Here is a 115343-nt window from a genome sequence, read left to right on the forward strand (position 1 = left end):
AAACTTCCGGGTTGACAATATAATCTGGTTTTTCTCCACGTAACACGCGAACAACGGCTTCTGCAGCACCTGTCGCCATTCTATAGATGGCTTCATACGTTAGAGCTGCGCTGTGAGGTGTCATAAGAACATGAGGAGCTGTGAGGATGGGGGAATCGGGACGAGGTGGTTCCTCTGGAAAAACGTCTACTGCTAATCCCCCAAGATGTCCATCACGAAGAGATTGAGCTACAGCGTCTACATTAATGACAGGGCCACGGGCTGCGTTGATGAGGATAGCGCCTTTTTTCATAAGAGAGAGCTCTTTTGTGTCGATCATGCAATGTGTTTCTTCTGTGAGAGGGGTATGAATTGTTACGAAATCAGAACTCTTCAGAAGCTCTTCGAGTTTTTCAACGCTATGAACATCCTTGGGCACCTCTATGTATGGATCATAGACGATGACATTCATTGCAAAGCCATCATGGGCGATACGATACACGGCCTTGCCGACCTTTCCAAAACCAATAATGCCAAGGGTTTTCCCATTTAGCTCTGAGAGCCCTATATGGTCTCTTTCTCTAAATTTCCCCTCTCTGATAAGGGAGTCGCTCAGAGTATATTTTTTAATGAAATAAAGCATCATACCAAGAACATGTTCTGCTACAGAGACAGCATTGGCATAAGGGGTGTTTCCCACAATAATGCCTGCTTTTGTAGCGTAGTCGAGATCGATGTTATCAACTCCTACACCATGACGACCAATAACTTTAAGATGTGGAAGTTGAGAAAGGAAGTCTCCTTTCAAAGGGGATGTTCGGATAACAAGCCCTTCAATAGAGTCTTTATTCTTTTCGTTGAGTTCTTGCCGTGTAATAAGGGTGTGACCAGCTTTTCGAAGAATGTTGAGTCCATCTTCAGATATAGGGTCATATATTAATACAGTGCTCATAATAGGCTTCCTTTCTGCTAAAAAATCTAATCGATGGTTCGTCCGCCATCAATGAGGATAAGTTGGCCTGTAATATAGCTTGAACAGTCGGAGGCGAGGAAAAGAACAGGGCCAACAATATCTTCCGTTTTCCCAAGACGTTTCATGGGAATTTTTGAAGTCATTTCTTCTCGAACGCCAGGTCCATTGATCAGTTTCGATGTGAGCGGAGTTTCAACAAAACCAGGTCCAATAGCGTTGACATTTACGTTATATTGCCCCCACTCATGGGCGAGCACTTTGGTCATTTGATACACTCCGCCTTTGGCGCTGGCGTAAGGTGCTCGTTTCAGGTGTCCTCTTACAGCAGAAACAGAAGCGGTATTAATGATTTTCCCTGATTTTTGCTGAACCATAACCCGGCCTACAGCTTGTGCGCAATAAAACATCCCGGAAAGGTTTACATTAATGACTTTTTGCCACTCTTCAGGAGATATGTCGAGAGCAAACTTCCTAACGTTAATACCGGCATTGTTGCAGAGGACATCTATTTTCCCATATTTTTTGAACACGGAATCGATAGCAGTATTTACCTGCTCTGCATCGCTGACGTCGAGAAAAAGGAAATCTGCCTGTTTCCCTTGAGATGAGAGATCGCTGGCAAACTGAAGGCCATCTGCTTTGTTTACATCTGCAATAACTACAGTGGCTCCTTCTTCTGCAAAGGCCTCTACCATGGCCTTGCCTAAGCCGCTGGCACCTCCTGTGACGATGACAACTTTCGATTCAAGTCCCAGGTCCATAATAAAACCACTCCTTCGTAAATCTAACTTTTTATGCAGCAGTCAAGTTTTTCTTGCTCTGCTTATGATTCCTGATAATTGGAATGGCTATCAACAACAGACTCAGGACGAGTAAAAGAAGGGTTACAGGGCGGGTTACAAAAACACCCAGATCTCCTCTGTACATAAAAAATGCTCGTCTAAAGTGAGTTTCTGCCATACCACCAAGAATGAAACCAAGTACCACAGGGGCCACACCATAATGCAATTTATTAAAGATATATCCAATTACACCAAAGACCATCATGACAAATACATCGAATAAACTTCCGCCAACACCGTACGCACCTATAGTGCACATTACAAGGATAAAGGGTGTCAACATGTATCTGGGTATTTTGAGCATTTTTACGAAGAGCCTGATCCCGAAATATTGGAAGGCAAACATGAATACGTTGGCCAATAGCAACATAGCAAAAATGCCATAAATAATTTCAGGGGTATCTTTAAAAAGCAAAGGGCCAGGGCGAAGTCCGTGAATAAGAAGGCCTCCAAGCATAACAGCAGTAGTAGAGTCTCCGGGAATGCCGAGAGTGAGCATGGGCACAAGGGCTCCCCCTGTTACCGCATTGTTGCTTGTTTCTGAAGCAATAACACCATCTATACAGCCCTTCCCAAATTCCTCTGGAGTCTTAGAGAGCCGCTTGGCCTGATCATAAGATACAAAGGAAGCAATGCTACAACCAGCGCCGGGCAAAATTCCTACAATTGTCCCAATAACAGCAGAAGAGAGAATAATCCATTTCCTTTCCAGAAGGGTAATAAAAGAGGGGAACTCTCCTTTGAGTCCCTTATTGCTCGTTAGTTTAACAGAACTTCCAATGGTTTCAGCATCTTCCAGCGCTTTTGACACGGCGAAAAGTCCAATAAGAACCGGCAAAAGATTGAGGCCGCTGAGAAGATTAGGAATTCCGAAACTATAACGTACCATTCCTGTAACAGGATCTGTCCCAATAAATGAGATAAAAACGCCAATAAACCCGGCGATAACTCCTTTGAGAAGAGATTGGGAGGAAACACTGGCAATAACGGTAAGACCAAGTACTGCAAGAGAAAAGTACTCTGTTGGTCCGAATCCGAGAGCAAAACGGGCTAGTTTAGGAGCAATAAACATGAGGATTCCCGCGCTGAAAAGACCTCCGATAAGAGAGACGAGGATGGATGTTCCCAATGCGAGCCCTGCTTGTCCTTTTTGAGCCATAGGGTATGCGTCGAATGTTGTGCAAATGGAAGCCGGCGTCCCGGGAATGCGGAGCAGAGTGGAAGAAATGGATCCTCCGGCTGTTCCTCCACAAAAAGCCCCCATAAGCATGCCCATTCCAGCCACAGGAGAGAGTCCAAATGTTACAGGGATTAGTAGAGCTACGGCCATGGTAGACGTCAGCCCTGGTAGTGCCCCGAAAATAATGCCAAGAACAGTTCCTGCGGCAGTAAAAAAAATTGCTTCTGGCTGGAAAGCACCAATAAGGCCTTGGATAAGTGCTGTCATTTTTATATCCCCCCGTTTTTTTATGGAAGTAATGTATGGAAAAATCTTGTAAATAGCAAGAATAGAGCTACTGGAGCGACAGCGGAAAAAAGAAAGATATTTAATATTTTCTTGTCAAATTTCCCATAAAAGAAAAGCCCCAAAGCGCTCATAAACAGAACGGAAGCAAACACAAATCCGAGTTTCTCTAAAAGTGCAACGTAGATAAAAGCGATAAGAAGCGTAACGAGTACCTTGGCTTTTCCCTGAAAATCCAAGGTGACCTCTTTAGAAGAAGTTTCCTCTTTCCTACAGGAATAAAAAAGCACCAGAAGGGAGAGCAAAATTATGCCTGTAAGAACTACATATGGGAAAAAACGAGGACCAAGTATAGCCCCGGAAGCATCTTTGATTTTTGTTGTTTGGATTAGAAAAAAGCCAGATACACATATCACGGTAAGGGATGTTGCTATATCGGCCTTACGCATAATTACATTCCTCCTTGGTTCTAAAAAAGGGGCGAGCCTTAGATAGGTTGTAAGAGAGGGGTCGCCCCTTGAAAAGTGCTATTCTATTTCTGTTTTAAACCGAGCTCATCAATGAGAGGATAAATCCAGTCTGCTTCTTTCTTGAGCCAGTCTTCGAAATCATCCCCACCTATGAAGCTTGTTCCAGCGCAAAGGATCTCGGTGATGTCTTTTCTAAATGCTTCAGACTGCTGCACTTTGTCGAGAGCGTCTATCCATGCGGCTTTGATATCTTCAGGCATATTTTTAGGACCAGAAATTCCTCGCCACTGGAAAAGTTTCAGATTCAAACCCTGCTCTTCGCATGTCATAACATCTGGGAAGAGTACGTGGCGAACCTCACCCATGGTGCCGAGAATCTTTACTTCACCGCCCTGCCAGTGAGAGAAAATTTCTCCAGGTTGCTGAACAATAACATCGACGAAACCGCCAAGGAGACCTGCGACTGCTTCTGCTCCGCTGGAATATCCGATTCCGTCAATCTCGATCCCAGCCGTTTTGATGAACTGGTTAGCGGCAAGATAGGTAAATCCGCCAATTCCAGCAAATCCGATACGAAGCTTACCGGGGTTCTCTTTTGAATAGGCAATGAGCTCTGCAACGTTGTTCCAGGGAGCGTCTTTTCCTACGCAAATGGTTTCGTCTTCAACAATGACACGTCCTAAGTTCGTAAAATCGCTATACTGAAAGTCTACATTCCCAATGCCACCTAAGGTGAGAAGGGAACCGTTGGAAACGACAACGGTATAGCCATCTGGTTTACTTGTCATAGTTTTGACATACCCCACAGCGCCGCCGCCGCCAGGGACGTTCTGAACCACTACAGGATGACCGAAAACAGGCTCAAGATGTTTGGCGAGAAGGCGGGCAAACGTATCTGTGGAACCGCCAGGGTTGTACCCTACAATAATGTTGACAGTGGTTTTGGGCCAACCTTCCTTGGCTAGTGCTTGGTTGGAAAAGCCAAGACAGAAAACGAATACAGCGATAAAGCACATAACAATGGATAAAGAAAAACGTTTTTTCATACCTGAATCCCCCTTAATTGCAAAAAATGCTGTGTTTATATCTTTTCTGGGTTATGCCTCATCCCGCAGGATGGCACCCTTCCAGACACTCTCAACTTCTCTGCTGTATCGACGTAAGTATTTGCTGTCTACTTTGCAGGGAATGGGTTTCCAGTTCTTTTTCCTTTCTGCAAGCTCTTCTTCGGAGACGTGTAACTCTAAGGAACGATTTGGAATGTCAATAGTGATCATGTCTCCGTCGTGAACCAAGGCGATTGCTCCACCCTTGGCTGCTTCAGGGGCCACATGCCCTACGCATGGTCCATGAGTACAGCCGGAAAATCTACCGTCGGTAACAAGAGCGGTGCTCTCTCCGAGACCTGCTCCCATTAAAATAGCGGTTGCTCCGAGCATCTCTCGCATCCCAGGACCACCTTTGGGTCCTTCGTAACGGATAACGACAACATCTCCTTCTTTTATGTCACCATTGAGCATTGCAGTGATAGCGTCTTCCTGGGAATCAAAAACTTTGGCTGGTCCAGTATGTTTTTTCATTTTGTCTGAAACGGCTGTTTGTTTTATTACGGAGCCTTCAGGAGCAAGGTTTCCTTTCAGTATGGCAAGGCTCCCTTCTTTGTGAAGAGCTGTTTCGAGGGTTCGGATCACATCCGTATTTGTTATTTTTGCATCTTTACATAGCGTTTTCCACGATTCACCCATGATAGTTTGGGCACTAAGGTGAAGGTGCGATTCCCCAAGTTCTTTTATGACAGCAGGAATTCCACCGGCAAAATCGAAATCCTCGAGGGAGTAATATCCTGACGGTTTTACGTTTACGAGATGAGGAGTTTTTTTACAAAGGCGCTCGAAGTCGTCGGAATCAAGGTGGAGACCAAATTCTTGAGCAATAGCAGGAAGATGTAAAACAGAGTTTGTAGACCCGCCAATAGCCATATTTACAATAACTGCATTCTCAATGGAGTCCTGGGTTACAATATCTCGAGGGCGAATATTTTTTTTCACGAGGTCTACAACAATTTCCCCACTCAGCTTGGCTTGACGAAGTTTTTTAGAGTACACTGCGGGAGTTGTTGTCGAACCTGGGACAGAGAGACCTATGACTTCTGTGAGACATGACATAGTGTTTGCAGTTCCCATCATGGAGCATGAACCGGAAGTGGGGCATACATTATTTTCAAACTCTTTGAACTCTAATTCGGAGAGAAGTCCCTGCTTTACTTTCGCCCCAGCTTCGCGTATTTCGTAAATAGCAACATCTTTACCCTGGAATTTGCCCGCTAACATAGGCCCACCAGTAACAATAACAGTGGGAAGGTTCAAACGGCCAGCTGCCATCATCATGGCAGGCACAATTTTATCGCAAGAGGCGATTAACACGAGGCCATCAAGTCTTTGAGCTTCTGCAATGACTTCGACAGAATCGGCTATAATCTCGCGGCTTGGGAGAACATAACACATTCCAAAGTTACTCTGGGTAATTCCATCGCAAATAGAAATAGTGTTAACTTCAAAGGGAATACCACCTGCGGTGTAGACCCCCCGTTTAACCGCCTCTGAAATTTCCCGGAGATGTTTATGCCCGGGATGCATTTCATTGAATGTATTAATAACACCTATAAAAGGTTTGTGCAGATCTTCTTCTAAGAGACCAATGCACTTAAGATGGCTTCTGTTACCGGCATGGTCGAGTCCATCAACAACATCTTTGGTACTTCGCAACATATTCAACGCGCCCCCTCCATTACTATTGGTGAAATTTTCTGAGTCCTTCAAAGTATCCATTTTTTAATTTTAAAAAAATCCCTTATTCTTATTTTATGTGTTATGAGAAGTTTCTATGATTCGAAGAAATGTCCAATGTCAACAAATCTTTCTTTGTAGCTCATTCGTATATGGGTGATCATTTCTTGGCGAGCTTTTTCAGGATCCCTTGATGCAATAGCATGAATAACACGAGCATGTTCGAGGTAACTTAAAGGTTTTTGGGAAGAAAGAGGGAAAATCTCGGTGGAGCTTGAGTAAAAACTAGAAAGGTAGAATGTATAGAGTTGGGACTTCCAAAAAACTTGTCGGAAAAAACGTTGTAAATAAAGATTCCCACTCATTTGAACAATTTTGCTGTGAAGTTCTTTATTGATAGCTGTATACGCCTTACGATCGCTATTTTTAAAAGATTGTTCTTCTTTTACGTTTAATTCCTTAAGATACGCAATATCTTTTTGAGATATGGATTGAGCAGCTTCAAAAGCCGCTTCACCTTCAAGCAGTTCTCTCATTACGTATACGTGTTTCATGTCTTGAGGAGTGAGGATAGGAACAACATACCCCTTTTCTCGATGGGGATCTTCAAGAATTCCCTCGGAGACGAGGCGACCGATAGCGTGACGTACCGGAGTACGGCTTACTCCAAGTTGTTCTGCCAGCTGGGTCTCGTAAACGCGTTCTCCAGGTTTTATGTTATGAGACATGATTTCATCAACAATATATTGTTGAACCATATCTTCTACTTTTATTTTCGAGTGTTTTTTTTGCTCAAGAGACATACTTTTCTCCCCTCACAAAAAAACTATAAAGTAGCCACTTGCGTATCCATTTAAATAATAATCAAAGGAGGGGCTTCTGTCAAATAAAAATCCATACGGCGTGTCGATGCCCATAAACACTGACTTGCAAATGATACGTAACGTCTCTGCCTAATGAGAAAAAGCGAGTCCAATTGTTCTCGAGAGTAGAGCAGCCCGTTTTTTCATGTTTTCTACAAAAAAAGAAAAGGCTCCCGAAAGAAAGTCCGGAAGCCTTTTCTTTTTCTGATCCCTACTTTTCAAGCACTGCGGGGTCGTCTACTGTGTCAAGATAGTGGAACCCCCAATCCTTTACAATCTGTACTACCATGGGTTTTATGACTTCTCCCTGTTCTGTAAACTTGCTGACGCCAGTAAGGCCTTCAAGTTCAGAGGCGGCAATGGCATCTCTGATTTTCTGTGTGTCCAGCTCTCCTGCCACTTTAATACCGTTTATAATGACCATGAAGGCATCATAGGCAGAAGCACCTACCATACATGTATCTACGCCAAAACGTTCTTTGTACTGGCGAAGGTAATCCTGAACAAAAGCTCGTTTGTCATCTCGATCAAGGTTGGTGACAATTACAAAATCTTCTGCTGCTTCCCCGGCGATTTTAATCATTTCTGGGGAGTCGGCGCCTTCCTCACCGATGAAAGGAGCTGTAATGCCCATTTCGCGGGCTTGCTTCACCATTGGACCTACCTGGAAGAAATAACCACTGGAGATAACCACGTCTGGATTGGCTTCCTTGATCTTGGAAAGGTACGCTTTATAATCTTTTTCTGCGAAAGGATAAGCTTGTTCTATGAGTATTTTTGTATCTGGAGCGTGTTTTTCAAGATATTCTCGTGTTCCAGTTGAGAGGGTACGTCCGAAGTCGTTGTCCGCGTGAATAAGAGCCACAGTTTTGGCTTTAAAATTATGAACGGCTACATAGGCACAGGCACGTCCTTCCACGTCTCCAAGCATACCCACGCGGAAGCAAAATTCTCCAGCCGATGTAACTTCCGGGTGAAGGGCATAGGCTGCTACAAAAGGAACTTTCTCTTCTTGAAAGATAGGTGCTACTGCTCTGCTCGGGAAGCTGTAAGATCCTCCTACAACCCCTATTACACTGTCGCGCTCAATGAGCTTATGAGCAAGGGCCACAGCTTCTTTAGGGTCGGCGCGATCATCATAGGTTACAAGCTCTATCTGTTTCCCGAGGATGCCTCCTTCTGCATTGACTTTCTCTACTGCCATGACGACAGAGTTTTTCACGTTGATACCGTCGTCAGCAGCGGGACCTGTGAGGGGAGCTAAAAGTCCGATTTTAATGGTTTCTTCCGCTAGAGCCATACCGCTTAATACAAGGGTGAGGCAGCATACTAAAGCAAAAACCTTGACCAACCGACTGCATCTCATGAACAGCACCTCCAATAAAATTTTTAAGTAACCTACTCAAATGCCCAGGTAGGCTTCCCGAACTCCTGGGTCATTCATGAGTTCCTGAGACGTCCCTTCCATGACGAGGTTCCCAGCTTCCAGCACATATCCTCGATGGGATATCTGAAGTGAGGCGAGAGCGTTCTGTTCCACAATAAGGATGGTGATGCCAAATTCCTTATTAATATGCTGTAATACTTGGAAAACTGTGTTGACAAGCTTAGGCATGAGCCCCATGGATACTTCATCTACAAGCAAAATGCCGGGGCTTGATATAAGGGCTCTGGCAATGGAAAGTTGTTGTTGCTCTCCCCCGGAAAGAGTGCTTCCAGCTTGAGAATTTCTTTCTTTTAAAACTGGGAATAGAGAGTAGATCCAATTCAGGCGTTGTTGGAGATCAATGTGTTCTCTCATTCCGTAAACACCTGTAAGGAGATTTTCATACACGGAGAGGGATGGAAAAACCCGGGCCCTCTCCGGCACAAGTCGGATGCCTTTTCGAGCTCTTAAATGAGCCCCAAGAGATGTAATATCCTCTTCACCGAGGAAAATAGAACCGCTATGAACTGGGACGATGCCCATAATGGCATTCATAAGAGAGGTCTTTCCGGCCCCGTTGGCTCCGATAATGGAAACAAGCTCCCCTTTGTCTACATGAAAAGAAACGCCATGAACAGCCTCCACTTGCCCGTATGTGATATGGAGATTTTCAATGCGCAGCAGCATGATCCAGTTCTCCTTTCCCCAAATATGCTTCGATAACATCTGGATTCAATGTAACGTCTGACGGAGAGCCTTCTGTAAGCCATCGCCCGTGGTCTAAAACCACGATACGATTACAAAGCTTCATGGCCACTTTCATGTTATGTTCAATGAGAAGGATAGAAACACCTTGGGAAACGAGTGAAAGAACAAACTCTTCCATCTTGACGATTTGTTCCTGTCGAAGCCCGGAGAAAGACTCATCCAAAAGGAGCAATTTGGGGTTTAGTGCTAGTGCCCGCCCGATTTCAAGGCGGCGAAGGTCGCCAAGAGGAAGGGTTGCCGATTGTTTAAAGGCATAGCTCTCCAGTCCGACCCGTTTAAGAATAGCCATCCCTTCATCAACAACAGAGGGGGAACGCCATTTATGAGTTATATCCAATAGAGAAGCATAATGCTGGACCCCAAGAGCTACCAAAATGTTTTCTAGGACGGAAAGGTTCGAAAATGGTTTTACAATTTGGAACGTTCGCCCGATGCCGAGACGCGCAATGCTATGGGGAGGTAAACCATCTATACGTTGTCCATCCAAATAAATTTCCCCGGAAGAAGGCTTGTAGATGCCTGAAATCATATTAAAACATGTGGTTTTCCCTGCTCCGTTAGGGCCGATAAGTCCTAATATGTCTCCAGGATGAATCTGGAAAGAAACATGATCCACTGCCTGGAGACCACCAAATTTTTTGGAGATGTTTTCTACGGAAAGAAGAATTGGACGACCCATCATCGGTCTCCCCTCTCTTTGGATGGGAAAAGGGAAAGAAGGAGACTTCCCTTCCCTAAAAGTCCTTGCGGCTGGAATCGGATCATGAGCAGTAATAACACACTATAGAGAAGCATTCGATAGTCTGCTAAAGGTCGAGCGAGTTCGGGAAGGGAACCCAGGATAATAGCTCCCAACAAAGGTCCCCAAAGGGTTCCCATTCCGCCAAGTACAACGAAGGAGAGAAGCATTACGGAAACTGGAAATCCAAAATCTGAGGGTGCGATAAAGTGCATTTGATGAGCGTATAGAGAACCGCCAATCCCGGCGATGACAGTTCCCATAACAAAAGCTATGAGCTTAAAACGTATGGGAGAGATTCCCATGCTTGATGCTGCAATTTCGTCTTCGCGAAGGGCAATACACGCTAATCCCATCCAGCGTTTGGAAAACCATCGGTTTATAAGAATAACAAGCCCTAAAATAAAGATGCAGAGAAGAAGATAACTTCCGCTTTTAAGTTTTACTCCTAAAAAAACGACCCTGGGGATGCCGCCAAGACCTAAAGCCCCACCGAAAAAAGGGATGTAGAGGAAGATAGCCTCTACTATAAAGTTGATTCCAATAGTGGTAATGGCCAGAAAATCATTTCGTACCCGCAAGCTTGGCAGGCCGCAAAGAATACCTACTACAGCACAAATAATAATGACACAGGGGAGAGCCCCCCAAAAAGAAAGCCCGGCTTTCGTGGTTAAAAGAGCTGCCGAATAGGCCCCTATGCCAAAAAAAGCAGCGTGTCCGAGGGATATTTGCCCGGCGTACCCCACAATGATATTCAGGCCATAGGCTACGATAGCCTGAATAGCGATAAAAGTGGCGATGGTAATAGCGTAACTCATAGCTGTCCCCCCTTAGCCTTTTCGACCAAAGAGACCTTGAGGTCTCCACATGAGCACGATAATCATGGCAATGAAAGCCAGGGCATCTCTGGGAAGAGGCACATGGGCATAGCCTATAAGAACAGTTTCTGCCACACCCAATGCGAGGGAAGCAACTACAGCTCCAGGCACGGAACCCAACCCCCCTACAACAATAAGAGCTAGGGCTTTATAGGCAGGGACAGCCCCCATGCCTGGGGAGACAGTATTGTAATAAATTCCCACGAGAATACCTGCCAGAGCTGCAATGGCTGAACTTATGAAGAAACTCAAATCTACTATTCGCTGGCTATTAATACCCAAAGAGCTGGCTACAGCCATATCTTGAGACGCAGCCCGCATGGCAAGTCCTGTTTCTGTTCGAGTTGAAAAATACCAAAGCATTAGAAAAACTGCTGCAGTAATAACATAGATCCCTACTAAGTTTGAGGAGATAGCTATCCCCTTTAGCTCAAAGTGAGGAAATGGAAGGGTTAGAGAATAGGTTTGAACTGTAGGACCGGCGACGAGACGTACCAGCTCTTCCATACCGGTAAATATTGCGATACTGCTGATAAGAGGTACATAGGGAGGAAATTTGAGAAGAGGGAAATACACCAATCGTTCGATAGCTATGCCGAGGCATCCACAGGCTATCATACTGATAAGGGCGGCGAGAAAAATATTTCCTGTTACAGTATATATGCCAACGCCTATATAAGCCCCAGCCATATAAATCCCAGCGTGAGCTACGTGAAGAACGCCGAGAATGCCATAGACTAATGCGAGACCAAGAGAGATGAGGGCGTAGGTGGATCCAGTTGCAAGGCCGTTCAGAATCTGTTCTGTAAGCAAATACATTCCACAATTCACCCCAATACTATGCAAAAGTCATCTTTCAGAAAATTTTAGCACGATGAGTGCGACAAAAAACTTAAGGAAATAACGCGAATATAATTAGCGAAGCGAAGAATTTTTTCTCCTCGCTTCGCATTTTTTATGTCTTATCGTTTTTCCCAGGCGTTTTCTACGGTTTGTTCTATAAGTTTTGTGTTAGGTATGTATGGAAGGGTAATGTGATAGGAATTGTTTTGTGTCTTATTGACTTGAGTCGCTACTTCTATTGCATGTCCGCAGCGTCCCCAGGCGCGGCGAGCGACACCGCCAAGCACGTCCCACATCATGGCAGACTTTATGATTTCGTCAGTTTCAGGGCGACCGTCCAGTAACAGGCCAAAGCCGCCGTTGATACACTTGCCGATGCCTACTCCGCCGCCATTATGGAGTGCACAGAGTGTCATACCACGAGCGGCATTGCCGGCAAAGCAGTGGGAGGCCATATCGGCGCAAATGTTACTGCCGTCCTTAATATTGGATGTTTCGCGGAAGGGGCCATCAGTACCGGATACATCGTGGTGATCTCGCCCCAGCATAACAGGACCGATTTTACCTTCCCGAACAAGTTCATTAAATTTCAGGGCGATGCGAGTACGACCTTCGGCATCTTGATAGAGAATGCGAGCCTGAGTTCCTACTACGAGCTTGTTCTTTTCAGCGTCACGAATCCAGACCCAGTTGTCATAATCTTGACCGCGGCGATTGGGATCGATACATTCCATGGCAGCCTTGTCAGTAGCTCGCAGATCCTCAGGTTTGCCGCTCAGGCAGACCCAACGGAAAGGACCGTAACCGTAATCGAAGAGGATGGGGCCCATAATGTCTTCTACGTATGAAGGCCAAATAAATCCTTCGTACGTGTTCTCCCCATTTTTGGCAATTTCTTTTACACCAGCATCAAAAATGGCTTTCATGAAGGAGTTGCCGTAGTCGAAGAAAAAAGACCCTTTGTTGGTAAGCCTTTTGATGACCTCGAAATGGCGCTTCAGAGATGCATCCACGTGCTTGCGAAATTCCTCCTGATTTTCGTGAAGCATTTTTGTGCGCTCTTCGAAGGTAAGATCGGCAGGACAGTAACCGCCATCGTAGACAGCATGACAGGAAGTTTGATCAGAGAGAAGGTGGATGTGAGTATTATTTTTGTCGGCATACTCCAATAAAGTAACGATGTTCCCATAATAGGCAATAGAGAGAGGCCGTTTGGCTTCAAGGGCCTTTTGAGCCATGGCGAAAGCCTTCTCGGCAGAATCGGTGATCTCGGATACCCACCCCTGCTTGTGGCGGGTTTCAATGCGGGAGTAATCGACTTCGGCAACGATAGCTACAGCCCCGGCAATTTCGGCTGCCTTGGGTTGAGCGCCGCTCATGCCGCCTAACCCGGAAGTAACGTACAAAATACCAGCAAGGTTCTCACGGGGACCGACGCCAAATCTTTGGCGGGCAGCATTGAGAATGGTGTTGAAAGTGCCGTGAATGATACCTTGAGGCCCAATGTACATCCAACCCCCAGCAGTCATCTGCCCGTAGTTCGTCACTCCAAGTTGCATAAGGCGATGCCACTCTTCTTGATTGTCAAAAATTCCCACTAAGAGACCGTTGGTAATAATGACTCGCGGTGCATCTGGCTTAGATTTAAAAAATCCCAAAGGATGGCCTGAAGCTATAACAAGAGTCTGATCATCAGTAAGTTCTTCCAGATATTTTTTTATGAGCCTGTATTGCATCCAGTTTTGGCAGACCTGCCCGGTTTCGCCATATGTAACCAGCTCGTAGGGATACAAAGCTACGTCAAAATCCAGATTGTTGTCGATCATAACCTGGAAAGCTTTCCCAGCCAAACATTTCCCCTTATACTCCTGAATGGGCTTGCCATAAATTCGTCCTTGAGGCCTGAAACGATATCCGTATATTCTTCCTCGTGTCTGTAGCTCTTTCATAAACTCTGGAGCGAGCTTTTCGTGAAGTTCCTCCGGTATATATCGAAGAGCATTTCGAAGGGCCAGCGCGGTCTCTTTTTTTGAGAGGGTCCAGCCACGATCAGGTGCTCTACGAATGCCTTCAACAAAATCAGGATATTTCGGAAGCTCTGGTTCAAGCTTGATAGTCATGGCCTCAGCAATGAGACTGTTTGTTAATTCCATATGTAACACCTCCTATATACAAGATTTAAAGGCGTTTTACGCTACTCGAACGCCTTTTTTGTAGACGGCAAAGACGGGAGATACCCCTGCATGATAGGCGAGAACAGCGGGAGACTCTCCGTCGAGAAGCAGAAAGTCGGCTTGTTTCCCCACGCTCAGACTTCCTACTTTCTTTTCCATCCCTAAAGACCACGCTCCATTGAGAGTGGTCCCTACAAGGGCCTCTTCAACAGTCATATGCATATTCATAACAGCAAGGCCGAAAACAAAAGGCATAGACTCTGTGAAGCATGAGCCGGGATTGCAATCTGTGGCCAGAGCTACAGGGACACCCAGTTCTATCATGCGTCGAGCGGAAGCGTAGGGTTTTCGGAGACTATAGGCAGTGGCAGGCAACAGGTTGGCTATGACTCCTGCATGAGCCATGGCATTTAGGTTCTCTTCTGAGGCTGCAAGCAAGTGTTCTGCTGAAACTGTGGGAAGTTCGGCTGCTAGTTTTGCTCCTCCTGTGTCGTGAACCTCATCTGCATGAATACGAAGCTTCATCCCGTATTTTCTGGCTGCTTCAAGAATAGCCCGACTTTGACCGACAGAAAAAACGCCTTCCTCGCAGAAGACATCACAAAACTCGGCAATTCCCTGTTGCGATATGGCTGGAATCATTTCTTCTATCATGAGGTGCACATATTCGTCAGGATTTTCTTTATATTCTTTCGGTACCGCATGGGCTCCCATAAAGGTAATAGCGACGTCAAGAGGTGTCTCTTTTCGTATTCGTTGGATAACCCGAAGCATTTTGAGTTCTGTCTCCGTAGCGAGGCCGTAGCCACTTTTGATTTCAATGGTGGTGGTTCCTAGCTCCAGGGCGGACAATACGTGGGTGAGGGTCGATTCAAAGAGTTCATCTTCGCTGGCTTTTTCCACAGCATGTACAGAAGAAAGAATGCCGCCTCCGGCTTTAAGAATTTCAAGATAGGGAGTCCCGGCGATGCGAAGCGAGAACTCCTGTTCCCGACGATTTGCAAAGCAGATATGTGTATGGGGATCTACGAAGCCGGGAATGAGGCAACTTCCCTCACAATTTATCTCCATGTCAACCTCGTCTGAAGAGAGTTGGCGAAGAACATCTTCTTCCTCCCCTACTTTTTCGATGATTCCATTCTTACAGAAAAGAGCCCCTTTTTTATAGCTTGTTACGTGTCCCTGCGTAACGCCGGAAAGAGGGACTGGGCTATCTACAGGGCTGTAGATAACTGCATTTCTGAAGAGAGCAGATATCATGCGTCTCCCTCCTTTCCCATAAGTTCAAGGAGCTTGATTTCTAAAACCTGATCTCGTTTAAAGTCGTCGATTTGCATGTAATAAGCGGAGCTCTCTAGGATTGCAGCAGAAGGAACCATGCCATATACTTCAGTGCCATTTACTGTTACTCCCCATCGGGCAGCTTCTGCCTTAATGAGTTCCAAAACTCGGTACATAGCCGTGCTCTCGTAATCTACAAGGTTCATACTCACCTGTACGAGCCCCTTTTCTTCTAATGCAAGCCCAATGGCTTTGACGCTTGTGAATCCTCCGGAAGAAGCTCTGAGATGTCTTGCGATAGATTTTGCAATTTCTACATCTGTGGTATTCAGATTGACATTGAAGGCTACGAGGAACTTTCGTGCTCCAATAACAGTGGCTCCTGCAGTAGGATGAAGCTCAGGTTTCCCTATATCGGGATGACGGTCGGGGTTTTTTACATCCGCTTTAAGAGATTCATATTGTCCCTTCCGGATCACTTCCAGACGCCTTCGTTCCGGCTTCAGCGCAGCTTCTTCATAAAAATAGACTGGGATGCCCAATTCGTTGTAATAGTACTCCCCAAAAGAATGGGCGAGTTCAACGCATTCCTCCATGGAAATGCCAGATATGGGGGTGAATGGTATAACATCTATGGCGCCTATACGGGGATGAGCCCCATGATGAACGTTAAGGTCTATGTGGTCTCGGGCTATTTTAGCGGCCTTTAGAACTGCATCACAGATGGCGTCTGGGCGGCCAGCGAGACTTACCACCAAACGGTTGTGATCTACGTCGGCGCGGGAATCAAGAAGATAACATCCCTTTTTACTTTTCAATGGGGCCAGAATAGCCTCCATTACATCTTGTCTCCGCCCTTCACTAAAGTTGGGCACACACTCTATTAACTGTGACATGGGCTTATCCCTCCCTGATTTTTTCTCATAATTTAGGTGATATAGCACTGACAGCTTCTTTGAGAAGAATGAGGAGATTTTCTACCTCTCCTTCAAAACTTGACGATAGGCCAGCTATTCCAAGTTGACAGACAAACTGCCCTCTATGGTCAAAAATGGGAACACTAAGATCCCCAGCGTTGGTCATCCATTCTTCTTGACTGAAAGCGTAGGCTTGTTTTTGAATTTGCTCTATCTCTCTCTGTAAAATGTGAGGATCTGTTTTTGTTTTTTCTGTAAAAGGGACTAATTTTTGAGCTAGAACCCGCTCTTGAATTTCAGGTTTGGCATAAGCAAGAAGAATTTTCCCGGTGGCCCCAGCATATAAAGGAATATTCATCCCCTTATGTGCTACAAATTTAAGAGCGGTGGCCGGTTCCGCAGAGAGGATGCACCTTCCCACAGTTCCATCAAGTACGGAGAGAAGAATAGTCCGTCCTGTTTGAGCGAGAAGTTTTTTCATGTGAGGATAACAAATTTGGACAAGTTCATCGTAGTAGGCGTGGCGATCAAAGAGAAGAAAGAAGCGAATTCCAGTGCGAAATTTTTCTGTTGCAGGGTCTTGATAGACCCAATCCGCTCTTTTGAGTGAATGAAGGAAGCGATGAACTGTAGCCCGGGGAATACCAGTCTGTTCTTCTATTTCCCTCAGACTCAATAAATCGTCGGCAGTGCAAATTGCTTCCATGATACGTGCGATGCGTTGCACAGTATCTTCTCGAGGAGATAGAATATTCATAAGGCTCTCCTTTCAGAATGAGACACTCTGTCCCATTTCTACCTATTCACAAAGTACTCCAAGAAAGAAAATATGTCAAATAGTTGGAAGGAAACATTTTGTTTCTCTTTGGTATACTGGGGATGGTATCGTAAATACGAAAAGGAAGAGTGAAAGGGGGAAAAAGGATGCTTTATAGAAAAATGCCTGGTATGGATGAGAATTTGTCTATTCTCGGTTTCGGTTGCATGCGCTTGCCTGTAACATCAGAAGGAAATATTGACGAGCCTGTGGCTACGAAAATTCTTCGTTATGCCATTGATCATGGAGTTAATTACATCGATACAGCATGGACATATCACAATGAGGAAAGCGAGCCTTTTGTAGGGAGAGCTCTTGCTGGCGGCTACAGAGAGAAAATATTCTTAGCTACAAAACTTCCCTCATGGCTTGTAGAAAAACCGGAAGATATGGATATGTTCCTAAATAGACAGCTTCAGCGTCTTCAGACCGATCATATTGATTTCTATCTTATCCATTCCCTCAATAAAGAACGTTGGGAGAATGTAGTAAGACATGATGTTTTTTCTTTTCTCGAGATAGCCCTTGCAGATGGCCGGATTCGTTATGCAGGTTTCTCCTTTCACGGAGATTATGAACTCTTTGAAGAGATTTTGAATGCGTGGAAATGGGATTTTTGTCAGATCCAGTATAACTATCTTGACGAGAATTATCAGGCGGGAACAAAGGGGTTGAAAGAGGCTGCCTCCAGAGGGCTTGGCGTTGTTGTTATGGAGCCCCTTCGGGGTGGTAAACTTGCACTCAATGTCCCAGCTCCTATTCAGAATATATGGAAGGAAGGGGATAAATCTATGAGCCCTGCGTCTTGGGGGCTTCGTTGGGTATGGAATCATTCGGAAGTGTCGGTAGTTTTGAGTGGTATGAATTCCATGGAGCAAGTGGAAGAAAATATTGCGGCAGCAAAAAAAGCCCTGCCTGAAACCTTATCTCCTCACGATCTTCAGATTGTGGAAAGAGTGAGGGACGAATATAAAAAACGAATGAAAGTAAACTGTACGAACTGTCGTTACTGCATGCCTTGCCCTCAGGGGGTCAATATTCCCGAATGTTTCAATCGCTATAATATAGCTTTTATGTTTGATGACGAAAAAATGGCCAAAGACACGTATTTTGTCTTCGTGAAAGAGCACGAGAGAGCAAGTCTCTGCGTAGGATGCGGTGCCTGTGAAAAAGTATGCCCTCAAAATATCTCGATTCGTAAACATCTAAAAGATATTGTGGAGCTTTTTGAAAAAAATGGGGGGCAAAGTTAAGGAGAAGAAGAGATCCAATTCCCTCTAGCGGGATTACAGATTATAGATAGAGCCCCTCTGAGAAAGTTCCACAGAGGGGCTCTGTCTGTCATAAATGGCAGCCCCTTGGTTTTTATTGCGAGCAAATTTTTACTCGTCTAAAGAACAGCTTTTACCATGCCGCCATCGGCAAGAATTGTTTGACCTGTAATATAACTATTCGCTTCTGAACAGAGAAACACGGCTAATCGGCCGTATTCGTCAGGATCACCATATCGGCCTAATGGAATTTGAGCGAGGGCTTCCCTATTCACTTCTTCCACTGAAATCCCTCGTTTCGCTGCTAAAGCCTGATCGAGTTGCCGGATACGTTGAGTGTCAAATCGGCCAGGTCCAATAGCATTGACGAGAATGTTGTATGGCGCAAGTTCTTGCGAGAGGGTTTTTGTTAGACCAATGACTCCAAGTCTGAATGTGTTTGAGAGGATTAGATTTTCTATAACCTGCTTTACCGATGAAGATGTGGAGTTAACAATTCGTCCCCATTTTTGAACCTTCATGAAAGGCAATACCTCTCGAATAGTGCGGACATAGCTTAATAAGTTGAGTTCGAAAGCTTTTTGCCATGCTTCATCGTCAAATGATTCGAAAGTTCCTGCCGGAGGGCCTCCCGCGTTATTGACTAAAATAGAAATAGGGCCAAGCGTTTCCGCGGCAGTTCGTACAAGCGCTTTAATTTGCCCCGGTTGCGCAATATCGCATACTTTGTAATAGGGAGTGACTCCAATTTCATCGGAAAGTTCCTCCACTGTCCGTAAAAGTTTGTCTTCATTTCTGCTTGCCATCATTACAATAGCTCCTTCCATGAGGAAACGACGAGCTATGGCTTTCCCCAGGCCAGTGCTTGATGCCATGATAAGGGTTACTTTCCCTTTTATTCCTAAATCCATGTACTCTCCTCCCTCTGCTGGTTTTATGAATAGTATTCTGTATATTCAGCTTTGAATCAAGAGGGAAGTTGTGGTTTTCGGCATTTTATCGGATTAAAAGCGCAAAAATTCGTGATAAACTCAAAACTATAATCGCAAATGAAAGGAAGAGAATGCTATGTCGAAACAGGTCCTTTTTATAGTCGTTGTGGCTGGGTTAGCTATTGTCCTTCTGTTTTGGAGCGCTGCTAGCGCTTCGGCCTTGCCACGCATTATTCCCCTCGAAGATTTTTTTAAAAATCCTGAAAAAGTTGCTTTTTCCATCTCTCCAGATGGGCAATATTTAGCTTTTATGCAGCCGTGGCAAAGAAGGCTTAATGTGTTTGTGCAAAAGATAGGGGGCGTAGAAGAGCCTGTACGTCTCACAGGTGAAAGAAATCGAGATATAGCAGGTTATTTTTGGAAAGGGAATAATCAGATTATCTATATGAAGGATTCAGGTGGCGATGAAAATTATCATCTTTTCTCCGTAGACATATCTGGTGCAAATCGGCGAGAGCTTACGCCTTTCCCCAAGGTAAGAGTTTCAGTGGTTGACGATCTTGAAGATGTAGATGACGAAATGCTTATTGCCATGAATAAAAGGGACCCCAGGGTTTTTGATGTCTATCGCATAAATGTGAAGACCGGCGCGATAGATTTAGTGGCTGAAAATCCTGGAGACATAGCAGGGTGGCTTACGGACCATAAAGGGAAACTTCGCGTGGCTGTAAAAACTGATGGAGTGAATACAAGCCTTCTTTATCGTGAAAAGGAGGAAGATCCTTTTAGAACGATTGTTACGACAAATTTTAAGGACTCTATTGACCCTCTCTTCTTTACTTTTGATAATCGGAATCTTTATGTGGCATCAAATTTAAATCGAGATAAGAGTGCTATCTATCGTTACGATCCGACAACAGGAGCTTTTCTTGAGTTAGTGTACGAACATCCTGACGTAGATGTGTATAGGCTTCTTCAATCAAAGAAACGAAAAATTGTTACGGGTGTTCGCTTTACTACGGATAAAGCACACTATGTTTTTTTTGATCCCGATCGAGAACAATTGCAAATAACTCTTGAAAAGAATCTTCCGGGCTATGAGGTTGTTGTAGCAAGTATGAGTCGAGATGAAAAGAGAATGCTTGTCTATGCAGGAAGCGACCGCACTCTGGGAGCCTACTATTTTTACGATAGGGAAAGTGGAGCTTTCGAAAAACTGGCAGATTTAAGTCCTTGGTTGAAGGAAGAAGAGATGGCAGCCATGAGGCCGGTTCGCTACAAGGCACGGGATGGCCTTCTTATCCACGGGTATCTCACGATACCAGTAGGAGTTGAGCCTAAAAACCTCCCTGTAATTATTTTCCCTCACGGTGGCCCATGGGCCCGAGATTCATGGGGATTTAGTCCTGAGGTTCAGTTTTTTGCCAATAGAGGATATGCCGTACTATCTATGAATTTTAGAGGTTCTACTGGATACGGGAAACAATTTTGGACGGCTGGTTTCCAGCAATGGGGACGCGCTATGCAGGACGATATTACCGATGGGGTGAAATGGCTTATAGGCCAGGGTATAGCAGACCCGAAAAAAGTGGGTATTTACGGTGCTTCTTATGGAGGATACGCAGTCCTTGCAGGCTTGGCTTTTACTCCGGATGTGTATGCTTGTGGCGTGGATTATGTGGGGCCCTCCAACCTCTTTACGCTTCTTGAGACTATACCGCCATATTGGGAGTTAGGCCGACAAATGATGTATGAACAGATCGGCCATCCGGAGAAGGATAAGGCTCTGCTTCAGGCGGCATCACCTGTTTTTCATGCTGATCAAATACGATCACCTCTTTTAGTTGCTCAAGGAGCAAATGATCCTCGGGTGAAAAAAACAGAATCTGATCAAATAGTGGAGGCTCTCCGCAAGCGGAACATTTATGTGGAGTATATAGTGAAAGACAATGAAGGACATGGTTTCCGAAACGAAGAAAACCGATTTGAGTTCTATCGAGCCATGGAAAGATTTTTAGCTATTCATTTGAGGGGCCGTATGGAGTAAAAACAAATAAGTCTGAACATAAGAAATCAAGTCTTTTGATAACGATAAGAAGCTGCCTTTTATAAAGACAGTCTCTTATCGTTTTATTACCTCCTTACGTTTTGCTATTTTAAGGAAGAATATCTAAAATGGAAAAGATTTGTTGTAAAAGCAGCAAATAGCAGCGGAGGCTGTTTGCCCAAGAGTCTCGAAAAGGGAGATATGAACGGATTCATCCCCCTCTTCTTTTTCCCATAACGCGACAAATCCTAGGAGTTTTGTCTTTTTATGAATGAGAGGAATGACCCACTGAGCCCCTATTATTTCAGGGAAGTTTAAAAGCTCAGGTACTTTGAGATAATGAAAATAAGATCTTGCCATCTCTAAAGAAAAAGAGGAAGGCATACTTCCTTTGTCCATGGAGAAAAAGGGAAGTTTTATGGACCGAGTAGGTGCTTTTATTTTGCCATGACAATATATTCCGCGAAGGGTATAGCTTTGTTCTTCCATGTCCCACAGCATAAGAAGACCTTGGCGGCTTCTGGATATTTCACAGAACATATCCAAGATGGCCTTACAAAGATGATGTATATCAGGTTGTTCCATAAGTTGAAGAGTAGCTTGATGAAGAGCTTGCAATGCATAAGCCTGTTCCGATAATTCTTTCAAGGCTGCGTCGCGTTCTTCATGGAGGCACGATATAGAGAGTGCTTTAGAAGCTACGTTACCTAGAAGTTCCAGGAAGTTCAGGTCTTCTTTTTCTAAGGAATGATTCCACTTCAGAAGGCAATATAATTTTTGCTTCATGCTGGGAATAGGTAAAAGCACAGACCATTTATGGGCAAGTCTGGAATATCGTTCTTCTCCGAATATCTCAGCGTGATCAGAATCAATAGGTATAGGTGAAGGGGTAAAGAGGCGAGTAAACAGATTTGCGTCCCGCTTGGGAAGATTGAAAATATCTCCTTCCAGAGAGGTAAGTTTTTCTCCATCGTCATGAATGATTGCCAAATCTGCGGGAAACAGACTCTCTCGTATTACATCGCTTAGAAAGGCGGCAAAGTAGTCGAGGGGCATCGGTTCAAAAATTGAAGAAAGGGTATTTTTTGTGGCAAGGATCATGTAGGCAAGGCGAGATAAGCGTTGTTCCATTGCTTCCCGACCGTTGAAATCTTGCCAGAGCTTTATCAGTCCTTCAATAGCAGGTAAGTTATTGAGAAATTGCTGAGAAGGGCGGTGACTAAAAAGGAAATAGAAGGTCCATTCCTTTCCCTTCAAAGGAATTCCCCACCCCCATTTATTATTCATTAAAGAGAGATTTAATGGCGTCATAGAGAGAGAAGGAGTTCCGTAGAACGTTTGTTCCAACGAATACCTCTCTCCGGAAATGATCAAGTTTGGTGGGGTGATGCCTATGGCTTCGAGAACAGAGAGATCCTTTCCTTGTGGTTCAAGGATTACGGCCTGTGGAGATGTCTTTGACATTTGGTCGGCAAGCATATCAAGAATGCCGCCATGAAGAAGAAAAGACATTTTTTCGAACAGTTCGTGCATAATAACACTCACGCCCTTCAAGCCTTATTAAATTTAATATTTTGTCTTATGGTACCTGAATAGCTTGTTTGCGTCCATATTTTTGTGAAAGGATATAAAAAATTATAGTAAAAAGTTATAATAAAACACTGTAAACAAAGAGGAAATGGGAAGTTGGTCGTATATACTTTTTCTATATAGCCTTAGAATGAAATATTGAAGATGAAAATGAAAAGTGAGGATTATCTACAATAGAATGAAAGAAGAGCCCATTCATATTCTTATTGCTGATCAAGATCTTATGACTGTTTCTGTAATGGAGCGATATATCTCTGCAGTTCCAGGATTTGTTGTTGTGGGAATAGCTTCTACCCTGCCGCAGCTCTGTCTCCTTCTGCAAAAAAAGAAGATAGACGTTATTTTCGTAGAGCCTGCAGGTCTCGCTTCAGATATGGCGGAAACGGTGGGGCGAATTCATCGTATCTCTCCAATGGCAGCTATTATAGTTGTTTCTTCTCTCCCAGATAGAGTTTCCATTCAACATGCCTTAAGCTTAGGTGCTTTTGATTATATTCTCAAGCCTTTTTCTTTTGAACGTTTTAGGCAATCTCTTTACGATTCTAGAGACAGACAACTTTTCTTCCAGACTCTTCCTCCTTTATGTACCCAAAAGGATATTGATGATCTTTTCCCTCTGCGTGGAGAGAAGAATCTGTATAATCATCTTCCCATTAGCATTCAGCAAGAAACTCTTGACCATATGATAGAAGTTCTGTCCACAGTTAATGTTCCTTTGACTATTGGTGATATAGCATTTGCCACAGGATTCTCCCGTACGACTACGTGGCGGTATCTCGACTATCTTCTCAAAATAGGCAGCGTCGTTTCAACGTTAGAATATCGCCCGACAGGGCGTCCTCTAAAAAAATTTAAATACCTCAAGTAGCATGCTGTTATTTTCAAAAAAGGTTATATTCCCCTATGTAGATTCAAAAATATAATCCCCTTTCTTATGGAATAAAAGGATAAAACAAAAAATATTTAGTTTTTTTCTTGCTTGGATTTTTTAAATCCTTAAACTAATAAATTAATTGTACTAGGATTTATAGGAATTGCGCTATTATTTTTAATATTCTTTGGGATCATAAGGAGGGGAACAGATAACGTGACCATTAAAGCCAGACTTTGGGGTATGCTTGCTGCTATTTTGGTTGTAATTACAATAATGACTGGCATTACGTACTATCGAGGGACTGCTATTTTAGTAGACACCATCAACAAAACTGGCATGGAAACGGCACAAAAGGGATCAGGACTTATTGATAGCTATTTTGATCGTTTAACAGGCATTCTCGATTCGGTAGCAGAATCAGTACGTTATAACTGGCTGTATCATCATGTTACGGATGAAGATGCCGTGGAGGCCTTCCTTTCACGTCTGACACAGCAAAATAAGAAAGAAGGAATCACCAACATCTTTATGGGACGGGAAGAAGATGGTCGCTTCTCTGATGGGACAGGATGGAAGGAGTCAGAGAGTTTTGATGCTCGGACCCGTCCGTGGTATCAACAAGCTGTATCGGCTAAAAAGATGATCATTACAGATCCATATGTGGATTCTATTTCAGGAGATTTGGTTTTATCTATAGCGACTCCTATCTACAGTGAATCGGGATCCCTTCTCGGAGTAGTTGGCGAGGACGTTAATCTTGAAACCTTAGCAGAGATGGTTGCTTCCTTGAGGGTTTATGGTACGGGAGAAGCTTTTTTACTTGATCGTAAGGGAACTATTATCGCATCTCCTCATATTGAAGATATTATGAAATCAAATTTGACTCAAGACAGCAAATTTCCTGATGCACTGAAATCTGTAGCACAAAAGATGGTTGTAGGTGAAACCGGTTCGGCGACCTATAGTTATGGTAATGAAGAGAAAATGGTTTTTTATGCTCCTTCAGAGCACGGGCTGCCTCTGGCTGTTTTTTTCCCTGTATCAGTTATCACGCATATTATTCATTCTTTGACATGGATGCTCTTGGCAGTATCTGTAGTAGCAGTTGTTGTTGTGGCTCTTCTTGTCTTTACTATTGCTCGAGGACTGGCTCGTTCTATTCGTCATATGGAAACAGCAACAAATTGTATTGCCAAAGGGGACTTAACTGCTCGTTTTAATACAAGGGGTAAAGACGAGATTGCTCGTATTTCTAACCATCTCAACGAAATGGTGGATCGTCTTCGGGAACTTATTGTTTCTGTTCGCCATGAAGCCGTAGGAACCTCTCAACGAGCAGAAACACTTGCATCTCTCTCAGAAGAAACAGTTGCTTCTATGGAAGAAGTCACCGGTTCCATCGACCAGGTTCTGGAGAGAAGTGAAAACAGTTCCTCTGCTTTGCAAGAGACGAATGCTTCTATTCAGGAAGTAGCTGCTGGTGCACAGGCAGCTGCGAAATCGGCTACTGACGGGGCGGAAGGGTCATCGAAAGCGGTGAATATGACGGAAACAGCAGTAGAGGATGTGAACCGGATGATAGAAGGCATCTCTTTCGCTGTAAAAGAATCTCAAAAAGGGGCAGAAACGATCCTTGATCTTGCACGTTCTGTAGACGATATCTCAGGTTTTGTCGCCACTATTACCTCCATAGCAGATCAGACGAATCTCCTGGCTCTCAATGCCGCTATAGAAGCAGCCCGAGCTGGCGAAGCGGGGCGTGGTTTTGCTGTCGTAGCTGAAGAAGTTCGAAAATTAGCGGAAGAATCGGCCTTAGCCGCACAGAAAGTTCAAGCTCTTATTAAGGGGCTTCAGGCAAGCTCTCAGCACTCCATTTCGGCAGCACAGGAGAGCGAGAAGACTCTTGGAAAAACTATGGATCAAGCTTTGGCTGCCCAAGAGAAGCTGAAGGAAGCGGTGTCGGCTGTGGCGAGAGTATCCGAAGCCGTTCAGAGCATTGCGGCTGTCTCAGAAGAACAGGCAGCTTCCAGTGAGGAAATGACAAGCGCAATTCAGACAGTTACCGATGCTACAGTGGAAGTAGTGCAATCTATGAGCAACATAAAAAATGCCTCTGGAGATACGACGAAAGCCGCAGAGGGCATAGCTTTGGAATCTCAAAATATGTCTCGGTCTGCAAGTGATTTACTCCGTCTCATCTCCCAATTTGTAGTGGAAACAGAGGCAGAAGAAAAAGAAAAAACTACAGGCCTCGTTCCTTTGAAATAACACGATCAAGGGATTTTTGACCTCCCATACATAAACGAGGAAACCCCGATCTCGGAGAGATGCAGAGCTCTCTGGGGTTGGGGTTCTTTTTTTGAAAAATAAAAAAAGAACTTCAAGACTTGAGATTTAATCGTTCTAGATTAAACTGTATGTATAATGAATCTTGTAATTTTTCTTCAAGGGGGATGTGAACTTTATGGGTTTTAACAGACTTGGCACTCGAGTTACAGCTATTGTCGTTGCTCTGATTCTTGTTGCTGTGGTTGGCGTAGGCTTTTTTGCTGTTCAAAAAAGCTCTCAGGCTCTTGAAAACGCGGCTGTTGAATATGAAAATGCCGAAGCGGAACGGATTACTAGTGCTTTGGATAATACTTTCGGGCGATTTAATGGCCTCTTGTTGGCCCTTAATGCGACTGTTCGAACCCGTTTTAAGCCTGTAATGGCTAAGGCCCTTGGAATGGAAGCTTATGTAGCTCAGTTTGCTGCCACTAACGTTCAATTCATTTCGGAACTGGGAAGCCAGGTAAAGGAAACGAGGGAAATTTTTATCTGTTTTAACCCTGAAGAATTCGATTCAGATAAAGTGCACATGGTTTCCTTCTCCAGGGAAAATGCCGATTCAATCTTTACTTTCTCCGATAAGACAGCATATACCGCACAAGATCTTCTTAATAGGAAAACACAGCAGACATCATGGTTCTGGCGTCCTATTGATACGCAACAGCCAGTTTGGGGCGACGTTATTACCAACGATGTAGAGGAAAAGATCCCCTATTCGATGCCTGTAGAGATAGAGGGTAAAACTATAGCGGTTATCGGCATGGTTTTTGACTATTCTTTTGTTCAGGATACGTTGAAGGGCGTGAAATTCTACGATACGGGATATGCTTTTCTCCTCAACAGAGATCTTCGTTTTATGTATCACCCAGAGTATTCCTTTAATGGCCCTACAGCCTCTGAAATAGAGGGAGGGTTTCTCGCAGATTACGTTAAAGGGATGCTCGCTAATCCGAAAGGTGTTTTCTCCCACGAAATAAAGGGTAAATCTGTATCTACTGCTTACCGCACTTTAGAAAATGGCTTTATTCTTGGTATCACTGCTCCTAAAGACGAAGCGTTAGCAGCAATTCCTGTTCTTCGAAAAGCTATTTTGATTGGAGTTCTGGCGGCAGTAGCCGTAGCTGTTATAGTTGTCTTCTTCTTTTCACGAAGCATTTCGAATCCTCTTACTCATGTGGTGTCTAAAGCGAAAGAAATAGGTTCTACGGGTGACCTTTCTGTCCAGATGGATACCTCTTCCTCCATTATGGAAATTCAGGAACTGGTAGGTGCTTTTAATACGCTTATAAATAGTGTGGGGCATGTGGTCCTCGCCATTCGGGATAATGCAGAAGAGGTTCTAAATAAGGCGGAACATTTAAGTACCTCAGCAGAACAAGGTTCCGCTGAGGCTCAACAGGTAGCTGCCCTTGCGGATAAAGTTAGCCAAAATACGCAGGATTCAGCGGCAGCAGTGGAACAGGCCAATGCCGGTGTTCAAGAAGTGGCTGCCAGCGCTCAGGCGGGAGCGAAGACAGCTGCAGAAGCAGGAGAAAGTGCTTCCCAGATTTCAGAGGTAGCTGATCGCGGAGGGAAGGCTGTTGATGATATTGCCTCTTTGATTAACGAAGTAGCAAAAGCCGGCGAAAAAGTAGGATCGGCAATTGGCGAGCTCTCGGGGTCTGTAGAGGGAATTACAGGATTTGTCAACACCATTACTCAGATAGCAGATCAGACGAACCTTTTGGCTCTTAATGCTGCTATTGAAGCGGCTAGGGCGGGAGATGCGGGGCGGGGTTTTGCTGTTGTGGCTGAAGAAGTTCGAAAACTTGCGGAGGAATCAAGTCGTGCTGCATCTCAGGTAAGCGACGTTATTTCAGAAATCGCTAATAGAACGAAGGCGGCTATCTCCGATCAGAAGGGTTCAGAAGAAAAAGTGCGTGTTCTTGTTGATAAAGCTGCTGAAACAAAGGCAGTGATTGACGATGTTGTAGAAAAAATAGCGGTCGTTACAGAAAGCGTTCAGACTATTGCTGCTACCATGGAAGAGCAATCTGCAAGTGCTCAGGAGATGACAGCTGGTATGGATAATGTAGCGCGAACAAGCCAGGAAATAGCCGATCAGGTCGGCTCTATTACCCAATCTATGGATGAACAGGGACGAGTTTCTCAGTCTATTTCTGAAGCGGCAGAAGAGTTGGTTCAGCTGAGCGGAGAAATGCAGAAATCCGTAGCTCAGTTTAAACTGAAAAAAGAGATGGAAGACACGAAGGACTCTATGGAAGGACCTGAAAAACTTGAGGATCCAGAAGAGCGGGCGGGGCTTCTTCCTGCGTAGATGAAAAGAGAACGAGGGAAGCAGCTGCTTCCCTCGCTCCTTTAGTCCTTCTTTATTTTCTCTCCATGAGCTAAAGGAGATTGAGTCTTCTTCGTGTTTCTTCCGTAGGAATACCCTTTTCATCCCATCCTCTTAAGCGATAGTATTCAGGAAGCATTTCTGGAACCCTGCTCAACTTTCCTTTCCCAGGGCCTTCAGGAATAGGTTCTTTGAGAAGGCGGGGTGGCAATGTATCTTCTTTCCCGGGGTTAAGCCCTTCTCTGAGATTGAAAAGTCTTTCAAGGTTCCAAATTCGTTCGCCACAGGTCATGATTTCGTCAGCGGTGTAGTCAAATCCTGTTCCAGCTTTTAAAAATGCAGCATAATCTGCCGCGTCTAGAGCAAAAGATGTAAAGAGACACATTCCGGAAGAATCAATGGCAGCTGTAAGATCATGAAAAATTTTTCCCCACATGGGTTTTTGAGAGATATCGTCTGGATCAAGCTTTTCTGGCGCTCCGAGAATTTCTGGAGAAATAAGGTACCCTCTCACATGACATGCTCCCCGGTTGCTTACTGCGTATGTAAGACCAATCCCTTGAATACCACGGGCATCGTAAGCGGGCATTTCCTGCTTTTTTACAGTCATGGAGAGTTCAGGATGTCCGTACATGGTACAAAGACGCCAAGACCCCTGATTTAGTTTTTTGCCAAGCCCCTCCCCTTTCCCCATTTTCTCTGTCCAATACGTTATGGCTTCTTCATTCCCGAACAGAAGCTCTGGTCCCCCCTCAAGCTCCTCTTTTTTAATGAACTTTTTTTCGTAAAGCTCCATGGCCGCAGCTATAGTGACACCAGTGCCAATAGTGTCGAGCCCATATTCATTACAAATATAGCTAGCTCGAATAATAGGTTCAATAGACGCTATCCCGCAGCAAGCTCCAAAGGCGAAAATAGTCTCATATTCTGGCCCTTCCCCAGCCTTTCCTTTTACTTTTGTTATCCGTCCGCAGCCAATAGGACAACCGAAACAGTGGTAATTCGCCGTAAGATATTTCTCGGCGAGAGTTTCTCCAGACTGCTTATCTGCATCTTCCATATAAGATCCCTGCCAATTTCGGTGGGGATACGCTCCAGTCTGGTTGATTATATTGACTAGAATGGCAGTGCCATATGCAGGAAGTCCCTGGCTTGTTACTGGATGTTTCTTTAATTTCTCCAATCTTTCTTTCAAAACTGCTGAAAGTTCCTCGGATTGAGCTACGTAAGGTCGAGATGTACCTCGTACCGCTATTGCTTTCAGATTCTTAGACCCCATGACTGCTCCAACACCGCTTCGGCCGGCAGCTCTATTTTTCTCGTTCATGATAGATGCTAGAGGTGAAAGGATTTCCCCTGCTGGTCCGATGCAGAGTACTCTTGCCTTCGTGTCTTTTATCTCCTCTAAAATTCGGTCGGTAGTTTCATGGGTGTTAAGCCCCCAAAGATGACTGCTATCTCGTATTTCGACGTTCTGGTCATAAATATGGATATATACAGGATGATTTGCTTTCCCTTCAACTACGATCATAAACCAGCCAGCTTTTGCAAGTTCTGCTCCCCAATAGCCGCCAGAGTTACTTGATGCGATATAGCCTGTTAGAGGGCTTTTAGTGACCACCATATATCGTCCGGCAGCAGGTACTCCTCGGCCGGTTAAGGGGCCAGTCACAAATAAAAGGCGATTTTCAGGGCTGAGGGGATCTATGTTGGGAGGATTTTCATTGAAAAGAATTCTTGAACCGTATCCACGTCCGCCTATATATGCGCGAAGAAGCTTTTCATCCACCGGTTCTTTCGATATCTTGTGAGAAGACAGATCTATTCGCAAAATGGTGCCCATGCGGCTCCCCATTTACAATCCCTCCTTCTCTCTTCTCTTTAGTTTCTCTCCTCTCTTATAATCTTTTCTCTACTCTCTCTCCTCTTCCTTTGCGATATTTACAATTCTATTTTCCCCGATATAGATTCCCCCCCTTTTTTTTAAAGTAGGTGGCACATATAGGTTGTTCTCTTCCCAATATCGTTCAAGAATTTCGAGACGGGATGAAAGTGTATCTCCTAGTTCTTGAGCGATACTGAGTATAATGCAATTCAAAACGCTTATTGGCGCAGCAAAGGAATCAATAAATGAAATAGGTGTATAAGGTATGGTTACAACATGAAGGGCATATGTAGCTAAAGGGCTTGTATATTCGTCAGTTATAGCTACAGTCTGTAGGTTATTTCCACGAGCGTAGCGAAGGACCTTAAGGGTCCATGTGGAATACCGTGGAAAACTGATACCAGTCACAACGCTCTCTGGGGGAGCATTCACCAAGAGCTCGTAAGGCATATCAAGGGGCATTAATTTGATGTTTGGGAGGATCCATGATAGGTAAAAGGAAAGGTAATAAGCAAGAGTATAGGAACTTCGATACCCTGCGATATAGATAGCAGGAGCTTGGGTAAAAAGAGCAGCTAAGTTGCGGATTACTTTCTCATCGAGACGAGATTGAACAAGTCTCATGGAGTTAATATCCTTTCCTATAGCGGTGTCGAAGAGACTCTTTTCTCCAGATGTCCGATACTTCTCCATACGTTCAAGGGTCGTAAGATGATCTATAAGCATGTGGCTGATTGCTTGATGCAGTTCTTGATAGCCAGATAACCCTAACGTATGAGCAAAACGTATTACAGTGGCCTCACTAACTCCTACCTGGGTCCCAAGTTGAGATGCTGTTAAAAAAGCAGCCTCTCGTGGCTTTTCCAAAATAAAGTAAGCTACTTTGCGTTGCCCTGGGGATAATTCATTTATTTTTGCTGCAATCTGCTCTCTCAACATATAAGATCTCCTTTGTAGAATCATTTCCGACAAAAAGAATTGTATAAACAGCATAAAAAGAAGTGAATCATTTGTCAATTAATGAAACTACGTCATCGATATTGAAAAAAAAGACCCCTTCAGGTATCATAAAAATATTCTAACATATTCTTATTTTTTAATTATTGTTTCTTGTTATTTAATAATGTACTGTTTTTAAAGGTAAATGCGTAAAGGGTAATTTAATATAAGTAATTTTAGTATGGCTTCCTGTGGAGTGAGCGAAGATGAAAGAGAGAGAGTGGGGAGGGGCGTTTACCGATGCGAACCCCCGGCAGATCGCTCTTCCGCTGGGAAATAATCCAGATGTGGAGAAAAGGGGAGCTCGAGTTTATAAACTCCCCGAAAAAGGCTTTTGTTCCCAAGAAGCACTTTTATATAAGTCGGTCTGCTTCGATAGTTTTTTTAACCATCCCGATATGTTATTGTGCCTTTTTGATGAGGAAGGCAGGGTTATTTTATGGAATAAGACTTTGGAACGAGTATCGGGGTACACATTTGAAGCTGTTCAGGGATCCCGTCGCTGGCTTTCCTTGTTGTATCCTAATATAGAGACGCGACAGAGGCTTCTTTCGTCTCTCCATGTTTTTGCAGACATGAAGGGCGCGTCTGTCTCTTTTGAGACAAAAATGCGGGGAAGGGATGGTGAGACGGCTACTGTTTTATGGAGTTGTACTACCGTTTCTTTTGCTTCAGGGCTATCAGGTATCCTTTGTTCAGGTGTAGATGTGACAGCTCGTTCAAATCGGGAAAGAAAACTTGCTGAGCGTCTTTCAACGCTGACGGAGCTTTTTAATACGATGGGAGATGCTGCTTTCTTTCATGAAATAGTAAATAAAAGTACACCGGGTCTTTTTTTGGAAGTGAATGAGGGAGCTTGTCGAATGCTAGGTTATAGTCGCGAGGAGTTGCTCTCCCTTTCCCCCTTGGCCATTGAGGGCGAGTTGAGACGAGAGGGAATAAACCATGTTATCTCTTCTCTATTCCAGAAAGGGCAGGTAGTATTCCAGACTCAACTGAGAAAAAAAGATGGGACCTTTATCCCTGTAGAGATATGTGCCCATCTTTTTTGCCTTCGAGGTAAACCTGCTATTCTTTCCATTGCTCGCGATAGCACAGAGAGGAAGCAGGCTGAGGAAGCTCTTCGCGATAGTGAAGCCTTTTCTAGACGTATTTTAGCTCAAAACCCCAACCCTATTTTTGTAGTTGGTCCCGACACGAGAATTCAATACGTTAATGAGGCCTTTGAACGTGTATTTGGTTACTCTTCAGAAGATGTTTTAGAGCGCCCAGCCCCTTATCCATGGTGGCGGAGCGACTATTGGCTAAACATGGGGGAGCTTCGGCTGGCAATACATGAAGGGATGACAAGAAAAGAAAAGCTCTCTATTCGTAAAGATGGGGAAGAAATATGGGGCGAGGTGACAGCTGTCCCTATTCGCGAAAGGGACGGGTGTTTAAAATATTGTGTTCTTAGCTGGAATGACATTACTGCCCGAAAAAAATTAGAAGAGCAGATACGGCTTAACCAACATCAGTTGCAGTTTTTAACATCGGAACTATATGTTGCAGAAGAACGAGAGCGCCGACGTATAGCGACAGATCTTCATGATGGAGTAGGACAAAATTTGGCCCTTATCAGAATAAAGTTAGAAATGCTGAGTAGCTATAACTCCTATTCTTCAAGTTCAAAAGAGATTTTTCAGGAAATCCTTGCTCTTTTAGATCGTTCCATCGTGGAAATGAGGACTCTTATTTTTGATTTGAGTCCCCCTATGCTCTACGAGTTGAGTTTCCATTCTGCGGTAGAGTGGCTTATAGAGAAAATGGGAGATGAGCACGGATTATGTATTGTCTTTAAAGATTTGTTAATGTCGGATGATATAGCTATGGACATTAAAATCTTCCTTTTCCGAGCTTTGCGGGAACTTTTAATGAATGTAGTGAAACATGCTCGAACATCTGAGGTGTCTGTATGCCTTTCTCGTTTTGACCGTTGGACTGTCGCTTTAGAAGTACGGGATAATGGCGTCGGCTTTGATCTCTCTTCTCTTCGAGAGTTAGGGAGAGATCCGAGTAACTTCGGGCTCTTGAATATCCAGGAACGAGTAAACTACATTGGAGGTTTTATGCAAATTGAATCGTCACCAGGGCAAGGAACGAATGTCACCCTTTTTGTTCCAGTAGAAAACGAAGAAGAAAGGGCCGGTGACTTTATTGAAAAAAGTGAAGATTCTGTTGGCTGATGACCATCAAATTCTTCGAGATGGTTTGCGAACTCTTTTAAACACCCAAAATGATATGGAAGTTGTAGGCGAGGCGGAAACAGGACGGCAAGCTATAGAAATGTCTGTTGCTCATTGTCCGGATGTGCTCGTTATGGATGTTATTATGCCAGAATTGAATGGAATTGAAGCTACATGCCGCCTCAAAAAAGAGCAGCCGGGAGTAAAAGTCTTAGCTCTTTCTATGCATGCCGATAGAAAGTTTGTGACGGAAATGCTGAGGGCAGGAGCTTCCGGATTTCTGCTAAAAGAATGTGCTTTTCGAGAACTGGCAGAGGCAATTCGGGCCATAGTCGCAGGGAAAGTATATTTGAGTCCGAGCATTTCAAAAGTTGTTGTGGAAGAGTACCTTGATTTTTTAAACGAGGATAAAGAATGCGTATCGTCTGGTCATGTTTTAAGTCTTCGAGAAAGAGAGGTTTTGCAACAAATCGCAGAAGGCAAAGGGAATCGAGATATAGCGAAGAGTCTTCTCGTAAGTGTAAAGACAGTAGAAACTCATAAATACAACATTATGCGTAAACTAGGCCTTCGATCTGTGGCAGAGCTGACAAAATATGCCATAAAGAGCGGCATTACCTCTATAGACTGACTTTAAAAAAGCTTTAAGTGTTTTCCTGATCCTTTTCTAAGTATTTCGCCCCCCTTTTTCCAGAAAAACAAAAAATTTTGTAAGGGAATCTCCTCCTTCTTCTCAGCCCTATCCTGATTTAATACTTTCCAAAAATTCAGTACCCTTAATGCGAGCTATCCGGCTCAAGCAATATCGCTAGAGAGGGGGTTATGACTATGCCCGCCGTATGCGGGTTTACCTGATAAGCATGAACTTTCTGGCGTTAAGGGAGAAATAAGGGGCACGAAAGAAATAGGGTATCTGCAGAAAAGGGAGGAAGAAAAGATGAAAAGATTGTTTCTTCTGTTTGCAGTAGCAGCCATGGTCGTTTTTGCGGCTGGTGCTGTGTTTGCCGAGGAAGCCCCCATGACCATGGAGGAGGCTGGTTTTTCACGTTGTAACCCCTCGGGATGTTCACCGTGGGATACGCTGAAAATCAATTGGAGAGTTATTCCCATTAACTGCCTGCAGATTCGGCAGGACGAGATCTGCATGGCCACCTACATCGGCTGCTGCGATGGATGGTGTGATGAGGAGTGCATTTGGTACGCCGTCGTTGCCACAGGTACTGATGAGAGAAAGATTGTTGGCAAGATCGACGTCAATATGCCCGAGCACGTAACACTGTGGGCAAAACTGAGAGCTCCTTATGGAACCAGTGCTGTTGGAACACCTAACTGGACCGAGCTTTCCACAGATTATGTGGATCTCGTGACCGGGATTTCCAAGATTTGCGGAGCTTGGGGCAAGGGCGGATTGAAACTTTGCGCCGGCGCTGATGCTCAGAAAGGCTCCGGAGTTAGAGTCCTAACCCTTCTCATTCAGGACGTATAAGAAGGAGAGAGGATATCTGCATAAGAGGTATCCGAGGGACGAGGGCGGCGTTCCATGAGGGCGCTGCCCTTTTTAGTCAAGGAGGAGACGAAAAATGAGTGGGACTACAGTAACATCGAGAATTGTTCTTCTCGTCTTTCTCGTAATTTTTTCTCCTTTGAGTGAGCGCTCGGAAGCGATGGAGCTCATCGCTTTAAGTGGCTGGTCGTCCCTCGTTATAGGGGCATCAGCTTCTAGTGGGCGAGGTTCGCGCGAGAGTGATCCTTCTATAGCCTCATTGGGTATTGTTAATGCTAAGGGGCAAGATGATATGTGGAATGTGGAGGTCAAGCTCATAGAAGGAGCTACATTGCCTGAGGGAATTCAAATATGGATTCGTCGGACAGGGAACGGTATGGGGGCTGGATGGATACGTGGCGGTACATCCTATCAACTTGTTGATCCTGCGGGGACGTTGTTTTTTACAGGAGCGGGAGATCGTAGTCATATAACAGTGCAGTTTAAGGTTTCCGGAATATCACCAGAAACACCGAAAGGGATTTATGCTCCACACATTGCTTTTACGGTGGTGGATTTATGATGAGAAAAATAATAATGAAAACCCTTTGTGTCTGTGTTATGGCCCTGTTAGCATTACCAAGTGGTGGAGGGCAGTGCTTTGCCAATATAGATATAGTGGGAGATCTTACCTATCGTTTCAATGTATCCCCCGGCCAGGAAGTGCGGGGACAAATAGCCATAAGAAATTATAGCAAAGAAGAATCTGTGCAGGTTTCTATTAATCAGAATGATTACCATTGTTATGCTGATGGACGGAACGAATATCCGTCCCCAGGGAGTCATAATCGATCCAATGCTCTTTGGATGGCTCTCAGTCCACGACAGCTTATTATTCCTCCAGATAGCATCGGTACTTTTGAATATGTTATTTGTACTCCCAAGGAAGAAAGTCTTCGTGGAACCTATTGGAGCCTCATTATAGTAGAGCCTATAGGACAGGAACGTTTACAGGTTCCGGATGGGTCAAAGGAAGATATGGCTTACAACGTTACTACCGTTTTTAAATATGCCATTCAAATGATCACTGATGTAGGTACATCTGGAGTACAGGAAATTCAGTTTATAGATAAGAGATTAAGAACGGTAGAAGGCATGCCTGTTCTTGATCTTGATATTGAAAATACAGGGGAACGCGTTATTCGCCCTGTTGTATGGGCAGAACTATACGATCAACAGGGGAATCAGGCGGGAAAATTTGAAGGTGGACGGCGATGGATTTATCCTGGTTCCTCATGTCGGTTTGAAATTCCTCTCAAAGGGATTAAGCCTGGGGATTATAAGGTTTTGCTTGTAGCGGATGGTGGAGAAGACGAAGCTTTTGGTGCTCAGTATGCCCTGGTCGTAAAATAGGGGGGGTGGGCATGATGAGAGGCAGAGAGCAAAGACTGGCAATAGGCATAGTTTGTTTGCTGCTTTGCCTATTCTCCAGTTTCGCATGGGCTCAAGGAAAGGGATATGGCGTAGAGGTTAGGGCCCGTTCCCCTTTGCAAATTAGTACAAAGCCAGGGCGCATTATTAGCGTGAGTGTTCTTATCACAAGTTTTCAGACTAGAGAAGAGACGTTTATTGAAGAAATTAAACTTCCTGAGGGCTGGCAACCTTTAGTGCCGCCAGGGCGCTTTTCCATTCCGGCACGTGGCAGCATATCTCGTGTTGTGGCCTTCCAGGTCCCAGCTTCTACAAAAGCGAATGACTACGATGTTATTTATTCTGTAAAAAATCGCCGAGATTACGGCGTCTATGATGAAGAAATTTTTACAGTCTCTGTTTTAACTGTAGAAGGTCTTGACCTTATTCTCGTTAGAAAGCCTGTTGCCATTATTGCAGGGCAGAGTTACGAGGTGGACCTTCAAGTTTTAAATAAGGCAAATACATCTCGGGAGATCCATATAGATTTACCCGATCGCGACCCTCGCTTCCCCGCAACTGTTACTCCCACAGATGTGGCTCTCGAAGCAGGAGAGAGTGCAAATTTAAAATTAAAGGGGAAAATTTTTGCCGAAAGTACATCTCGTTTCCATTTTGTGGAAGTGCGGGCTACTACAACTGGTGATAAAGGGCCAGAATCAGCAGTTCTAACAGTAGATCTTGATGTTATCCCAAAGGGTGGCGGAGAGTTGGATATTTTCCATGTCTTGCCAACAGAACTTGCTTTCAGCGTTATGGGCAATTCGGGAGGAGATGGAGCCAATATCGAATGGAGCGGGTACGGGTATCTCGATGAAGAACGTACCAAGGGTGTAGATTTCCTTTTCAGGGGCCCTGATACAGATGACAAAGGACTTTATGGTGACGTAGAAGAGTATTGGCTCACCTATTTTACCGATACATTTTCTCTTTTTCTCGGAGATCAGGGGTATCCCCTCTCTCGCCTGACCTCGTCCTCTTCCTATGGTAGAGGCATAGGTTTTTCATATGAACCGGAAAGGCTTGGCTTAGGCGGTGGAGGTCACTACATGAAGAGCCGCTGGGGGTACCCTGATAAGAAAGAGTTCGGGTTCTACATAAGTCAGAAGATGCAAGAGAATCTTGAGATACGTTTGAATATGCTTCAGAAAAGGCGAGATGCTTATAAAAATAAACCTTCTACAGAAGACAAGCTGTGGAGCGTGAGCGCCGAGTATCGACCATGGGAGCATACGCTTCTCGAATTGGAGTATGGATTCTGCGATACCGATAGGGAGAGAGCGCTTGATGATGATGAAGCATATCGTATTTATTTGAGAGGCCGCATGGGTAAAAATATGCCCTACTCCATTACAAGAGTGAGGGCGGGTACCGACTATTGGGGGTACTATCACGATTACGACTATACAAGTGCCTCTCTTGGGTTTCCTTTAAGCGATCGCTTGCAATGGAATGTGTCGTGGTACGAATATAAAAACAATCTAAATATGCGTAGCGAAAATAATACAACACAGATTATTGAAGAGCTGTTCCAAACCTATATGGACTATGAACTTTCAGATGGTTGGTATATTTCATTGGGATATGATGATTTTTCTATGAAAGACAACCTTCTTCCCGCAGAATATGATTTTTATGAAAAATCTTGGTGGGTGCGAGTGGGGAGAAATATGGAGAAGTACAGCTATTCGGTAGAGGCTCGTTACGCCGATCAGGATGATCTCCTGAGAGGAGAGAGCACCCACGCATGGAATTACAATGTTTCATTAAGTTATCAGTTAACTCCAGATTTATATGTCTCTCTGTATGGAGGCTTTGGTGATAATAGGGTGCTTGAAGATAGTTATCTTTTAAGAGCATCGACAAACAGAGGGATAAGTATTATATGGGATGCAACTCCCAGTTTAAGGCTTTCGTGCTGGTATACTCGCTATTCTTATGATGATAATGATTTTGTAGACAACAGTGAGCAATACGAATTCATGGCGGAGCAGACTTTCGCTGATGAAAGCATTCTACGTTTCCGAATTCAACGTAACGACAACAGTGGAGAAATGGAGACTTCATACTCCATTATGTACGTTATTCCTCTCGATATAAAAATGGCTAAGAAGAAAAATGTGGGTGTTCTGCAGGGCCTCATTTATGAAAACGTAGGAGATGAAAAAAGAGGAGTTCCTAACGTTGTTCTGGCCATCGAAGAGCAGACCGCGGTTACTGATGTCAAAGGAGTGTTTCTTTTCCCGTCGTTAACGCCAGGCCCCTACCTTTTGAAGATAGATCGAGCTTCTCTCGGTGGTAGCCGAGTTCCAGATGTGAAGACCCCGATTATAGTGGAGATAGCGGGGTATGGAGAGATTACTTCTATGGATATAGGAATAACTGATGGAGCAACGCTCAATGGTGCTGTAGTCCTTGTAGATCCTGAAGCTGGGAAAGATGGAACGGCCACGCTAGAAGGAGAAAAAGGATACCTCGTAGGGGATACTCTCGGCAACGATGGGGCATTACAGGCAGGGGGGCTTCAAAGTGTCTTGGTAGAAATGAAGAATGGCGAAGAGGTTCATCGAAGACTTACAGATGAGTGGGGGAAATTCTTGTTCGAAGGGTTACGCCCAGGGAAGTGGACTTTAAAGATTTACGATATAAATATTCCTTCATCTTATCATCTAGAACAAACAGAGCAGGTTTTCGAGTTTAAGCCGGGGGAAGTGGGAAGCTTTGAAGCCAAGGTTCTCCCAAGAAAGAGAACCATTCGTTTTCTTGAAGAAGGCAAGATTGTAATGGGCCGGGAAGGAAAGTGAGGTGAAGATGATGGTCTGGAGAATGTTTACTTTGGGGTTTATTGCTGCCTTCCTTCTCGCTTGTGGCCCTGTGGAAGGAGTAGATCGAACTGTGGCTACAATACAAATTTCTATAGAAGTTCCAGAGGAAAATGCCATCTCTATTCTTCAGAATCCTCTCTCGCTTAACAGCTATATTGGTAATGAAGGCGAGACGTCTCCGCTAACTTATATTGTTACAGCTACAGGAACTACCCCACGGAAAATTGTTGGTCAGATAGAAGGGATTCTCCCTGAAGGGGTACAGCTTTTTCTGAAACTTGATGCCCCTGTTCGAGGACAATCTGCAGGCTTTGTGGAACTTGGAGCACAGGAAGTAGAGCTTCTTTCGGGAATTTGGGGGATATATGGGGTACAAGGGAATGGAGTTGTCCTTCTTAAGGCAGGAAATGAAGCGGCCCGGAATTTGGGACAGATTCGAATTCGTCTCTCGGTCCGGGAAACGTAAAGGAGGGCTTATAAACATGGGGGATCTATATTCTCTGCGAAAGGAGCGAGATTATCTTTCTCGAGAATCCACAAGGAAGAACATGGATCAAAGAGAATGGGAAATTCGCTACCTGAAAGTCCTTGAAGATATTTATCGTGAAGAACAGAAGCTCCGAGGTCGAGGACACTGCTTGGATAAAAAAAGAATCCATAGTGAAGACCGACCCTATCCAGAATAAAAGAACGACTAGAGGCTTCCTTTACAGCATATGCATATAAAAGGAAGCCTCGCCTCACCTCATTTCTGTTGTAAAATAAACAGTATATTCGTAGGTCGTAATGAGGTGATGCTTATGATGCTTCGATGGAAAATCGCAAGCATGTTTTTTGCGTGTTTTTTAGGTCTTATATTCGTTGGGCCTCTTCGTGGGGATGAGAAAATCCATGTAGCTGTTTCCATTCCACCACAAGCCTATTTTGTTCAGCAAATAGCTGGCGAGCATGCTGTTGTTCAGGTACTTATCCGTCCTGGAAACGATCCGCATACCTACGAGCCGCGCCCTTCTCAAATGAAGCTTTTATCTGACGGTGCTATTTATTTTGCGGTAGGTCTTCCCTTTGAAGAAGCGTTGCTTCCGCGGCTTCAGTCATTGAGCTCCTCTCTGCGAATAGTAAAAACACAAAAGGACATAGAGCGACTTGTTGGAAGTGACCATCATAGCGGTCATGATCATGAGCTTGTGGATCCGCATATTTGGTTATCTCCATCCCTCGTAAAGATTCAGGCAGCAGCGATACGAGATGGTTTTGTTGCCTTGGACCCTGCCCATACATCAGAGTATAATCGCAACTATAGCATTTTCTGTTCCCAAATAGACCAGTTAGATCAATTAATTCGAGGAGAATTTCAGGGAAAAACAAAGAATAAATTTGTTGTTGTTCATCCTTCCTGGGCTTATTTTGCTCGAGAATACGACCTGGAACAGATTGCTATGGAAATAGAAGGCAAAGAGCCGAAAGCGGCAGATCTCGCCGCTCTTATTCAGAAAATGAAAGAAGAAGGACTCTCTACTATTTTTGTTTCTCCTCAGTTCTCTAAAAAGATAGCGGAAAGTCTTGCTCGTGAGGTTGGGGCTTCTATTGTTGTTATAGACCCTCTACCTATCAATTGGGCGGAAGGAATGCTACACACAGCTCAAGTTATAGGGGAAAGTTTACGATGAGTGACAATAATTATGTGATTTCTTTTAAGAACGTTTCTTTTCATTACGAAAATGGTGACAAGGTTTTGGATAACGTGTCTTTTCTTGTGCCACGAGGTGAGTTCCTAGTTATTATTGGCCCTAATGGCGGAGGAAAAACAACCTTGCTTAAGTTAATTCTTGGCCTTGTAAAGCCTACGTATGGAGAAATACAGGTTTTAGGGAGAACGCCTGGCCACTCCACGGGATGCGTTGGGTATGTCCCTCAAGATACCGGCCGTAGCCGAGATTTTCCTATAAGTGTTCTTGATGTAGTGTTAATGGGGCGTCTCGGGGGAGGCAGAAAGGGATTTCTTTTCTCTCAGGAAGATCATGAAATTGCTATGGAAGCTCTCGCTCGCTTAGGTATGGCAGATCAGAGTTGTGCCAAAATGGGAGAATTATCTCAAGGGCAACGCCAAAGAGTTTTTATTGCACGAGCTCTCGCTTCTCGACCCCAGATTCTTTTAATGGATGAACCAATGGCGAGCATTGACCCAGAAGCGAGAGGTGTTCTCTATGAAGAATTGGCTTCTCTGGCTGGGAGTCTCACTATTTTAGTGGTAAGTCATGACCTATCTGTTATAGCCAGTGGTGCTACGGCAGTGGCTTGTGTTTGTAGCGATGTGTATTACCACAATGCTGGTGAGATTACAGAAGAAATGTTGGCTATGGAATATGGAGGACAGTGTCCGGTAGAGCTCGTTGCTCATGGCGTTCCTCATCGTGTGCTCGCTCGCCACGACCATGCTTCAAAGGAGCTCTCTTCTCATGATTGATATGTTACAGTTTGAATTTATGAAAAACGCTTTTGGGGCGGCTCTTCTTGCCAGCGTACTTTGCGGTATGATGGGAACTCTTGTTGTTGTTCGTCGCCAGGTTATTATTGCTGGAGGGGTTGCTCACGCTGCGTACGGCGGTGTGGGCCTTGCTTTTTTTCTAGGCATATCACCTCGCTTGGGAGCTATTGGCTTTTCTCTTGTCATGGCCCTTATAATGGCATGGGTTACCCTCCATAAGCCCTCTCGATCCGACTCGATTATCGGTGTCCTTTGGGCTGTCGGTATGGCTGCAGGGGTTATCTTTATAGATATAACACCTGGATACGGCTCTGATCTTATGAGCTATTTGTTTGGAAGCATTTTGACGGTATCACGAGGTGATTTATGGTCTATGGGTAGTCTGGTTGCCATTTCTCTTCTCTTAGGTATTCCTTTTCACCGAGAAATTCTCGCCTTCGCCTATGAGCCGGAGTTCGCAAAGACTCGAGGAGTGCCTGTGGTTCTTTTGCACTTCGTTACAATTATCCTTATTTCCGTAGCTGTTGTTCTCTTAATTCGGGTGGTTGGGCTTATCCTCGTTATAGCTCTTTTGACGATTCCCCCCTCTATAGCGGAACAGTGGGCTCATTCCCTCTTTTCTATGATGGGCATTGCTTTTGTCTTGAGCCTGCTCTTTTCTACGATAGGGTTATGGCTCTCTTTCCGTTTCAATGTAACAGCAGGCGCTGTGATTATATGCGTAGCAGCTGTCGGGTATGTCTTGGCATTTCTTATTTCCCCCATAGCCCGCGGAAGCCTCCGGAAATGAGGAGAGATAGATCTAATAGAAAACCTGTGAGAGGCCCTTTCGGGGAGAAAGCAAGGTATTGAGGAACCCAGATAGGGCGATATTTATCTTTATATTGTCTTATCCCTTGAAAGTTATAAAAATGTTCTCCATGACGGTAGATTAGATGACCAAGCCGATTCCAAAGAGGGGCTAAACGATGATCTCTGAGCCCTGAAAGCGGAGCCATGCCCAAGTCGAACCATTTAAAACCGTTGTCTTTCCCAAAAAGAATGAGTTTTAAAAACAGGTAATCCATAAGTCCTGGAGATGTATCGGGTCTGTACCGCATTAAGTCTATAGAAAGCGTTTTCTTGTTCGCACCTTCCCATACGTTGGCAAAAGCTATAATAGTATTGTCTTGAATTAAAACAGCTACCGGACAGGAAGCAATATAGGATTCGGAGAAAAAACCTAAGGAGAACCCTTTTTCTTTCGTGTTTTTTGTAGAAAGCCACCCATCAGACACCTCTTTTAATTGTGAAAGGATGGACGGTACATCCTGAGGCGGATAGATTTTGAAAATCACACCCTCCTTCTCTTTTTGCGAAATAGTATGTCTTTGACTTTTGAAATGGCTCCCCTCAAGGGAAAAGTCTTCCAGAGAAACGAGGGCTTTTTCCCCAATTTTAATAAGAGAAAAACCTAATTCGATATACGTATCTATAAATGTTTCTCCTACTTCATAAAAGGCTACCTGACCACCATATCTGTCGGCCATTTCTGTAAAGAGCCATATGAGTTCTTTACCGTCATCCACATCCCCTATAGGGTCTCCCATTGCGATCCAATGAGATTCTCGTACTTGGTACATTATCATGGCATTTTTGTTGGAGCTAAAAAGGAAATATTTATCCCCTGTCAATGCAAGAGCAGAAGAGGCTTCTGGAGAGAGGGAGACGAGCATACGGGCTAGAGAGAGATCTTCAGCAGTAAGCGTTGAGGGTTTTACATGGGCTGGTCGACTTAACCTCCAGAGGGAGAAACATAACGTTAGAATCGTTACCCCCAGAAACATTCTTAAGAACCGCGGGGCGTCTTTTTCAAAGGCTACCTGCCACCAAAGTTCATGACTATAAGGAACATGTCTGAAAGAAAATAACCCTAACCATACAATACTCGCCACTGCTGTAGTGATGAGAAGGAACCACGTAAAACTAAAGGGCTGTTCCATAAAACGGGATCGTCTATAAAAAATTTTTCTAGCAGGAGCAAGAGAGATGGCTACGATGAGAAGAACAATAGCCTCTTCATAGTCGGCACCTTTAAAGAGAGAGAATGCTACCCCACTGATAAGGAGCAATACAACACCAGTATGGGCTTCTCGTAATCGCAACGCTAACCCTCTTGAGAGGAAGAGCAAAAAAAGGCCAGTAATGCTTCCCAAGAAATGAGAGGTTTCAAGGAGTGCAAGAGGGAAAATTTTCTTTAAAAAAAGGAGTCGATTTTCTATACCAGGGGTAGCTCCTGATGCCAAAAGAATGAGACCGCTTATAAAAGTCAGGATAGAAAATATAATGGGTATTGAAGGACTGACGGCAGAAAAAATAGAGGTTGCCATGGGTTTCCCTTTTAATAGTACTGATGCTTCTAAAAACATAAGGCTAAAAGTTGCGATAAGGAGAGGAAGAATATAGTAAATAAGTCGGTATATCAAGAGAGCCCCCATGAGGGTAGGAGATGAATAATGAGGCGACAGGAGTACAAGAAAAAGGGAATCAAAGACGCCTAACCCGCCAGGAACCTGGCTCATCCCTCCTGATAACTCACATATGACAAAAAGTCCGAGAAAAGATAGATAGTTCATATCTGGAGAGGAAGGAAGAAGAAGGAACAGAACTAAAGACGCGGAGAGCCAGTCAAAAGTGGCTAAAACAAGTTGGCTGCTTAGAAGACGTGTTGAAGGAAATTTTATAGTATGACCTGCCAATGTGATAGTCTTCCCCCAAAAACTTAAAAGAAATATCCCGGAAAGAAGAGAGAGGCAAAGTATCCCTACAGTACGAGCACTCCAATGTATTCCCAATGTAACAAAAAGAGTTGGTGGTTCCAGGAGGAACGCTCCCCCACCAAGAGCTAACGCTCCAATCCAAAAACTCATGCCGCAAAAAGCGGTGATTTGCCCGACATCGAAAAGAGAGAGTCCTAAAGGTGAATAAAGGCGGTAACGGATGGATCCGCTTGAGAACATGGAAAAACCCACATTGTAACTAATAGCATAGCTTAAAAAGGAGGCAAAAATTGTTTTCCCATAAGGAATCCGTCTCCCGATATGAAGCAAAGCAAGCAAATCGTTTCCAGTAAGAAGAAGATAGCTGACAATAGAACAGAAAAAGGAGAGCAGAATTCGTTGCGAAGGGATGGCCGTAATGGCTCTGCGAATATCGAAATAAGAAAAATGACCTAACTCTCTGTGGATAACCCAAAGTGCAGATGTAAAAAGAGCGAAACTCAAAAAAAGAGTTATATGTTTCTTTTTTAGGCCCATTTTTCGAACCCCTTTCTGCTATGGATCTTCAATAATTTTATAGCAGAAAAAGAAAACAGGGGCAGGCAGAATATCTTTTTTGCCCGCCCCTGTAATTTGTCTGTAGAAGTTTATTTATGTTTCTTAAGCCAGTTTATAGCCATGGTTGACATGACAGCAGAGCCAATCCACAGCACGTCCTCATCTACTGCGAAGCGCGAGTTATGGTGAGGGTAAATCTGTCCTTTTTCCTCATTGCAACTCGGGTGGAAAAAGAAAGTGCCAGGAACTTCTTCAAGGAAGAAGGCAATGTCTTCTCCTCCCATAGAGGGATTTTTGATCTCTTTTACGTGCGCCTCTCCAAGAACAGCTACGGCAGCCTGACGAAGTTCCTCTGTTACGTCAGGGTCGTTTACAACAGGAGAAGGCCCTTCCCAACCATATCGGAATTCAATCTCTCCTCGCATCCCCTGAGCGACTGTTTGGGCAATAGTTTCAATCCGGTCTGCTAAAACTTTCCGGGTGTCGTTGGTAAGAGCTCTTACAGTTCCACTAATACGGCATTCTCCAGGAATAATATTAAAAGCGGAGCCGGCATGAATTTCCCCAATAGAGATAACGGCTGGTTCTACAGGATTCATCTCGCGACTTACGATTGTCTGAAGTTCAGTTACGATATGACAAGCAATGCTGATTGGGTCGATAGAACCATGAGGATACGCACCGTGACTTCCTTTCCCCTTCACTACAATCTCAAATCGATCCATGCATGCCATAAAGCTTCCTGAACGATATCCAATATCGCCTGGTTTAAGATCTTCATTCCAAAGAGAACCGGTATGAAGAGCTACTATAACGTCAGGACGTGGGTCCTCTAAAGCGCCATCATCTATCATGCGTTTGGCGCCACCATACCCTACTTTACAACCTTCTTCTCCTGGCTGAAAAATAAACTTTACAGATCCTTCCAAATGATCTTTGTTATCAGCAAGGATTTTCGCGGCTCCAAGGGCCATAGCTGTATGTACGTCGTGACCGCAAGCGTGCATGCACCCGTTCTTAGAAGCAAAGGGAAGGCCTGTTTCTTCCTTTATGGGAAGACCGTCGCAATCAGCGCGAAGGGCGAATACTTTTCCTGGCTTGCTCCCTTTAAGTACGGCAACAACTCCATGTCCTGCAACTCCCTTTCTGTAGGGAATGCCCATTTCATCCAGACAAGCACAGATATATGCTTCGGTCTGAACAGTATCCATCTCTGTTTCGGGGATTTGATGCAGGTCTCGTCTCCAAGCTACAACCTGTTCCTGCAACGCCAATGCTTCTTTCTTTGTTGTTTCCAAGAGTGACTCCCCCTCTTATCCTGTGTGATGTGATCTGAAATGTAAAATTTAATGTAAAAGCCCTTTCTTATAGAGCAAGCGCCCAAAGCCGATAGTGCCAAAAACAGAACCAATGATAACAATCCATGACTCCGCTAAAAAAGATAGGCCGATAGCGGGCCCTCCAATGAACAGGAGCAAGGGGATACCTAGTCCGGCTGCTGCAAGGGCTGGATATTTTAATGTAAATTGGCCAAAAACTGCACCAAAAATAGCCGCTACAGTGTACTGCTTAAAAGCAATAGCTATAGGTTCCGGGAAGATAGCAAGCAATGTTGCTCCAGCTACCGCCGCTAATGTAGTGAAAAAAAGGTTCGTTACCACTGAGCCAGTGAGACCAAGGGTTGAAACAATTTCAGCTTCTTGTGTCCCTGGCTTGACGCCGACAACTTCCTGTGCGACGGCGGAGCAAGGGACGCGGAGATTTCCCATGTTACCTGTGAGGAAGGTAATATAGGTACCTGTAAGACCCAATATAGGGTAATAAGACACCAACTCCACTATGTAAAATGCCCCAAAAATGGTAGCAATCATAGCCCAGGCTTTAAGTGCTACGGAGAGAGGCGGAAAAGCCCCAAACCGAAGGAATAAATATACGTTAGGTAAAAAACACATCAGCATAGGAACTATGATAGTTATAACTCCTATCTTTACAGCTGGCTTTTTCCATATTTTGTCGAATTCTTCATGACTGACCATAATAGAGCCTCCTTTAGCTAGACGAGAATAACAGCTACAGCCATTCCTATGAGCATGGCGATACCAAGGGTATATTCACGGAGCCAAGTAAGTTTTTTTGCTAAATGCATCATAAGAACCATGCCGAGCACCCCTCCGATAGCAGCATAGAGGGGGCCACCGCCACCAGCCAGGCCAGACTGAAGTTCTCGAAGTCCAGAAACTATATTTCGAGAATTGAGAAATCCAAAACACCCTAACATAGCGCCACCAGACATAATAGCAAGCCATACAGGATCTCCGCCCCCCATTTTCTCTCGCATACCCTCTAGCTTATGAGTGAAGAGAGCGGCACAGATAAGCCAACCTGTACCATTAATGGTCATGGTCCACCACGATGTGGCCAAAGCGGTTAAGTCGTAATCTGCCGACCCAAACTTAACGCCAAGCGCTTCGGCTCCAATAGTAGCCGCTGTTAACTCAGTGGGAGCGGCTCCGATAATGGAAAGCCGCAGCCATGTAATAGGCCCGCCAACAACAGACATCATACCTACCATAACAATAAAAATAGCTATGGACGGCCCAATGGCAGAAATAGCGCCAGCTCGAAGGCCGCGGACGCATTTTTCGCGGGGAAATCCAATCTGATCTGCAGCTCTGAAAGAAAGGCGGATATACAAAAGAGATTGTATTAGAACGATGACTATGATAGCAATAGCAATGCCCCAAATGAGCCAACTATTTGCTATTTGAAGAACAGCCTCTGGCATAACAAAAACACCTCCACAGTATTCCAACGAAAACAGCGTTTTTTGCATATTCGTTTGTGTGCGCGCTCACACGAAACAAAACATAGTCGCAACTTTCACAAGAAATTGTATCTGTAATGGAGGCAATAAACATCGTCCCTCAAAAACAATATACGTTTCAAGTTTATGTTCCTAAGGGACGATTCCGTTTCTTTTTTAGTTTTTATAGAAACCAAAAGACAATTATTTATCTAGATATTTGTCCATGAGATACAATTTTAATGAAAGAGCCACATTGAGGCGATCTTCACTATCATTCGTATTGAGGTCTATGAGCTCGCAAATTTTTCTGTAACGATATTTCAATGTGTTGTAATGGAGTGAAAGGTCTTGAGCTGCGGCTTTCAACTGCCAGTTGCAACGTACAATAGTCTCGAGGGTTTCAACGAGTTGATTCTTTTTCTTTTTGTCGTGCTCGATAAGTTTCCCTATATAGTCGTAATAGAAAGCCACGGCTTCTTTTGTGTTATAGAGGTTGCCGAGAAGCTTATAGACGCCAAGATCTCTCCAGAAAATAGTATGTCCGCCGCCACAGGTTGTTCGTATCATTTCCAGAGCTTTTTGCGCCTCTTCATAACTTTGGTGGCAAGCAAATATACTATCTTTTGTATTTCCTACACCAATAGTAACGGTAAAATGTGTTTTTTTCGAAACTTCTTCTTGGATTGACGTAAGCGTTCTTAATAGTTTCTTTTTAAACTCATCGTAGTCACGTAGAGATGATGGAATGATATAAGCTATGGAATCGCTCATCTCTGCGTAGGGAACGTTAGGAAAATCCTTTTTTGTGATAGAGGTAGAAATGTTGTAAATCCGCTGTTTTACCTCATCAAGAGTAGCTATTGCTTCGTCAATTTGCCGAGCTGTTTCAAACTGGTGTTTGTAGTTATCTATATCGACTACCATTACAGCCTGAGGCCCGCGTAAATCCCAATCGAAAAGTTGAGCACGATTCCAGACCTCCTTCTCAAAACGGACATTTTTTAAAAGGATGTCTTGGACAAATTCATCACGATATCGTTTCTCAGCTTCACTTTTAGCGATCCGTTTTTGAGTGCAAATTAAAATAGCTGTAATAGCATGAGAAATAGAGATGTCCCAACTTTTAGGAAGGGTCCCTAAGTCCTCTACATCGAAGAAAAGATACCCGTATGTTTTATCTCCAATAACTGCTTGTCGATTAGGGATCTCACGCACAAGTTGGGGTAAACTTGTTCTCCGGATACGGTCGACAAAGTCCTCAGATTGGGCACAGTAATAATTTTGTCCAAATACCGTATCGACAAAAGCTAAATCTACATGAATAAAGTACTGAAGGTTGTCGAGTATTTCGTCGATACTTTCTCCGTTCATAATAAGCTCGTAGAAAGATTGACTAACTTTCTCGGAGAAACGCAGCTCCTGAGCTTGTGCGTTTACTACATTAGAGAGTACCGGATTAATAATATCGCTAAAAGCAAAATCAATAGGTACATTAATAATGGGGAAACGAAGCTTGTTTGCTGCTTCTATTACTTCAGTTGGGAGAGTTTTCAAAAAGCGTTCCAACTTTATGCCAATGGCAGCCATTCCTCCCTTACTTAGATTCTCGATTACTTGCACCAGGGCTGTAGGATCATCTTTGAAAATATATCCAGAGGTAATGACAAATTCTCCTCCATGAACCCATCGCTCTATATCTGGAGCATCAAGAACAGTGACCGTAGATACAAGATTCGTATCAAGGCCACTTTCTCCAGCAACAATTTTCATTCGTCTCAACTCTGGGATTCGAAGCATTTGGCGTACAGTAATGGTCATGTATAAAAACTCCCTTCAATGTCTCTTTTCTCTGTTCTCTCATGCGATCTGGTTAACAACGTCTCTTTTCTCTGTGCTTTTATAGCCCGCCATTAGAAGAAGATGCTCCAGCATCGTTTTCTTTACTAGGGCTTGGCGAGATCTCTTCAATTTCTTCTGGTTTTATTATTTGTTTTAACAGGTTTTCCATAAGTTGTTTTTTTACTTGTTCTCCCGGGCTGAGCGAGCTATCTTTCCCCTCTCCAGTCGGAAAAGATAGCTTAATGGTTATATCGTCAATTTCATCGTCTCTTTTCTCCCGTGTGAAGGAGCTGTCTGTCGGTATAGGCGATTTTTGAACAGGCTGAGAGACTTTTAAATCGTACATTTTAAGATTGTCCCATGTCCCTTCGAGTGTAAAACTAGCCTCACGAAAATCTCGTACAGAGTAATACCCGCCTAAAAGTCCAGATAGGAACTTTTGAAGCAACAGGGGGTCTGTAATATTGTCTCCCACGCTTATGAGTCCCTTGATACCGCCAAGGAGGGCATTTAAAGCTTTTAAATTAATGTCTCCCGTGCATTTTAGCGAAACGGTTTTATCTCCAAATCCAAGAGAGCCGCTTGCGTTTAAATAGCGATAAACAGGATCATTAGTAAAAGCGGAAATCCTGCTTCCTGGAAGGAGATAAAGGCTTCTTCCGTCGAGATTGAAATTAGCCATGATCGAACGATAACCAATTTTATCTGTGCCGCTTACTTTCTTAACAAGAGGGAATCCTTCTATGGCCCCTTCTTTTATATAGAGAGAGCCACTTCCGAAAACAAACTTTAACTGCCCCATTGTGCCAGAAGCATCAAGTTTGAGGGTCCCTTCCCCGGAGAGTTTCCCTTCTGGTGGTAGCCAGTCTATAGAGGCTTTTTCCAAGTCAAGCCCTTCTACTATAACATTTGCGTCCCACCTAAACTTTTGAGGATCGAAACTCCCAGAGATTGTACCTTCCCCTCCGTATGCTTGAACCTCCCCATCTGTAATTAAAAATTTCCCATCAGAACTTGTTTCAATGGGAAGCTGAATTCTGGAAAGAGTAAAGCCGTATAGTTTCATCTCTGAAGAAGAGATAAGCCCACTGCCACGAAGGCCTTTTTCGCTAACTTTCCCTTTCCATGAAGCGTTAAGGAAGCCAGAAAAGCGTCCTTTCCCATTTCCATTGGCAGCGAGAAGTTCAAGGGGAATGCCTTTTTCTCCTGTCGTTAAAGAAATTTCCCATCCGTCTTTAGCAAGGTCTCCTCCGCCTAGAATGGTTACAGGAACATTTTTATATATTCCATCGAGGGAAAAAACAAAAGCTCCGTCTTTTTGGGGTTGGGCTTTTAATGAGACGTCACTCAGAACAAGTCCGCCAATACGAATATGTTGAGATGTGCCTGTGGCCGAGATAGATGGTCGTTGTAGGGGGCCAGAAATAGAAATCTCACCAGCGATGTTCCCATCTACAGGTGATTGAGAAAGCCATTGTGACACTATTGCCTGGAGATTTGTGGGAGGGATGGTAATGTTCATATTTAACCCCTTCCCCACAGAAAATGTACCTGCCCCTTCCAATAATGACCCCGCTAGCATGGCCGTAACAGTTTCTATTTGTAACTCTGTTGGCGTCCCTTCTATTTTCGCTGTAACTTTATCGAAAAGAAGGCCAGAAAGCGTCATGTTCTCTCCTTCTATGATGGCTGTTAATAAAGGAGCCCTCGAGGTGCCAAGGATGTTGAAAGTTCCATTTACTTCCCCATCCATTTTTTGCCAGCCTGCCAAGGTAGGACCCATTTTGTTTATTTTCATGTGACGTATATCCCCTGTTATATTGAGAGCTATTCCAGATTGAGCTATGTCAAAGGTACCGGAAAGCAGAAAAAGCCCTCCCCATATCCTTCCTCTGATTGCGTCTAGCGAAAATAGATTTTTTCTATACTTTCCCGACATTTCAAGGTCTTGAAGAGGAACCTTTTCAAAAATTTTATTGTTCTCCCCTTTTGCATTTATAGTAAAAATAGGATCTTTAAGAGAACCTGAAATTTGCCATGTTGCCGATAGAGATCCAGAAGCATGAAGAGGCTTTATATCTGGTAGAAGAGTCTCAAGAGCAGCAGAGGACAGGTTGTTCATGTTTCCTCTTATGTTGCAAATGGGTTCTTCTTTTGCGAAGAGGTGTTGTATCTCCCCCCCTCCTTTGATAGATGTTTTTTGAAAAAGAGCAGCGAAAGAGGAAATAGTAGTAATATTTCCCTTTTGTATGAAATCCAGAGCAAAACTTTCCAGGATATTACCTTTTATTCGAATCCGTTTAGATCGGATCTCTCCCTGAATTTCTGGTGAAGTAGAAAGACCTTGAAGAGAAACAGCAGCAGATACATCCCCTTCGAGGAGAAGAGCTTGAAATTCCGGCGTTATTTTTTGTATATTTTTGAGAGAAAGTTTCGGCACATCGAATGCGAGATCAAGGTTCGCCCCTTTTTCTTTAATAGTAATAGTGCCCTTCCCTTTTACTGGAGTAGCATGCCACAACCCCGAAGCATCTACAGTTATGAGGTGCTCTGGAGAGAAAAAAAGTTTCCCAGTCAGCTTTTCTAGAGGGAAGCCGGAAAGGACAGCAGACGTGCTAGTAAAGGTGGTGACTCCTTCTCTCTTCCCATTATGTATTGCCAACTCTACGCGGAGGGTATCGAGAGTTCCTTGTGCAAAACGAAGCCAGGGGAAAACGCCATACCATTCAGCTGTTTTTAACTCATGTCCCGTTACGTCTATCTGAACCATTTTTTGAGGAGAGATAACGATATTTCCCTGTACGTTGCTTCCAAAGAACAATCCATTTATGTCAAGAAAACTTAACGTCTTGCCATCCCATGCCCAACGAGTTGTTCCCTGCGAAACGTCGAATCCCCAAATGTGCCCCTTCTCCACGGAAAGCTGCCCTTCCGCAACAAGGGATGGCCAACGGCCGCGAAGAATAATGCTGGAAGAAACGGTCCCTTCTAAAGGACGATCAATAGTCTTCTTAGCCGGAGGGAAAGCGAGCATGAATTTTGAGAGATTCACATTCTCTATTTTGCCGGCAAGCCCTATTTCCGGGCATACATATCCAGAAAGTTGGATAGTCCCTTCAGCTATTTTAAAATTCATATATTTAACAGAAATTCTCTCCCCTACTTGCCCTTCCATATTGATCCAGAGAGGGGCGTTATTTATTTTCACCCGCCCGTCTACTGTAATGTGTTGGTTATTTACTGATATTTTGCCTCTCCCAATATCTACAATACCTAAAGAAGAGCTGGTAATTTTCCCTTGGGATACGATGATATCCATAACAATATCTTGAGGTAGGTTCCATCTCCTAGCTTCCTCTTTTTTAAAAGATAGAAAGTGGTCTATGGAAAGAGAGAATTTTTCTAGACGAAGTCTCTTTAATCTCGGGTGGTCTGTTGCAAGAGATAATAGAGAGGGCCGAATAGAAAGAGTGCTAACCTGTCCAACAATAGCCTGACCGTTAGATATAACAACATCATTTATTGTAAACCCTCCAAGGGGGTTCCCATGAATGTCTCCTATTTCTATAGAATAAGAAGTCGCTGTTTCCAAGATTTTTTCCAAAGCTGCTCGAAGCGATGCAGTCCCGAGATCAATTTTAACGAAGGGGAGGAAAAAGATACCTCCTATCGAACAAATGAGGACGAATAGTAAAACAAAATAAATGGATCTTTTCATTGCCCACCTCTTACCCTTTCTTAGTTCACATATATATAAAGTTCACGATACTCTCTCTTGAAGATTTTGTCATCGGGAAGACGTGTAAAGAATACTCGTTTGATAATTTTAATTATTCAGTTTAAAACTACACACATATAGAGCCTTTTTAAAGGGCGTGGATATGTGGATAAGTGGATAACCCAGTGGAGAAGTCGTGGATTTAGTCCCACTTACCCCGTGCATTATAAGGATTGTGGATAACTTGTCCAGATGTGGAAATCATTTATAAAGCCACTAGGCTCTTTCCCATTAGTAGACAAGAGTAAACAGCTGTAATGGGCTATTTAGAATAATTTCACCTCCGCTATTTCCTGAAATCACCTTCCCTACCCCCTCTATGTGAGTCCCTTTTTTTATACTATTTAAAGGAAAAAGATCTTTTTCGCTTTTATATATGATAAGTGAGAGGCGTCCATCACGGAAAATATAACGTAAAGGCGTTTCTTTTACATCTTGAATTGTTGCAGAAAAAGAGACAAAATGTCCTCTCAGGAAAGGAAGGAACTCCCATATCTGTTTCGCAGTGAAACGACGATGACGAGCTAGTCTCCAAAGGCCCGCTTCCCTCTCGCAAGCGTCTCGAAAAGCATTTTGAATTCGGGATACATACTTAACATTAGGAGGAATGGTAGAAGGCATTGCTACACCCTGGCGTACGAGCTCTTCATTGACTAAAAATGTTCCTTCTTTCGTAATGCACCAAATATAGGCAAGAAGACGTTGGTAACAATCCCGTTTTTCAACGTCAAACTCTAAGAGGATTTGTCCCATTTGGAGCAGTTGTGTATTCATCTGAAGGGCTTCCTCCCCTAGTTCCTCTTCTCCACGATGGGGGTGGTGGAGTTCTGGTGTATCTATGAGAAGATAGCGCACCCGTTTTTCTGTTCCGTCGGGGAGAGACACAGAAATAGTATCTCCGTCAATAACTTTCCTCACAGAGACAGGGCAAAAGAAAGACGTGCAGGAAGCTTGTGAAGAAATAACGAAGATGGAGATAAGAACAACAAAAAGAAGCCATAACACAAAAAAGCGTTGCGTTCTTTTTTTAACATTCATAAGATATGCACCCGCCACGTAATATGTCGACAGAGCCAAGGATTTCCACCTGCTGCAATAAAAGATGTAATGGAAGAGATTTCGTATTTATTTATAGAGGGCAGAATAAGGTGTGTTACCCCTGCTGTTTTGAAGAGATGGGGAAGCCATGGAAGGCCTGGGCCTCGAAGAAAAACTCCTTTCATTTGGGAGATATATGGTTGAATGAAAGTAAACCACCTGTTTCGAAGAGTGTCTGAAGAGAGCCAACACCACTTGCATAAAGGTAATTTTTGAGGGGTTTCATCTTCAGGGAAAATATCAGGAGCCTCTCTTTCGTCATCAAGGATCACCATAGACCATCCCCAATCTCGCAGGAAAGGAGTAAGTGTTCGATCGTATCCCATAACTGCAACGTTATCGCCGGCTGGAATTCCTGCTATGGTATCGAGAGGAAGAGAAGGTCCTTCTGGAGGCAAGAGTGCTGCAGCGGCAGCAGAGGCAGCTGCGAATTCTTGAGGGTAAGGGGATGCAAAAAGAGATACGAGATCATGAGCAGTAGAGGCAAGGAGCCTTTGGGTGTGTTCTTCTCTGGAGGATAGTGGGATTTTTTCTCCAGGGGGAACCATGCCGAGCCCCCATCTTCCATCTTCAAAACTAACAATACTTGCGTGCCATCCAAGAATTATTTCTCGAACAGGAGCATCTTTCTGTTCTTTGGCTAGAGAAATAAGTTTTTCAAAAAAGCGCATAAGCGTCCCTCCATCTGTTTGGAAAACTTCCCTTTAAGGGTTATGATAACAAAAATAATGAATGAATATTATTTGATATTAGAGGAGGTTGGCTGATTGCCAGTCCAATTAAATATTGAAGAGATTCTTTGTATGGTTCAACCTTTCCGGCCAGCTTTGGATCGCTATATTGCGGGTCTTGTTTCTTTTTCTGGTCGGGTGCGATTGACAGGACCGCAGGATCCTGAAACCCTATGGGACGAACATGTTCTTGACTGTCTTTTTTCTCTTCCTTTTCTCCCTGATCAAGGGAAGGTTATTGATGTGGGGACTGGTGGAGGGCTCCCTGGGATAGTATGGGCTATATGTAGGCCCGATATACACGTAACTCTTCTTGATAGTGTGCGGAAGAAGTGCAAAGCCCTTGAAGAGCTTGTACAACTTTTGAGGTTAACCAATGTGGATATTGTTTGTGCCAGGGCCGAAGAGTATGCAAGAGAACAGAGGGAACGTTATATGTTAGCTGGCGCTCGGGCAGTAACAGGAACAGGGGTCCTTTTGGAATATCTATCTCCTTTTGTAGCAAAAGGAGGGGGGGTGCTTGCTTTTAAGGGGCCTCTTTACAAGGAAGAGATAGCCCCTTTAGAGGGGAAGTTTTTGCGATTAGGGCTTTCTGCAACAGACATTTCTCCGTATAGCATTAACAAAAAAGAACACTATCTTCTTAAATGGGAAAAAGTATTACCGTGCCCTAAAGAGTTTCCACGGAGATCTGGAATGGCAGAAAAAAAATTTTGGTGGAGGTGACACTGTGCTATCTATAGCTATTACCAACCAGAAAGGTGGAGTTGGGAAAACTACCACGTGCATCAATCTTGCGGCAGAATTAGGAAGCCTTGGCTATTCTGTTCTGGCAGTGGATATGGATCCGCAGGGAAACTGCACAAGCGGATTAGGAGTGGAGCCAGACACTATAAAGACGAGCCTTTATGATGTTCTTTTAGGGGGAGTCTCTATTCATGAAGCATTATCCCCTACCCCTTGGGAAGGCGTAACTCTGTTGCCAGCAACTATCGATTTAGCAGGAGCTGAGGTAGAATTGGCCTCCATTATTAGTCGAGAGACGTGTTTACGCCGTCACATGTCTCTCCTAAAAGATTTTGATGTGGCTATTATCGACTGCCCACCTTCCCTTGGCATGCTTACTATTAACGCTCTTGTTGCGGCGAACAAGCTGATAGTTCCTATACAATGTGAGTATTATGCCTTGGAAGGCGTTGGTCAATTAGCCCGTACCATCGGGCTTATTCGAGATTGTCTGAATCCTGATTTGAATATAGATGGAGTGCTCCTTACAATGTATGATTCCCGTACTCGTTTAGCGAATGATGTGGTAGAGGAAGTGAAGAAACAGTTCGGGGAGGTAGTTTTTTCTACGGTTGTTCCTCGAAACATTAAGCTTTCTGAGGCTCCAAGTCATGCGATGCCCATTGCATACTACGAACCCAACTGTTCTGGAGCCCAAGCGTATTCTACCTTTTCCAGGGAGGTTGCAAAAAGATGGCTGGAAGCAAAGGCAGAGCACTAGGACGGGGGTTAGGAGCCCTCTTGCCAGGGGCTAAGAATGTATCGTCCATCCATAACGATGAGCGGGAAGTACAAACACTTCCTCTCTCTCTTCTTCAACCAAATGATAAACAGCCACGTAAAAGTATGGATGAAAAGAATTTGCAGGCGCTGGCGGAATCCATTCGAACCCATGGAGTGATCCAACCGTTAGTGGTTCGTAAAGTGGGGGAAATGTATAACATTGTAGCTGGAGAGCGACGCTGGAGAGCGGCTCAGATAGCAGGCCTTAACGAAGTCCCAGTATGTTTTTTTAATGGGACAGATCAGGAAGTACAGGAGATCTCTCTTATTGAAAATATCCAGCGGGAAGACCTTTCACCCTTAGAAATAGCTAGAGCTATTCGAGAACTTATTGACATATTTTCTCTTACTCAAGAAGAAGTTGCTGAACGAATAGGATGGAGTCGCACCCTTCTAACAAATAAATTGCGTTTATTGCAATTACCTTCTTCTATTCAAAAAATGCTTGAAGAAGAAGATATTACAGAGGGCCATGCTCGAACATTGCTTGGCCTTCAATCTGAAGGACATATGCTGGTACTTGCACGGCGAGTACAGAAAGAGCATCTTTCTGTTCGGCAATTGGAATTGCTTGTGAAGCGATTTAAGGAGGGCTCTTGGGAGGAATCTAAGGAAAAGACTTCTTGTAAACAGAAATGTCCAGCTGTGTTCGAACACCTTGCAAAACAATATGGTCTTCAGGCACGGATTTCGGGAGATGGGGACGCATTACGTCTTTCTATTCGTGGTTTATCCATGGAACAGATAGAAAAATTGGGTTCTCTTCTTCAAGAATCAGCTGTCCAATTATTTCCCGGGAAATAGGGGAGGCGTTTTATATTGAAGGGACTAGAGGACCTTTTATTATTTGGAAAGGTTATTTCAACAGCCCTTCTTATAGCAGGTTATATATTCTTGGGCTATTGGATCGGGCGGTGGCTTTTTTCTAGAGGATACCCCGATACGGTTATTATAGGGTGTACATTATTAGGTGCCATTATTGGTTTATGGCAAGGATGGCTTTATTTAAAACAGATATGGCGTAAAAATAAAAGAAAGAGATAATTATTAATGTTTCACGTGAAACATATAGCGGAGGTGTGGCATCGTGGAAAGTATTTTTGCCCCATGGCGTATGGCTTATATCTCAAGTTCGACGGAAGAAAAAGAAGAGCATTGTATCTTTTGTGACTTTCCCAAAGAAGACCGAGATGAGGACCGTTTAATTTTGTTTAGGGGAGAAAAATGTTTTGTAATGTGTAATGCATTTCCTTACAATCCTGGACATTTAATGGTTGCCCCGTATCGACATACAGCGTTATATGAAAATCTTCTTGATGAAGAATTGTTGGAGATGCACCGCTTGGCTGGTCATTGTTTAAAAGTTTTAAAAAAAGTTATGGCACCACAAGGATTTAATCTCGGAGTAAATTTAGGCCGAGTTGGAGGGGCTGGTTTTGATGGCCATTTGCATTTGCATATAGTTCCTCGATGGAATGGAGATACTAACTTTATGCCAGTTTTAGCTGAGACTAGAGTGATCCCAGAAAGTCTTGAACAGACATATTGCAAAATAAAAGATGCATGGAGCCTTGAATGATTTCTGATTTTTTTTATGAACCTTTAAACAATGTAACGTACGAACTAAAAATAAAACGTTCTCTTTTCATTGCCCACGTAAGTGTTTCCAGAAGTGAGGAGATAGCCCGCCAGTTTATTTCAGATGTATCTCAAAAACATAAACAAGCAACCCATAACTGTTGGGCCTATAGGGTAGGAATTGATCCTATTATAGAATATTGTTCAGATGCAGGAGAGCCTTCAGGTACAGCTGGGAAACCTATATTAGGAGCAATTCAACGAGCGAACTTAACTTTTACGACTGTTGTCATAACGCGCTATTTTGGAGGTATTAAATTAGGCGTTCGAGGCCTTATTGAGGCGTATGGGAATGCAACAACCCAAGCACTTGAAAAAGCAGGGAAAAAAGAGGGTCGAATGGGCAAAAGAGGATATGTAGAATTTCCTTACTCTCTTTATAAAACAATAGTCTATCAGTTAAAAAATCGCGATGTTTCAGAAGAAAGTATGCTTCCTGCCTATGCTGAAACGATTACTCTATCTTTTTTTGTCCCCCTTTCTTCTGTTCCTTCTGTAGAATCTTATTTATCAGAAGAAGAGGCTTCCGGTATGATAAAAAAATGGGGATGGGAAGAAACGTCCAAAGATCAGTAATAGTCAATACCTATATACTCTTTAATATTAAGGAGAAGGGGCTTTACACCTCCCTATGTTAACCTATATAATAGCCTGGTTAACATAGGGAGGTGCTTTTTTGTGAGATTTTCTGTTCGTAGCATGGCGATTGTTTCTCTCTTTTCTGTTTTAACGGCAGTGAGTGCGCAAATACGCATTCCTTTTCCAATTGTACCTATGACATTGCATGTTTTTGTGGTTTTGTTAGCAGGAATGCTTTTGGGGCCTAAAAATGGCGCTTTATCTCAACTTCTCTATTTTTTGCTTGGTGTTCTTGGCCTCCCGTTTTTTGCTGGCGGAGGAGGCGTGCAAATTTTTTTGTCTCCTACGATTGGTTACTTAGTGGGCTTTGTTATTGCTTCGTGGGTAGCTGGAAGCATTGTTTGGAAAATAGATATTCCTAAGGAGAATATTTTTCTATATGGGATAGCTGCTTTTGTTGGTCTCTTTGTAATTTACTGTATGGGAATGGTTGGCCTATATGTAAATCTTAATTTAATAGCAGGAAAAGCTGTGAGTTGGTTCGGTGTATTTAAGATAGGAGTTATGCCTTTTCTTCTTTCTGATATTATAAAAGGAATAGGAGCTACATTTTTTGCGTGGAGAATTGTTCCTCTTCTTCAAAAATCTGGATTTATAACAATATAACTTAAAAAGTCAAGGAAAAGGGAGGCCCTTAAAAAATTTTTAGGGGGCCTCCCTTTTTATAATGTCCGCACTTGACTGGCAAAATAAGGGGGAATAGGGTTTGATTTTATTTGACCAATCATGGATTTAAAATCGTAACACTATCGATATAATGTTTCACGTGAAACTTTCGATACGCGCCTTTTTCATTCATATAGCGAATTTTCCCAAAGATAGGCCTTTCGGGCCAAGGTCTATCATGAACGCCGCCTATAGACCATGCTATGCCTGTATATCCATTGGGGTCTCGTCCATCTATTTCGTAATGGTCGTTTAAGTAGATTGCTCTTTTCAAGGCTTCTTCTGGAGAGGGGGACCATTCAAGGATTTTTTTCGCCCAATACATTCGAAGCCAACTGTGAAGTTTCCCATGAATGCACATGTCTTTCTGAGCCGCATTCCAGAGAGGATCATGTGTTTCTCCCTGTTCAAGTAATTCTAAGGAGTAAAAATATGGGCGAGGATCGAAACGGTGTTTGTTCAATGTGTTTTTTGCCCAATCAGGGAATGCATCGAATGTGTCATAGTTATCTGTATAAAAACAAAAATTATCGGCTAATTCTCTTCGAACAATAAGTTCTTCCAAAAAGTCTTCTCGTGATTGAGTGTCTATTTCTTCCTCCCCCTTATAAGATATGACTTCATAAGCTACTCGTTGAGGAGAAATATGCCCAAAATGCAGATAGGGGGAGAGGCCGGATAAGCAATCTACAGTGGGGTTATTTTTTTGTGTACTATATTGAGATATTTTTGTCTGTAGAAAAAATTCAAGTTTCTTCATCCCGTACGTTGTCCCAGGAGTCCATTGTAGGGATGGAATATTATTAAAATGAGGAAATACTTTTTCAACTACAGCCTGAAAGGGGTCTGTCTCTATAGTTTGTGAGTAAGGATGAAACAAAAGAGGAGGAATGTTTGTAAGAAAAGAGGGAAGTAACTTATTAATTTTAGATCGGAATGCCCTGGCAGTATATTCCCTTTTAGGGGAGGCTGTCCAACAAGGAATAATATTATGAGCATCCACTTCATAGAAAGGGATATGGATTTGTTCCGTTATTTGATAAATCCATTCTTTCTTAATGCGAAGGGGGTTAAAGTCTGTAAATAGCGCAGCGGCTTTAATGTCTTCTAATGTCTGTGGTAGGGAAAGAGGAGCTGCACCTGATAGTATGCATAAGGGGATGTTATAAGAAGCAAGTTCGTCTCTAACACGTTCAAGCCCGTGAATCATGAATGAATACATTGTTTTGTTTGCATGAAGATAGGATGGGGTTAAGCAGAATAGTACATGCAGAGGCTTCCTTTGTTCGAGGGCGTATTTTTGGGCAGCGAGCAAGGCCCAGTTGTCTCGAGCTCGTTGGTCTCTATTCATCCAATATACTACTGGACCTTCCCCAAGCTCTCCTTCTCTTATAATACGCATTCTTTTTTCCACGCCGATTCAGTCCTCTCTTTCCTAAAAGTCGTCCCCATTTATTTCCTGGGAAATAATAGTCATTTATCTTTTGAAAATATGTATAATGAAAAATATATCATTATTGCTTCTAGCCAGTATAAAGGGTAGGGTAAACGGATTTTTATAAGGGTGGGATTATAGATGTGGATTTCTTACATGGCTTTATTAGGCCGTATCATATTGCTTGGTTTTGAACGAATTGTAGTAAAGATGTTAGGAAACGATGCTAATCCTTCGGCAGCTTTGATGCTTTTTGTTGGATTGGCCACTCTTTTTCTTTCCCCTTTCGTTTGTTTTATTCTCATGTCAGAAAGTGTGGATTGGAGTTTTTTGAAATATGTAGCAGGAAGCAGCGTTATTTATTCCTTTGCTTTTCTCCTCTATATTAAGGCTTTAGCAGAAGGAGAAGTATCTCTTGTTTCTCCTCTCTATAATTTCAACATACTTTTTCTTCTTCTTCTTTCAGTTGTTTTTCTATCAGAATCATTATCTGTCATGAAGGGGGTAGGATTGTTTTTTTTGCTTTATGGGGCAACCTTCCTCAATCGTCAAAAGAACATCTATCAATCATTAAAAGCCTTGTTTGTCGATAGACCTTGCCAGATGATGATGGTGTCCTCTCTCCTTTTGGCTATTGGACGGGTAATTGATAAAGGAAATGTATCAACAACATCTCCTGTTCTTTATTCTTTTTTCCTTTATTTCTTTGTGACTTTATATCTCGGAGTTTGGCTGGTTATTACAGGGGCATTTAAAGAAGTGTTCTCGTTGTTTCATTGTCGTCCGTGGGTTTCTTTAGCCAGTGGATTTATAAATGCTTACGCTTATCTTTGTTTGCTTATTGCTTTCCAAAGCGTAGAAGTGAGCATTGCTGAACCTTTATCTATGTTGAGCATGGTGGTTACGTTATTGTTGTCAGTGATTGTTTTCAAGGAAAAGATACGCCAACGCATTACAGGTGTTTTACTCATGTTCGTCGGGGCGTGGTTTCTTTTTTCTTTTTGAGAAAAAATAGAGGAGAAACTCTTTTCTTTCCCTTACATGTTAGTAAATAAAACCCAATCAAATTTACTCGACTGGGTTTTATTTACCTTCTTACAGTGTTTTATCCCTTAATCTAACCATTTCTCTATATTTGTGAGATAGAGGGTGTGGAGACGTCGGGTTATTTCCCCAGGCTTACCATTCCCAATAACTTGATCTCCCACGCGTACAACAGGTACAACCTCTTTTACAGTTCCAGTAATAAAAGCTTCGTCAGCTTCTGAAAGTTCCGTGAGGAGAGGACACCTTTCCTCCACTTCTATTTGTTCTTTCCGGGCTATTTCTAAAATAATTTTTCGAGTTGTTCCTGAAAGAACGCGAGTCGTAGGGGCCGTAATAATTCGGTTATTTTTTACAAGAAAAAAGGTGCTGTGAGCCCCCTCTACTATTTCTCCTTCTGGACAATAAAGTATTTCGAAGGTCCCTTTAGCTGCTTTTTGCCCTGTAAAGGAGAGCATGTAATTAATACTCTTAGCGCTGGGAAGATATCGTTCAGCGTTAATGGGGTGAAGAGTGACTCCTTTTTCATATATTTCCTGGTTTGGTTTTTCAACAGTCTCAAAAAGTACAAAGAAACGAGGAGAATTGAAAAGCTGATTCTCTCCGAAAGAGTCGCCTCCAGTTATATATGGACGAATAAGGACTTCTGAGTCCATTTTTGCGATACCTTCTCTTATTATCTCTGCAATATGGTCTAGAGAGAGAGGCATAACCATTGACGAAGAAATAGCGGAACCTTCAAGGCGCTCAAGATGAGATCGAAGCATTAAAGGGCGCCGAGAGTGAGTACAAATTGTTTCAAAAACGCCTACACCTCGTTGAATAATAAGGTCTGTAACAGGGAGGGTCGCTTCCTCTAAAGGGAGATATTTTCCATTCATATAACATAGGTTCATAGCATTGTTCACCTCTTCATATTTTCGCTAGCTGCGATGGCTAGTATAACGTGAAAGGAAATATGATGCATCAGTTTTTCTTCTAACAGATAAGAATGGTATGATATTAAAATAAAGATCTAAAGGGGGCTGCTTTATCCTGTTCTTCTGGCGCTTTTGCAATGATTTCATGTTTATAAAAATAGTGCAAAAATGGCCAAGACACTGTGAAAGATGCTTTCTTATAGTGTCATTGTTTTTGTTGTTCCTTTTCCCCTTGCCCATCTATGGAAAAACTTCAATCTCTCATGTTCCAACGCTACTCGTTTTGCATTCTTACCATGAAGGCTATCCTTGGTCTGATGGTTTAACCGATGGAATTATGAAAACTTTTTCTCAATGGAATAGTACAACAAGAATTTTTGTAGAATATCTTGATGCAAAACGCTCCGTTCCGGGCAAATATATAGCACACTTTGAAAATACTCTTCGGCTTAAGTATCAGAATATTCCTCTCGATGCCATCTTATGCTGTGATGATGAAGCTTTTTCTTTCCTCGCTCACTCTGGCAAAAGACTTTTCGGGGAAATACCTTTTATTTTCTGTGGGGTGAATAGCCGTAATTTTTCTCCCGATGAAATAGGGGCAAACACGACTGGAATTATAGAGCGAGTTGACATAGAAGGAACGCTGCGTTTGGCTTTAAGATTCTATCCTTATACGAGACACATTGCTGTTATTAGCGACTTGTCTCCCACTGCTATGAGTATTATCTCTCTTTTTCGTCAGAGTATAATTCCCTTCTCAGTTGAACTGGAAGAAATTGATCTTTTAGGGTTTTCGCATAAGGAATTAGAGAAAGCCCTAAAATCTCTTCCATCTCAGACCATCGTTCTTCTATTGCAATTTTCCAGCAATGGAGAGGAAGAATATATGTCTCCTACAGAGGTTATATCCTTTATTCAGCAAGCTACCGATTCTCCTATATTTAGCTTTTGGGATATTATGATAGAGGCAGGTGCCTTGGCTGGCAGTGTCTTACAGGCTAAAGAGCATGGCCGTGGAGCAGCTGCTTTGGCTATACAAGCATTGGAAGGCACGCCTCCTTCTGATATACCGATTCGTGAGGATTCTCCAATTTTTATGGTTAACTACCCTTCGCTGGAGTCGCGTTCCCTTTCTTTACGAGATGTTCCATACCTCGCTGTTTTTGTGAACGAACCTCAAAGTTTTTTATACAAGTATCGCAGAGTTATTGCTATAAGTGCAGCCATTACGACAATCCTTTTTATCCTCGCCCTCGCCCTTTTTTGGAATGATAGGCAGCTTAAAATAGAAATGGAGGCTCTTCGTTCTGAAACGGAACTTCTTGAGAAGCTTTTTGAAAACGCTCCTCATGGCACAATCCTTACAGATTGTAAAGGAAGGATTGTGAGGGCTAACAGGGTTTTTCTCAGAATGTTTGGATATAAACTAAAGGAAGTTTTAGGGCAAGATGCCGATCTTTTGCTTACCGATAGTCCTGATCTTTTAAAAAATGCCAGGGAGCTTTCAGCAGTAACAGTCAGAGGTGGCGTTATAAGTGAAAAAGAGACGTATAGAGTGAGAAAAAATGGGGTTCCTCTGCCAGTTCTTATTTCTACATACCCTTTGGTAGTAGATGGACTCTATCGAGGGTGTTACGGTATCTATTCAGATAATACCGCATCAAAAAAAAGAGAAGAAGCCGTTCGAGAACACTTACGAATGAAGGAAATAGTGGCATCTACATCAGCTCATCTTGTGAGCGATGAGCCTTTTGAGCAAACGGTTCTTGCCGTTCTTCATGAAGTTTGGCAGATTACAAAAACTCGCTATATGGCGTTTTTTTTCTTCGATACATCTGTTTTTGACAGAGGAATAGCCTATGTGCGGCATAGGGATGCAAAAGAGGGGGGTGGAGAATCTTTTCCATTGACTTTCGATGAAGTAGAGCCTTTAAAACGAGTCCTTTCGTCTCAGACCATGCTTTGTTTTGGTGAAGAGTATCCATTTTATTGGTCTTCTTTTGACAAAAATAGAATTTTTAAACCCTATCCTAAGGAATCGGTGTATATGCTCCCCATTCTTTGTGAAGATGAAGTTGCAGGATGTTTGACGTGTGCATCCTGTTGGGAGGGAGAGGCAAAAAATTCTGTAAAAAACCTTCTTGAAATCGTCGCTTTATTGCTTGGAGCTGCTTTATCGCGTAGGAAGACAAATCAATTATTTCGCGATAATATTTTATTGTTAGAAAAGACATTTCAGGAAACTTTTCATCTAATGGGACGATTACTGGAAATTAAAGATCCTTACACAGTGGGACATCAACAGAAAGTAGCTATTTTAGCTCGGTTTATAGGGAGAGCCCTGCATTTATCTTCTTTTCAAGTTGATTCTATTTATTACGCGGCTCTTGTGCACGATATAGGAAAAATCCCCATACCATCATCTATTCTCAGTAAACCTGGTAGCCTCAATGCGGCTGAATTTGCCATTATAAAAGAACACGCTCACTATGGAGCCGATATTCTTTCTTCTATTTGTTTTCCATGGCCGATTGCCGATATTGTGCGACAACATCATGAGCGTTTTGATGGATCAGGGTATCCTTGTGGATTAAAAGGGGATGAAATACGCCTTGAAGCCAGAATTATTTCAGTGGCGGATGTAGTGGAAGCAATGTCTTCTTTCCGTCCATACCGCCCCGCGTTGGGGGTAGATGCAGCTTTGCGAGAGATTCAAGAGCACCGTGGAGATTGGTTCGATCCTCAGGTTGTAGATACATGCATAGATGTTTTTGCGCGACATGGAAATACTATATGGGACAACGTATTACGTTCTTCTATTCATGTATAATGTGGTTCGACGAAAAGAAGGCGCACGTTCACTTGTCTGAAGGGGGGTACTTGCGTGTTTTTCCAAGTGTTGGCTATTAATCCTGGTTCTACAAGCACAAAGATTGCTTGGTTTCACGACGATGAGGAACAGTGGAGGGAAACCGTTCATCATGACCTCGAAATACTGGCCAAGTACGACCATATCGTCGATCAATTTGAATTTCGCTTGGCAACGATTCAAGAAGCGGCAACAGCTCATGGCGCATTTTTCCATTCTCTTAGTGCAGTAGTGGGTCGAGGAGGTCTTGTAGACCCCATCCCTGGAGGAACATATACTATGAGTGACGCTTTGTTAAGTAGACTTAAGCTGGGAAAGCCTTGGGAACATGCTTCAAACCTTGGTGGAATTCTTGCAGATGCTATAGCAAATCCTCTTCATATCCCCGCCTTTATTGTGGACCCTGTAGCTGTAGATGAAATGGATGAAGTAGCGAGGATTACAGGTCTTCCTGAATTGCCTAAAATATCTTTAGCTCATGCTTTAAACGTGAAAGCTACTGTGCGATTAGCTGCGCGAGATCTTGGTAAGCCTTGGGATAAGGTGAACTTTGTAGTGGCTCATATCGGTGGCGGCTCTACTGTTTGTGCCCATTGCCAAGGGCGTATGATAGATCTTAACAGCGGTAACGATTTTGGCCCATTTTCTCCAGAGCGAGCAGGGGGATTGCCTGCAGTAGATCTTGTACGCCTTTGTTTTAGTGGCCAGTATAGCCTTAAAGACATGCTCCGTAAGCTCGTAGGAAAAGGTGGTCTTATGGCCTATCTAGGGACGAGTGACATGAGGGAAGTAAAGAAAAGAATAGGGTCGGGAGATGCCAAGGCGAAGCTGGCTTATGAAGCGATGGCCTATCAATTTGCAAAAGAAATTGCTGCTCAGGCTACGGTTATGGCCGGTAAAGTAGACGCTATACTGATTACAGGAGGCGTTGCTTACGATAGTGATTTTGTTGCTTTGATACAGAACCGTGTTCAATGGATAGCACCAGTTTTAGTCTATCCTGGCGAAGACGAGATGAAAGCTTTGGCCGATGGAGCCCTTCGGGTTCTTAGGGGAGAAGAAAAAGCTAAAATATACGAACAAAGTCTTGTGGGAGGGAAAATAGAATGATGCACAACCTCGATTTTCTGATCGATATGTGTAAAAAGGGGCGACGTATGAACCTTGCCGTAGCCTGCCCCTACGGCGACGATGTTCTTGGGGCAGTATGTGAAGCCCACAAGTTAGGATTGATTAATGGACTCCTTATCGGTAACCCTAAAAACATTCGTGCTAAAGCAGAAGAACATGGTTTCGATCTTGCGGGACTTTCTCTTATCGAAGAGAAAGATGATTATTCCGCAACGGAAAAAGCTGTCCAGATGGTTTCATCAGGAGATGCGGACCTTTTGATGAAGGGGCTCATAAAAACTGCGACGTTGCTTCATGCTGTTTTGAACAAGGAGTGGGGGCTTCGAACTGGATCTCTTCTTTCCCACCTTTTCCTTTTTGAGATACCTCTTCTCCAGAAAAGAGTCATTGGTATCTCTGATGGGGGTATGAATATGTACCCAGATTTGAATGCTAAAGTTGCTATCGTAGAAAATGCGGTAAAGTGTTACCATAAAATTGGTGTTAGTAATCCCCTCATTGCAGCTCTAGGCGCTGTAGAGGTGGTTAATCTTGATATGCCTGCCACTCTCCATGCTGCGGCTCTTACCCAAATGAACCGCCGAGGTCAGATTACTGGATGTACTCTCGATGGGCCTTTTGCTCTTGATAATGCTGTAAGTATAGAGGCAGCGCAGATTAAAGGTATTGATTCGCCTGTAGCAGGACATGCTGACATGCTTTTAGTCCCTTCCATAGAGGCGGGTAACATGATAGGTAAAGTACTGTTGTATATGACTGGGGGGCGGGGGGCGGGTGTTATCCTTGGAGCTAAAAAACCAATAGTGCTCACTAGTCGTTTCGATTCTATGGAAACAAAATTGCTTTCTATAGCCCTTGGGGCTGTGGTAGCGAGTAAAGATTAGTTTTTTATTTTAAATTCTATAAATTCTATCAAGGAGGTCTTTAATTCTCATGGAACAGATTCGCTCTCTGACTCAACTACTTGAGTATGCAAAGAAAATTGGTTCGGAAAAAGGGCCCAAAAAGCTTTCTGTTGCAATGGCGGAAGACGCAGGTCTTCTCTCTGCCATTGAAGAGGCCAGAATTGCTGGTTTTGCTGAAGCCATATTGGTTGGACACAAGGAAAAGATAGAGGAGGCAGCGAAAGAAGCTAATATCGATTTAGCTCATTATGAAATAGTGGACGAGGTTAAAGGAGAGGCATTTATGGGCTTGACTGCCGTAGAAAAAGTTTCTTCCGGCAAAGCTGATATCTATATGAAAGGGCAGCTCCATACCAACCATTTCCTTCGCGGAATGTTGAACAAAGAGGTGGGGCTACGTAAGGGGAAAAATACCATCTCCCACTGCTATTTTCACTCTGTAGAAGGATACGATAGAGTTTTCTTTATTGCAGACGCAGCTTTTAATATGTATCCTGATCTGCAGGGCAAGGCAGATATTCTTCAAAATACAGTGAATTTTGCTCGAGCTTTTGGAGTTGCAGAACCTAAGGCAGCAGTATTGGCAGCTGTGGAAGTGGTTAATCCTGACATGCCTTGTACTATTGATGCTGCGGCATTGACTCAGATGAATCGTCGTGGTCAGATTAAAAATTGTATTGTTGACGGTCCTTTCGCTCTTGATAACGCAGTAAGTGAAGAGTCTGCTCGCACGAAGGGAATAATATCTCCAGTGGCGGGGTATGCCGATATCCTTCTGGTTCCAGATATTGAAGCTGGTAACATGATGGTCAAAGCTCTTGTCTATTTCTCGAAAAACGAAACAGCTGGTTTAATTCTCGGAGCGGCAGCACCAGTTATCTTGACGAGTCGTGCTGATTCGCCGAGAGCCAAACTTCTTTCCATAGCCGCAGCTGTTGTTCTTTCATCCTTCGAAGAATAACCCCTAATACAATTAAATATACCTCATGTAGAGAGGGCTTTTAAAGCCCTCTCTACAAAAGAGAAGGAGGAGCAATCGTGAGGATACTTGCCATAAACCCAGGCTCTACGAGTACTAAAATAGCTCTTTTCGATGACACATCTCAGGTTTGGGATGATGCACAAAGGTACCCGATCCATCAGATCCGACAGTTCCCCTCCATTTCAGCTCAGGAAGAATTCCGTTTTATAGAAATTAAAAAAATATTGGAAGTACATAATACAGACCCATCTTCTCTTGATGCTATAGTGGGAAGAGGTGGCCTTTTGAAACCCATTCCTGGCGGTACTTATATAATAAACGATGTAATGCTTGATGATCTTCGATCATGTCGATACGGTTCTCATGCCTGTAATCTTGGAGCCCCCCTGGCTTTTAGGCTGGCTCAGGAAAGTGGATGTGGGAAGGCTTATACTGTAGATCCAGTTGTTGTAGATGAGATGATTCCCGAAGCACGCCTTTCTGGATTGCCAGAAATAGAGCGTCGCTCTCTCTTCCATGCGCTTAATCAGAAGGCGGTTGCGCGTCATGCTTCTTCAGAACTAGGGAAAGAGTATAAGGAATGCTCTTTTATAGTAGCCCATATGGGTGGAGGTATATCTGTAGGAGCTCACGATCATGGGCGAGTCATAGATGTGAATAATGCTCTTGACGGAGAAGGACCATTTACCCCGGAACGATCTGGCTCTTTACCTGCAGGGACTCTTGTACACCTTGCCTTTAGCGGTCAATATGATTTGAATGGTCTTTTAAGGCGTTTAGTAGGGGAAGGCGGAATTGTCGCCTATCTTGGTACGAATGATTTGAGAGAAGTTTTACAAATGATCGAGGCCGGAGACGCAAAAGCGGCTCTTATTTTTGAAGCCCTAGCCTATCAGATTGCAAAAGAAATAGGGGCCTCGTCTGCGGTGTTGAAAGGTTTGGTAGATGGAATTATCCTCACAGGAGGCCTTGCGTATAGTGAAAGCCTTGTGGAAAAAATCCGAAAAAGGGTTTCTTTCATTGCTCCAGTTTTTGTCTACCCTGGAGAGGATGAGCTAAGAGCATTAGCAGAAGGAACGCTTCGTGTCCTTACAGGTCAGGAAAAACCGAGAGAATATCGTTAAATATGAAGAGAAAAAGGGCCCCATTCATGAGGGCCTTAGATTGCAGACACAGCCCCTCGGAAAAGTCTTTCCGAGGGGCTGTGTTCGTCTTTTCATAAAGATCTGGCGAAGTTTTATTTGCAAAAAAAAGAGAGAATGTTATGATTATTTTGGTTTCGTATAATAGATGAAAAATCCATGGAGTGAAACAAATAATGAAAAACCAGAGTCAAATTCGAGTTATAGATAGAGCTTTTACTCTCCTTTTTTTTATGGCCCATGAAAAGAGGCCTATGGGTGTTACAGAGATAGCTCGAGGTGTGAATCTCCCGAAAGCTACTGTATATCGAATTCTCGACAGTCTCGCAGTCCAGCGCATGGTGATTGAACGAGAAGGTTCGTATGAAATGGGACCGGCTACATTATTTTTAGCTGATGCCTATCGTTCTCAAGTAGCTTTTGCCGAGGTAGCCAGGCCTTTTTTAGAGAAGCTGAATAGAGGAACGAAAGAGACCGTTCATCTCTTTATCTTCGAAAAAGGGGAGTTATTTTACCTCGATAAACTTGAAAGTCCTTACCAAGTTCGTATGCATTCGAGAGTAGGAGTGAAAGGGTCTTTAACCCGCCTTTCAGCAGGACAAGCGATACTTTCCTGTCTTCCTAAAGAAGAAGTTATTCAATTTCTTGGAGAAGAGGCGACTCCTGGCCTTTTCTCTGAATTGCAAAAAATTCAAAATCGAGGATATGCCATTGATGATGAAGAAAACGAAAAAGGTCTTCGTTGCGTAGGGGCTGCAATTATGGATGCTCATGGAGACCCTGTAGGTGCGATTAGTATTTCAGCTCCAGTATATCGTTTAGATTTTCAGGTGATCTCTCAGTATGGAGAAGAGGTTTGTCAGACGGCAAAGTTTATTAGCGAGGCTTTAATACGCTATGAAAAAGAGAGGAACCAAAACACATAAAACTAAAGAAGCCCTTTATGGCTAAAGGAGGAGTAGGGTATGCTTCGAACACCTAAACTGGTTATGATCCCAGGGCCAACGCCTGTTGTTCGGTCTATTCAAGACCAAATGGGTCGGGAAACAGTTGCTTTTGGAGATCCCTTCTTTGTTCAGGATTATAAGGAAGTTCTGGCCGATCTGAAAGAGCTTTGGAAATGTAGTGGTGAAGTATTTGTAATTGCTGGTTCTGGAACATTAGCCATGGAAATGGCTATAGCCAACATTACAAAACAGGGGGACCATGTGTTGATTTGCTCGAATGGTTTTTTTGGCGACAGATTCATTGAGATGTGTCAGCGAAAAAGGCTTAATGTAGATGTCCTTTTAGCTCCTTGGGGTACGTCTGTTACAGCGGATGATGTAGAGAAAAAGTTGGTAGAGAAAAAATACGATGTTGTGACAGTTACTCACGTAGAAACTGCCACAGGGGTAGTAGCTCCCATAGAAGCAATTGGTAAAGTAGTAAAAGCTCATGGGGCTCTCTATGTTGTTGATGGCGTTGCTGCTACTGCTGGAGCAGCGCAATATGTGGACCCTATGGGGATTGATGTGTTGCTTTCCTGTTCGCAGAAGGCTTTTGGCGTTGCTCCCGGCCTTGCCATCCTTTGGGCAAGTAGAGAGGCTGTGGAGAAAAGAAAATCCTTAAATCCCATTCCCGAATCCTATATAGACTTCGAAAAATGGCTTCCTGTAATGCACGATCCCTCCAAATATTGGGGAACGCCGGCAATTAATCTGATCTGGGCGTTGAAAGAATCTCTGCAGATTATTAAAGAAGAAGGGATTGTTGAACGTTACGCTCGACATCTTCGTCAGGCTGCTTTTGCAGATGGGGCTCTTGAGGCCATAGGTTTTACTGTGGCAGCAGAAAAATTGTTCCGAGCACCCACTCTCTCTGTATATCTCTATCCTCAAGACGCCAATGTAGATGATTTACAGTTCCGAAAAATCCTTGCTGAGGAAGGAACTCAAACAGCTGGTTGCCTTGGCGAATATGCAGGAAAAGGTTTTCGAATGGGACATATGGGCAATATAGATAAACATACTCTCGTCTCGGCAGTAGCATCTGTTGAAAGGGCTGCCATGCGATGTGGTATGAATGTAGAACCTGGTACGGGGTTGAGCGTTCTACAACAAGGGCTTGTAGATGAGCATTAAACTCTTTCTCTTCAGGATGTTCTCGTTCTTAGCACGGGAAAGAGGGGTTTGCTCTGCATAGAGCTCCCTTTTCTTATATGGATGGGAGGAACGCAGGTATGGCTGGAATGGAAGGAATTTTTGCCCCAATAGCAACAGCTTTTGGAGATGATGAACGCATTGATCTGGCACGTTTTCAGGAAAATATAGAGAAGTTTAATGCCACGTCGTTAGAAGGTCTTGTTATCCTTGGCAGCAACGGAGAGTTCGTTCTTCTCTCCCAAGACGAAAAAGTATCTTTAGTTGCAGAAGCCAGGAAAAGACTTTCTCCACATAAAAAAGTAATAGCAGGAACAGGCTGTGAGTCTTTAAGGGAAACTATTGAGCTCACAAAAAGATGTGCAGATGCAGGAGCTAGCGCAGTTCTTATTGTCTCGCCATCCTACTATAAAAGCGATATGACTTTTGAAGCACTTGAAAAGTTTTTTACGGCAATAGCTGATGCATCTCCTCTTCCTGTCATGATCTATAACATGCCTCGAAACACAGGGATTAACATCCCTTCTTCTTTAACCGTAAAACTTGCCTATCATCCTAATATCACAGGCATAAAAGATAGCTCGGGGAATATTACTCAAATTGCTGAAGTTGTGGCAAAAGCTCCTGAGAACTTCTCTGTTTTTGCCGGTTCCGGAAGTTTCCTGTTAGCGACTCTTATGCTTGGTGGCGTAGGGGGAACTCTTGCTGTGGCCAACGTTGTTCCTAATTACTGTGTAACTATCTATAACGCATGGAAAGCTGGAGAAATAGAAAAAGCACGGAAATTACAGCTGGCTCTTCTCGACCTCAATGCGGCAGTAACGTCTCGTTTTGGTATAGGCGGCATGAAAGCTGCTATGGATATAGCAGGATTTTTTGGTGGAAGTGCCCGATTCCCCATCCTCAATGCATCAGAGGGAGCGAAAAAAGAAATCCGGGCAATTTACGAGAAAACTATCGCTGCTTATAAAGCTATCACAGGAGAAGAATATCTCGGGATTTCCTAGGATTGGAGAGGGAAGAGGCCTGCCTTTATTTTTGTCGTTTGGCCTCTTCCATAATTTCTATGCCAGAACTGGATCCGAAGATAGTGGCTCCTGCTGCTAGAAAATTATTTACGTGTTCAAGTTTTTTTACGCCACCTGAAACTTTAATACCCTTCAATCCTTTTAAGGTCTTGGAAATGCAGGAGACTTCGTCGATAGTGGTAGGTTTGCCGGCAAAGCCTGTTCCGGTCTTTATAAAATCAATCCCTTCGAATTCCATAGATAGAAGACAGACGTGCTCTATTTCTTCTTGGGTGAGGAGGGGAGTTTCGATAATAAGTTTCAATATTTTCCCTTCAGTGACGGAGGAGAGTTCTTGCATTTCAGTGTATAGAGAGTTCCAGGCCTTTGATTTCACTAAATTTATATTAAGAACAACATCAAAATCAGTAATAGCCGACCCCATATTACGATATGCTTCTATCTCCCGACATTTTAACAGGGTGGGGATATATCCAAGGGGAAAGCCTACTACAGCGGAAAAATGGCAGGAACGCCCTTCAACTCTGGATATAGCTTTTCCCAGAGCAAAGGGAGGAATGACCAGGCTTCTAAAACCATAAGGTACGCTTTTTTCGACGAAGGAAATAATTTCTGGCAGAGTTGCCGTCTGCTTTAATAACGTATTATCAATGCACTTTTCGAGGGAGGAATAGAGTTTCATAATGGCACCTCCTGATTCTTTTAAGGTTATTTACTATATTACCACCTTTAAAAAGAAGAATTTAAAGGGTAGAATGATCCCACGCTCTTCGAAAAGAGGGGCTACAAAAGGAGGGCCTCATGGTTCAAATAAAAAATGGAGACACTATATCGGTTCATTATAAGGGAACCCTTGAAGATGGAACAGTTTTTGATGCCTCTGAAGGCAGGGAGCCGCTAAAATTTAAAGTAGGATCTGGCCAGGTTATTGATGGTTTTGATAAAGCAGTTTTAGGCATGACCGTTGGGGAAGAGAAGACAATAAACGTTCCCCCCCAAAAAGCTTATGGCGAGTACGAAATGGAACTGACCATGGAAGTACCTGCCGAACATATTCCAGATGACCTCAACCCAAAGGTTGGAGAAGTACTGCAAGTTCAAACTCCAGACGGTAATACTTTCAATGCTTTAGTTGCAGATGTATCGGAAAAAGGGATGCTTCTCGATGCGAATCACCCGTTGGCGGGAAAAACTCTTATTTTCGATATAACCATAGTTGAAATCCACGAGTAAAAAGAAAACCTCCGAAGAGAAATAGATCCTTTCGGAGGTTTTCTTTCACAAAGGAACTTTTCTAGAAAAGGTCAACCTTTAAGGCACTTGTTACAAAACATATTCCAGTGTAAAGTAAGAACGAGAGATATAAAAACTCTCAAAAATCCACAGCCACAAGGAGTGATGTGCATATGCTGACGGAGAACATCGTTACGGTGGCCGGGACTCTGCATCATGTACAGGGGGATAAGGTTCTCGAGAACAGGTTAGGGAAATATGTGTCCTTTGCAGTGAGACAAGAGACCCCGTGGAGTGATGGGAGCACCCGGCGCGATTTTCTGCTTATGCGGGCGTATCATCCCGAGTTGCGAGAATGGGTTTTAAGTCGTGAAGAGGGCACGCCTTTGCGGGTAGAAGGAGATGTTCGTTCGTCGTTAGGTAGCGGAGAGATGTACGTCCATGTTCGTAAAATAGAGGAAATTTAAAGGGAGGGTTCTGTGCCTCCCTTTTTTCGTGGTTTGCCATATACCTTGGCGGAGCGTCCTGTTCGTGGTATATATGTTCTCCATACGAAGCCAGGAAAAAGGAGTTGGACGGTAGCAATGGTGGAAAATTTAGTAAAGATATCAGGAAAACTTCACTTTGTAGAGGGAGAAAGCTTCCAAGAAAGCCGCGTAGGAAAATATCTTGTTTTTTCCGTAAAACAGGAAACGCCATGGGAGGATGGCAGTATTCGCCGCGATTTCCTTCTCATGCGAGCCTTTGACCCAGCTATTCAGAGATGGGTTTTGGCAAGACAGGAAGATACTCCTGTCCGTATAGAAGGAAAACTGCGCTCCTCTTCGGGTAGTGGGAAGATGTATATCTCAGTGGAGACGATCGAAGAAGTTAAGGAGAACTAACTCAGTAAAAAAATAATAAGGCCGAAGTTTTCCCATGCTTCGACCTTATTATTGTGATTAAATATCTGTGCAAGCTCCTCTTTTCAACACATGAAGGGAGTATATAGCTTTTACTTTCTTGTGAGTTGCTCAAGCGCCTTTATTGCTTTTTCATAGTTGGGTTCGTTGGTGGCCTCTGGAACGATTTCTACGTAGCGAATAGTATCATCCTTATCTACAACAAAAACAGCTCTGGCAAGAAGGCGGAGCTCTTTCAACAATACTCCCCAATTTGTTCCGAAAGAGGCATCGCGATAATCTGAAAGAGCAATAGCTCTGTCAATTCCTTTAGTAGCGCAAAAACGTTTTAGCGCGAAAGGGAGATCCATGGAGATATTTAATACAACCACATTATCTGGCTGTTTTGCTGCATCTTCATTGAACCAATGGATCTGAAGGTCGCAAACCGGAGTATCAAGAGAAGGTGTAACGGATATGACTTTAATTTTTCCTTGAAAATCTTTTAAAGTTTTTGGAGCTAAATCCTGATCAAAGACGGTAAAATCTGGAGCCGCATCTCCTAAGGAGAGTGCCGGCCCTATGAGGGTCAAAGGATTTCCTTTCATTGTAACGATTCCGGTTCTTTCCATGTTTATCTTCACCTCCATATACTTTATACCAGTATATTTATTTTATCATAAAAATGAAGCTCTTTTCTTTTAATTAAAAAGTGTAGTAGTATTTAAACTGAAAATGAGTAAAATAAATATAATCAAAATATAATAGAGAGTAAAAAATTTTTGTGGAGAAGGGATCGATGCTTTTTTAAATCGGGGGCGTTTTTATGAATCTAGCACGAAAAATTCCTGTGTGGGATATTCCTTGCTGCAGTGGAATGATCATGGAAGATGTTCTTTCACAGAAGGGAGCTTTATTGCTCCCCAAAGGAACGAGTCTTTCTAAAATGGGAGACTCCCGTTTGTCTCTTGCCCATTCTTTAGCAGATCAAGGAGTTCGATACGTTACTGTCCGAGAGGATGTAGAGTTCATACTCAGTGAAATTTTTGAAGTACTGGATGCTATGGAGGTCCCTTCAAATCCTGTAGATCGCCGCCTTACTCTCCAGACGATTCAAGAAATTCGAAGAAATTTCAGTGCTATTGCTTCTGGAGAAGTATCTCAGGTATGTCTCGTTCCTCTCCTTAGAATAGGGCGCCTCTTGGCGCTGACGATTACAAACAACCCCAGAATACTTCTTTCTCTCAGTAATGTTCGAGAACAGGATCAATATACTTTTGTTCATTCCTTTAACGTAGCGCTTCTCGGTGGTTTTTTAGCCTATCGCCTTGCTCCTGAAAACAATTCGTTGGTAGAGGCAGTTACAACTGGTGGTCTTCTCCATGATTTAGGAAAAGCTAGGCTTCCTCTTTCTATTTTAAACAAGCCCTCTAGGCTCACAGAAAAGGAATTCGATGAGGTAAAAAAACATCCTATTTATGGAGCAAGTATTGCAAAGCAACTTGGAGTGGATGACAAAGATATTCTTGCAGTTATAGAGGGTCACCATGAAAGAGTGGATGGAACCGGCTATCCGTATCATCTCTGTGGGGCTCATATTCCTCTTCCTGCTCGTATTGCCGCAGTAGCAGATGTCTTCGATGCATTAACTACAGTAAGGATATATAAAGAATCTGTGCCTCTTCATCGCGCTATTTCTATTATTATAGAGAATGCCGAGTATCATTTTGACAAAGCTGTAGTGTCGGCTTTTTTAGGGGCTGTTGGGATTTATCCGCCAGGTACAGTAGTGCAACTTTCGGACAATCGAATGGGTATTGTTATTGCGGCAGGAGAGAAAAGTATTCTCCGTCCCCGTGTCTTGCTTAAAACAGACGAAGAAGGGGAGCGATATGAGGAGCACGTGGTTTTGGATCTCTCTTCAGCTCCTCACCTCTTTGTTCGTTCCGCGCTTGATGATGTAGGGAAGCGAAAAGACTCGGTGATTCTGCGCGAATTTCACTAATCTCTCGTATGCTCAAGATAGTTATCAATAAGACGGCGAGAAATGCTGGCACGAGGTGGTATTTCCGGCATGGAATAAGGAGAATACCAGTCGGCAGCCTCAATCTCTTTCTCGTCAATTTGTATATTGCCTGCCTTCCACGAAGCAGTAAAACCTACCATAAGAGTATGGGGGAACGGCCAAGGCTGACTCCCAAAATAAGTTATATCTTGAATTTCTAACCCTACTTCCTCTTTTACCTCTCTGGCAACAGCTTCCTCAAGTTGTTCTCCTGGTTCTACAAAACCAGCAAGAATACTGTAACGGTTGGGAGGGAAATGAGGGCTGCGCGCCAAAAGAAGATGTCCATCTTTTTCTATGGCTACGGCGATTACAGGTGTAACAGGCGGATAGGTTATTGTATGGCAAACAGGACACTCTAAGGCTCTATCTATAACATGTTCTCGCAGTACTGAACCACAAGAAGCACAAAATTGAGTTGTCCGTCTCCAGTTCATGATTTGGTATGCTTGTCCAGCTACGTTAAAACCTCTCTCTCCTAAAAGATCGTAGAGGCTTCGAAGAGAGACAAATTTTGCTCCAGCAGGAGGATACGTATCTTCTGACACTTCCCCCCAGAAGTGACCTTCTCCCTTAGGAGATCCTACGCTTCCCTGCCGTATATAAGGTAAGGCTAGTTGAGTGCTTTCAGCAACAGAAAAGAAAGAAGAGGAAGGATTTTCTTTCAGCAGCAGATGGTCTTTCCGAAAAATGAACATAAATGATTCTTGCTTCATAGAAAATTTCAGCCCTTTCCCTATTCGAGTCCCCACTGAGCAGCTCGTTCCCATTCGGGGATACGCCATACCCTCTGATGAAGTTCTTTGAGCTGTTCGGGATCTCGCAGAAGTTCCATCTTTTCCTTTTGAGTTAAACTTTCGGGACCGTAAAGCAGCGCCTTCTCCTGAATGTCTTCCCGCCGACGACGTATGGAAGGAGATGCGATCCTGTGACGAAGAATTAAAGATGTATGGAGTGCCAGAACAGTAGGGTCCACTACAGCACGAACAAACCCCTGTTCTCGAGGAAGAGGAAACGGAGTATACGATAAAGGGGCTTCCATTTTTTCGTCGAGTATTTTCAATTCCAGCGGAAGGTTTTTTTCCTCTGGAGTAAGCAATATGCCATTACGTTTTAATGCTTTCCCAATACTGACCCGGCTCGTGAGCGCCGATATTGGGACTGAGAAGAACAAGGCTCCTAAAATAGGAGACATCCACCAAAAAAAAGAGGGGTTGAATTCGTACAGCAAAGTGCCCCACAAAGCGGCTAAAAGAGTTTGACCTATATGGTATTGAAAAGCATCTCCCCACGTTGTTCCGCGATCGTCTCGTGTTTGAGTCCCCCAGCCAGTGGCTCGTCCTGCCAGAGTCATTACTACGAAACGGCTGTGGAAAATCATGCGGATAGGTGCCAAAAGGGTAGAAAGTACAATTTCTATAAGAACACTGAAACAGAGTCGAATAAATCCGCCAAATTGGTGCGCTTTTTTTTCCACAAAGGTAATGTACAGGATGGTCAATACTTTGGGAAGAAAAAGGATAAGGACTGTAGATCCTAAAAGTGTGATAGCCCAATGAGGATACCAGACGGGCCATTCGGGGAAGAGGGCCAGTTCGGCAGAAGGGAAATATTGTGGTTCAATGATGACCTCTGTTATTGCTTCTATAGAACTTAAGACGAGGAACAACAGCCACAGGAACGCAGAACCATAAGACATAACGCCGTTTATAAAAAGAGCCCGATGAACAGGGAAAAGCCCTCTTGTAAAAATAAGTCGAAGATGCTGTAAATTCCCCTGGCACCACCGTCGGTCCCGTTTCAGTTCATCAAGGAGAGTAGGCGGGGTTTCTTCATAACTTCCTTCCATATCGTAAGCAAGCCATACGCCATATCCTGCACGGCGCATAAGAGCTGCCTCTACGAAATCATGACTCAAAATATCCCCGCTGAGAGGGCCTTTCCCGGGAAGACGAGGAAGTTGACAATGCTCCATAAAAGGTTCCACGCGAATAATAGCGTTATGGCCCCAGTACTGGGCATCTCCAAGAACCCAAAAGTGAAGGCCGGCAGCGAAGATAGGGCCGTAGGCTCGGTTTGCGAATTGTTGAACTCTGGATATAAGGGATTGCCGGTTTACTGCCGCTGGAGGCGTCTGTAAAATTCCTATATCAGGTCGCTGTTCCATAATTTGCACCATACGAACCATGGTAACGCCTGACATGATACTGTCTGCATCGAAAACAATCATGTATCGATAACTCTTCCCCCATCTGCGACAAAAATCTGCTACGTTTCCACTTTTCCTTTTCACGTTGCTTTTTCTGTGACGATAAAAGACAGACCCAAAAGCCTCTTCTTCACGACAAAGCTCATACCAGGCAGTTTCCTCATGAACCCAAACGTCAGGGTCTGTGGTATCGCTCAGAATAAAAATATGGAAATTCTGATCTTGTCCAGTGTTTCGAAGGGTCTGTAATGTTGTGCGTACGCCAGCCATAACCCGATGAACATCTTCATTGTAAATGGGCACTAAAATAGCAGTTTTTGCCTCTGGATCTTTTATATCCAAAGGAGTGTTCTTAATATCTGATGTTAATGAAAAGCTCTTTTTCTGTTTTAAAAGCACAAGAAATCCCAGCATAGCTGTCCAAAAGCCTATGGATATCCAAGCAAAAAGGATGGCAAATACCACCACGAGCCCTATTTCTAAGGGGGTTTCACCTTTATAGGGCAAGACTCCCGCCATGTAACGGCTGGCTGTAATGGTAGGGACTATAATAAGGCTAAGGAGAATAATCCTTCGCCAGCTTGCAGAACGTGTCCATTTGATCTCTCTATTCTCTTGAACGTTCATCCATACTTTTCTCCTTGAATTAACGTGTTCTCGATGGCCCGAAAAGGTCTCGTGTCCATCGATGAATAAAAATTTTAAGGGCTGTAAGCCATGGCGTTCGATCGAAATTTTTTGAAACCATAACGCCTCTGTTCATAGAAGGAATAGAGGCTATATGCTCTCCCTGCGCATCAAGAACACCTTTGTTGAGCCCTCGTTTCTCGATTGTATAAGCCAAGCTATTCATAGCCTCTTCTATGCTGTAGGTGTTTGCTTGTTTTAAAGACTCCAACGCAATCTCAAGCCCCTCAAAAGGAGGCAGATCCATAGCGCGAACATAAAGTAATACTCTGTCTCGCACAACTTGCCATGTTTCCATGTTTTTTTGTTGTAGTGTTGGCATAGGATTTCCCCTCCTTACCTAGGGACGAAAGTCATAGGTCCAGATTTCTGTAAGAGGTTCAGGGATATTTTCCCCTTTTTTAAGGAAAGCTGAAAGTTTGACAACAGGCTTGCGGTCTGGTACCACACTTTTTAACTTGTCGATGGGAACAGCTATTTGGAAGCTCAATCTCCATCCACCTGTTTCTGGATTTTTCAAAAGCTGCTTTCCCAGTAGAGTTCCGTCCCCTTCTATTTTAATATCGCTGGCCAGGCCAGTTTCAGCCGATATTTTATTAAGTTCCTCGCCTTCAAAATCAATAATAAAACGATATACTCCCTCTGCTTTTTCTGTAGCTGAACGTGTATGAGCAGCTAGGGCAGGTTTCTCTATCTTCAAAAGAGAGGAAGGGTACTCCCATTTCATAGTGTATGTAAATGTGAGCGGAATAGGGAGCTCTCCTTTCTTTCCACTTTGTTCTTTTGTATCGGAGTTTCCGATTTTCATTTCTGGAACCCAGAAAGCTACGATATTATCGTTTATTTCGCTGTCGGTAGGAATTTCTATAAGCTCTATATGCCCTTTTTTCCATTCCTCGCCGGGAATAATCCAGAGGCTTGGCCGTTTCTCATACCAGGCTTCAAGGTCTTGGTAATGATCGAAGTTTACATCACGCTGCATAAGGCCGAATCCCTTAACACCATATCCTTTATATTCAGAGATCAAGAGGCGGTTTGGATTTATGAGAGGGCGCCATATCCATCGGCCATCATCTGTTGCTACCAGAAGCCCATCAGAATCATGAACTTCTGGTCTGAAATCACCTGGTCGCCCATTAGAAGTCTCTCCATAGAAGAACATACTAGTGAGAGGAGCGATCCCTAGTTTTAGCGTGTCTTTGCGTTTAAATACAGTGCAGATCACATCCATGGTTGTTTCGTCTCCAGGGGTAATTGTAAATTTATAGGCTCCTGTACAGCTAGGACTATCGAGAAGAGCGTAAATAACCATGGATTGTGCATTAGCGGCAGGTTTTACGAGCCAGAACTCTTTAAACCAAGGGAACTCCTCACCTGAAGGAAGAGCTGTGTCAACAGCCAGTCCTCGCGCAGAAAGACCGTACTGCTGGTTGCGAGCCACAGCTCGGAAATAACTGGCCCCAAGGAAAACAGCAACTTCGTCGGAGTACTCTCTTGTATTGATAGGGTAATGAATTCTGAAGCCGGCAAAACCGAGGTCCGAAGGAAGAGATTTCTTATTCAAAACATTCTTCCCGTAATCGAATAAATCTGCGGAGAAAGAAAAATCTTCTACTTTTCCCCGATCCACTATGTGAACATGCACAGCTCGGTTGTAGATCATTCCAAGATGGAAAAATTGCACGGAGAATGATCGTTTCTCGCCCTTCCAAAGAGCCTTTTCAGGAATAAAACGAATATCGCGCCATTCATCGTAAGAGAGCTTTGCGAGTATTTCCGGAACGGTTCCTTGTGGGTCTATATATGGTCTGGAGGCGAGGTCCTGTGCTTGTTTTGCCACAGCCAAAAATCCAAAATTTTCTCCTGGGGAAGACGATGCGGCAAAGAGAGAGTATGGAAAAAAAAGAACGCAGAACAACAGTGTATATAAAGCAATATATCCGAATCGGATATTTCTGAACTTCCATGCTTTCATAGAGATCATCACTCCTTATTAAACAGAACGCTAAGTTCATCATTCTTCAACAACAAAGCATTAGATGCCATGCGGGAAATAAGATAAAAAGCGGTTGCTCTTTCTTCTGGACTCAAACCCTCTTGAATTTGAGAACTTAATTCTTTTAAGACCTTTTCCACGAATGGTAGCACATTTTCCCCTCGAGAAGTGAGGAAAACTTGATTGGCTCGTGCGTCATCTTTACAACGATGACGTTCTATAAAACCGAGATACTCTAATTTTTTAAGAGCCCTGGCAGTTGTCCCTTTATCGAAACGAAGAGTTCCTCTAAGAGCTTCTTGTGTTTGTCCATTTTGTTTCTTGAGAACGAGGAGAAAAGCATAGTTTCCACTTCCAAGCCCTACTGGTTCAAAGGCTCGATCTAGAAGACACTGCATTTGCCGATAGAGACACGAAAGCCACCTGCCAAGTTGTGGAGGAGCGTCATTGCTGGTCATATTAATAGCACACCGTCTTTCTTCATGGTTTAAGTATCTGATATTGTCGGAAAAAAAGTCTGGCTGTTATAAGAAAAGAGAGAATATCAGATACGGGAAAAGAAATCCATATCCCTTTTAAATGGAAAAAATGCGGCAGAATCATAAGAAGAGGAAGAAGGAAGAGAACCTGTCTGCTGAGGGAAAGAATAAGGGACGCCTTAGCTTTTCCCAATGCCTGAAACATTGATGAGCCTGTGATTTGGAATCCTACTAAAAAAGAAGCCAAAATAACGATTCGCAGAGCGTTGCTTGCCTCTCTCAGAAGATCAGGATCTGTAGTAAAAAGTCCGATAATTTCTTGAGGAAACAAAATACCGATGAGAAAAGTAGCTGAAGCCATAATACTTGCTGCAATAACGGCTAACTGCACTACTTTTCTGGCCCTGTCGAAATGGCCAGCTCCGTAATTAAAACCGAGAATAGGTTGAAGTCCTTGTGCAATGCCGACAATAGGCATAAATGAAAAAGACATGGCACGATTTAAAATGCCGTAAACAGCTACGGAAATATCGCTACCATAATATATCAAGCTGTTGTTGAGAAATACAATAATGGCACTGCCGGCAGCCATGCGAACGAAGTCAGATGCCCCGACACTTATTATGGCTTTCATATATGCCAATTGTGGAAAGAAGTATTTCAATGCGATGACAAGAGAGCTTTTTTGCGAGAAGAAAAAGTAATATATCATCCAGCACGCCATAGCGATTTGTGCAATAACGGTAGCTATGGCGGCGCCACGAATTCCCATGTGAAATACAAATATAAACAGGGGGTCAAGAACCATATTTAAAATAGCAGAAATAATCATGCTGATCATGGCTACCCTAGCATTTCCTTCAGAACGAGCCGCATGATTTGCGGCCATCCCAAAACCTACAAAAGGGAATCCGAGTAGAATAATTTGTAAATACTCCCTGGCGTAAGGCAGAATTGTCTCACTAGCTCCGAATATTCGCAGTAACTTTTCTTGTAGTAAAAGGCCGCTTACTAAAAGGGTTGTGCTGAAAAAGAGAGAGAGGAAAATCATATTTCCTAAAGCTTTGTAAGCTCGACGAAATTTTTTAGCACCTAAGCTCCGAGAAATAAGAGAAGCCCCTCCAGTCCCGATAGTAACAGCAAGAGATGAGGCTAGGAGCTGTATGGGAAAAACGATAGCTGTACCTGCGAGTCCCAGAGCTCCCACGCCTCGTCCTATAAAAATAGCATCTACTATGTTATAAGAAGCTTGAACCAACATTCCTACAATAGCAGGTAAGGAAAGCTTCCACAGAAGGCGTCCAACCTTTTCATTTGCAAGTAAAGCATATCTATCCATACATATCCCTCCATATAAGAGCAAGGAAATAGTATAGACAGAAAACGTTGCATATGCAACTATCTTTCGGTATCAGCCATTTCTTTTTTTCGACGCGCTTTAAACTCGTACATTCTGGCGTCAGCTACTTTTACTGTTTCTTCCAGAGTTGGAGCATCAGAAGGGCAATGAGCAACGCCATAGTCTGGAAAGACAGGGAAACCAGCGCTAGCGGCACTTCTCTGTACAATTTTTGTGTAAAGGCGATCCATAATTTTCCCGGCCTTTTTTAAGGGGAGATCAGCAAAATAGATGAGAAATTCGTCTCCTCCCGACCGAGCTACGTAGTCAGTCTGACGAAGACCTTTCCGAAGAAGGGCTGCAATTTCTGCCAAAGTTCGGTCCCCCCTATCGTGCCCGTATGTATCGTTAACTTTTTTGAAGTTTCCTAAATCAATAACTGCAATACAAGCGCTACCTGCGGTGTGTTGGATGCGGAACTCTTCTTCTTTAAGTCTTTTGACCATATAACGACGATTCCAAAGTTCCGTGAGAGGATCGATCATGGCGTCATGTGCTGTTTTTTGAACGGCAGAGTTGAGAGCAATGTTCGCTTCTTCCAGTTCCTTACTCTTTTTTTGTAGATCAGCGAGAATTTTTTTCCGGCGTTCATACTCTACAATGAATAATATGCTACTAATAAGCAGTATGAAAATAATAATAATAGTTACAGTTTGAAAACGAGTTTTTATATGCAAAGCTTGCTCTTGAAGAGAGAACAGAGAAACCATGGAAACAATTTTCCAGAAATAGTCGGGAGATGCATTGAGTGTCTTGTTTAAATCAAAGGGATGTATTGTTGTAAATGTAAAAAGGCCTCGTGGTGTTTTAAGTTGCCCGTGCTCTTGGGAATATATGAAAGAGGCTTCTTGCGGAAAGATTTCAGAGAAATTTTTATGCTGCTTGACGGCTTCTTCTATAAAAGAATTTGTTTTTTGTAACCAATCTCCGCGGCGATTGAGTAACATAATAGTACTCATGGAAGAAGAGGCTCTTAAGAGAGTGAGGAGATCCTCAGTTGAATAATGGAAAATGAGGACACCGATCCTGTTCCCTTCATGGGCAAAAACAGGGGTGGCAAGGCGAAGAATTGGCTCGACAAGAACATGATGGGGTTCTCCCTCTCCCTCTGCGTCTGGAGGAAAAACATATATCTGCCCTTTTGGCAGTTCCATAGTGGATTGGAAATAATCGAGATTGGAAGTATCTTGCGAATCTGCAGTGGGCCGTGCTACTATGGGCGATCCATTGTTATGTTGAATAAAAATTTTTTTGCGACTTGACGTATCTAATAAGCAAATTTGGTTGTAGATATCTTTGCTTTTGGCAAAGGTAAGAAAAAGGCTTTCGAGGGCGCGCATCTGAGTTTCAGATAGCTCATCCCCATGTTCTGCACTATTCTCGCATGCTTGAGCCAGGAAGAGGAGGTCTTGAGCGACCAAATTTATATTTTGATGAACTATTTCAAGACGAGAAGCGCAAAATTGCTGTTCTAGACTGGTGAGCAATTCGTTATGTTGGGATACTTCCAAAGCGTAGATTCGACCTATGAACCAAACCACAGTAAAAAGTACGGGAAGAATCCATATAAAATGGCGTAATACTTTTTTGAACTGTTCCCAACGAAGAGTTCTCTCTGGTCGAATAGGCAAAAGATCACACTCCTATAGTCGATATAGGTTATTTTATTATATCTATAAAGAATTGTACCTAAATAGAGGAGGTTCGAGAAGGGGCGTGAGTCTCTCTTTGCAATTTTATTTTAATGTTTGGATGGCGTGTCGCTGCAGAATCTTTACAAAGACATAGGAGCGACGTAATGTTGTTGAAGAAGGGGGCGAAGAAGTGTTTTTTGATGCTGATTTTTCTCGATACAAAAAAAATATTATTCTCATACTTCTTACATATTTTTCAATTTTTGCTTATTCTCATGTTTTCTTTATGCTCCCCCCGTTTCTCCTTCAGAGGGGATTTCAGCCCCAAGGCATTGGGTGGGTTATGAGCGCTTTTTATTTAGCTGCAACTATGGCTAGGCCCACTGCCGGGTGGTTTCTTTCCCGATTTGGAATTCGGAAGACTATGCTTTTTGCCGGGAGTGTCTGTTTTGCAGGGGCTTGCCTTTTTGCTCGTATTTCCTTGACTCCCCATGCTCTTTGGGGACTTCGTTTTTTTATGGGTGCTGGATTTAGTGTGTTTGTTGTAGCAACTACAACCTATCAAACCCTTGTTATTCCTGCTGCTATTCGAGGCCCAGCTTTTTCCATAACAAGTATTGGCGGTGTTTTGACTTCTTTTTCCATTATTCCTCTGGCGGAGTTTTTTATTAAAGGAGGGCATAGTACATACTATCTTGTTATGGCGTCTTTAGCTTCTCTTGTTTCTATGTGCGTAGCTTCTTTTTTGCCTCCTGTAGAGAAGGATATTGTCAGTAAAGGGAATCATAATGTTTCTTATCTTTCTCTTTTTAAGGAAACTCCTATAAAATATTTACTTATTTCTTGTCTCTTTCTTGGACTGACAGACTCCTCTATTGCCTACGCCTCAAGTTTAGCTATTGGACGAGGACTGAACTCTTCCATCTTTTTGATGGCCATTTCTTCTGGTGCAGTAATTGTACGACTTTTTGGGGGGGGACTTTATAAGAAAGTTTCGCGCATGGTGATAGCTGCCCCGGCTATTGGGCTTATGGGTGGAGCACTTATGGGAGCATCTTTTGCTGGAAGTAATAGCTCTATAGCCCTTTGGGGATTTCTTTATGGTGTGGCGGTGGGGTATGGGTACCCTACCCATCTGGCTCTTATTGGCGATATGATTCCCGAATATTTCAGGGGGCACGCTTCTTCCATGGTCTATTTTGCCATGGATATAAGCTGGACTCTTTTGCCTATTTATATAGGGTATGCCTCTGCTTTGACGAATGTCTCCTGGGCTTTCCGCGGTTTTTCCCTTTTTGCCTGTGTGGCTTCAGTATTAGTGTATATTTTTGTCTGGAAGAGGATCCGCAAGAACAAGTGAGTACATTTCCATGGTCGTACCATCTCCAGCAATGGTACGAGCAGTCTCCATCATATCGATGTTGTATTCTTCGTGCATAGGAAATTGGAGTTCCGGCAGACGGCATTGAGCTTGGGGCATAAGACACTGTTTTTCGGCACAGAGAGGGCAGCGGATTGGAAGTTTAAAAATGACGGTTTCTCCGAGTCTCTTTTCCCAAAGTTTTTCTAGCTCTTTAAGCCCTAACCATAAGGTTTTTCGATGGTTTCTCATGTTTTCCCGCTCCTCTTTTTTGAGGATCGGCGAGCAAATAAGAAAAACTTTTTTGTAACGCCGGATATATTGATGACTTTCAAGGATTGTTTTTTGGGAAAAATAGCCGCTGCTCAATGGACAGGTGCGGTTTAAATTCCCAGGACAGTCCCCGCACCATTGTCGAGTCCCTTCCTTTATCACAATATCTTCAAAAGATGCAGAGAGAACCCGAAGATCGAAACAGTGAACAAGCTGTTCCTCTTCGGGGGAAAAAGGCAACAGCATTCCTTTCCCGTGAGAAGGTTCTGGCGGGATCTCTTTTTTGAGCGCGCAGCGAAGTACTGAGCAAACGTCGCCAGGTCCGTGACTATAGTAGATGAAGGGATAATGTAGTTTTTTGCGCAAGTTGGCGGTATGATGGGTAGAAAGGGCGCTTCCTCCACAAATAACAGGTATATTACGAACTGCAGCAATGGAAAGAAGAGAGAACAATTCACTCAGGCATTCTTCGTCTGGACATGAGAAAACAAGAACATCTGGCGTATTTGCCTTCAGAAAAGAAAGCAAATGACATCCTTTGAATCTTTCTCCTAGATTGATAATAAAGACCCCTTCTTTTCTCAATGCCTGTGTAATGAGATACTTCCCAAGAAAATTGGAGGAAGGAGCCACTGTCGCAAATGCTATTTTTACCACAACCACCCTCCTATTTTTATCCAGAGCCAGCAAATCAGAAGAGATACGAGCGTTACAGGAATTCCTACCCGGGCATGTTCTTTCCAAGAGATGAAGAGGCCTAAATTCCGGGCTCCATTTACTACGATGATATTTGCAATGCTGCCGACGACGATGAGGTTCCCTGCAAAAGTACTGCTCAACGCGAGAATAGGGCCTGCAAGAGCCCCTTGGGCCATAGGCAATAGCAACATAGTTGCTGGAACGTTAGAGACGAGATTAGACAGGATGACAGTAATTGTAAAAAGCCAAAAATCTTTCCCTATCGATATCCCCATGACGTGGAGGATGCCCTCGATGGAAGCGAGTCCTCCTGCCCGAGCAAAGGCTCCATTGACAATGAAGAGGCCGATAAAAAGAAGAATCAATTGCCAATCGATGAGAGTGAGCATCTTTTGAGATGTCATAGTCCTGCTTATAAGTAAAATACCGGCAGCTCCTATTGCTATCATATCTCGCGGGAAGGGTGAAAAAAGGAAAAGAGACACGACACCTGCAAGGACTCCTAGCCCTTTTTTTGTTTGCCATAGATCAAAAGGGATCTCCGACATTGTCGGTATCTTCTCTACATGGCAATGCCAGTTGTTTCTAAAAATATAGGCTATGATAGCCCATAGAGCTATCAGTGAGAGTGTGACTGGTACAAGGGAAAAAAGAAAATAGCGAGAAAAAGAGAGATGAAGTTGTTGCCCTATAAGCATGTTTTGGGGGTTCCCTATAAGAGTAAGAGCCGAACCTATATTCGAAGAACAAGCTAAGGCGAGAAGAAAGGGTAAAGGGTAAAGTTTTTTCTTCACACATCCTTGTCCTAAGATAGGAGTCATGGCCAAGCAGACAATATCATTAGAGAGCAGTGAAGAGAGGGTTGCAGATAAGATTATGACAAGGGCCAGGAACTGGAGAGGGGAAAGGGAAAGCGAGGCCGCAAATTGTGTTACTAGAGTATAAAAGCCGCTCTGTCTGAACTGGGCAGATATAACCATAAAACCGAAAAGAAGTAAGATAGTGGAAGAATCTATGTCGAGAAGACTCGCCATGCCTAACTTCTCGACACCAACAAACAGCGTAATAGCCCCAAGAAAAACAATGCCGGTGCGGTCAAGAGCTAAACGGGGAAGACGGCCGGCAACCATTCCTAAATAGACGATTATAAATATAATATAGATGAAACCTTTAGCTACAGAAATATCGACCATAAACATGAGTCTATCAGATTGAATGGAATTGTCTATGTTCTATAAAGGGCGTATGCTTCCAAGCAAATAATGTATATGAAGGGAGAAAAAAATGAGGCTTCAAAGAGAGTTCCGTTTCCTGCATTGTGCAGATCTTCATCTAGATAGTCCTTTTAGAGGAGTTTCCCGCTATTCAGCATTTGTTGCTGAAAGGTTGCGGGAAGCCGCCTTTCAGGCTTTTGAAAAAGTGGTAGATCTGGCACTTCAAGAAGAAGTAGATTGTGTGCTTATAGCAGGGGACCTTTACAATGACGCAGATCGAAGCCTTAGGGCCCAGCTGGAATTGCAGCGCCAGCTTGTTCGTCTCAGTGAAGCCGGGGTCTACGTATATGTAACTCACGGAAACCACGATCCACTCTTAGGTGAAAGTGCTGATCTAAAACTACCAGACAAGGTCTTCTGTTTTGAAAGTTCGGTAGGTATCTTTCCCCTTTTGGCGAGGGGAGGAGAAAGGGTTGGTTCTATATGGGGCTACAGTTATCCGGTGAGGGATGTAGCTGATAATATAGCAGTTCAAATGATCCCTTCTCAAGAAGATCGAGAACATGGGCTTTGTCTTGCGATGCTCCATTGTAATGTAGGCGGAATAGAGGGGCATGAAAACTATGCTCCCTGCTCTCTTGACGATTTAAAAAAATCAGGGATGGATTATTGGGCTCTCGGCCATATCCACCGTCCCATGATTTTAGAAAAAGGAGCCCCTTGGGTTGTCTATTCTGGTACTATTCAAGGGCGCAGCATAAAGGAAACTGGACCTCATGGATGCAGTGTAGTACGTGTTTCAGAACAAGGACATATCTCATCTCTTTTTTGTCCCACAGATATTGTTCGGTGGAAGAACACTTCTCTAGATATATCTTCTTTCAGAACAGACCAAGACATATTGAACGCTTTCGATATGCTGAAATCTGAGCTAAGAGAAGCCGCGGAAGAGAGAGGCCTTATAGTGCGAGTTGCTATTAAGGGGCGAAGCCCTCTCCACCGTTCTTTAACCAGAGATGGATATCTTGATGATCTTACCGCGGAACTGAACTGCGAAGAAGAGCGTTCTGATTTTGTATGGATTGAAGGATGTATTGATGAAAGCAATCCTGACTATAATCTGGATAATCTCAAAAAAACCCAAACTTTTGTAGGGGACTTTTTAAGAGAAGTGGAATACGTAACTTCTCATACATCCAACAAAGAAGAGCTTTTTGAAACTATTGACGGAGCTTTGGGATCTTCTCGCTGGCGTCGTCGAGACCTTGAGTTTCTTTTAGAAGCTTTTACTATAAAAGATGTAGCCGATATTGTAAAAGAAGTGGAAATAATAGGCGCAGATGGCCTTATGGGGGAGGAAGACGATCCGTGCGGTTCGTAGAGTTCTACATTCGTCAATTTGGTCTTCTGAGGGAGGTAGGAGGTTCTTTCTCTCCAGGATTGTCTCTTATCGTCGGGGAGAACGAAAGTGGCAAAACCACGCTGATGAATTTTTTCCGTTACTGCCTTTTCAACTTCCCTCATGGCCGCTCCAATCGTAATTTTTATCTTCCTCCGGACGGGAGAGCACAACAAGGCCAGCTCATAGTGGAGACTACAAATGGAGTCTCTCTTGCTTTTGAAATGAATGGGCGGAAAATCAATGTTTCTGGGCAAGGCGAAGAGATAAATGTAGATGCTCTTCTCGGTTATCTTGACAGAAATACATATGAGAGAGTTTTTGCAGTTGGTCTTGAAGATATGCAACAGATCAAAACTCTTAACGACCAAACAATTCAAAGTCGTTTCTTTGCGGCTGGGGCAGGGTTGGGCACAGCTTCTCTTCCATGCTTGGTAGAAACGCTCTCTTCCAAACAGAAAAAACTCTACCACCCAGAAGCTCGAAGCAGAAATTCAGCGATAATCAATGGCCTTTTGCAAAAGTTGCGTCAAATAGATGAAGAAATCAAGGTGTTGCAACAACAAAAGTTTGAGTTCATTAAAATGCAAACAATGTTGAGAGACCAAGAGAAGCGCATAGAATCTGTGCGAAAAGAATTGGAAGAAAAACGCTCCACACTCTCTCTTTACGAATGGATTGAAAAAGCAAGGGCTCCATGGATAGAGATGGGGGAGTCTCAGAAAAAACTTCATGCCCTTGGTGAATTTTCGTCTTTTCCAAAAGACGGACTAACGCGTCTTGCCGCTATAACGGAAGAAATCAAGAATAAAGAGCAAGAGTGCAGAGAGCTTCAAAATGAGGAAGAGCACTTTCTTGAAGTTCTTCAATCTCTGGAAAGAAAGCCTTTTAGAGGAGTTCTAGAGAAAAAAGGAGAGATCAGATCCGCAGTTCAAAACCGGGGAAGAATAGAGAGAGAAGAGGAGGCATTACGTACTCTAGAAGGAGAAATTGCCAGCATGAGACATGAGCTGGAAAAAGAACTCAGTAACCTCTATCAAGGGTGGTCCTTGGAACATCTTTATAATATAGATCTTTCTTTTAATGTATGTAAATATGCTCATGATTTGCAAAGCCGTCAAGAGGAAATTCGATCTCAAATAGCAGCTCGACAAGAAGCTCTCATTCAGGCTCGGCTTGAAATGGAGAAAGCGGCGGATACAGAAAGAGAGCTCTATAAAAAAGCAGAAGAGGCTCGTTCGAGTATTCCTCCCTTTTCAGAGGAAACTCTTCGAGAGGAACGCGGACATTTGCGGCAAACCTTTTTATGCTGTAATCAGGCTCGTCTTGCTTTGCAAGAGCTTCAGACATCATCGCACTCTTCCCAGCTAGTTTCAAAACAATGGGTGTTAAGCGCTGTGGTTACGGGGGTTATGCTTTTTTTAGGAGTAGCTTTTTTATGGAAAGGTTTTGGGGAGAAAGTTCCTTTCGAAATGATTATAGGTGGAGCTCTTTGTTTTTTAGGAACGGCAGCGTTCTTGGGGAATTGCTATGATAGAAATGTGAAGGAAAAAGAAAAGAGATCGTACCGCTTGAAACTTCAGGAAGAGTGGGAGGAAAGCAAGGAGATTTTAAACGGTATTCTCCAAAACTTCCATATAAAAGAACCTTTGGAATCATACGCTCAACTTGAGAATATAGAAGCCCTTATAGACAGCTATCTAGACTGTTTAAAGCAAAAAGATCAATGTGTTGCTGATTGGGAGGCGGCCCAAAAGGCGAGGGAACGGAGGCAGCTTCTTTATGACGAGGGAGAGAAGGCGCTCAAAGGTTTTTTAGTGCTTCAAGGAGGAGTAAAAGAGGCTTGGCAAGAGCTTGTAGAAAGCTCAAAACTCCCTCCTTCTCTGGAACTCCGTCACTTTGTCGAATTTGAAGGGCGTGTGAAACAGCTTCGGCAACATGGCGATCGCATAAAAGAGGCAGAAAAAAAGCTTTCTTTTGCTGCTTCATACCTTGAAAGTCGCCTTATAGAAATAAAAGAACTTTGTCTGGGAATTGCTCCAGAGAAAAACGAAATTTCAACTTACAGAGAGATAGCCCCAACAATAGATTTTCTTTCATCCAAATTGGATGAAAGCATGAATCTTCAGGAGAAATTCAGTAGGCTTCAAGAAAATAAGGAGCAATGTTCTAGACGCCGCAAAAGAGTGGAAGAAGAGTTACAACAATATATTTGCAGGAAGGGAACTCTTTTAATGGAAGCTGATGCATGTAATGAAGAGATTTTTTGCCAAAAGGGTATTCGATGGCAGGAAGTTCAAAAGTTAAAATCTGCTATCGAAAATTATCGTCTCTCTTTGCTCACTATAGCTGGTGGAGATGAAAATCTGCCTCTTCTTATAAAAGAACTTGAAAAGAGAACTCCGGCAGAATTCCATACCCTTTATATGGAGTCGGAGGAAAAAGAGCGTACTCTTTCTTTGTTACTTGAGGAGTTGAATGAAGAGCTTGGTACCATAAAAAGTCGTATGCAGGAACTTGAGAAGGATAAAGAATTAAGTGCCATTCTTTTCCAAAAAGAATGTCTTATAGAACAGATTGATCAGGCTCTCAAAAAATGGATGTCTACAGTTCTTTGTCGATATATCTTGGAGCAGACGAGACAAAAACATGAGAAAGAGCGACAACCGGAAGTTATACGAAAAGCCAGCGATTCTCTTCAGCTTATGACTCATGGGCGATACTCTCTCATCTCTTCTTTGTCAGGACAAGGTGGCTTTTCCATAGAATTGGAGGAAGAAAAAGGGAAATGGCGGAAAACGGAAGGGATATGGAGCAGCGGTTTGGCCGATCAAGTATATCTTGCCCTTCGTTTAGCCCTTTCGGATCTTTATGGTAAGTGTTCAGAGCCTCTCCCGCTTATTCTCGATGATGTGCTTGTCCGTTTTGACGAAAAACGGCAGTTGGGGGCTGCAAAAGCTCTTTTAGATGTAGCTTGTAGAACGCAGATTCTTCTCTTTTCTTGCCGCAAAGAGTTAATTAAGGTTTTTCATGAACTTGATGTGCAAAAGAGCAACTTTGTGAAAGCTTTTAGCCTGGCAGAAGGGGATTTACAGTGTTTAATATAATTTCAAAATAATATGAAAAATATTCAGATTGTTCTCTACGATCCTGATCTAGTTGATCTCCCGCAATCTTGCAATATTATTGTCTCTGTTCAAGGTTTTAAGTTGGCAGGGCATGCCAGGTCTTTGTGTGAGCTAGAAAATCTACTTAGGAGTTGCCCCATTCAGCTTGTAATTGCGGAACCCTTTGGAGAAGAAGAGCGTTTTGAAGAAATCCTTGATTTTCTTTATTCAGTACGACCTGAGTTTGATACCCTTATTGTTTCTAAGCAAAACGATGGGAAATTCATCGCTCGTGCTTTCCGGTCGGGAGTCTTCGATTATATTGTGAAGCCTTTCAAGTGTGAACGCTATCGAGAAAGTTTAATCCGGTTCCGATGTTATTACTCTCTTTTAGGAAGTTCCCCTCCTCAATGGCCTCAATCTGTTGTTGACAGAATAAAGCGAGTTCGGGTCTCTTCTCAATTTTCCAATCAAGGATTGCCGAAAGGGTTGCACCAGAAGACTCTCGATCTTGTTCGAAGCGTTCTCAGGGAATCGTATTCTTTTGTTTCAGCCTCGGAGGTAGCCGAGAAAGCTGGTTTAGCAAGATCCACCGTTTGGCGATATCTTGAATATTTATGCCGCATAGGAGAAGCAGTTAGCGTGAATCAATATCGATCGCAAGGTCGCCCCACTCGTTGTTATCATTCCATTTATTAAAAACAAAAAGAACAAAACTTAGACATAATGGTCAAAAATTGCATTCCATTCTTCTATCTGGTTCAATCGTAACTCGTTGTCTTTTTAATCATAGGAATTCTTAAGGAGGAACAAAGGTGCATTTTAACAGGTTAGGCACTCGTATAGCAGTGCTTGTTTTGTGCTCTCTCATTGTGGCCGTAAGCGTAGTGGCCTTCAGTTCCATGAGAATTAGTGGTCAGGGGTTGACTCGTATGTCTATTAATTATGAACTCTCTGTAGCCGGAGAAAATGCGGAGAATATTAATGGGATTTTTACAAGATACTCTCAGGTAGTTAAAGACATTCGAAATGATGTGGCAGCCCGCTTCGATAGGTTGCGACAAGGCGAAATTGCGTCAAATTGGTCTGATTTTAAGACTGAAATCATTCCTGTGCTTGATTATCTAGGCCAAGATTTCTCGTCAGTTCGACAGGTTTTTATTACCTTGAATCCAGAAATTTTTGGGAAAGATGTTCTTTATGATCTGACGCTTTCCCGGCAAGACGGTCGTTCGTCTTTTCAGATGATTCAGGATGACTTCAATTCTGCAGAACAGTTACTTGATCGTAATAACGTTGAGTCAGCTTGGTTTTGGAAGGTCTTAGATCTGAGGAATAGTGTTTGGAGTGACCCGCAAAAAACGAACGGGATGTACCTTATGACCCTTTCGGAGCCTGTTTTAAAAGATGGGGAAATTATAGCAGTTGTCGGTATAGACTTCGACGCCAATTTTATACCGGAGAAGCTCAAATCTCAAAAAATTTACGATAGTGGATATGTTTGGCTCCTCAATAGAGAGGGGCACTTCCTTTGTCATCCGATAGAAGAATTTGTTGGTAAAAGACTTGATCAGATAGAAGGCGGTTATTATTCCCAGTATTGGGAACAAATACAGAGAGAGCCAGTGGGGCGATTTGTTTCCGATTTGCGGGGAAATGTTATTTCCGTCTCTTATAAGACTCTTCCCAATGGCATGATTTTAGGTACTCAGGCGTTGAAGACAGAGGCTCTTTCCTCTGTAGAAGAAATAAAAAAAGCAGTGACTATTACGGCATCTCTTATCTTGGTTGTTGCGTTGCTGGTAACATTCTTATCTGTACGAAAGATGACGGAGCCCTTGAAAAACGTAGCTGTGAAAGCTCGTTATATATCAGAGAATAACGATTTGACCGTGCGCCTCCAATCGAATTCTCAGGTGACAGAGATTAAAGCTCTTGTGGAGTCTATTAATGGGATGATGGACGGTATTTCACATGTAACAGGATCTATCCTTCGAAGCTCCCAAGCTGTTCTCCAGAAAGCTGAAGATATGAGCGCAGCTTCAGAGGAGTCGGCAGCGGCTATTGAGCAAGTTACAGAGTTGTCCCGCCAAGCTGGCCTAAAAACCCAGGATTCTGCGGCAGCGCTGCAACAGGCAAATGCCGGTATTCAGGAGGTTGCGGCAGCTGCGCAATCTGGAGCTAAGGCCGCTGCTGAGGCTGGCGAGAATGCTGCGGATATTTCAGAGGCAGCCCATCGTGGTGGAGAAGAGGTAGGGAAGATGAGCAACCTTATTGATGAAACTTCTGATGCTGGCGGAAAGGTAGGGAAAGCCATTCGCCTTCTAGCAGACTCTGTGGAGAAAATTTCAGGTTTCGTCAACGCTATTACATCTATTGCTGATCAGACAAATCTCTTGGCATTAAATGCTGCTATAGAGGCAGCTAGAGCAGGGGATGCAGGCCGAGGATTTGCTGTTGTAGCAGAAGAAGTGAGGAAATTAGCGGAAGAGTCGGCAAAGGCCGCTGATGAGGTCAATAGTGTTATTGAGGAAATTAGCGGCAGAAGCCAGGCAGCTTTGGTAGATCAGAATAATGCGGAAGAACGTATGGTACAACTTGTAGCAGTGGCTAAAGATACCCGTTCAATAATAGAAAAAGCTGTAGAAAGCGTAGCGGTTGTTTCTGACCACGTCCAGAGCATTGCGGCTACCATGGAAGAGCAATCGGCGAGTGCTCAAGAGATGACGGCAGGTATGGATAACGTTGCTCGTTCTGGGGAGGAGATGGCAGATCAGATGAATCAGATATCCCAATCTATGGACGACCAGGCGAAGGTTACTGAATCGATAGCTCGTTCTTCAGAAGAATTGGTACAGCTTAGCCAAGCCATGGAGAAGGTCGTAGCTACCTTTAAACTTCAGGAAGATGAAGAGCAGAAAAGGGCTTTGATACAAGCCTGACTTTAAGAGAATTTTTCTCTGCTTAAACTATAAAAGGGCCTCTCAGGGGAAACCCTCGAGAGGCCCTTTTTGTGGATCAGATAAGACTGATTATTGTTTTTTATCCGTATACACGAAATAATTTATAAAAACAGCCTTTTTACTATGGTATTATAAGGTTAATTTATCTATGGAGGTGGTTTTTGTGAGTGAACCTTTAAAAACGACGCTAGAAAAAGAAAGGACAATGGACAAGAAAGGGACATTAAGTGTGTTACTCGGAGCTGCCTTCCTGATGGCCACTTCTGCCATAGGACCTGGCTTTTTAACTCAGTCAGCTGTTTTTACAGAAAAGCTGGGCGCCTCTTTTGCTTTTGCCATTCTGCTTTCCCTTATCCTTTGCTTTATTGTTCAAATTAATATTTGGCGAATATTAGCTGTATCCGGTATGCGAGCTCAGGATGTAGCAAACAAGGTCCTTCCGGGCTTAGGATACTTTTTGGCTTTTGCTGTGGCTTTAGGCGGCCTTGTTTTCAACATTGGCAATATGGGCGGGGCTGCGCTGGGGCTTAATGTATTGGCTCAAGTTCCTTTACCTGTAGGAGCTGTCATAAGTGCAATTATAGCCATCCTTATTTTCTCGCGAAAAGAGCTTGGCAAGGCTATGGACTCTTTCACTAAGATACTTGGTTTTATGATGATAGCTTTAGTTTTATATATGGTTTTTAACACGCACCCTCCCGTTGGATCAGCGCTTAAAGAGACCATGCTCCCTTCTAAAATTGATTGGATGATTGTTCTCACTCTTATAGGCGGGACAGTAGGTGGATATATTACCTTTGCTGGAGCTCACCGTATTATCGATGCAGGTATTGTAGGGAGAGACAATCTTGATTCCATTACGCGAGGAGCCTCTCAGGCCATAGGTATTACGGGGATTATGCGAATCCTCCTTTTTCTTGCGGTGCTAGGTGTTATAACTATGGGGTATACTCTCGACCCAGCGAACCCTCCCGCATCAGCTTTCCGGCTTGGTGCTGGAGAACTTGGCTACAAGATTTTTGGAATCGTTATTTGGGCTGCAGGAATAACATCGGTTATTGGGGCATCCTACACCTCTATTTCTTTTCTCCGTACTCTTTTCAAAACGGTAGAAACCCGACTTCGTTGGTGGATGATTGGGTTTATCATTATTTCTACAACAATTTTTATAACCGTTGGTCAACCGGTGAAGCTCCTTATTTTTGCGGGATCCATCAATGGTCTTATATTGCCCCTTTCCCTCGTATCTGTACTTTTGGCAGCTTATAAAAAAGATGTTGTAGGAGATTATCATCACCCTGTATGGTTAACTGTTGCGGGGTACATAGTGGCAGCCTTCACTTTATGGATGGGCATTACGTCTTTTACTAAAATATTCACTATTTTCTCTTAAAAATATATCTGTTGCCAGATGTTTTGGAGGTGAATCTCGTTTTGACAGAACAAGAATGGCCCAAGCTTCTTTGCGCAGGGGACAGTTGTATCGTTGTTGAGTTTGGTAATTCTATTTCTCTCGATGTAAATGCCAGAGTTCAGGCTTTAAGGCATGTCTTAGAAGCTAAGAATATTTCAGGTATTCAGGAGCTTGTTCCAACCTATCGGTCTCTTGCCGTGTATTTTGATCCTGTTAAGGCGGAACCATCTCGATTCCGTTCTCTTTTAGAACGTTTGGCTTCTGCGACTGACGTGGGGCTCAGTTCTGAAAAGGGAAAAGTTATTGTTATTCCTGTCTGTTACGGTGGCGAATTTGGCCCGGACCTTCAGAACGTTGTGAAACATACTGGTCTGACGGAGGAAGAGGTCATTGAACGCCACAGCGCTCCTGACTACTATTGCTATATGCTGGGGTTTACGCCGGGGTTTTCATATCTTGGAGGCATGGATGAGACAATAGCCACTCCTCGCCTCTCTGAACCGCGGGAACGTATCCCTGCTGGTAGTGTAGGTATTGCAGGCAAGCAGACGGGTATATACCCTATCGACAGCCCAGGCGGATGGCAGCTCATAGGACGAACTCCGCTCCCTATGTTCGATGCCAACCGTGAGTCGCCTACGCTGGTAGATGCAGGTTTCTGGATTCGTTTCCATCCGATTTCTCCTGAAGAGTATCACAGCATAGAAGAAAAGATTTTTCATGGAGGCTATACATTAGAAATTCACGAAAAAGGGGAGATGCCGGCATGAAGCTGAAGGTTATGCAGCCTGGCATGCTTACCACAGTTCAAGATGAGGGCCGATGGGGGTTCCAGGGCAAGGGGATGCCCGTTGCTGGAGCCATGGATCTTTTTGCTCTCAGAAGTGGCAATATTATGGTGGGTAATGATAAAAGGGCAGCGGGGCTTGAAGTGACAGTTCTTGGCCCAACTTTATCTGTAGTAGAGGGGCGTGGAACCGCAGTGGTTACCGGGGCAGATCTCGGTTTTTCCGTAAATGGGGAGCTTTTCCCGTGTAATGTTGTGGTAGAAGTGAAAGAAGGGGACCACCTCTCTTTTTCCGGTATTAAGGGAAATGGGTGCAGGGCTTATCTCATTTTCTCAGGAGGAATTGATGTTCCTGTAATTATGGGGAGCCGTTCTACCTATCTTCGAGCCCATCTTGGCGGTCTGGAAGGCCGAGCCTTGAAAAAAGGCGACACTTTTTCTACCGGAGAGCCTCATGTTCTTTGGGAGCGCTTTATTGGTTTTTCCTGTCCGGCCTCGGTTTTGCCGGGTCGACAGCTGGATCAACCTCTTAGAGTGGTTATGGGACCTCAGAATGACGCCTTTACTGATCGTGGGATTGAGACATTTCTCTCTCAGACCTACACTATTTCTGACTCTGCTGATCGTATGGGCTATCGACTAGAGGGACCTGTTATTGAACACAGCGGGGCAGCGGATATTATTTCTGATGCAATTCCTCTTGGGACCATTCAAATACCTGGCCATGGACAGCCTATAGCTATGCTTGCTGATCGCCAAACTACAGGGGGGTATACTAAAATTGCTGTTCTTTGTACTCCTGATATCGGCGCATTAGCTCAGCGATTGCCTGGCCAAAAAGTTCGGTTTCAGAAAATATCTTTTGAGGATGCCGTTGCCGCAACTCGCAAAGAACGCTCTCTTTTAGATGGAATCCATCAGCTTGTCGCCACTTGGATTACGCCTATCGCTTCTTCAACTCAAACAACTTCAACGATTCTTGAAGATACTCCTCGCTCTGGAATGTGGCGTCTCTCTATCGATGGAACCGGCCATACTGTTCATTGGGAACGTCTCGATTAAAGGGGGCTCAATGGAATGTTCAAAGTAGATTTAAATAGTGACCTTGGAGAAAGTTTCGGAACATATGTATTAGGGCATGATGGCGATGTAATGGCAAGTATTACTTCAGCGAATGTGGCTTGTGGCTTTCATGCAGGAGACCCTGAAGTCATGGTTAAAACTGTTAAAAGTGCAATGGGAAAAGGAGTGGCTATAGGGGCTCATCCAGGCTATCCTGATCTTTTAGGGTTTGGCCGGAGAAATATGAGCTGCTCCCCTGATGAGGTCTATAGTTACTGCCTTTATCAGATCGGAGCGCTCTCAGCTGTCTGCCGAGCCCACGGGGTGTCTTTACAGCATGTGAAACCTCATGGCGCTATGTATAATCAAGCGGCAAAAGATCAAAGGTTGGCCGAAGCTATTGTTTCAGCAGTAAAAGATGGTGGAGATCATCTCATTCTCTTAGGGCTGGCCGGCTCCTGTTTTGAGAAAGCAGCGCTAGAAGCTGGGGTTTTATTTGCAGCGGAAGCCTTTGCTGACAGGGCCTACCAAGAAGATGGTTCTCTTGTACCAAGGAAACAGCCTGGAGCTGTAATTCATGATGTACATTTGGCGGCAGATCGAGTTATTAAGATGGTCAGAGAAGGCACGATTGAGGCCATAAATGGCGCAGAAATACATTTGAGGCCCCATTCCATCTGTCTCCATGGCGATACACCTGGCGCAGTATCAATGGCACAGGCTATTCGTGAAGCCCTTTCACAAGCGGGGATAACAGTTTCTTGCCTTAAGGAGGTGTTGGAATAATGAAAGGTGCTGATTTTGCCCTCATGTCCCCCGGAGAGGCTCGAAGGCTTATTCGGTCGGGGGAATATGCTTCTCCGACTCCGGGCATGGCTAGAGGCTACGTGCAGGCAAACTTAGTCGTTTTGCCCAAGGATTGGGCATATGATTTCCTCGTTTTTGCTCAACGTAACCCTAAACCTTGTCCGCTCCTCGATGTAACGGAACCGGGAGATTTTGAGCCCAAGCTTATAGCTCCTGGCGCAGATTTGCGAACGGATTTGCCTAAATATAAAGTATGGGAACATGGCAGGTGCATTGATGAGCCTACTGATGTAATGAAATACTGGCGGGATGATCTTGTCGGGTTCCTGCTTGGCTGCTCTTTTACCTTTGAAAGCGCTCTTCTTGATGCTGATGTCCCAGTTCGTCATATTGAAATGGGACGAAACGTTCCCATGTATGTAACGAATATCCAATGCATTCCTTCTGGGGCTCTTTCTGGTCCTATGGTTGTGAGTATGCGACCTATCCCTTATCCTTTGGTGTCTAAAGCCGTTCTTACGACAGGACGATTTCCAGCGGTGCACGGTTCTCCTGTCCACATCGGCGACCCTAAAGTCATTGGAATCAGCGACATTGGGAACCCTGATTTTGGAGATTCCGTACCTATTCATGAGGAAGAAGTTCCCGTATTCTGGGCATGTGGCGTGACTCCCCAAGCTGCATTAATGGCGAGTAAACCGCCCTTTGCCATTACTCACGCACCAGGACATATGTTTATTGCATCTGTAAAAGATTCCAATTACGCTATCTTCTAAAAATCATGGGGAAGAATTCTTCGAAGGACCTTTGCTTTTTTCTGGACCAGATGAACGAGTTCTTCCCCACTCTTTCCTAAATGCCTCGTGGAAGAGCTTCTCGTCCCATAAAGAACAGAATATCCCGTATGGTTCTTTTTGATGGCGTACCCATAATATCCCATAGAGAGAAGGGCCAGTTGGCTATCATAGTCTTCTATAGGAACTTCTATATGCTCGTGAATGCATACCTTTGGAAGAGCTTGAAGGTCTTTGTGGAGGATGAAGCGAAGATATCCTCCATATTTTTCTTTGAGATCCACTACAAGAAATCCAGATCGCAGCATATTTCTTAAACTATAATTATTGAGGGGGGAAATTGTAGTATGAAGATGGTAGCGATAAGGGTAGAGGAGGTTCTCTGCTTTTAAGAACGTGAAGTGTTGAATGTCATTCCCTCGAAAAGCTTTCTCTGTTATGCAAAAGTCCATAACAGCAATATGATTCCGTTCCTTATCAGGAAGGCGGAGATCTGCCAGGGCTTCTTCCACATATTTAGAACCAAAAGAAACTGCTCGCATGGCGATAAGAACTTCTTCTGCAAAAATTCCAATAACAAAACCTTGTCCTAATATACTTTCTTCAATAGTGTGTTCAGCACAAAAAATGTTCTCGTCACCAATGTCTTTTGCGATCTTTTTATGGAGGCTCAAAGCGAGGGAAATATCTTCTTTTCTCAAGAGCCTCATTTTACATAAAACATTACATCGAAAACCATGACTTTTCTTCACCAAGAAAAAGGTCTCTTTAAAAGTTCGTCTCATGCAGTCACCTCTTCCTATTTTTGGTAATATAAAAAACAAAGGTCAGAAAAGATATACTTCATTGAAATATGAAGTTATTATACACAAAAAATAAAAGTTTGCATGGGGGATGGTGTCCCTATGGCTGAACGTAAAAAAACAAAGTATGAGTAATTTGACCAATATTGACATATGATCCTTAAACAGTATAATTTTATTGGTCACTAAAGGTCACTAAAGGTCAGTGCGATTGGAGGAGTGAGAAATGAGAAAAGCAGTTGGTATTGATCTTGGAACTACAAACTCCGTTATAGCGATCATAGAGGGTGGTATGCCTTCTATTATTGCCAATGCTGAAGGTGGTCGAACGACACCATCTGTTGTGGCTTTTACCAAAGACGGAGAGCGTTTAGTTGGTACTATGGCAAAGCGCCAGGCAACCTTAAATCCTGATGGAACTCTTTACTCTGTAAAACGTTTTATTGGACGTACGTACGACGAAGTAACGTCGGAAATGAAGATTGTTCCCTATAAAGTGAAAGAAGGGCCCAATCGAGCTGTGCGTTTTGAGGTATGGGGAAAAGAATATGCACCAGAAGAGATTAGCGCCCAGGTATTGAGGAAGCTCGTAAATGATGCGAGCTCTTATTTAGGAGAGAGCATTACTGATGTGGTTATTACAATTCCTGCATATTTTAATGATGCCCAACGCCAGGCTACAAGAGATGCAGCCCTTATTGCAGGGTTAAACGTACTGCGTATTATTAATGAACCTACAGCCGCTGCTCTTGCTTATGGTTTAGATAAAAACAAGGAGCAGAAGATTCTCGTCTTCGATCTTGGCGGTGGAACCTTCGATGTGTCAATTCTGGATATAGGAGAAGGGGTGGTGGAGGTATTGGCCACTTCAGGTGACACTCATTTAGGTGGGGACGATTTCGATAAAGTATTAGTAGATTATATTGCCGATGAGTTTAAAAAAGAAAATGGCATTGATTTACGGAAGGACAGGCAGGCTTTGCAGCGATTATATGAAGCGGCCGAAAAAGCTAAGTGTGAACTGTCTGGTCGTACCTCAACAGAGGTGAATCTTCCTTTTATTACTGCTGATGATACGGGTCCTAAACATCTTACTATGACTATTACCAGAGCCAAATTCGATCAGTTGACGGAGCATCTTGTAAAACGTTGTCTCAAACCCATGGAAGATGCATTGTCATCGGCAAAACTACAACAGTCTGATATAGATGAAGTAGTGATGGTAGGGGGAGCTACTCGAATACCCGCAGTACAGGAGCTTGTGCGGAATTTTACGGGAGGTAGAAATCCCAATATGTCAGTGAACCCTGATGAAGTTGTGGCCATGGGAGCTGCTATCCAGGCGGGTATTTTAAAGGGAGAAATGAAAGATGTTCTTTTATTGGACATAATTCCTCTCTCTCTTGGCGTGGAGACTATGGGGGGAGTTATGACGAAGCTCATAGAGAAAAATGCTACGATCCCATATAAGAAAACAGAAATTTTTACCACCGCTGAAGATAATCAACCTGCTGTGGATATTGTTGTTTTGCAAGGCGAGCGAGAGATGGCAGCAGATAATAGAATTCTGGGGAACTTTAAGCTTGAAGGTATCCGTAAAGCTCCTCGTGGTATTCCTCAAATTGAAGTAACTTTCGACGTAGACGCAAATGGAATATTAAAAGTCTCAGCTCGAGATAAGGATACTAGTAAAGAACAGCAGATCACTATTGCTGGGTCCACGAACCTCGATAAAAAAGAGGTAGAGCGAATGGTTCAAGAAGCTCAGGAACATTCAGCGGAAGATCGAAAGAAGCGGGAAAAGGCCGATGCTCGTAACGAACTAGAATCTCTTTCTTATCAGTTGGAGAAGACTTTGAAAGAGAAGGAAAGTATGCTTGAAGAGACACAGAAAGTCAGGGTTCGTAACGCTCTTGAGGAAGCAAAGGCCCTTGCTAAAAATAGCGATGCCACTCTTGAAAATTTGCGAGTATCCATATCAGAACTTCAACAGACGTTTCAAACTGTTATGGCTGCTAAGACTCCTGGTACGAGCGGAGGAGAAGAAAAAGGTTCATCGAAAGAAGATGTGGTAGACGCCGAGTTTATTGATCCAGATGAAAAAAACGAAAGCTGACATATTGAGGATATTGAAAGTAGAAAGGGCCGGAACTCTTAGTTTCGGCCCTTTTCATCTCTTACTACTATTAACGGTATAATACATAGGTGTTATAGAGTTAGAGGGCTATAAAAGCACAAAAGAGGTGAGAGTTTTGGCGTTAAGCTTTGTTCCTTTATCCCTGAATTGTCGTGATGACTATATCGATCTCTTTTCCAAATCGTGTCAGAGAGCATCAGATTACAGTTTTATCAACATTTGGGCCTGGGCTGATGAAAGGGATTTTGAGTGGGCCTTTGATGAGGATCTTTGTTGGCTCCGGACAATGTCTCCCTCTCCCGCTCTTTGGGCACCTATTGGGCTTTGGAAAAATAAAGATTGGCGGAAAGTGTTAGAGAGCTATTTCCCGGCGGGGGCAGTTTTTTACAGGGTTCCAGAAATGTTGGCTCTTCAATGGCAAAAGGAGTTAGGAGATAGTGTAAAAATAGAAGAGGAACGAAGCGAGTGGGAATATATCTATCGTGTTTCGGAACTCATCTCTCTTTCTGGGAACCGCTTCCATAAGAAGAAAAATCTCTTGCAGCAATTTTTGCGAAGTTACGCATATACCTATGAACCTATTACTTCAAAAAATATCCCCTATATCTTAGAAATGCAGGAAAAATGGTGTAAGTGGAGAAATTGTGATGACTCCCCGGGCTTAAAGGCTGAAAGCGAAGCTGTTCATCGCATTCTGGAGCAGTGGCAGGTTATGCCCAACATTATGGGAGGAGTTCTTAAAGTAGATGGGCAAATGGTAGCTTATACTGTGGCTGAAAGTAGTGGAGAAGACACAGTAATTATTCATTTTGAAAAAGGACTAACAGATTATAAGGGGGTTTACCAAGCTATCAATCAAATGTTTTTGGAAAGGTCTGCTCATTCTTTTACGTGGGTGAATAGAGAGCAAGATATGGGAATTGAGGGGATCCGAAAGGCTAAGATATCGTATAATCCAGTATATTTTCTTAAAAAATTTATTGTTACATGGGATAGATAGTTTTTTACACAATATACCTTAGGAGGGACTATATATGCTCGATAAGGCAATAGATGGGCTTAAAGATGAACTCATAGCCGCAGTACAGGAATCGGTGCGTATTCCCAGTGTTGCAGGGGTTCCTGAAGAGGGTGCCCCCTTTGGGAGAAATGTGAAACTGGCACTTGATCATGCATTGAATGTAGCGTCTCAGCTCGGTTTTCGTGTTAAAAACGTGGATAATATGGCCGGGTACGGGGAATGGGGCGATGGGAAGGAGATCGTCGCCATATTGGGGCATCTTGATGTAGTTCCTGAGGGGACAGGATGGAAGTATCCTCCTTTTGGAGGAGAGATTCAAAATGGCATTATTTGGGGACGAGGGGTTCTTGACGATAAGGGGCCTACTATTGGTGCTCTTTTCGCATTAAAGGCTATTAAAGATCTCAATATCTCACTGAAACGACGGATTCGTATAATTTTTGGAACGAATGAAGAGTCGGGAAGCCAGTGTATGGCTCGTTATATACAAACAGAGGAACTGCCGGCAGCCGGATTTACTCCTGACGCAGAGTATCCTATTATTTACGCGGAAAAGGGGGTTCTAACCTTAACGTGTCATTTTCCCTTCTCTGGTGACGGTCCTGTAAAAATTGTTTCCTTTAAGGGAGGGGTTGCTCCTAATGTAGTAGCGGCTACGGCTCAGGTCGTTATTCGCGCTTCTGCAGAAGAGAGGAGACGAATTGCTTCAATAGTGGATGCATGGAATGGGCCGGAGCGGAGTGGCTTTAAAATAGTAGAGGATGGAGTAAAGGGAACAATTACTATTGAGGTGCAAGGAGTTCCCGCCCATGGAAGCACGCCTCACCTTGGTGTCAATGCCATTCTCTGTCTTGTGGATATTCTTTCATCCATGGACCTCATGAAGAGTCAAAAACAGTTTATTCACGCCCTTTCATCCCTTATAGGAATGGAAACTGATGGAACATCGCTGGGAATAGCCATGAATGATGATATATCTGGAGCTCTTACCCTGTGCTTAGGCACAATAGACGGGAATGAGTCTGATGTCCATTTTACTTTAAATATCCGTTACCCAGTGACAAAAAAAGATTCTCTCGTTCTTGACCCATTGAGAGAAGCTTTGGAAAAAGAGGGAATAGCCGTTACAGATGTTCGACATGCAGCTCCCTTGTATATGGACCCAGAGTCTCCCCTGATTCGCACTCTCCAGAAGGTTTACAAAGAACAGACAGGTTTAAATCCTGATCTTTTAGCTATTGGTGGAGGGACGTATGCCAAATCCGTGCCTAATGTGGTGGCCTTTGGCCCTATTTTCCCAGGGCAAAAGTATACTATCCATGAGGAGAATGAGTGTTGGTCCATAGAAGACCTCATGAAAAACGTAAAAATCATGGCCCATGCTATGGTGGAACTAGCACGGTGATGTAAAGAAAGTTTGAACCGAGTTATGACGACGGTAGGGAGAGGCGACTTGACTCTCTGGTGCCATGCTAGGTCCTATATGAGCGGATCACTTTGTTGGCGGTGCTGAAGGAGGTAGCCCTGATGAAGCGAGAGAGGATTGTCATTATTGGGGGCGATGCAGCTGGAATGTCAGCTGCAGGACAAGTGAGGAAACGCCGTCCTCACGCAGAAATTCTTGTCTACGAACGATCCCCTCATACATCTTATTCAGCTTGCGGTATACCTTACTACGTGGCGGGTCTTGTTGATAATGAGCAAAAACTTATTGTTCGTACTCCTAAAGAGTTTATGCAGAAGCAGAATATTCAGGCTCGGATTTCACATGAGGTTCTCTCTGTGGATTTTCATAACCGCGCCATCTCGGTTCTTAACCATCAAACGGGAGAGATATTTACAGATACATACGATCAGCTTCTTTTTGCCACTGGAACTCAGCCCATCCTCCCGCCCATCCCTGATTTAGAGGGAAAGGGCGTTTTTGCCCTCAGCGTTCTTGAAGACGGTCTCAATCTTCAGCGTTACATAGAAGAGAAAGGACCTCGAAATGTGGTGGTAGTGGGTGGCGGGTATATAGGCCTTGAAATGGCGGAAGCTTTTTGTATCAGACAAATGAATGTCTGCCTTGTAGACCGCTCGTACCAGGTTATGAATACTTTCGATATGGATATGGCGGATCTCATAGCTGAAGCTATTCGTTATGTAGGAACCACTCTCTATCTTGGTGAAACCATGAAAGGAGTGGAGCGAGAAAAGGGAAATATCAAAGCTGTAATTACCGATCAGCGAACTATCCCTGCTGATTTAGTGGTCCTTGGCCTGGGAGTTCGACCGAATTCAAAATTGGCGAAGGAAGCAGGGTTACCTCTTGGGTACAAAGATTCTATTCGAGTAGACGAGTTTCTGCAGACGGAAGAGGAGGGTGTATGGGCAGCTGGTGACTGCTCACAAACGTGGCATAGAGTAGCGAACCGCCCTTTTTGGGTTCCCCTCGGATCTGTAGCTAATAAAACTGGTCGAGTGGCTGGCATGAATATGGGGGGAGAATGTGAACGTTTCCCTGGGGTAGTGGGGACAGCCGTGAGCAAGCATTGCGATCTAGAAGTGGCTCGAGCAGGCCTTTCAGAAAAAGAACTGGAAGACCTGGGGATGCGCTATGAAACAGTAACAATTAGAAGTCATGTTCGAGCTGGATATTATCCAGAGCCAGGAACTATTAATGTGAAGATGATCGCGGAAGTTCCCGGAGGGCGGATTCTAGGAGCGCAAATTGTTGGTACCCATGGTTCAGCAAAGCGAATCGATGTAGTAGCTGCGGCTCTTTCTGCCGGTATGACTGCCCGTGAACTTGTAAACCTTGATCTGGGATATGCTCCCCCTTTTTCTCTTCCCTGGGATCCTATTCAGATAGCGGCTCGTCAGTTCCTTTAGTAATGAAGTGCACCCCGAAAGGTGGACATAGAATCCAGCATTTGGAGGTGCACTTCAAAAAACTATTTAGATGGGTTGACTCTATTCAGTTGCTGTTTGAACATCCAACGAGCCAATTCTTGACGGAGAGAAAGAATTTTTTCATGAAGAGCTGTTGCTTTGTTCCGATCGACTTGAGGCTCAGATAGTTCGAGCTGGAGTTGAAGATGGGACCTTCTCATTTCATTCCACTTGTTTTGTATTTCTTGGGGGATATTGGCAGCGTTCTGGCGATTTCTGTTAGGAGACATCCATCGAGTGCCTTCTCTCATGTTGCCTTCCATAAAGTGATGCCTGTACATAGTTCCCCTACAGGAGTACCCATCAAATCCGTATCGGTCCCCCCAGCCTCCATGAGCCCAAGCAATTCCTGTTGCCATAACAGCTATCAACCCGGCAAGAACAACTATTTTCTTCATCTCTAAATGCCTCCTCCTTGCTTTTTAATAGGAGTATAAAACCCCCATGGAGTTTAGAGATCGTAGAAAACTACATGGTTTTGTTACGCATATTTACTTATTTTAAGACAGCGTCATTTTTTACGGCCACGCCAGAGTTCCCCCCTCTGGAATGAAGAGCTTCCACAACCTCCATGCCAATAAGCCCTCCACCTTATCACCACAGTTTTTTACAGATCCGCCATCAATAGCTGCTTGCATTGCCAAGGTATCGGACATTGACCATAACGTAAACACGCTCTCCAAATTCGCCCCCTGCCTCTGCCGCCTCCATTAGGGGGGCTATATGTAACACGGGTATATTGATGTTAGAGAGAGCCTATGTTTCCTCTATTTGGTGAAAGCTGGCAACATCTATCTTTTTTTTCTCTATAATATGACGAATACTCTCTTCTTTATCGCAGGGATAACTACATGCTAAACCACAGCTTGCCGAAAGTTGCCGCGGAACGGGAATTATTTTTACGTCCAGTCCTTCTTTCCTACAGATCTTCTCGAACATAAGTGCCATACTTGTGACATGGAAAGTAGCCAGGCATTTCATGATTTTTCTCAGACACCTCCCCAAAATAGATTGATACATAGAGAGTATATCCTCTTTAGAGAAAAATTTATTGTACAGTTTTTCACGCTATTTATGGATTAAAAGTGATATTATTGCTGTTTGATGATACATTTGATCAGAATTCCTTGACGATAGATAAAAATCGTGGTATGAAAGGATAAATTTTCAGAAAGAGGCGGAGTCTTTTATGAATTTGTCTTTATTTATCAGTTCTGTTTTTTCTTTTTTCTTTTTTGCTTTTTGGTATCGACGCGGGGGGGCTTTCTGAGCCGACCGGCGCAGGTCTTCTTTTGGCGCTTAGGCCAGGACCCCCAGAAAAGGGGTCCTGGCCTTTTTTATTTTTATAGCCCGAGAAAGGAGAAGAGGGATAGGGCTTTGAAATCAATATTTTTTGGCATTTATTTAGAGGAGGTACAATTATGGATGCGGTGAGTGCTCTTTTAGTAATAGCACTGGTATATGCGGTGGGAGACGTTGTCGCCCAAAAAACAAAAGCTATATGTTCCATGCTCTTTGTATCAGGCATTGTCTTCATGGTTGGGTTTTGGTCGGGGATTCCCACCACTCTTTTTGAGGATGCAGTCATTGTAAAGTTCTCTTTAGCTCTCATTCCCATGCTCATGGTTCATATGGGAACGTTAATGAAATTGAGAGATTTAAAAGATGAGTGGAAAACTGTTCTTATCGCTTTGGCTGCCATTATAGCAGCAGCTATTGCCTTGTTCTTTTTAGCCGCTCCTATTATTGGTAAACAATATGCTCTTACGGCAGCGGGGCCCATCTCTGGAGGGGTTGTAGCTACTCTTATTATGAGTGAGGCGGCAAAAGCCAAGGGATTGGAGTCTGTGCTGGTTTTTGTGACCCTTTTGTTGGTTCTTCAGAATTTTGTTGGTCTTCCTATAGCTTCTATTTGTCTTTCCAGAGAAGGACGACGTTTGCGAGATATTTTCCGAAAAGGAGAGCAAGGACAGGCAAATCTGCATGCTCAAGTGAAAAGTGATCCAGAACAGCCCACATGGAGATTGTTCCCCCCAACGCCAAAAGATCTTCGTACGCCTTTTATCCTTCTTATGAAAGCCATGTTAGTAGGGTGGCTCGCAGTTTGGTTTGCAAAGGTTCTTGGTGGAGTAATCAATCAATTTGTTATGGCTCTTATTTTCGGCATTATTTTTTATGAGATAGGGTTTCTTGAACATAAGATTCTTGATAAGGCAAATTCCACGGGGTTGGCTCTTTTTGCTCTTTTGGTTCCTATTTTTATGAGCCTCAACAAAGCAACCCCTCAAATGGTGGCTTCTCTTATAATACCTATTGTAGTAGCCTTTGCTATATCGGTTGTAGGAATAGTAGCAGTGGCCTTTCTTTCTGCTAAGATTTTTGGTTATTCTTGGGAGATGAGCCTTGCTATAGGTGTTTGTTGCCTTTTTGGTTTCCCTGGTACTTTTATCGTCTCTCAAGAAGTAGCTAATGCGGTAGGGGAGACATCAGAGGAAAGAGATTTTATTTTGACAGGGATCCTTCCTAAAATGTTAGTCTCTGGGTTTACAACTGTTACGATCGCTTCTGTATTTTTAGCTGGATTTTTAGTCAAATTCATATAAGAAGGTGCTTGCTTTATGATTTATGCTCAAATTGCTTTGTGTGCCGAGGAAATAGAACAAAAAGTAATAGAACTAAGGCGGGATTTCCATGCTCATCCGGAACTTCCCTGGAAAGAAGTAGAAACTTCTAAAAAAATAGAAGAAATTCTTCAATCTCTTGGATATGAAAATATTCGTCGAGGTTTTGGAGGAACAGAGAGTGGGGTAGTGGCGGATATAACGGGAAAAGCGGATGGGCCTACCCTCGCTCTTCGTGCAGATATTGATGCCCTTCCCCTTCAGGAGGATGTGGATGTACCATGGAGATCTACTTGTGATGGAGTAATGCACGCCTGTGGTCATGATGCTCATGCTGCCATTCTTTTGGGTGTCGCCCACATATTGGCCTCCTTGAAAGAGCAAATCCCTGGCCGAGTCCGGCTCATATTTCAGCCTGCAGAAGAATCAGGAGTCCGATCTGGTGCCAAGCAGCTTATTGAAGAAGGGGCCCTTGATGGCGTAGATGCTATTGGAGGTCTTCATGTCTGGAGTCCCTTACAGACGGGGAAGGTTGGTTTTCGAAAAGGGGCTATGATGGCTTCAGCGGATATTTGGGATATTTATGTGAAGGGGCGAGGTGGTCATGGTTCCAGACCTCACGAAGCAGTAGATCCCACTATTGCTGCAGCTACGATGATATCCACTGTCCAGACGATCGTGAGCAGGGAGATTGACCCTCTTGAGACAGTGGTAGTAAGTGTCGGGAAGCTGGAGTCGGGAACAGCTCCTAATATTATTCCCGAAACGGCTCATATCCAGGGGAATATACGCACAACCAGCCCTGTTATTCGAGATAGTATGGAAGAGCGGCTTCGACGAATTGCGGGCGGTATAGCTTCAGCCCTTCGTTGTGAGGCGAAGGTCGCCTTTACTCCCGTATACCCTGTGACGGTGAATAATGATGCTATGGCAGACATGCTTCTTGACGTCGTGAAAAAGGGAAAGGGAGAAGAGAGTTATGAAGAAGTTGCCACTGTTATGGGGTCTGAAGATTTTAGCTTTTATCAGCAGAAGGTGCCTGGAGTCTTTTGCTTTCTAGGTATGGGAGATCCCGCAAAAGGAAGTGACGCACAACATCATTCACCCCAGTTTCAAGTTAACGAGGATGTGCTGAAAGAAGGTGTGATTCTCCTTTCTTCTTTTGCCTTTCACTTCTTTCAGACATCGTCGTGCTAAGTAAGGCAAAAAATTTTTGATTATGGTACATTTAACCATAGCGGCATAATCAAGAACAGAATAGAGGTGGAGAAAGATTATGAAGTCTCTACGGGAACCTTATAGAGGCTGCCAGGTTGCAGATCTCGATACTCCTTCTCTCTTGGTAGATCTTAATGTGATGGAGAGAAATATCCGATGGATGCAGGAAAAAGCTAACATATCGGGAGTGAAGTTTCGGCCTCATGTGAAAACCCATAGAACTCCCGATCTGGCTAAAAAACAGGTAATGGCTGGGGCGCAAGGAATTACTGTGGCAAAGCTCGGAGAAGCGGAGGTTATGGCCTCTGCTGGCATTAATGACATTTTTGTAGCCAACGAAATTGTTGGTGATATTAAAATGGAACGGCTTCTTGCCTTAAGCCGAAGAGTTCGGATTGCTGTGGGTGTGGATAGCGCGGAACACATAAAAATGTTGGCTGAAGCCTTTGATGGAGAAGCCCGTCCTTTGGATGTCATGATCGATATAGATACAGGAGATCATCGAACAGGCGTAGCTCCTGGAGAAGAAGTTTTGGAACTGGCACGTCTTATTCTTTATCGGGATTCCGTGAGGCTGAGGGGTCTTTTTACCCACGATGGTCATAGCTATGAAGCGAATGATTTGGCAGAAATCAGAGCCATCTCTTTAAAAAGCCAACAAGATGTGATCGAAACAGCGACGTTATTAAGAAGAGAAGGCATTGCTGTAGAGGAATTAAGTGTCGGCTCTACTCCGTCCCTCTTGGTTTCAGATATTGTACCTGGTGTTACAGAAATTCGTCCAGGTACCTATATCTTTATGGATGGAGACCAAGCGCAGGTTATTGGTTCATATCAACACTGTGCCCTTTCGGTCTTGGCGACAGTTATAAGTTGCCCGTCACCTGACAGAGTGGTTCTTGACAGTGGTACGAAAGCCCTCACTTACTTTGTACAGCGTCATGGCATAACACGAAGTAAGGGGTTTGGTGTTCTTAAAGAGCGGTTATCTGTTTATCTTTATAGTTTATCTGATGAGCACGGCCTTTTCGCCCCGCCTCAAGATATGTCTTTTCATATTGGAGATAAGGTTGAGATTATTCCTAACCACGCTTGCCCTACATGTAATTTATATTCGGTTATGTATGGGGTCAGAAATGGAGAGGTGCAAGAAGAGTTCAAAATTTTAGCAAGGGGAATGTCACGATAAAAAAGCCTGTCTTCAAACGAAGTACACCCCAAATGCTGGATTCCTGTCCGGCTTTTGGGGTGCACTTCATTCATCAAAAAGAAGAGCTTTCCTGGTTTTAGATGTTTTTGTCTATCTGGCGCAGTATTTCTTCTCGCAATTTATTGAGAGGAATGCCGGTCTCCCTGGAGATGCGCTTCAGGTCATCGTATTCAGGATTGACACGAAGGCGCTCCTTTCCCCACCAAGCTTCTTTAATGCGGACAAGGCCAAAAGTTGTCTCAATTGGAGTAATGTGATGATGTAGCTTTATTCGATCCACTTTATATCGACGAAGTCCTAAGGTTGTTGTTCCTTTGAGGATTATTTCGGCAGCCTTCTCTTCCATATTCTCCGACACGAGGCAGCAAAGCCGAATAGCGGGGCGGCCTTTCTTCATGATAATAGGATCAAGCCATACATCCATAGCCCCAGCAGAGAAAAGACGCTCCATTACTGGCTCGTAATATTGGGGATTCATGTCATCGATATTTGTTTCTAACACGATCCCCTCATCTCGTAAAAAAGGTTCTTCCTTAGTAGCGGTGGAAGATTTTCCTTCGTTCTCTCTTTCAAGAAGAATGGCTCGCAGGAAGTTAGGAAGATCACTTTCCCGTTCTCCAAGGCCTCGTCCACTGCGAAGAATAATTCCCTCAGGTATGTTCCCAAATTCGTGGGCAAACATTTTTACGAGCAGAGCTCCCGTGGGTGTAACTCGCTCCATAGGACTTCCCGCAGAATAAATAGGAATGCCCGCCAAAAGCTGTTCCGTTGCTGGAGCTGGCACAGGAAGGATTCCATGTGCACATTCCACGGTGCCACTCCCAACGTTAAGAGGAGAACATACAATTTTATCTGGAGAGAGCATCTCTATAAGTACACAGGCCCCCACTATATCCATAATGGAGTCGACAGCCCCTACCTCGTGAAAGTGTACCTTTTCTGGCGGGAGGCCGTGAACCTTCCCTTCCGCTGTGGCCAAAAGGAGAAAAGCCTTTTTACTCTTGTCTTTTACTTCTTGGGAAAGACTGCTTTTATCGATAATCTCCCATATGTCCATGAGACCTCGATGGGGGTGATCTTCGCTACTTTCTATCTTCACGCTGATGCCGGAAAACCCTTTCCGAACTACATCAGAAACGAGAATGTTATACCCTTCGCCCTGATGGTGGACATGTTCATGCCCATGGTCGTGATAATGTCCATGAGGAATGTGCAGTGTGCTCATCTTCCTCAAAAACTCGTCTCTATCTAGGCCGAGGTCGAGAAGAGCTCCGAGAAACATG

The 115343-nt window shown here is 43.6% G+C and carries 99 protein-coding genes (2 of these 99 cut by a window edge); 53 read left to right on the forward strand and 46 right to left on the reverse strand.

The features are described from left to right. From B3L97_RS01355 to B3L97_RS01430, 16 genes are all read right to left on the reverse strand, one after another. Positions 1-931, reverse strand: partial view of a hydroxyacid dehydrogenase gene (locus B3L97_RS01355; RefSeq protein WP_286933230.1) — the 5' portion only. It extends 20 nt beyond the left edge of the window; only the first 931 of its 951 coding nucleotides appear in the window; its start codon is at positions 929-931; the stop codon falls past the left edge of the window. Positions 932-957: 26 nt separating this feature from the next. Next, on the reverse strand, positions 958-1713 hold the full coding sequence (locus B3L97_RS01360; protein ID WP_286847709.1) for an SDR family NAD(P)-dependent oxidoreductase: 756 nt from the start codon (positions 1711-1713) through the stop codon (positions 958-960). A gap of 31 nt (positions 1714-1744) precedes the next feature. Then, positions 1745-3241 (reverse strand): tripartite tricarboxylate transporter permease, encoded by a 1497-nt coding sequence (locus B3L97_RS01365; RefSeq protein ID WP_286933232.1) that lies wholly within the window; start codon positions 3239-3241, stop codon positions 1745-1747. Positions 3242-3261: 20 nt separating this feature from the next. After that, on the reverse strand, positions 3262-3708 hold the full coding sequence (locus tag B3L97_RS01370; protein WP_286933235.1) for a tripartite tricarboxylate transporter TctB family protein: 447 nt from the start codon (positions 3706-3708) through the stop codon (positions 3262-3264). 83 nt (positions 3709-3791) lie between these two features. Continuing rightward, a complete protein-coding gene (locus B3L97_RS01375; RefSeq protein ID WP_286847706.1) occupies positions 3792-4775 on the reverse strand; it encodes a Bug family tripartite tricarboxylate transporter substrate binding protein in 984 nt (327 codons plus the stop codon). Between the two features lie 51 nt (positions 4776-4826). Next, positions 4827-6497 carry a dihydroxy-acid dehydratase gene (gene ilvD, locus B3L97_RS01380; protein ID WP_286847705.1) on the reverse strand — a complete coding sequence of 557 codons (1671 nt, stop codon included), beginning with the start codon at positions 6495-6497 and terminating at the stop codon, positions 4827-4829. A gap of 113 nt (positions 6498-6610) precedes the next feature. After that, entirely contained in the window at positions 6611-7318 is a 708-nt protein-coding gene (locus B3L97_RS01385; protein ID WP_024821310.1) for a GntR family transcriptional regulator, read from the reverse strand. Between the two features lie 271 nt (positions 7319-7589). Next, positions 7590-8744 (reverse strand): ABC transporter substrate-binding protein, encoded by a 1155-nt coding sequence (locus B3L97_RS01390; RefSeq protein ID WP_024821311.1) that lies wholly within the window; start codon positions 8742-8744, stop codon positions 7590-7592. Between the two features lie 36 nt (positions 8745-8780). Further along, positions 8781-9491, reverse strand: coding sequence for an ABC transporter ATP-binding protein (locus B3L97_RS01395; RefSeq protein WP_024821312.1), 711 nt, complete (start codon positions 9489-9491; stop codon positions 8781-8783). After that, entirely contained in the window at positions 9475-10254 is a 780-nt protein-coding gene (locus B3L97_RS01400; RefSeq protein WP_286847704.1) for an ABC transporter ATP-binding protein, read from the reverse strand. Before B3L97_RS01400 ends, B3L97_RS01395 begins: the two co-directional genes overlap by 17 nt. Further along, positions 10251-11129, reverse strand: a complete 879-nt coding sequence (locus B3L97_RS01405) for a branched-chain amino acid ABC transporter permease (RefSeq protein ID WP_286933237.1) — start codon at positions 11127-11129, stop codon at positions 10251-10253. The genes B3L97_RS01400 and B3L97_RS01405 overlap by 4 nt, the downstream gene beginning before the upstream one ends. A gap of 12 nt (positions 11130-11141) precedes the next feature. Beyond that, positions 11142-12008 carry a branched-chain amino acid ABC transporter permease gene (locus B3L97_RS01410; RefSeq protein WP_286847702.1) on the reverse strand — a complete coding sequence of 289 codons (867 nt, stop codon included), beginning with the start codon at positions 12006-12008 and terminating at the stop codon, positions 11142-11144. Positions 12009-12151: 143 nt separating this feature from the next. Further along, positions 12152-14185, reverse strand: coding sequence for a urocanate hydratase (locus B3L97_RS01415; RefSeq protein ID WP_286933239.1), 2034 nt, complete (start codon positions 14183-14185; stop codon positions 12152-12154). Between the two features lie 36 nt (positions 14186-14221). Next, positions 14222-15466, reverse strand: coding sequence for an imidazolonepropionase (gene hutI / locus B3L97_RS01420; protein WP_286847700.1), 1245 nt, complete (start codon positions 15464-15466; stop codon positions 14222-14224). Next, positions 15463-16383, reverse strand: a complete 921-nt coding sequence (ftcD, locus tag B3L97_RS01425) for a glutamate formimidoyltransferase (protein WP_286847699.1) — start codon at positions 16381-16383, stop codon at positions 15463-15465. The genes hutI and ftcD overlap by 4 nt, the downstream gene beginning before the upstream one ends. 25 nt (positions 16384-16408) lie before the next feature. Next, a complete protein-coding gene (locus B3L97_RS01430) occupies positions 16409-17161 on the reverse strand; it encodes an IclR family transcriptional regulator (RefSeq protein ID WP_286847698.1) in 753 nt (250 codons plus the stop codon). A gap of 167 nt (positions 17162-17328) precedes the next feature. On the opposite strand from B3L97_RS01430, the gene B3L97_RS01435 reads away from it, so the two are divergent. Further along, the gene (locus B3L97_RS01435) at positions 17329-18474 is read left to right on the forward strand and encodes an aldo/keto reductase (RefSeq protein ID WP_286933240.1); all 1146 of its coding nucleotides are present in this window, start codon (positions 17329-17331) and stop codon (positions 18472-18474) included. Positions 18475-18611: 137 nt separating this feature from the next. Here B3L97_RS01435 and B3L97_RS01440 read toward each other — a convergent pair whose 3' ends face one another. Then, positions 18612-19403: an SDR family oxidoreductase gene (locus tag B3L97_RS01440; RefSeq protein WP_024821321.1), complete on the reverse strand. Its 792-nt coding sequence runs from the start codon at positions 19401-19403 to the stop codon at positions 18612-18614. Between the two features lie 157 nt (positions 19404-19560). Between B3L97_RS01440 and B3L97_RS01445 the strand changes: the two genes are divergently transcribed. Beyond that, positions 19561-21471 (forward strand): S9 family peptidase, encoded by a 1911-nt coding sequence (locus tag B3L97_RS01445; RefSeq protein WP_286933243.1) that lies wholly within the window; start codon positions 19561-19563, stop codon positions 21469-21471. Positions 21472-21594: 123 nt separating this feature from the next. On the opposite strand, the gene B3L97_RS01450 is transcribed toward B3L97_RS01445, so the two are convergent. Continuing rightward, positions 21595-23004, reverse strand: coding sequence for a GAF domain-containing protein (locus B3L97_RS01450; RefSeq protein WP_286933245.1), 1410 nt, complete (start codon positions 23002-23004; stop codon positions 21595-21597). A 235-nt stretch (positions 23005-23239) separates the two neighbouring features. Here B3L97_RS01450 and B3L97_RS01455 point away from each other — a divergent pair, with 235 nt between their 5' ends. The 3 genes from B3L97_RS01455 to B3L97_RS01465 all read left to right on the forward strand — a co-directional run bounded on the left by B3L97_RS01455 (position 23240) and on the right by B3L97_RS01465 (position 28580). Continuing rightward, positions 23240-23929, forward strand: a complete 690-nt coding sequence (locus tag B3L97_RS01455; RefSeq protein WP_286933248.1) for a response regulator — start codon at positions 23240-23242, stop codon at positions 23927-23929. A 219-nt stretch (positions 23930-24148) separates the two neighbouring features. Next, complete coding sequence (locus B3L97_RS01460) at positions 24149-26203, forward strand: methyl-accepting chemotaxis protein (RefSeq protein ID WP_286933251.1); 2055 nt, start codon at positions 24149-24151, stop codon at positions 26201-26203. 196 nt (positions 26204-26399) lie between these two features. Further along, entirely contained in the window at positions 26400-28580 is a 2181-nt protein-coding gene (locus B3L97_RS01465) for a methyl-accepting chemotaxis protein (protein ID WP_286933254.1), read from the forward strand. A gap of 70 nt (positions 28581-28650) precedes the next feature. Here B3L97_RS01465 and B3L97_RS01470 read toward each other — a convergent pair whose 3' ends face one another. Together B3L97_RS01470 and B3L97_RS01475 are read right to left on the reverse strand one after the other, a co-directional pair. Then, positions 28651-30453, reverse strand: a complete 1803-nt coding sequence (locus B3L97_RS01470; protein WP_286933257.1) for an aldehyde ferredoxin oxidoreductase family protein — start codon at positions 30451-30453, stop codon at positions 28651-28653. A 57-nt stretch (positions 30454-30510) separates the two neighbouring features. Further along, positions 30511-31422, reverse strand: coding sequence for a MurR/RpiR family transcriptional regulator (locus tag B3L97_RS01475; protein WP_286933260.1), 912 nt, complete (start codon positions 31420-31422; stop codon positions 30511-30513). Between the two features lie 266 nt (positions 31423-31688). On the opposite strand from B3L97_RS01475, the gene B3L97_RS01480 reads away from it, so the two are divergent. The 11 genes from B3L97_RS01480 (at position 31689) to B3L97_RS01530 (ending at position 42763) form a co-directional block, all read left to right on the forward strand. Further along, positions 31689-33707 (forward strand): PAS domain-containing sensor histidine kinase, encoded by a 2019-nt coding sequence (locus B3L97_RS01480; protein ID WP_286933261.1) that lies wholly within the window; start codon positions 31689-31691, stop codon positions 33705-33707. Continuing rightward, positions 33670-34338, forward strand: a complete 669-nt coding sequence (locus tag B3L97_RS01485; RefSeq protein ID WP_286933263.1) for a response regulator — start codon at positions 33670-33672, stop codon at positions 34336-34338. The genes B3L97_RS01480 and B3L97_RS01485 overlap by 38 nt, the downstream gene beginning before the upstream one ends. Positions 34339-34644: 306 nt before the next feature. Beyond that, positions 34645-35193 carry a hypothetical protein gene (locus B3L97_RS01490; RefSeq protein ID WP_024821332.1) on the forward strand — a complete coding sequence of 183 codons (549 nt, stop codon included), beginning with the start codon at positions 34645-34647 and terminating at the stop codon, positions 35191-35193. Positions 35194-35287: 94 nt separating this feature from the next. Further along, on the forward strand, positions 35288-35773 hold the full coding sequence (locus B3L97_RS01495; protein ID WP_024821333.1) for a hypothetical protein: 486 nt from the start codon (positions 35288-35290) through the stop codon (positions 35771-35773). Next, positions 35770-36603 carry a hypothetical protein gene (locus tag B3L97_RS01500; RefSeq protein WP_156923307.1) on the forward strand — a complete coding sequence of 278 codons (834 nt, stop codon included), beginning with the start codon at positions 35770-35772 and terminating at the stop codon, positions 36601-36603. The genes B3L97_RS01495 and B3L97_RS01500 overlap by 4 nt, the downstream gene beginning before the upstream one ends. 11 nt (positions 36604-36614) lie before the next feature. After that, positions 36615-39464: a hypothetical protein gene (locus tag B3L97_RS01505; protein ID WP_024821335.1), complete on the forward strand. Its 2850-nt coding sequence runs from the start codon at positions 36615-36617 to the stop codon at positions 39462-39464. A gap of 1 nt (position 39465) precedes the next feature. Continuing rightward, the gene (locus B3L97_RS01510; protein WP_024821336.1) at positions 39466-39951 is read left to right on the forward strand and encodes a hypothetical protein; all 486 of its coding nucleotides are present in this window, start codon (positions 39466-39468) and stop codon (positions 39949-39951) included. Positions 39952-39967: 16 nt separating this feature from the next. Next, the gene (locus tag B3L97_RS01515) at positions 39968-40171 is read left to right on the forward strand and encodes a hypothetical protein (RefSeq protein WP_024821337.1); all 204 of its coding nucleotides are present in this window, start codon (positions 39968-39970) and stop codon (positions 40169-40171) included. Between the two features lie 114 nt (positions 40172-40285). Further along, a complete protein-coding gene (locus B3L97_RS01520; protein WP_024821338.1) occupies positions 40286-41155 on the forward strand; it encodes a metal ABC transporter solute-binding protein, Zn/Mn family in 870 nt (289 codons plus the stop codon). Beyond that, positions 41152-41952: a metal ABC transporter ATP-binding protein gene (locus tag B3L97_RS01525; RefSeq protein WP_024821339.1), complete on the forward strand. Its 801-nt coding sequence runs from the start codon at positions 41152-41154 to the stop codon at positions 41950-41952. The genes B3L97_RS01520 and B3L97_RS01525 overlap by 4 nt, the downstream gene beginning before the upstream one ends. After that, positions 41945-42763 (forward strand): metal ABC transporter permease, encoded by an 819-nt coding sequence (locus tag B3L97_RS01530; protein WP_024821340.1) that lies wholly within the window; start codon positions 41945-41947, stop codon positions 42761-42763. The genes B3L97_RS01525 and B3L97_RS01530 overlap by 8 nt, the downstream gene beginning before the upstream one ends. On the opposite strand, the gene mprF is transcribed toward B3L97_RS01530, so the two are convergent. The 8 genes from mprF to B3L97_RS01570 form a co-directional block, all read right to left on the reverse strand. Then, positions 42726-45269: a bifunctional lysylphosphatidylglycerol flippase/synthetase MprF gene (gene mprF / locus B3L97_RS01535; protein ID WP_024821341.1), complete on the reverse strand. Its 2544-nt coding sequence runs from the start codon at positions 45267-45269 to the stop codon at positions 42726-42728. The genes B3L97_RS01530 and mprF overlap by 38 nt on opposite strands. A 110-nt stretch (positions 45270-45379) precedes the next feature. Next, positions 45380-46588, reverse strand: a complete 1209-nt coding sequence (locus B3L97_RS01540) for a M20 metallopeptidase family protein (RefSeq protein WP_286846969.1) — start codon at positions 46586-46588, stop codon at positions 45380-45382. A gap of 48 nt (positions 46589-46636) precedes the next feature. Then, a complete protein-coding gene (locus B3L97_RS01545) occupies positions 46637-47326 on the reverse strand; it encodes a hypothetical protein (RefSeq protein WP_286846971.1) in 690 nt (229 codons plus the stop codon). Between the two features lie 17 nt (positions 47327-47343). Then, positions 47344-48075 carry a DUF5058 family protein gene (locus B3L97_RS01550; RefSeq protein WP_286933267.1) on the reverse strand — a complete coding sequence of 244 codons (732 nt, stop codon included), beginning with the start codon at positions 48073-48075 and terminating at the stop codon, positions 47344-47346. A 222-nt stretch (positions 48076-48297) separates the two neighbouring features. After that, positions 48298-49914 carry a PucR family transcriptional regulator gene (locus tag B3L97_RS01555; protein WP_286933270.1) on the reverse strand — a complete coding sequence of 539 codons (1617 nt, stop codon included), beginning with the start codon at positions 49912-49914 and terminating at the stop codon, positions 48298-48300. Between the two features lie 79 nt (positions 49915-49993). Then, complete coding sequence (locus B3L97_RS01560) at positions 49994-53653, reverse strand: hypothetical protein (protein WP_286933272.1); 3660 nt, start codon at positions 53651-53653, stop codon at positions 49994-49996. A 291-nt stretch (positions 53654-53944) separates the two neighbouring features. Continuing rightward, entirely contained in the window at positions 53945-54751 is an 807-nt protein-coding gene (locus B3L97_RS01565) for a thermonuclease family protein (RefSeq protein WP_024821346.1), read from the reverse strand. Next, entirely contained in the window at positions 54748-55482 is a 735-nt protein-coding gene (locus B3L97_RS01570; RefSeq protein WP_286846975.1) for a Rossmann-like domain-containing protein, read from the reverse strand. The genes B3L97_RS01565 and B3L97_RS01570 overlap by 4 nt, the downstream gene beginning before the upstream one ends. A 96-nt stretch (positions 55483-55578) precedes the next feature. Here B3L97_RS01570 and rsmG point away from each other — a divergent pair, with 96 nt between their 5' ends. The 7 genes from rsmG (at position 55579) to B3L97_RS01605 (ending at position 59994) form a co-directional block, all read left to right on the forward strand. Next, positions 55579-56268 carry a 16S rRNA (guanine(527)-N(7))-methyltransferase RsmG gene (gene rsmG, locus B3L97_RS01575; RefSeq protein ID WP_024821348.1) on the forward strand — a complete coding sequence of 230 codons (690 nt, stop codon included), beginning with the start codon at positions 55579-55581 and terminating at the stop codon, positions 56266-56268. 4 nt (positions 56269-56272) lie between these two features. Then, positions 56273-57049, forward strand: a complete 777-nt coding sequence (locus B3L97_RS01580) for a ParA family protein (protein ID WP_024821349.1) — start codon at positions 56273-56275, stop codon at positions 57047-57049. Then, entirely contained in the window at positions 57022-57915 is an 894-nt protein-coding gene (locus B3L97_RS01585) for a ParB/RepB/Spo0J family partition protein (protein ID WP_286846978.1), read from the forward strand. The genes B3L97_RS01580 and B3L97_RS01585 overlap by 28 nt, the downstream gene beginning before the upstream one ends. A 15-nt stretch (positions 57916-57930) precedes the next feature. Then, positions 57931-58155 carry a hypothetical protein gene (locus B3L97_RS01590; protein WP_024821351.1) on the forward strand — a complete coding sequence of 75 codons (225 nt, stop codon included), beginning with the start codon at positions 57931-57933 and terminating at the stop codon, positions 58153-58155. A 43-nt stretch (positions 58156-58198) separates the two neighbouring features. After that, positions 58199-58690, forward strand: a complete 492-nt coding sequence (locus tag B3L97_RS01595; RefSeq protein WP_286933277.1) for an HIT family protein — start codon at positions 58199-58201, stop codon at positions 58688-58690. After that, entirely contained in the window at positions 58687-59325 is a 639-nt protein-coding gene (locus B3L97_RS01600) for an IMPACT family protein (protein ID WP_024821353.1), read from the forward strand. The genes B3L97_RS01595 and B3L97_RS01600 overlap by 4 nt, the downstream gene beginning before the upstream one ends. Before the next feature lie 102 nt (positions 59326-59427). Next, positions 59428-59994, forward strand: coding sequence for a biotin transporter BioY (locus B3L97_RS01605; protein WP_286846982.1), 567 nt, complete (start codon positions 59428-59430; stop codon positions 59992-59994). 118 nt (positions 59995-60112) lie between these two features. Here B3L97_RS01605 and phrB read toward each other — a convergent pair whose 3' ends face one another. Then, positions 60113-61468, reverse strand: coding sequence for a deoxyribodipyrimidine photo-lyase (gene phrB / locus B3L97_RS01610; protein WP_286933280.1), 1356 nt, complete (start codon positions 61466-61468; stop codon positions 60113-60115). Positions 61469-61630: 162 nt separating this feature from the next. Between phrB and B3L97_RS01615 the strand changes: the two genes are divergently transcribed. Further along, the gene (locus B3L97_RS01615; RefSeq protein ID WP_286846987.1) at positions 61631-62494 is read left to right on the forward strand and encodes an EamA family transporter; all 864 of its coding nucleotides are present in this window, start codon (positions 61631-61633) and stop codon (positions 62492-62494) included. A 107-nt stretch (positions 62495-62601) separates the two neighbouring features. Here B3L97_RS01615 and B3L97_RS01620 read toward each other — a convergent pair whose 3' ends face one another. Beyond that, a complete protein-coding gene (locus B3L97_RS01620; RefSeq protein ID WP_286933283.1) occupies positions 62602-63429 on the reverse strand; it encodes an aminotransferase class IV in 828 nt (275 codons plus the stop codon). Between the two features lie 226 nt (positions 63430-63655). Between B3L97_RS01620 and B3L97_RS01625 the strand changes: the two genes are divergently transcribed. The 8 genes from B3L97_RS01625 (at position 63656) to B3L97_RS01660 (ending at position 73633) form a co-directional block, all read left to right on the forward strand. After that, entirely contained in the window at positions 63656-66286 is a 2631-nt protein-coding gene (locus tag B3L97_RS01625; RefSeq protein ID WP_286933285.1) for an ABC transporter substrate binding protein, read from the forward strand. Between the two features lie 54 nt (positions 66287-66340). Next, the gene (gene buk, locus B3L97_RS01630; RefSeq protein ID WP_024821359.1) at positions 66341-67435 is read left to right on the forward strand and encodes a butyrate kinase; all 1095 of its coding nucleotides are present in this window, start codon (positions 66341-66343) and stop codon (positions 67433-67435) included. Beyond that, positions 67432-68340, forward strand: a complete 909-nt coding sequence (locus B3L97_RS01635; protein ID WP_286933287.1) for a bifunctional enoyl-CoA hydratase/phosphate acetyltransferase — start codon at positions 67432-67434, stop codon at positions 68338-68340. The genes buk (B3L97_RS01630) and B3L97_RS01635 overlap by 4 nt, the downstream gene beginning before the upstream one ends. Positions 68341-68389: 49 nt before the next feature. Beyond that, on the forward strand, positions 68390-69322 hold the full coding sequence (locus B3L97_RS01640) for a bifunctional enoyl-CoA hydratase/phosphate acetyltransferase (RefSeq protein ID WP_286933290.1): 933 nt from the start codon (positions 68390-68392) through the stop codon (positions 69320-69322). 77 nt (positions 69323-69399) lie between these two features. Further along, a complete protein-coding gene (gene buk / locus B3L97_RS01645; protein ID WP_024821362.1) occupies positions 69400-70467 on the forward strand; it encodes a butyrate kinase in 1068 nt (355 codons plus the stop codon). Positions 70468-70661: 194 nt separating this feature from the next. Continuing rightward, positions 70662-71411 (forward strand): IclR family transcriptional regulator, encoded by a 750-nt coding sequence (locus B3L97_RS01650; RefSeq protein WP_024821364.1) that lies wholly within the window; start codon positions 70662-70664, stop codon positions 71409-71411. Positions 71412-71450: 39 nt separating this feature from the next. Next, entirely contained in the window at positions 71451-72608 is a 1158-nt protein-coding gene (locus tag B3L97_RS01655; RefSeq protein WP_286933296.1) for a pyridoxal-phosphate-dependent aminotransferase family protein, read from the forward strand. A gap of 98 nt (positions 72609-72706) precedes the next feature. Continuing rightward, positions 72707-73633 carry a dihydrodipicolinate synthase family protein gene (locus B3L97_RS01660; RefSeq protein ID WP_024821366.1) on the forward strand — a complete coding sequence of 309 codons (927 nt, stop codon included), beginning with the start codon at positions 72707-72709 and terminating at the stop codon, positions 73631-73633. A 25-nt stretch (positions 73634-73658) separates the two neighbouring features. Here the strand turns inward: B3L97_RS01660 and deoC are convergent, their stop codons facing one another. Next, the gene (gene deoC / locus B3L97_RS01665; protein WP_024821367.1) at positions 73659-74336 is read right to left on the reverse strand and encodes a deoxyribose-phosphate aldolase; all 678 of its coding nucleotides are present in this window, start codon (positions 74334-74336) and stop codon (positions 73659-73661) included. Positions 74337-74455: 119 nt separating this feature from the next. On the opposite strand from deoC, the gene B3L97_RS01670 reads away from it, so the two are divergent. The 3 genes from B3L97_RS01670 (at position 74456) to B3L97_RS01680 (ending at position 75771) form a co-directional block, all read left to right on the forward strand. Continuing rightward, the gene (locus B3L97_RS01670; protein ID WP_024821368.1) at positions 74456-74887 is read left to right on the forward strand and encodes an FKBP-type peptidyl-prolyl cis-trans isomerase; all 432 of its coding nucleotides are present in this window, start codon (positions 74456-74458) and stop codon (positions 74885-74887) included. Positions 74888-75060: 173 nt separating this feature from the next. After that, positions 75061-75354 (forward strand): hypothetical protein, encoded by a 294-nt coding sequence (locus B3L97_RS01675; protein WP_024821369.1) that lies wholly within the window; start codon positions 75061-75063, stop codon positions 75352-75354. 12 nt (positions 75355-75366) lie between these two features. Then, on the forward strand, positions 75367-75771 hold the full coding sequence (locus B3L97_RS01680; RefSeq protein ID WP_024821370.1) for a hypothetical protein: 405 nt from the start codon (positions 75367-75369) through the stop codon (positions 75769-75771). Between the two features lie 110 nt (positions 75772-75881). Here the strand turns inward: B3L97_RS01680 and tpx are convergent, their stop codons facing one another. Then, complete coding sequence (tpx, locus tag B3L97_RS01685; protein ID WP_286933298.1) at positions 75882-76400, reverse strand: thiol peroxidase; 519 nt, start codon at positions 76398-76400, stop codon at positions 75882-75884. Between the two features lie 194 nt (positions 76401-76594). Here tpx and B3L97_RS01690 point away from each other — a divergent pair, with 194 nt between their 5' ends. Beyond that, entirely contained in the window at positions 76595-77773 is a 1179-nt protein-coding gene (locus B3L97_RS01690) for an HD-GYP domain-containing protein (RefSeq protein WP_024821372.1), read from the forward strand. Here B3L97_RS01690 and nudC read toward each other — a convergent pair. The 7 genes from nudC to B3L97_RS01725 are packed head-to-tail and all read right to left on the reverse strand — an operon-like array spanning position 77770 to position 86234. Then, positions 77770-78603, reverse strand: a complete 834-nt coding sequence (gene nudC, locus B3L97_RS01695; RefSeq protein WP_051461083.1) for an NAD(+) diphosphatase — start codon at positions 78601-78603, stop codon at positions 77770-77772. The two genes, B3L97_RS01690 and nudC, sit on opposite strands and share 4 nt — an antisense overlap. After that, positions 78570-80669 carry a glucans biosynthesis glucosyltransferase MdoH gene (gene mdoH / locus B3L97_RS01700; RefSeq protein WP_024821374.1) on the reverse strand — a complete coding sequence of 700 codons (2100 nt, stop codon included), beginning with the start codon at positions 80667-80669 and terminating at the stop codon, positions 78570-78572. Before mdoH ends, nudC begins: the two co-directional genes overlap by 34 nt. A 19-nt stretch (positions 80670-80688) precedes the next feature. Beyond that, positions 80689-81051: a hypothetical protein gene (locus B3L97_RS01705; RefSeq protein WP_024821375.1), complete on the reverse strand. Its 363-nt coding sequence runs from the start codon at positions 81049-81051 to the stop codon at positions 80689-80691. 18 nt (positions 81052-81069) lie between these two features. After that, a complete protein-coding gene (locus tag B3L97_RS01710) occupies positions 81070-82704 on the reverse strand; it encodes a glucan biosynthesis protein G (protein ID WP_024821376.1) in 1635 nt (544 codons plus the stop codon). A gap of 8 nt (positions 82705-82712) precedes the next feature. Next, on the reverse strand, positions 82713-83183 hold the full coding sequence (locus tag B3L97_RS01715) for a MarR family winged helix-turn-helix transcriptional regulator (protein ID WP_024821377.1): 471 nt from the start codon (positions 83181-83183) through the stop codon (positions 82713-82715). Positions 83184-83205: 22 nt separating this feature from the next. Next, positions 83206-84543 carry an MATE family efflux transporter gene (locus tag B3L97_RS01720; protein ID WP_024821378.1) on the reverse strand — a complete coding sequence of 446 codons (1338 nt, stop codon included), beginning with the start codon at positions 84541-84543 and terminating at the stop codon, positions 83206-83208. Between the two features lie 59 nt (positions 84544-84602). After that, positions 84603-86234: a sensor domain-containing diguanylate cyclase gene (locus B3L97_RS01725; protein ID WP_286933300.1), complete on the reverse strand. Its 1632-nt coding sequence runs from the start codon at positions 86232-86234 to the stop codon at positions 84603-84605. A 193-nt stretch (positions 86235-86427) separates the two neighbouring features. Here B3L97_RS01725 and B3L97_RS01730 point away from each other — a divergent pair, with 193 nt between their 5' ends. Then, positions 86428-87597, forward strand: coding sequence for an MFS transporter (locus tag B3L97_RS01730; protein WP_286933303.1), 1170 nt, complete (start codon positions 86428-86430; stop codon positions 87595-87597). Here B3L97_RS01730 and B3L97_RS01735 read toward each other — a convergent pair. Beyond that, entirely contained in the window at positions 87553-88527 is a 975-nt protein-coding gene (locus B3L97_RS01735; RefSeq protein WP_286933307.1) for a DUF2284 domain-containing protein, read from the reverse strand. The genes B3L97_RS01730 and B3L97_RS01735 overlap by 45 nt on opposite strands. Next, positions 88521-89762, reverse strand: coding sequence for an SLC13 family permease (locus B3L97_RS01740; RefSeq protein ID WP_286933309.1), 1242 nt, complete (start codon positions 89760-89762; stop codon positions 88521-88523). The genes B3L97_RS01735 and B3L97_RS01740 overlap by 7 nt, the downstream gene beginning before the upstream one ends. A 91-nt stretch (positions 89763-89853) precedes the next feature. Between B3L97_RS01740 and B3L97_RS01745 the strand changes: the two genes are divergently transcribed. From B3L97_RS01745 to B3L97_RS01785, 9 genes are all read left to right on the forward strand, one after another. Continuing rightward, the gene (locus tag B3L97_RS01745; protein ID WP_286933311.1) at positions 89854-91164 is read left to right on the forward strand and encodes a metallophosphoesterase family protein; all 1311 of its coding nucleotides are present in this window, start codon (positions 89854-89856) and stop codon (positions 91162-91164) included. Continuing rightward, positions 91152-94289 (forward strand): AAA family ATPase, encoded by a 3138-nt coding sequence (locus B3L97_RS01750; RefSeq protein ID WP_286933313.1) that lies wholly within the window; start codon positions 91152-91154, stop codon positions 94287-94289. Before B3L97_RS01745 ends, B3L97_RS01750 begins: the two co-directional genes overlap by 13 nt. A gap of 12 nt (positions 94290-94301) precedes the next feature. Continuing rightward, entirely contained in the window at positions 94302-94988 is a 687-nt protein-coding gene (locus B3L97_RS01755) for an HTH domain-containing protein (RefSeq protein WP_286933315.1), read from the forward strand. A 116-nt stretch (positions 94989-95104) separates the two neighbouring features. Further along, positions 95105-97231, forward strand: coding sequence for a methyl-accepting chemotaxis protein (locus B3L97_RS01760; RefSeq protein ID WP_286933316.1), 2127 nt, complete (start codon positions 95105-95107; stop codon positions 97229-97231). Between the two features lie 226 nt (positions 97232-97457). Next, positions 97458-98645, forward strand: coding sequence for an NRAMP family divalent metal transporter (locus tag B3L97_RS01765; RefSeq protein WP_286933380.1), 1188 nt, complete (start codon positions 97458-97460; stop codon positions 98643-98645). Positions 98646-98686: 41 nt separating this feature from the next. Continuing rightward, positions 98687-99436 carry a 5-oxoprolinase subunit PxpB gene (gene pxpB, locus B3L97_RS01770; RefSeq protein WP_286933318.1) on the forward strand — a complete coding sequence of 250 codons (750 nt, stop codon included), beginning with the start codon at positions 98687-98689 and terminating at the stop codon, positions 99434-99436. Then, positions 99433-100515 (forward strand): biotin-dependent carboxyltransferase family protein, encoded by a 1083-nt coding sequence (locus tag B3L97_RS01775; RefSeq protein WP_286933321.1) that lies wholly within the window; start codon positions 99433-99435, stop codon positions 100513-100515. The genes pxpB and B3L97_RS01775 overlap by 4 nt, the downstream gene beginning before the upstream one ends. 15 nt (positions 100516-100530) lie before the next feature. Beyond that, positions 100531-101301, forward strand: coding sequence for a LamB/YcsF family protein (locus B3L97_RS01780; RefSeq protein WP_286933323.1), 771 nt, complete (start codon positions 100531-100533; stop codon positions 101299-101301). Then, a complete protein-coding gene (locus B3L97_RS01785; protein ID WP_286933325.1) occupies positions 101301-102098 on the forward strand; it encodes a putative hydro-lyase in 798 nt (265 codons plus the stop codon). Before B3L97_RS01780 ends, B3L97_RS01785 begins: the two co-directional genes overlap by 1 nt. Here B3L97_RS01785 and B3L97_RS01790 read toward each other — a convergent pair. After that, complete coding sequence (locus B3L97_RS01790; protein WP_286933327.1) at positions 102095-102901, reverse strand: hypothetical protein; 807 nt, start codon at positions 102899-102901, stop codon at positions 102095-102097. The genes B3L97_RS01785 and B3L97_RS01790 overlap by 4 nt on opposite strands. A 244-nt stretch (positions 102902-103145) precedes the next feature. Here B3L97_RS01790 and dnaK point away from each other — a divergent pair, with 244 nt between their 5' ends. The 4 genes from dnaK (at position 103146) to B3L97_RS01810 (ending at position 108951) form a co-directional block, all read left to right on the forward strand. Further along, positions 103146-105035: a molecular chaperone DnaK gene (gene dnaK, locus B3L97_RS01795; RefSeq protein ID WP_286933329.1), complete on the forward strand. Its 1890-nt coding sequence runs from the start codon at positions 103146-103148 to the stop codon at positions 105033-105035. Between the two features lie 136 nt (positions 105036-105171). Beyond that, on the forward strand, positions 105172-106056 hold the full coding sequence (locus B3L97_RS01800) for a DUF2156 domain-containing protein (RefSeq protein WP_024821394.1): 885 nt from the start codon (positions 105172-105174) through the stop codon (positions 106054-106056). 34 nt (positions 106057-106090) lie between these two features. Next, the gene (gene pepV / locus B3L97_RS01805) at positions 106091-107482 is read left to right on the forward strand and encodes a dipeptidase PepV (RefSeq protein ID WP_286847026.1); all 1392 of its coding nucleotides are present in this window, start codon (positions 106091-106093) and stop codon (positions 107480-107482) included. Positions 107483-107604: 122 nt separating this feature from the next. Beyond that, positions 107605-108951, forward strand: a complete 1347-nt coding sequence (locus tag B3L97_RS01810; protein WP_286933332.1) for an FAD-dependent oxidoreductase — start codon at positions 107605-107607, stop codon at positions 108949-108951. 62 nt (positions 108952-109013) lie between these two features. Here B3L97_RS01810 and B3L97_RS01815 read toward each other — a convergent pair whose 3' ends face one another. The 3 genes from B3L97_RS01815 to B3L97_RS01825 all read right to left on the reverse strand — a co-directional run bounded on the left by B3L97_RS01815 (position 109014) and on the right by B3L97_RS01825 (position 110031). After that, entirely contained in the window at positions 109014-109409 is a 396-nt protein-coding gene (locus B3L97_RS01815; RefSeq protein WP_286933333.1) for a hypothetical protein, read from the reverse strand. A 120-nt stretch (positions 109410-109529) separates the two neighbouring features. Next, positions 109530-109694, reverse strand: coding sequence for a hypothetical protein (locus tag B3L97_RS01820; protein WP_286933334.1), 165 nt, complete (start codon positions 109692-109694; stop codon positions 109530-109532). A gap of 73 nt (positions 109695-109767) precedes the next feature. Further along, positions 109768-110031: a DUF3343 domain-containing protein gene (locus B3L97_RS01825; protein ID WP_334103967.1), complete on the reverse strand. Its 264-nt coding sequence runs from the start codon at positions 110029-110031 to the stop codon at positions 109768-109770. 401 nt (positions 110032-110432) lie between these two features. Here B3L97_RS01825 and B3L97_RS01830 point away from each other — a divergent pair, with 401 nt between their 5' ends. The 3 genes from B3L97_RS01830 (at position 110433) to B3L97_RS01840 (ending at position 114039) form a co-directional block, all read left to right on the forward strand. Further along, a complete protein-coding gene (locus B3L97_RS01830) occupies positions 110433-111614 on the forward strand; it encodes a hypothetical protein (protein WP_286933335.1) in 1182 nt (393 codons plus the stop codon). A gap of 15 nt (positions 111615-111629) precedes the next feature. Then, entirely contained in the window at positions 111630-112829 is a 1200-nt protein-coding gene (locus B3L97_RS01835; protein ID WP_286933340.1) for a M20 metallopeptidase family protein, read from the forward strand. Positions 112830-112908: 79 nt separating this feature from the next. Then, positions 112909-114039: an alanine racemase gene (locus B3L97_RS01840; RefSeq protein WP_286933345.1), complete on the forward strand. Its 1131-nt coding sequence runs from the start codon at positions 112909-112911 to the stop codon at positions 114037-114039. Between the two features lie 97 nt (positions 114040-114136). On the opposite strand, the gene larC is transcribed toward B3L97_RS01840, so the two are convergent. Further along, positions 114137-115343: the 3' portion of a nickel pincer cofactor biosynthesis protein LarC gene (gene larC / locus B3L97_RS01845; protein WP_286847034.1), read on the reverse strand. 44 nt of this gene lie beyond the right edge of the window; only the last 1207 of its 1251 coding nucleotides appear in the window; its start codon lies off the right edge, out of view; its stop codon occupies positions 114137-114139.

The sequence above is a fragment of the Aminobacterium sp. UBA4834 genome, assembly GCF_002400205.1.
In the GTDB taxonomy this organism is placed as follows: Bacteria; Synergistota; Synergistia; order Synergistales; family Aminobacteriaceae; genus Aminobacterium; species Aminobacterium mobile.

Bases quoted from the DNA above. Each gene is read 5' to 3' on its own strand.
- B3L97_RS01360 (WP_286847709.1), bottom strand. From the start codon at position 1,713: ATGGACCTGGGACTTGAATCGAAAGTTGTCATCGTCACAGGAGGTGCC.
- B3L97_RS01365 (WP_286933232.1), bottom strand. From the start codon at position 3,241: ATGACAGCACTTATCCAAGGCCTTATTGGTGCTTTCCAGCCAGAAGCA.
- B3L97_RS01370 (WP_286933235.1), bottom strand. From the start codon at position 3,708: ATGCGTAAGGCCGATATAGCAACATCCCTTACCGTGATATGTGTATCT.
- B3L97_RS01375 (WP_286847706.1), bottom strand. From the start codon at position 4,775: ATGAAAAAACGTTTTTCTTTATCCATTGTTATGTGCTTTATCGCTGTA.
- ilvD (WP_286847705.1), bottom strand. From the start codon at position 6,497: ATGTTGCGAAGTACCAAAGATGTTGTTGATGGACTCGACCATGCCGGT.
- B3L97_RS01385 (WP_024821310.1), bottom strand. From the start codon at position 7,318: ATGTCTCTTGAGCAAAAAAAACACTCGAAAATAAAAGTAGAAGATATG.
- B3L97_RS01390 (WP_024821311.1), bottom strand. From the start codon at position 8,744: ATGAGATGCAGTCGGTTGGTCAAGGTTTTTGCTTTAGTATGCTGCCTC.
- B3L97_RS01395 (WP_024821312.1), bottom strand. From the start codon at position 9,491: ATGCTGCTGCGCATTGAAAATCTCCATATCACATACGGGCAAGTGGAG.
- B3L97_RS01400 (WP_286847704.1), bottom strand. From the start codon at position 10,254: ATGATGGGTCGTCCAATTCTTCTTTCCGTAGAAAACATCTCCAAAAAA.
- B3L97_RS01405 (WP_286933237.1), bottom strand. From the start codon at position 11,129: ATGAGTTACGCTATTACCATCGCCACTTTTATCGCTATTCAGGCTATC.
- B3L97_RS01410 (WP_286847702.1), bottom strand. From the start codon at position 12,008: ATGTATTTGCTTACAGAACAGATTCTGAACGGCCTTGCAACTGGATCC.
- B3L97_RS01415 (WP_286933239.1), bottom strand. From the start codon at position 14,185: ATGGAATTAACAAACAGTCTCATTGCTGAGGCCATGACTATCAAGCTT.
- hutI (WP_286847700.1), bottom strand. From the start codon at position 15,466: ATGATATCTGCTCTCTTCAGAAATGCAGTTATCTACAGCCCTGTAGAT.
- ftcD (WP_286847699.1), bottom strand. From the start codon at position 16,383: ATGTCACAGTTAATAGAGTGTGTGCCCAACTTTAGTGAAGGGCGGAGA.
- B3L97_RS01430 (WP_286847698.1), bottom strand. From the start codon at position 17,161: ATGAATATTCTATCTCCTCGAGAAGATACTGTGCAACGCATCGCACGT.
- B3L97_RS01435 (WP_286933240.1), top strand. From the start codon at position 17,329: ATGCTTTATAGAAAAATGCCTGGTATGGATGAGAATTTGTCTATTCTC.
- B3L97_RS01440 (WP_024821321.1), bottom strand. From the start codon at position 19,403: ATGGATTTAGGAATAAAAGGGAAAGTAACCCTTATCATGGCATCAAGC.
- B3L97_RS01445 (WP_286933243.1), top strand. From the start codon at position 19,561: ATGTCGAAACAGGTCCTTTTTATAGTCGTTGTGGCTGGGTTAGCTATT.
- B3L97_RS01450 (WP_286933245.1), bottom strand. From the start codon at position 23,004: ATGCACGAACTGTTCGAAAAAATGTCTTTTCTTCTTCATGGCGGCATT.
- B3L97_RS01455 (WP_286933248.1), top strand. From the start codon at position 23,240: ATGAAAGAAGAGCCCATTCATATTCTTATTGCTGATCAAGATCTTATG.
- B3L97_RS01465 (WP_286933254.1), top strand. From the start codon at position 26,400: ATGGGTTTTAACAGACTTGGCACTCGAGTTACAGCTATTGTCGTTGCT.
- B3L97_RS01470 (WP_286933257.1), bottom strand. From the start codon at position 30,453: ATGGGGAGCCGCATGGGCACCATTTTGCGAATAGATCTGTCTTCTCAC.
- B3L97_RS01475 (WP_286933260.1), bottom strand. From the start codon at position 31,422: ATGTTGAGAGAGCAGATTGCAGCAAAAATAAATGAATTATCCCCAGGG.
- B3L97_RS01480 (WP_286933261.1), top strand. From the start codon at position 31,689: ATGAAAGAGAGAGAGTGGGGAGGGGCGTTTACCGATGCGAACCCCCGG.
- B3L97_RS01490 (WP_024821332.1), top strand. From the start codon at position 34,645: ATGAAAAGATTGTTTCTTCTGTTTGCAGTAGCAGCCATGGTCGTTTTT.
- B3L97_RS01495 (WP_024821333.1), top strand. From the start codon at position 35,288: ATGAGTGGGACTACAGTAACATCGAGAATTGTTCTTCTCGTCTTTCTC.
- B3L97_RS01500 (WP_156923307.1), top strand. From the start codon at position 35,770: ATGATGAGAAAAATAATAATGAAAACCCTTTGTGTCTGTGTTATGGCC.
- B3L97_RS01505 (WP_024821335.1), top strand. From the start codon at position 36,615: ATGATGAGAGGCAGAGAGCAAAGACTGGCAATAGGCATAGTTTGTTTG.
- B3L97_RS01515 (WP_024821337.1), top strand. From the start codon at position 39,968: ATGGGGGATCTATATTCTCTGCGAAAGGAGCGAGATTATCTTTCTCGA.
- B3L97_RS01520 (WP_024821338.1), top strand. From the start codon at position 40,286: ATGATGCTTCGATGGAAAATCGCAAGCATGTTTTTTGCGTGTTTTTTA.
- B3L97_RS01525 (WP_024821339.1), top strand. From the start codon at position 41,152: ATGAGTGACAATAATTATGTGATTTCTTTTAAGAACGTTTCTTTTCAT.
- B3L97_RS01530 (WP_024821340.1), top strand. From the start codon at position 41,945: ATGATTGATATGTTACAGTTTGAATTTATGAAAAACGCTTTTGGGGCG.
- mprF (WP_024821341.1), bottom strand. From the start codon at position 45,269: ATGGGCCTAAAAAAGAAACATATAACTCTTTTTTTGAGTTTCGCTCTT.
- B3L97_RS01545 (WP_286846971.1), bottom strand. From the start codon at position 47,326: ATGGTCAGTCATGAAGAATTCGACAAAATATGGAAAAAGCCAGCTGTA.
- B3L97_RS01550 (WP_286933267.1), bottom strand. From the start codon at position 48,075: ATGCCAGAGGCTGTTCTTCAAATAGCAAATAGTTGGCTCATTTGGGGC.
- B3L97_RS01555 (WP_286933270.1), bottom strand. From the start codon at position 49,914: ATGACCATTACTGTACGCCAAATGCTTCGAATCCCAGAGTTGAGACGA.
- B3L97_RS01560 (WP_286933272.1), bottom strand. From the start codon at position 53,653: ATGAAAAGATCCATTTATTTTGTTTTACTATTCGTCCTCATTTGTTCG.
- B3L97_RS01565 (WP_024821346.1), bottom strand. From the start codon at position 54,751: ATGAATGTTAAAAAAAGAACGCAACGCTTTTTTGTGTTATGGCTTCTT.
- B3L97_RS01570 (WP_286846975.1), bottom strand. From the start codon at position 55,482: ATGCGCTTTTTTGAAAAACTTATTTCTCTAGCCAAAGAACAGAAAGAT.
- B3L97_RS01585 (WP_286846978.1), top strand. From the start codon at position 57,022: ATGGCTGGAAGCAAAGGCAGAGCACTAGGACGGGGGTTAGGAGCCCTC.
- B3L97_RS01600 (WP_024821353.1), top strand. From the start codon at position 58,687: ATGATTTCTGATTTTTTTTATGAACCTTTAAACAATGTAACGTACGAA.
- B3L97_RS01615 (WP_286846987.1), top strand. From the start codon at position 61,631: ATGTGGATTTCTTACATGGCTTTATTAGGCCGTATCATATTGCTTGGT.
- B3L97_RS01620 (WP_286933283.1), bottom strand. From the start codon at position 63,429: ATGAACCTATGTTATATGAATGGAAAATATCTCCCTTTAGAGGAAGCG.
- B3L97_RS01635 (WP_286933287.1), top strand. From the start codon at position 67,432: ATGATGCACAACCTCGATTTTCTGATCGATATGTGTAAAAAGGGGCGA.
- B3L97_RS01640 (WP_286933290.1), top strand. From the start codon at position 68,390: ATGGAACAGATTCGCTCTCTGACTCAACTACTTGAGTATGCAAAGAAA.
- B3L97_RS01650 (WP_024821364.1), top strand. From the start codon at position 70,662: ATGAAAAACCAGAGTCAAATTCGAGTTATAGATAGAGCTTTTACTCTC.
- B3L97_RS01655 (WP_286933296.1), top strand. From the start codon at position 71,451: ATGCTTCGAACACCTAAACTGGTTATGATCCCAGGGCCAACGCCTGTT.
- B3L97_RS01660 (WP_024821366.1), top strand. From the start codon at position 72,707: ATGGCTGGAATGGAAGGAATTTTTGCCCCAATAGCAACAGCTTTTGGA.
- deoC (WP_024821367.1), bottom strand. From the start codon at position 74,336: ATGAAACTCTATTCCTCCCTCGAAAAGTGCATTGATAATACGTTATTA.
- B3L97_RS01670 (WP_024821368.1), top strand. From the start codon at position 74,456: ATGGTTCAAATAAAAAATGGAGACACTATATCGGTTCATTATAAGGGA.
- B3L97_RS01675 (WP_024821369.1), top strand. From the start codon at position 75,061: ATGCTGACGGAGAACATCGTTACGGTGGCCGGGACTCTGCATCATGTA.
- tpx (WP_286933298.1), bottom strand. From the start codon at position 76,400: ATGGAAAGAACCGGAATCGTTACAATGAAAGGAAATCCTTTGACCCTC.
- B3L97_RS01690 (WP_024821372.1), top strand. From the start codon at position 76,595: ATGAATCTAGCACGAAAAATTCCTGTGTGGGATATTCCTTGCTGCAGT.
- nudC (WP_051461083.1), bottom strand. From the start codon at position 78,603: ATGGGAACGAGCTGCTCAGTGGGGACTCGAATAGGGAAAGGGCTGAAA.
- mdoH (WP_024821374.1), bottom strand. From the start codon at position 80,669: ATGAACGTTCAAGAGAATAGAGAGATCAAATGGACACGTTCTGCAAGC.
- B3L97_RS01705 (WP_024821375.1), bottom strand. From the start codon at position 81,051: ATGCCAACACTACAACAAAAAAACATGGAAACATGGCAAGTTGTGCGA.
- B3L97_RS01710 (WP_024821376.1), bottom strand. From the start codon at position 82,704: ATGAAAGCATGGAAGTTCAGAAATATCCGATTCGGATATATTGCTTTA.
- B3L97_RS01715 (WP_024821377.1), bottom strand. From the start codon at position 83,183: ATGACCAGCAATGACGCTCCTCCACAACTTGGCAGGTGGCTTTCGTGT.
- B3L97_RS01720 (WP_024821378.1), bottom strand. From the start codon at position 84,543: ATGGATAGATATGCTTTACTTGCAAATGAAAAGGTTGGACGCCTTCTG.
- B3L97_RS01740 (WP_286933309.1), bottom strand. From the start codon at position 89,762: ATGGTCGATATTTCTGTAGCTAAAGGTTTCATCTATATTATATTTATA.
- B3L97_RS01745 (WP_286933311.1), top strand. From the start codon at position 89,854: ATGAGGCTTCAAAGAGAGTTCCGTTTCCTGCATTGTGCAGATCTTCAT.
- B3L97_RS01755 (WP_286933315.1), top strand. From the start codon at position 94,302: ATGAAAAATATTCAGATTGTTCTCTACGATCCTGATCTAGTTGATCTC.
- B3L97_RS01765 (WP_286933380.1), top strand. From the start codon at position 97,458: ATGGACAAGAAAGGGACATTAAGTGTGTTACTCGGAGCTGCCTTCCTG.
- B3L97_RS01775 (WP_286933321.1), top strand. From the start codon at position 99,433: ATGAAGCTGAAGGTTATGCAGCCTGGCATGCTTACCACAGTTCAAGAT.
- B3L97_RS01780 (WP_286933323.1), top strand. From the start codon at position 100,531: ATGTTCAAAGTAGATTTAAATAGTGACCTTGGAGAAAGTTTCGGAACA.
- B3L97_RS01785 (WP_286933325.1), top strand. From the start codon at position 101,301: ATGAAAGGTGCTGATTTTGCCCTCATGTCCCCCGGAGAGGCTCGAAGG.
- B3L97_RS01790 (WP_286933327.1), bottom strand. From the start codon at position 102,901: ATGAGACGAACTTTTAAAGAGACCTTTTTCTTGGTGAAGAAAAGTCAT.
- dnaK (WP_286933329.1), top strand. From the start codon at position 103,146: ATGAGAAAAGCAGTTGGTATTGATCTTGGAACTACAAACTCCGTTATA.
- pepV (WP_286847026.1), top strand. From the start codon at position 106,091: ATGCTCGATAAGGCAATAGATGGGCTTAAAGATGAACTCATAGCCGCA.
- B3L97_RS01810 (WP_286933332.1), top strand. From the start codon at position 107,605: ATGAAGCGAGAGAGGATTGTCATTATTGGGGGCGATGCAGCTGGAATG.
- B3L97_RS01815 (WP_286933333.1), bottom strand. From the start codon at position 109,409: ATGAAGAAAATAGTTGTTCTTGCCGGGTTGATAGCTGTTATGGCAACA.
- B3L97_RS01825 (WP_334103967.1), bottom strand. From the start codon at position 110,031: ATGTATCAATCTATTTTGGGGAGGTGTCTGAGAAAAATCATGAAATGC.
- B3L97_RS01830 (WP_286933335.1), top strand. From the start codon at position 110,433: ATGGATGCGGTGAGTGCTCTTTTAGTAATAGCACTGGTATATGCGGTG.
- B3L97_RS01835 (WP_286933340.1), top strand. From the start codon at position 111,630: ATGATTTATGCTCAAATTGCTTTGTGTGCCGAGGAAATAGAACAAAAA.
- B3L97_RS01840 (WP_286933345.1), top strand. From the start codon at position 112,909: ATGAAGTCTCTACGGGAACCTTATAGAGGCTGCCAGGTTGCAGATCTC.